Origin of the sequence: Bifidobacterium sp. WK012_4_13, from assembly GCF_041080835.1 — a bacterium.
Classification (GTDB): Bacteria; Actinomycetota; Actinomycetes; order Actinomycetales; family Bifidobacteriaceae; genus Bombiscardovia; species Bombiscardovia fermentum.
Map to the genome: position 1 here is coordinate 1,095,757 of NZ_CP129683.1, position 115,343 is coordinate 1,211,099.

The 115,343-nt window shown below is 55.7% G+C and carries 97 protein-coding genes, 1 tRNA gene, 1 pseudogene and 1 riboswitch (2 of these 100 only partly in view); of the genes and pseudogenes, 31 read left to right on the top strand and 68 right to left on the bottom strand.

From position 1 onward, the window contains the following. The 4 genes from QN062_RS04465 to QN062_RS04480 all read right to left on the bottom strand — a co-directional run. Nucleotides 1–906: the beginning of a glycogen debranching N-terminal domain-containing protein gene (locus tag QN062_RS04465; protein WP_369342387.1), read on the bottom strand. 1,005 nt of this gene lie to the left of the window's left edge; 906 of the gene's 1,911 nt are visible here — the first part of the coding sequence; the start codon lies at nt 904–906; its stop codon lies beyond the left edge, outside the window. Between the two features lie 123 nt (nt 907–1,029). Then, nucleotides 1,030–1,866 carry a carbohydrate ABC transporter permease gene (locus QN062_RS04470; RefSeq protein WP_369342388.1) on the bottom strand — a complete coding sequence of 279 codons (837 nt, stop codon included), beginning with the start codon at nt 1,864–1,866 and terminating at the stop codon, nt 1,030–1,032. Continuing rightward, nucleotides 1,863–2,717, bottom strand: a complete 855-nt coding sequence (locus tag QN062_RS04475) for a carbohydrate ABC transporter permease (RefSeq protein ID WP_369342389.1) — start codon at nt 2,715–2,717, stop codon at nt 1,863–1,865. Before QN062_RS04475 ends, QN062_RS04470 begins: the two co-directional genes overlap by 4 nt. Before the next feature lie 87 nt (nt 2,718–2,804). Beyond that, a complete protein-coding gene (locus QN062_RS04480; protein ID WP_369342390.1) occupies nt 2,805–4,154 on the bottom strand; it encodes an ABC transporter substrate-binding protein in 1,350 nt (449 codons plus the stop codon). Nucleotides 4,155–4,433: 279 nt separating this feature from the next. On the opposite strand from QN062_RS04480, the gene QN062_RS04485 reads away from it, so the two are divergent. Beyond that, nucleotides 4,434–5,483 carry a LacI family DNA-binding transcriptional regulator gene (locus tag QN062_RS04485; RefSeq protein ID WP_369342391.1) on the top strand — a complete coding sequence of 350 codons (1,050 nt, stop codon included), beginning with the start codon at nt 4,434–4,436 and terminating at the stop codon, nt 5,481–5,483. Nucleotides 5,484–5,530: 47 nt separating this feature from the next. On the opposite strand, the gene QN062_RS04490 is transcribed toward QN062_RS04485, so the two are convergent. Continuing rightward, nucleotides 5,531–5,713 carry a hypothetical protein gene (locus tag QN062_RS04490; RefSeq protein ID WP_369342897.1) on the bottom strand — a complete coding sequence of 61 codons (183 nt, stop codon included), beginning with the start codon at nt 5,711–5,713 and terminating at the stop codon, nt 5,531–5,533. Nucleotides 5,714–6,885: 1,172 nt separating this feature from the next. On the opposite strand from QN062_RS04490, the gene QN062_RS04495 reads away from it, so the two are divergent. From QN062_RS04495 to QN062_RS04520, 6 genes are all read left to right on the top strand, one after another. Then, on the top strand, nt 6,886–7,722 hold the full coding sequence (locus QN062_RS04495; RefSeq protein WP_369342392.1) for a transporter substrate-binding domain-containing protein: 837 nt from the start codon (nt 6,886–6,888) through the stop codon (nt 7,720–7,722). A gap of 98 nt (nt 7,723–7,820) precedes the next feature. Continuing rightward, nucleotides 7,821–8,507, top strand: a complete 687-nt coding sequence (locus tag QN062_RS04500; RefSeq protein ID WP_369342393.1) for an amino acid ABC transporter permease — start codon at nt 7,821–7,823, stop codon at nt 8,505–8,507. Next, complete coding sequence (locus tag QN062_RS04505) at nt 8,504–9,238, top strand: amino acid ABC transporter permease (protein ID WP_369342394.1); 735 nt, start codon at nt 8,504–8,506, stop codon at nt 9,236–9,238. The genes QN062_RS04500 and QN062_RS04505 overlap by 4 nt, the downstream gene beginning before the upstream one ends. 50 nt (nt 9,239–9,288) lie before the next feature. Beyond that, nucleotides 9,289–9,807 carry an L-2-amino-thiazoline-4-carboxylic acid hydrolase gene (locus tag QN062_RS04510; RefSeq protein WP_369342395.1) on the top strand — a complete coding sequence of 173 codons (519 nt, stop codon included), beginning with the start codon at nt 9,289–9,291 and terminating at the stop codon, nt 9,805–9,807. Continuing rightward, the gene (locus tag QN062_RS04515) at nt 9,804–10,577 is read left to right on the top strand and encodes an amino acid ABC transporter ATP-binding protein (protein WP_369342396.1); all 774 of its coding nucleotides are present in this window, start codon (nt 9,804–9,806) and stop codon (nt 10,575–10,577) included. The genes QN062_RS04510 and QN062_RS04515 overlap by 4 nt, the downstream gene beginning before the upstream one ends. 51 nt (nt 10,578–10,628) lie before the next feature. Further along, nucleotides 10,629–11,669, top strand: a complete 1,041-nt coding sequence (locus QN062_RS04520; RefSeq protein ID WP_369342397.1) for an NAD/NADP octopine/nopaline dehydrogenase family protein — start codon at nt 10,629–10,631, stop codon at nt 11,667–11,669. Between the two features lie 632 nt (nt 11,670–12,301). Here QN062_RS04520 and QN062_RS04525 read toward each other — a convergent pair. The 3 genes from QN062_RS04525 to QN062_RS04535 form a co-directional block, all read right to left on the bottom strand. Beyond that, a complete protein-coding gene (locus tag QN062_RS04525) occupies nt 12,302–12,976 on the bottom strand; it encodes an ABC transporter ATP-binding protein (protein WP_369342398.1) in 675 nt (224 codons plus the stop codon). A gap of 3 nt (nt 12,977–12,979) precedes the next feature. Then, nucleotides 12,980–14,071 (bottom strand): ABC transporter permease, encoded by a 1,092-nt coding sequence (locus QN062_RS04530; protein WP_369342399.1) that lies wholly within the window; start codon nt 14,069–14,071, stop codon nt 12,980–12,982. A gap of 159 nt (nt 14,072–14,230) precedes the next feature. After that, complete coding sequence (locus tag QN062_RS04535; RefSeq protein WP_369342400.1) at nt 14,231–14,371, bottom strand: hypothetical protein; 141 nt, start codon at nt 14,369–14,371, stop codon at nt 14,231–14,233. Nucleotides 14,372–14,593: 222 nt separating this feature from the next. On the opposite strand from QN062_RS04535, the gene QN062_RS04540 reads away from it, so the two are divergent. Continuing rightward, on the top strand, nt 14,594–15,388 hold the full coding sequence (locus tag QN062_RS04540) for a TetR/AcrR family transcriptional regulator (RefSeq protein WP_369342401.1): 795 nt from the start codon (nt 14,594–14,596) through the stop codon (nt 15,386–15,388). 64 nt (nt 15,389–15,452) lie between these two features. On the opposite strand, the gene QN062_RS04545 is transcribed toward QN062_RS04540, so the two are convergent. The 4 genes from QN062_RS04545 to QN062_RS04560 form a co-directional block, all read right to left on the bottom strand. Continuing rightward, nucleotides 15,453–16,757: an FAD-binding oxidoreductase gene (locus tag QN062_RS04545; RefSeq protein WP_369342402.1), complete on the bottom strand. Its 1,305-nt coding sequence runs from the start codon at nt 16,755–16,757 to the stop codon at nt 15,453–15,455. Nucleotides 16,758–16,939: 182 nt separating this feature from the next. Next, a complete protein-coding gene (locus QN062_RS04550) occupies nt 16,940–18,610 on the bottom strand; it encodes an ABC transporter ATP-binding protein (RefSeq protein WP_369342403.1) in 1,671 nt (556 codons plus the stop codon). Nucleotides 18,611–18,612: 2 nt separating this feature from the next. Continuing rightward, nucleotides 18,613–20,298, bottom strand: coding sequence for an ABC transporter ATP-binding protein (locus QN062_RS04555; protein ID WP_369342404.1), 1,686 nt, complete (start codon nt 20,296–20,298; stop codon nt 18,613–18,615). Nucleotides 20,299–20,387: 89 nt separating this feature from the next. After that, nucleotides 20,388–20,876: a hypothetical protein gene (locus QN062_RS04560; RefSeq protein WP_369342405.1), complete on the bottom strand. Its 489-nt coding sequence runs from the start codon at nt 20,874–20,876 to the stop codon at nt 20,388–20,390. 776 nt (nt 20,877–21,652) lie between these two features. On the opposite strand from QN062_RS04560, the gene QN062_RS04565 reads away from it, so the two are divergent. Then, nucleotides 21,653–25,396 (top strand): glucodextranase DOMON-like domain-containing protein, encoded by a 3,744-nt coding sequence (locus QN062_RS04565; RefSeq protein ID WP_369342406.1) that lies wholly within the window; start codon nt 21,653–21,655, stop codon nt 25,394–25,396. Nucleotides 25,397–25,497: 101 nt separating this feature from the next. Here QN062_RS04565 and QN062_RS04570 read toward each other — a convergent pair whose 3' ends face one another. Further along, nucleotides 25,498–26,736: a hypothetical protein gene (locus QN062_RS04570; protein ID WP_369342407.1), complete on the bottom strand. Its 1,239-nt coding sequence runs from the start codon at nt 26,734–26,736 to the stop codon at nt 25,498–25,500. 209 nt (nt 26,737–26,945) lie between these two features. Here QN062_RS04570 and QN062_RS04575 point away from each other — a divergent pair, with 209 nt between their 5' ends. Beyond that, on the top strand, nt 26,946–27,317 hold the full coding sequence (locus QN062_RS04575) for a nucleotide pyrophosphohydrolase (protein ID WP_369342408.1): 372 nt from the start codon (nt 26,946–26,948) through the stop codon (nt 27,315–27,317). Nucleotides 27,318–27,320: 3 nt separating this feature from the next. Here QN062_RS04575 and QN062_RS04580 read toward each other — a convergent pair whose 3' ends face one another. Then, nucleotides 27,321–28,130: a TenA family protein gene (locus QN062_RS04580; RefSeq protein WP_369342409.1), complete on the bottom strand. Its 810-nt coding sequence runs from the start codon at nt 28,128–28,130 to the stop codon at nt 27,321–27,323. A gap of 146 nt (nt 28,131–28,276) precedes the next feature. Further along, nucleotides 28,277–28,367: riboswitch (TPP riboswitch) on the bottom strand. Between the two features lie 498 nt (nt 28,368–28,865). Here QN062_RS04580 and QN062_RS04585 point away from each other — a divergent pair. Then, complete coding sequence (locus QN062_RS04585) at nt 28,866–32,060, top strand: glucodextranase DOMON-like domain-containing protein (RefSeq protein ID WP_404984788.1); 3,195 nt, start codon at nt 28,866–28,868, stop codon at nt 32,058–32,060. 158 nt (nt 32,061–32,218) lie between these two features. Here QN062_RS04585 and QN062_RS04590 read toward each other — a convergent pair whose 3' ends face one another. From QN062_RS04590 to QN062_RS04625, 8 genes are all read right to left on the bottom strand, one after another. Then, nucleotides 32,219–32,974 (bottom strand): hypothetical protein, encoded by a 756-nt coding sequence (locus QN062_RS04590; protein WP_369342411.1) that lies wholly within the window; start codon nt 32,972–32,974, stop codon nt 32,219–32,221. Nucleotides 32,975–33,050: 76 nt separating this feature from the next. After that, a complete protein-coding gene (locus QN062_RS04595) occupies nt 33,051–33,746 on the bottom strand; it encodes a YesL family protein (RefSeq protein ID WP_369342412.1) in 696 nt (231 codons plus the stop codon). Between the two features lie 54 nt (nt 33,747–33,800). Further along, nucleotides 33,801–36,314 carry a TIM-barrel domain-containing protein gene (locus QN062_RS04600; protein ID WP_369342413.1) on the bottom strand — a complete coding sequence of 838 codons (2,514 nt, stop codon included), beginning with the start codon at nt 36,312–36,314 and terminating at the stop codon, nt 33,801–33,803. Between the two features lie 236 nt (nt 36,315–36,550). Next, nucleotides 36,551–37,534 carry a carbohydrate ABC transporter permease gene (locus QN062_RS04605; protein ID WP_394854685.1) on the bottom strand — a complete coding sequence of 328 codons (984 nt, stop codon included), beginning with the start codon at nt 37,532–37,534 and terminating at the stop codon, nt 36,551–36,553. A 13-nt stretch (nt 37,535–37,547) separates the two neighbouring features. Then, a complete protein-coding gene (locus tag QN062_RS04610) occupies nt 37,548–38,441 on the bottom strand; it encodes an ABC transporter permease (protein ID WP_369342546.1) in 894 nt (297 codons plus the stop codon). Between the two features lie 96 nt (nt 38,442–38,537). Continuing rightward, nucleotides 38,538–40,358, bottom strand: a complete 1,821-nt coding sequence (locus QN062_RS04615) for an alpha-glucosidase (RefSeq protein ID WP_369342414.1) — start codon at nt 40,356–40,358, stop codon at nt 38,538–38,540. Between the two features lie 135 nt (nt 40,359–40,493). Continuing rightward, on the bottom strand, nt 40,494–40,637 hold the full coding sequence (locus QN062_RS04620) for a hypothetical protein (RefSeq protein WP_369342415.1): 144 nt from the start codon (nt 40,635–40,637) through the stop codon (nt 40,494–40,496). Nucleotides 40,638–40,664: 27 nt separating this feature from the next. Beyond that, nucleotides 40,665–42,134 (bottom strand): ABC transporter substrate-binding protein, encoded by a 1,470-nt coding sequence (locus QN062_RS04625; RefSeq protein ID WP_369342416.1) that lies wholly within the window; start codon nt 42,132–42,134, stop codon nt 40,665–40,667. Between the two features lie 413 nt (nt 42,135–42,547). On the opposite strand from QN062_RS04625, the gene QN062_RS04630 reads away from it, so the two are divergent. Together QN062_RS04630 and QN062_RS04635 are read left to right on the top strand one after the other, a co-directional pair. Next, the gene (locus QN062_RS04630) at nt 42,548–42,721 is read left to right on the top strand and encodes a hypothetical protein (protein WP_369342417.1); all 174 of its coding nucleotides are present in this window, start codon (nt 42,548–42,550) and stop codon (nt 42,719–42,721) included. Nucleotides 42,722–42,850: 129 nt separating this feature from the next. Continuing rightward, complete coding sequence (locus QN062_RS04635; RefSeq protein WP_369342418.1) at nt 42,851–43,066, top strand: hypothetical protein; 216 nt, start codon at nt 42,851–42,853, stop codon at nt 43,064–43,066. Between the two features lies 1 nt (nt 43,067). Here QN062_RS04635 and QN062_RS04640 read toward each other — a convergent pair whose 3' ends face one another. Together QN062_RS04640 and QN062_RS04645 are read right to left on the bottom strand one after the other, a co-directional pair. Continuing rightward, entirely contained in the window at nt 43,068–43,454 is a 387-nt protein-coding gene (locus QN062_RS04640) for a VOC family protein (RefSeq protein WP_394854740.1), read from the bottom strand. Nucleotides 43,455–43,620: 166 nt separating this feature from the next. Beyond that, nucleotides 43,621–43,890, bottom strand: a complete 270-nt coding sequence (locus tag QN062_RS04645) for a hypothetical protein (RefSeq protein WP_369342419.1) — start codon at nt 43,888–43,890, stop codon at nt 43,621–43,623. Between the two features lie 201 nt (nt 43,891–44,091). Here QN062_RS04645 and QN062_RS04650 point away from each other — a divergent pair, with 201 nt between their 5' ends. The 5 genes from QN062_RS04650 to QN062_RS04670 all read left to right on the top strand — a co-directional run bounded on the left by QN062_RS04650 (nt 44,092) and on the right by QN062_RS04670 (nt 50,285). Next, nucleotides 44,092–45,447, top strand: a complete 1,356-nt coding sequence (locus QN062_RS04650) for an MFS transporter (RefSeq protein ID WP_369342420.1) — start codon at nt 44,092–44,094, stop codon at nt 45,445–45,447. A gap of 134 nt (nt 45,448–45,581) precedes the next feature. Continuing rightward, nucleotides 45,582–46,529, top strand: coding sequence for a LysR family transcriptional regulator (locus QN062_RS04655; protein ID WP_369342421.1), 948 nt, complete (start codon nt 45,582–45,584; stop codon nt 46,527–46,529). A gap of 164 nt (nt 46,530–46,693) precedes the next feature. Beyond that, nucleotides 46,694–47,962 carry a MalY/PatB family protein gene (locus QN062_RS04660; protein WP_369342422.1) on the top strand — a complete coding sequence of 423 codons (1,269 nt, stop codon included), beginning with the start codon at nt 46,694–46,696 and terminating at the stop codon, nt 47,960–47,962. A 92-nt stretch (nt 47,963–48,054) separates the two neighbouring features. Beyond that, the gene (locus tag QN062_RS04665) at nt 48,055–48,804 is read left to right on the top strand and encodes an ArsR family transcriptional regulator (protein WP_369342423.1); all 750 of its coding nucleotides are present in this window, start codon (nt 48,055–48,057) and stop codon (nt 48,802–48,804) included. Then, a complete protein-coding gene (locus QN062_RS04670) occupies nt 48,801–50,285 on the top strand; it encodes an MFS transporter (protein ID WP_369342424.1) in 1,485 nt (494 codons plus the stop codon). The genes QN062_RS04665 and QN062_RS04670 overlap by 4 nt, the downstream gene beginning before the upstream one ends. A gap of 57 nt (nt 50,286–50,342) precedes the next feature. On the opposite strand, the gene QN062_RS04675 is transcribed toward QN062_RS04670, so the two are convergent. From QN062_RS04675 to rpmB (QN062_RS04735), 13 genes are all read right to left on the bottom strand, one after another. After that, nucleotides 50,343–51,347 carry a ribokinase gene (locus QN062_RS04675; protein ID WP_369342425.1) on the bottom strand — a complete coding sequence of 335 codons (1,005 nt, stop codon included), beginning with the start codon at nt 51,345–51,347 and terminating at the stop codon, nt 50,343–50,345. A gap of 88 nt (nt 51,348–51,435) precedes the next feature. Further along, complete coding sequence (locus QN062_RS04680) at nt 51,436–52,854, bottom strand: MFS transporter (protein ID WP_369342426.1); 1,419 nt, start codon at nt 52,852–52,854, stop codon at nt 51,436–51,438. Continuing rightward, nucleotides 52,851–53,801, bottom strand: coding sequence for a nucleoside hydrolase (locus QN062_RS04685; RefSeq protein WP_369342427.1), 951 nt, complete (start codon nt 53,799–53,801; stop codon nt 52,851–52,853). Before QN062_RS04685 ends, QN062_RS04680 begins: the two co-directional genes overlap by 4 nt. 358 nt (nt 53,802–54,159) lie before the next feature. After that, nucleotides 54,160–55,077 carry an ABC transporter substrate-binding protein gene (locus tag QN062_RS04690; protein WP_369342428.1) on the bottom strand — a complete coding sequence of 306 codons (918 nt, stop codon included), beginning with the start codon at nt 55,075–55,077 and terminating at the stop codon, nt 54,160–54,162. A gap of 70 nt (nt 55,078–55,147) precedes the next feature. Beyond that, nucleotides 55,148–55,825 (bottom strand): ABC transporter permease, encoded by a 678-nt coding sequence (locus QN062_RS04695; protein ID WP_369342429.1) that lies wholly within the window; start codon nt 55,823–55,825, stop codon nt 55,148–55,150. Continuing rightward, complete coding sequence (locus QN062_RS04700) at nt 55,822–56,502, bottom strand: ABC transporter permease (protein ID WP_369342430.1); 681 nt, start codon at nt 56,500–56,502, stop codon at nt 55,822–55,824. The genes QN062_RS04695 and QN062_RS04700 overlap by 4 nt, the downstream gene beginning before the upstream one ends. Continuing rightward, nucleotides 56,478–57,224 carry an ABC transporter ATP-binding protein gene (locus tag QN062_RS04705; RefSeq protein WP_369342431.1) on the bottom strand — a complete coding sequence of 249 codons (747 nt, stop codon included), beginning with the start codon at nt 57,222–57,224 and terminating at the stop codon, nt 56,478–56,480. The genes QN062_RS04700 and QN062_RS04705 overlap by 25 nt, the downstream gene beginning before the upstream one ends. Before the next feature lie 378 nt (nt 57,225–57,602). Further along, complete coding sequence (rpmF, locus tag QN062_RS04710; RefSeq protein ID WP_369342432.1) at nt 57,603–57,770, bottom strand: 50S ribosomal protein L32; 168 nt, start codon at nt 57,768–57,770, stop codon at nt 57,603–57,605. After that, complete coding sequence (gene ykgO, locus QN062_RS04715; protein ID WP_094692493.1) at nt 57,770–57,892, bottom strand: type B 50S ribosomal protein L36; 123 nt, start codon at nt 57,890–57,892, stop codon at nt 57,770–57,772. Before ykgO ends, rpmF begins: the two co-directional genes overlap by 1 nt. Nucleotides 57,893–58,014: 122 nt before the next feature. Next, nucleotides 58,015–58,278 (bottom strand): type B 50S ribosomal protein L31, encoded by a 264-nt coding sequence (locus tag QN062_RS04720; RefSeq protein WP_369342433.1) that lies wholly within the window; start codon nt 58,276–58,278, stop codon nt 58,015–58,017. Between the two features lie 102 nt (nt 58,279–58,380). Further along, complete coding sequence (gene rpsN / locus QN062_RS04725; protein WP_369342434.1) at nt 58,381–58,686, bottom strand: 30S ribosomal protein S14; 306 nt, start codon at nt 58,684–58,686, stop codon at nt 58,381–58,383. A gap of 52 nt (nt 58,687–58,738) precedes the next feature. Next, the gene (gene rpmG, locus QN062_RS04730) at nt 58,739–58,909 is read right to left on the bottom strand and encodes a 50S ribosomal protein L33 (protein WP_369342435.1); all 171 of its coding nucleotides are present in this window, start codon (nt 58,907–58,909) and stop codon (nt 58,739–58,741) included. A 65-nt stretch (nt 58,910–58,974) separates the two neighbouring features. Next, the gene (rpmB, locus tag QN062_RS04735; protein WP_369342436.1) at nt 58,975–59,211 is read right to left on the bottom strand and encodes a 50S ribosomal protein L28; all 237 of its coding nucleotides are present in this window, start codon (nt 59,209–59,211) and stop codon (nt 58,975–58,977) included. A gap of 177 nt (nt 59,212–59,388) precedes the next feature. Here rpmB (QN062_RS04735) and QN062_RS04740 point away from each other — a divergent pair, with 177 nt between their 5' ends. After that, complete coding sequence (locus QN062_RS04740; RefSeq protein ID WP_369342437.1) at nt 59,389–60,318, top strand: VIT1/CCC1 transporter family protein; 930 nt, start codon at nt 59,389–59,391, stop codon at nt 60,316–60,318. An 81-nt stretch (nt 60,319–60,399) separates the two neighbouring features. Here the strand turns inward: QN062_RS04740 and QN062_RS04745 are convergent, their stop codons facing one another. The 6 genes from QN062_RS04745 to QN062_RS04770 all read right to left on the bottom strand — a co-directional run bounded on the left by QN062_RS04745 (nt 60,400) and on the right by QN062_RS04770 (nt 69,159). Then, nucleotides 60,400–61,740, bottom strand: a complete 1,341-nt coding sequence (locus QN062_RS04745) for a hypothetical protein (protein WP_369342438.1) — start codon at nt 61,738–61,740, stop codon at nt 60,400–60,402. Nucleotides 61,741–61,926: 186 nt separating this feature from the next. After that, nucleotides 61,927–64,638, bottom strand: a complete 2,712-nt coding sequence (locus QN062_RS04750; RefSeq protein ID WP_369342439.1) for a YhgE/Pip family protein — start codon at nt 64,636–64,638, stop codon at nt 61,927–61,929. Next, nucleotides 64,632–65,213: an Rrf2 family transcriptional regulator gene (locus tag QN062_RS04755; RefSeq protein ID WP_369342440.1), complete on the bottom strand. Its 582-nt coding sequence runs from the start codon at nt 65,211–65,213 to the stop codon at nt 64,632–64,634. Before QN062_RS04755 ends, QN062_RS04750 begins: the two co-directional genes overlap by 7 nt. Before the next feature lie 183 nt (nt 65,214–65,396). Further along, nucleotides 65,397–66,686, bottom strand: a complete 1,290-nt coding sequence (locus QN062_RS04760; RefSeq protein WP_369342441.1) for a hydroxymethylglutaryl-CoA synthase — start codon at nt 66,684–66,686, stop codon at nt 65,397–65,399. Further along, nucleotides 66,687–67,958 carry a hypothetical protein gene (locus QN062_RS04765; protein ID WP_369342442.1) on the bottom strand — a complete coding sequence of 424 codons (1,272 nt, stop codon included), beginning with the start codon at nt 67,956–67,958 and terminating at the stop codon, nt 66,687–66,689. 4 nt (nt 67,959–67,962) lie between these two features. Continuing rightward, nucleotides 67,963–69,159, bottom strand: coding sequence for a thiolase family protein (locus QN062_RS04770; protein ID WP_369342443.1), 1,197 nt, complete (start codon nt 69,157–69,159; stop codon nt 67,963–67,965). Nucleotides 69,160–69,527: 368 nt separating this feature from the next. On the opposite strand from QN062_RS04770, the gene QN062_RS04775 reads away from it, so the two are divergent. Continuing rightward, nucleotides 69,528–70,979, top strand: coding sequence for a polysaccharide deacetylase family protein (locus QN062_RS04775; protein ID WP_369342444.1), 1,452 nt, complete (start codon nt 69,528–69,530; stop codon nt 70,977–70,979). Nucleotides 70,980–71,206: 227 nt separating this feature from the next. On the opposite strand, the gene QN062_RS04780 is transcribed toward QN062_RS04775, so the two are convergent. From QN062_RS04780 to QN062_RS04790, 3 genes are all read right to left on the bottom strand, one after another. Beyond that, entirely contained in the window at nt 71,207–71,464 is a 258-nt protein-coding gene (locus QN062_RS04780; RefSeq protein WP_369342445.1) for a GlsB/YeaQ/YmgE family stress response membrane protein, read from the bottom strand. Between the two features lie 231 nt (nt 71,465–71,695). Then, nucleotides 71,696–74,017, bottom strand: a complete 2,322-nt coding sequence (locus tag QN062_RS04785; RefSeq protein ID WP_369342446.1) for a hypothetical protein — start codon at nt 74,015–74,017, stop codon at nt 71,696–71,698. Between the two features lie 339 nt (nt 74,018–74,356). Then, the gene (locus QN062_RS04790) at nt 74,357–74,662 is read right to left on the bottom strand and encodes a hypothetical protein (protein WP_369342447.1); all 306 of its coding nucleotides are present in this window, start codon (nt 74,660–74,662) and stop codon (nt 74,357–74,359) included. Here QN062_RS04790 and QN062_RS04795 point away from each other — a divergent pair. From QN062_RS04795 to QN062_RS04805, 3 genes are all read left to right on the top strand, one after another. Next, nucleotides 74,661–76,682 carry a maltotransferase domain-containing protein gene (locus QN062_RS04795; RefSeq protein ID WP_369342448.1) on the top strand — a complete coding sequence of 674 codons (2,022 nt, stop codon included), beginning with the start codon at nt 74,661–74,663 and terminating at the stop codon, nt 76,680–76,682. The two genes, QN062_RS04790 and QN062_RS04795, sit on opposite strands and share 2 nt — an antisense overlap. A 127-nt stretch (nt 76,683–76,809) precedes the next feature. Further along, entirely contained in the window at nt 76,810–77,304 is a 495-nt protein-coding gene (locus QN062_RS04800) for an inorganic diphosphatase (protein ID WP_369342449.1), read from the top strand. Nucleotides 77,305–77,620: 316 nt separating this feature from the next. Continuing rightward, entirely contained in the window at nt 77,621–78,211 is a 591-nt protein-coding gene (locus tag QN062_RS04805; RefSeq protein ID WP_369342548.1) for a manganese efflux pump MntP family protein, read from the top strand. Nucleotides 78,212–78,271: 60 nt separating this feature from the next. On the opposite strand, the gene QN062_RS04810 is transcribed toward QN062_RS04805, so the two are convergent. Further along, on the bottom strand, nt 78,272–79,054 hold the full coding sequence (locus tag QN062_RS04810) for a hypothetical protein (RefSeq protein WP_369342450.1): 783 nt from the start codon (nt 79,052–79,054) through the stop codon (nt 78,272–78,274). 263 nt (nt 79,055–79,317) lie between these two features. Here QN062_RS04810 and QN062_RS04815 point away from each other — a divergent pair, with 263 nt between their 5' ends. The 4 genes from QN062_RS04815 to valS all read left to right on the top strand — a co-directional run bounded on the left by QN062_RS04815 (nt 79,318) and on the right by valS (nt 85,418). Continuing rightward, entirely contained in the window at nt 79,318–80,079 is a 762-nt protein-coding gene (locus QN062_RS04815; protein ID WP_369342451.1) for a winged-helix domain-containing protein, read from the top strand. Between the two features lie 29 nt (nt 80,080–80,108). Continuing rightward, nucleotides 80,109–80,786: an endonuclease III gene (gene nth, locus QN062_RS04820; protein WP_369342452.1), complete on the top strand. Its 678-nt coding sequence runs from the start codon at nt 80,109–80,111 to the stop codon at nt 80,784–80,786. Beyond that, nucleotides 80,783–82,414, top strand: a complete 1,632-nt coding sequence (locus QN062_RS04825; RefSeq protein WP_369342453.1) for an ABC transporter substrate-binding protein — start codon at nt 80,783–80,785, stop codon at nt 82,412–82,414. Before nth ends, QN062_RS04825 begins: the two co-directional genes overlap by 4 nt. A 268-nt stretch (nt 82,415–82,682) precedes the next feature. Further along, complete coding sequence (valS, locus tag QN062_RS04830; protein ID WP_369342454.1) at nt 82,683–85,418, top strand: valine--tRNA ligase; 2,736 nt, start codon at nt 82,683–82,685, stop codon at nt 85,416–85,418. A gap of 257 nt (nt 85,419–85,675) precedes the next feature. Here valS and QN062_RS04835 read toward each other — a convergent pair whose 3' ends face one another. The 11 genes and pseudogenes from QN062_RS04835 to rmuC all read right to left on the bottom strand — a co-directional run bounded on the left by QN062_RS04835 (nt 85,676) and on the right by rmuC (nt 98,770). Further along, entirely contained in the window at nt 85,676–86,068 is a 393-nt protein-coding gene (locus QN062_RS04835) for a chorismate mutase (RefSeq protein ID WP_369342455.1), read from the bottom strand. A 511-nt stretch (nt 86,069–86,579) separates the two neighbouring features. After that, complete coding sequence (gene rho / locus QN062_RS04840; protein ID WP_369342456.1) at nt 86,580–88,598, bottom strand: transcription termination factor Rho; 2,019 nt, start codon at nt 88,596–88,598, stop codon at nt 86,580–86,582. Nucleotides 88,599–88,896: 298 nt separating this feature from the next. After that, a complete protein-coding gene (locus QN062_RS04845; RefSeq protein ID WP_394854686.1) occupies nt 88,897–90,552 on the bottom strand; it encodes an NAD(P)/FAD-dependent oxidoreductase in 1,656 nt (551 codons plus the stop codon). Nucleotides 90,553–90,605: 53 nt separating this feature from the next. Next, nucleotides 90,606–90,920 (bottom strand): DUF2469 domain-containing protein, encoded by a 315-nt coding sequence (locus QN062_RS04850; protein WP_094692472.1) that lies wholly within the window; start codon nt 90,918–90,920, stop codon nt 90,606–90,608. Between the two features lie 3 nt (nt 90,921–90,923). Continuing rightward, nucleotides 90,924–92,147, bottom strand: a complete 1,224-nt coding sequence (locus QN062_RS04855; protein WP_369342458.1) for a GNAT family N-acetyltransferase — start codon at nt 92,145–92,147, stop codon at nt 90,924–90,926. Between the two features lie 199 nt (nt 92,148–92,346). After that, on the bottom strand, nt 92,347–93,849 hold the full coding sequence (gatB, locus tag QN062_RS04860; RefSeq protein ID WP_369342459.1) for an Asp-tRNA(Asn)/Glu-tRNA(Gln) amidotransferase subunit GatB: 1,503 nt from the start codon (nt 93,847–93,849) through the stop codon (nt 92,347–92,349). Nucleotides 93,850–93,871: 22 nt separating this feature from the next. Continuing rightward, nucleotides 93,872–95,428, bottom strand: a complete 1,557-nt coding sequence (gene gatA, locus QN062_RS04865) for an Asp-tRNA(Asn)/Glu-tRNA(Gln) amidotransferase subunit GatA (protein WP_369342460.1) — start codon at nt 95,426–95,428, stop codon at nt 93,872–93,874. An 8-nt stretch (nt 95,429–95,436) separates the two neighbouring features. Then, entirely contained in the window at nt 95,437–95,733 is a 297-nt protein-coding gene (gene gatC / locus QN062_RS04870; RefSeq protein WP_369342461.1) for an Asp-tRNA(Asn)/Glu-tRNA(Gln) amidotransferase subunit GatC, read from the bottom strand. Nucleotides 95,734–95,779: 46 nt separating this feature from the next. Then, a complete protein-coding gene (locus QN062_RS04875; RefSeq protein WP_369342462.1) occupies nt 95,780–96,505 on the bottom strand; it encodes a TrmH family RNA methyltransferase in 726 nt (241 codons plus the stop codon). A gap of 125 nt (nt 96,506–96,630) precedes the next feature. Beyond that, nucleotides 96,631–97,266, bottom strand: a pseudogene (locus QN062_RS04880) (orotate phosphoribosyltransferase); the annotation flags it as partial. A gap of 97 nt (nt 97,267–97,363) precedes the next feature. After that, nucleotides 97,364–98,770, bottom strand: coding sequence for a DNA recombination protein RmuC (gene rmuC / locus QN062_RS04885; RefSeq protein WP_369342463.1), 1,407 nt, complete (start codon nt 98,768–98,770; stop codon nt 97,364–97,366). Nucleotides 98,771–98,946: 176 nt separating this feature from the next. On the opposite strand from rmuC, the gene QN062_RS04890 reads away from it, so the two are divergent. After that, a complete protein-coding gene (locus QN062_RS04890; RefSeq protein ID WP_369342464.1) occupies nt 98,947–100,881 on the top strand; it encodes an HAD-IC family P-type ATPase in 1,935 nt (644 codons plus the stop codon). Between the two features lie 4 nt (nt 100,882–100,885). On the opposite strand, the gene clpB is transcribed toward QN062_RS04890, so the two are convergent. After that, nucleotides 100,886–103,621 carry an ATP-dependent chaperone ClpB gene (clpB, locus tag QN062_RS04895; RefSeq protein WP_369342465.1) on the bottom strand — a complete coding sequence of 912 codons (2,736 nt, stop codon included), beginning with the start codon at nt 103,619–103,621 and terminating at the stop codon, nt 100,886–100,888. A gap of 392 nt (nt 103,622–104,013) precedes the next feature. Further along, the gene (locus QN062_RS04900; RefSeq protein ID WP_369342466.1) at nt 104,014–104,829 is read right to left on the bottom strand and encodes a fumarylacetoacetate hydrolase family protein; all 816 of its coding nucleotides are present in this window, start codon (nt 104,827–104,829) and stop codon (nt 104,014–104,016) included. A gap of 219 nt (nt 104,830–105,048) precedes the next feature. Here QN062_RS04900 and QN062_RS04905 point away from each other — a divergent pair, with 219 nt between their 5' ends. Both QN062_RS04905 and QN062_RS04910 read left to right on the top strand, forming a co-directional pair. Further along, complete coding sequence (locus tag QN062_RS04905; RefSeq protein ID WP_369342467.1) at nt 105,049–106,818, top strand: aryl-sulfate sulfotransferase; 1,770 nt, start codon at nt 105,049–105,051, stop codon at nt 106,816–106,818. Between the two features lie 182 nt (nt 106,819–107,000). After that, nucleotides 107,001–107,555: a type 1 glutamine amidotransferase domain-containing protein gene (locus tag QN062_RS04910; RefSeq protein ID WP_369342468.1), complete on the top strand. Its 555-nt coding sequence runs from the start codon at nt 107,001–107,003 to the stop codon at nt 107,553–107,555. Nucleotides 107,556–107,655: 100 nt separating this feature from the next. On the opposite strand, the gene QN062_RS04915 is transcribed toward QN062_RS04910, so the two are convergent. From QN062_RS04915 to QN062_RS04930, 4 genes are all read right to left on the bottom strand, one after another. Next, the gene (locus QN062_RS04915; RefSeq protein WP_369342469.1) at nt 107,656–107,994 is read right to left on the bottom strand and encodes an acylphosphatase; all 339 of its coding nucleotides are present in this window, start codon (nt 107,992–107,994) and stop codon (nt 107,656–107,658) included. Nucleotides 107,995–108,188: 194 nt separating this feature from the next. After that, nucleotides 108,189–108,983, bottom strand: coding sequence for a YggS family pyridoxal phosphate-dependent enzyme (locus tag QN062_RS04920; protein WP_369342470.1), 795 nt, complete (start codon nt 108,981–108,983; stop codon nt 108,189–108,191). 292 nt (nt 108,984–109,275) lie between these two features. Then, nucleotides 109,276–110,307: a glutamate--tRNA ligase family protein gene (locus QN062_RS04925; protein WP_369342471.1), complete on the bottom strand. Its 1,032-nt coding sequence runs from the start codon at nt 110,305–110,307 to the stop codon at nt 109,276–109,278. A 76-nt stretch (nt 110,308–110,383) separates the two neighbouring features. Next, nucleotides 110,384–111,115 carry an MIP/aquaporin family protein gene (locus tag QN062_RS04930; protein ID WP_369342472.1) on the bottom strand — a complete coding sequence of 244 codons (732 nt, stop codon included), beginning with the start codon at nt 111,113–111,115 and terminating at the stop codon, nt 110,384–110,386. A 181-nt stretch (nt 111,116–111,296) separates the two neighbouring features. Here QN062_RS04930 and QN062_RS04935 point away from each other — a divergent pair. After that, nucleotides 111,297–111,370 (top strand) — tRNA-Lys (locus QN062_RS04935). Between the two features lie 248 nt (nt 111,371–111,618). Here QN062_RS04935 and QN062_RS04940 read toward each other — a convergent pair. The 4 genes from QN062_RS04940 to QN062_RS04955 all read right to left on the bottom strand — a co-directional run. Then, the gene (locus QN062_RS04940; RefSeq protein WP_369342473.1) at nt 111,619–113,136 is read right to left on the bottom strand and encodes a formate--tetrahydrofolate ligase; all 1,518 of its coding nucleotides are present in this window, start codon (nt 113,134–113,136) and stop codon (nt 111,619–111,621) included. Nucleotides 113,137–113,342: 206 nt separating this feature from the next. Further along, nucleotides 113,343–113,537, bottom strand: a complete 195-nt coding sequence (gene rpmB, locus QN062_RS04945) for a 50S ribosomal protein L28 (RefSeq protein ID WP_369342474.1) — start codon at nt 113,535–113,537, stop codon at nt 113,343–113,345. 227 nt (nt 113,538–113,764) lie between these two features. Then, a complete protein-coding gene (locus QN062_RS04950; RefSeq protein WP_369342475.1) occupies nt 113,765–114,955 on the bottom strand; it encodes a 3-deoxy-7-phosphoheptulonate synthase in 1,191 nt (396 codons plus the stop codon). A gap of 230 nt (nt 114,956–115,185) precedes the next feature. Further along, on the bottom strand, nt 115,186–115,343 hold the 3' portion of the coding sequence (locus QN062_RS04955) for a 3-deoxy-7-phosphoheptulonate synthase (protein ID WP_369342476.1). 982 nt of this gene lie beyond the right edge of the window; 158 of the gene's 1,140 nt are visible here — the last part of the coding sequence; the start codon falls outside the window, past its right edge; its stop codon occupies nt 115,186–115,188.

A 115,343-nucleotide genomic window follows, 5' to 3' on the forward strand; every position in this document is an offset into this window, starting at 1 on the left:
TGCCAGAATCCTGAGTGTTCCACCCGCCAATTCTTGTGTCAGTGGCAGAAGGAATCTCGCCGCCCATAGACTGTCTCTACCGAATAAGGTGAAATACCACGGTGCTCCGGCAGCAATGAACGCATCGTCGGGATGCCCTTCAACACTCATTCGCAGACTTCGCAAATCATCGAGCGCAGTCTTCACCCAGCTTTGCAGAGGAGTGTCCGATTCCTCATGCTTTTGACATTCCCACTCGCAGGGCTTTTCAGCAGCTTCGACGATGGAGGGCACGTCCTCGAAGGTGAGCTTCCACGAAGCAACGTTGACAGACGACTGTTCACATGGCAGAGTCCAAGTAATCAAAACGGTATCATCACGAACCGAGATGATTCCACTCGGAGCATCTATTCTGAACCTCACCCCTGAGCATGTGATGGAACACTGTGAGTCATCCGTTCCTTGTATGGACTCGACGTTCGGCGAATGCCTCAACCTTGCAGAGCTGCCGCTACGAATGGTCTGCATCGTAGAAAGATCGATGCTCAGACTGACCGAGAATTCCACCATGCGGGGCTGCACATAACTGCTGGTTTGCACATACCGAACGCCTAACGATTGCGTACCGATCGTACGAGTCTCATCGATTCTGATGTTTGGCTCTTCCTGCGGCATCGCAACTGATGCGTCGAGATACACATGATGGGAATTGGTTGAACCATCAATCGAGTTTGCAATGGGTATCACGCGCCGACCGTCAAGCGAGCAGTCGGCCTGGGACAGAATTCGCATGTCCCCATAGAACAGGCCGCATGGCACAGTCCCATCAATCGTCCCGTCGTTGTTCATCCACAGTTGCAGCGGCGCAGAAAGGATAACGGATTTGTCATGAATCCAAGGTTCATGCTGCCTTTCAAGATTAGCCATCGATGTTTTCCACTCCAGACAAGAAACAGATAATATGCTTTCCCCTCATTCAAGGAGTCCGAGGTTCCTCGAATGAGGGGAAAGCCACTTGTAATTATTCATTGTAAGTTTGAGACCCAGCCATCAACCCTTGACAGCTCCCGCCGCAATGCCTTGAATGATGTATTTCTGGCATACGGCAAAGAAGATGACTATCGGGATGATCGCCAAGACCAGGCACGCCATCATGGCTCCCATATCGACCGTTCCATAGCCACCCCTGAGATACTGGATAGCAATGGAAATGGTCTTGAAGCGTTGCATGTCGAGCGTGAGATACGGCAAGAGATAGTCGTTCCATATCCACATCGTCTCCAGAATCGCAATCGATATGATCGAAGAACGCATCATGGGCACAACGATGGTGAAGAAGATGCGGAAAGTGTTGGCACCATCAATCATGGCAGCCTCTTCGATCTCATCAGGTATCGACTTGATGACTCCGGTGAAGATGAACACCGGAAGCCCAGCACCGAAACCAAGATACACGAGCCATAATCCCCATGGAGTGTTCAGCCCACTCAAGTCTGCAAGTCTGGAGAGTGGGAACATCACCATTTGGAATGGAACGATCATGTTGAGAAGGAACAGCAGATAGATCGCAACGGAGAACTTGTTGTTCACCCGGACAATCCACCATGCGCACATCGACGTGCACAGCAAGATGATGACCACTGCGCCAACGGTGATGATGAAGGTCCACAGGAAACTCATGAAGAAATCGGTTTTCTGAATGCCATCAACATAGTTTTCGAAACCGGCACTTGTTTTGGCATTTGGAATGCTGAAGGTACTCGTCGATATGAATGCCTTCTGCTTGAAGGAATTCACCAAAACTAGAACGATGGGGAATATCCATGCAATCGACAGAATCGAAAAGACGATCGTCCAGACCTTTGCATGAGAGATTTTGTTAATCATGCCTGAACTTCCTTCCTTGTCGTGATTCTGTTCTGAATGATTGCGATGACTGCAACGACAAGAAGGAAGATCACTGCCTTTGCCTGTCCGACCCCTTCGAATCCTGCGCGCCCATAGAATGTGTTGTAGATATTCAGGGCAAGCATTTCCGATGAATTCGACGGCTCACCGTTCGTGAGTGCAAGATTCTGATCGAACATCTTGAATCCATTGGTAACCGTAAGGAATGAGCAGACCGTTATGCTTGGCATCATCATAGGAATGGTGATCTTGTACAGGATCTGCTTCGAGGATGCACCATCGACCGCTGCCGCCTCGATCAGATCATTGGGAACATTCTGAAGGCCGGCTATGTAGATGACCATCATATAGCCAATCTGCTGCCAGCACACCAGTATGACCATGCCCCAGAAACCATACGTGGCGCTATATGTCAATGAGATGTTCCAGTGGGCCAGTACACCGTTGAGCAAGAGCTGCCAGATGTAGCCCAGGATGATTCCACCAATGAGATTCGGCATGAAGAATACCGAGCGGAAGATCTTCGCGCCCTTCATGGCCTTGGTGAACATATACGCCACGAAGAATGCGAGGATGTTCACCAATATCGTGGTGACGATGGTGAATAGTAGCGTAAACCAGAATGCGTGCAGAAATTCTGGATCCTGCAGCGCCCTTCGATAATTCTTCAGCCCAACCCACACGGCATCGGAAACCGTGGTGAAGCTGGTGAAGCTCAAATACATTCCCTGAATCAAGGGAGTGATGAAACCAAGCAGAAAAGATATTAATGTTGGCAATACAAACAGTGGCCACCACCGACGTATCGCCTTTCCTTTCATGGTAAGCATGATGTCCTTACTATAAATCTCAAAACAATGAACAAATTACAAGTGAAAGATGGAGGATGTCATGAGCAGACACCCTCCAGAGATGAATCAGTTATCGTAGGTCAACTTATATTCGCTGGCCCAGTTGTCGGTATATACTTTCTTGACTGAGCTCCAGCTTCCTTTTCCTTGTGCATAGCTCAGAAGAGCAGAACCGAGATCCTCTTCCCACTGATGTGACGGGTCAGGGATGAGTGTGACGGACTTCTTTCCGGCCTTCTCGTATTCACGATTCGCTGCAACCAGTGGGTTGCTGACCTGATATTCGGATGAATCGAATGTCTTGAATGGCGTTACCAGACCCATCGTCTGTGAGATTGTCTTGCGCGAATCCTTCGAGTTCACCAACCAAGCCAAGAACTTCTCAGTCGCCTTCTGATCTGCTGTGGATGCCTTGGAATTCACAACCCAATAGTTGCTGATCACCTGATTCAAGCCTTGGTCTTCCTCATTGGGAACGCCCATGTACATGGGGAGGACTCCAAGATCGCTGTCAGATACTGACTGATCCTTGATATCGTTGTAGCTCCATGTCCCATCCTGGAAGAAGACAGCCTGTCCGGTGGAGAATTCAGCAGCGGAATCATCCATGGTCTTTCCTGAGATCGCACTCGGTACAACCGTCGAATCCTTCAGATAAAGATCCCAAAGATTCTTCATATACTTCACATAGGTTCCCTTCAAAGACTTGGGAACCTTCGTGACGCTTTCATTCTTGCTCTTGACCTCAAAGTACACAGGATTCGTTGCCATGTGGTAGTTGTAGCGGAAGAGAGAGGACGTGTCCATGCCAGCGGACGAGAAGGCTCCCTTGACTCCGAGATCAGACTTGTGTGCCTGAATCTCATCGGCGACCTTCTTCAACGCCTTGAAATTGTTCAGATCGGAAATCGATTTGACGCTCGACCAAGAAGAATCAAAATATTTCTTCAACAGAGCCTTGTTATAGATGATTCCATAGCTTTCAACTGCATACGGAACGGCAATCGGTTTTCCAGAGTCATTCGTCAGGGAGCTGTCCTTGTATTCCGATGAAAGAGACTTGTAGAGCGTGGTGCCAGACAGGTCAGCGGCATAGCTGGTCCAGCTCTTCATGAAGCTTGGACCATCAGCCTGAAACATCGTTGGGGCCTTCTGCTTAGCCATTTCCGATCTCAACGTCGCATCGTAATCATTACCACCAGTCTGGATTTGGACGGGGATGCCCGTTTCCTTCTGAAATTGCTGACCCAGCTTTACCCAAGTGCTCTGTTCCTCCGCTTTCTTGTTGAGATAGTAGACCCTGCCTGTCCCACTATCCGCAGAAGAGCTGCCGCATGCTCCAAACATTGCGACGCTTAAAGCTGCAACTGAAATAATTCCAAGCACTCTTTTGCAGGTTCTTAAAGATCCAAGCATTTCAACCCCCTGATTGTTGACTATGGCTCAGCAACGTTGTTGTCGCCATCGATGTTCCGCAGCCTTTCATTGCCCTTTCAATGAAATCAGCAGCTACATTAGAAATGATAGCGCTTGCATTTTCTTTGTCAAATTATCGTGTCGTGCATGATTGGCCTGAAAAACATGTCTACGATAGTGAGGAACGGAGCGGACGGCATACGCATTACGTACTCGCTCAGACACGAAGAATGTTGAAAACAGCCTTTACTTTTGTGTTGTCCAATGGGAGAAGATGATATGACAACCCTGCATGATGTGGCACAACTCGCCAATGTCTCCGACTCGACGGCATCGCGTGCCCTACGCGGATTGGACATAGTCAGGCCTAAGACACGGGCGAAAATCAAAAGTGCAGCGGACAGCTTGCATTTCGAGCTTTCGCGCAGCGCTTCGGCTCTGGCCTCGGGCAGAACCATGAGAGTCATCATGCTGTTTGGTTCTCCACTGAACACATGGTTCAGCGCCGCATGCATGCAAGGCGCCTATGAGGTGCTCGCTGAAAGCGGCTACGACATCGTTCCCGTCATATTGAAGGATGCCACCAACGCCAATGAATTTTTCAATACCCTGCTGAAGAACAAGCACAACATCGACGGGATAATTCTGCCTTCGATTCGTCTTGATTCTCATTCGTCTGAGGATTTGAGTTCTCTGAAAATCCCGACTGTCGGCCTGGATGCATCCTTCTCTCCCGTTCTGAACGCTTCGGTCGCACTCGACAATAAATCCGCGATGAGATCCGCTGTTTATTATCTTCAAGAACTCGGTCACGAAAGAATTGGGTACGTTCAATATCCAAATCGGAACATCTTTTTCTCGAGCGCAGAAGAACGCGGGACCTTCTTCCTGCAGGCGGCAAAGGAATATGATTTCTCACAGGCAAGCGTCCATGTTTACCCCGCGAAAGATTACGAAGTCAACAGCTCTCTAGAGGAACCCCTCTCACAGCTTGCACGGCGCATCGCATCCTCAGATGCTGCCCCAACTGCCTTGTGCGTTGAAAATGATGAGGCTGCGATAATACTGATGAGGCAACTCAGGCTCCTCGGTGTGAAAATTCCAGAAGACATCTCAATCATTGGATTTGACGACAATGACAATGCAGAGTTAATGGGTCTCACGACTTTGAAACAAGATCCAGTTCACATGGCAAAAATTGCCGCTCAATTGTTGAAGGATCTGATGGCGGGAAACCCGATCGAACGCAAACAGACATGGATACAGACCTCGCTGGTCAAGAGGGAGAGCACAAGTTCACCACGAAGTGAACGCACCGCATCCGCGTGAATTGCACAGGGTTGTTTCCTATTGGGTTTCGTGACTGTGGGTTGCCGTCACAAGGTCTTGGTTGTTTGATTGAATTCGGTCTCGATTTCGACCGGGGTGCGGTAGCTGAGTTCCGAGTGCAGACGCTGGGTGCTCCACCAGGACACCCATTGCAGTGTTGCCAGTTCGATGACTCGGTCCGTGTATTGCACGCTCAGATAGTTCGACCCGTGGTCCGAGTGATGAATCAAACCGGACAAGCCCCCCAACGGCCTAGGTCGCGACGTAGGTAATGTCGACAACCCGGCTGAGACTCGAGAATGCCATTGCATCAAGTCCCTGGGCGTGGCCAAGGCCTGGTCTTTTCTGGTGGTGGGAGGGGTCCGCCGCACACCAGCCAGAGCCCGGGCCCACATCAACCTGCCGACCTGATTGCGACCGGCCTGCCAGTCTGCCCGGCGCATCACATGATGCATTTTCCGCACCCCATAGACCCCGTAGTTCGCTGCGTGCAACTGGTTGATTTCCTAGCACAGGATCTCATCGCGAATCGCACGAGCGGATTTGGGGTTGCTTGTGGCAGCGCGATATACACGCGCAGTGATGAACCCACAATCTGTCTGGGCAAGCACTCCGCAGATGGACTTGACTCCGAGACGATCGAGTTCCGCGGCAAAAAGCCGACGCGGCCCGCAGGATTCCGTTTGCCCGGCGTAGCTCAGCGCTGTCGTGTTTAGGGCGTTTGGCCTCGGCATGCTCTTCTCTGGTCATGCAAGGAGAGTCACTGGCATCGATCTCGGCACAACGCTGCCACTTGCCCAACGTCTCCGGACTCATGCCAAGCTTCGAAGCGACATGACGAATCGCCTTGAACTCAGTCTCATGGTTCTGCCTGGCATCACCAAGCATTCGGAAAGCCCTATGCCGAAACTCAGGCTGATACGCACGTGGCATAATCCCATACTCCTAAATAACGGGACAAAACCCAGTGCAATCCATCCTGGCCCCACTACCAATTAAGGCTAGGAACCGTAATGGTTTCTAGCCCTTGTGTTGTCCATCCATACCTTAGGCTGCGACTTCGGGAATCAGGGCATGGAAGACCATGCTCCCGCGCAACATCAGAGCCCACAGTAAGGACGTTGACTGCTCAAAATATTCAGATTCCGGTGCAGAAACCTAAATTGTCGATATAGCAGTACGCCCAATGCCTGATTGCCGTGTGTGACTTATATCGTTGCCCACTTTAGTATATTTCAGAATCACAAGAGTTCACGAACATCGGTATACGACCAACTTATGATGACACCCAAGAAAAACCTAATACTCTGAATTTCAGATTCCCAAACTCCTCAACTTAGGATGGAGAGGCTTCGCCAGGACCTATTCGGCAAGCACAATCAACGTTTGAAGAAGAGGAAATATGAAGAAAAGAATCGTTGCTGCAATAGCCTCCGTGCTTGTGATCGGATCGCTTTCAGCATGTGGGAGTGGATCGGCTCAGGGGAACACGAATTCAGGTGGCGTGAAGACGATAAAAATCGCATTGGAAAGCCAAGACCCTCCATATTCATATGCCGACAACAATGGCAAGCCAGCAGGATTCGATCTTGCAGTGTTGAAGGAACTCGACAAGAAGCTGCCACAGTACTCATTTGAATACAGTGTCCAGGATTATGAAACAGCACTGGTCGGTGTCAAGCAGGGGAAATATGACGCGTTGATCGGAGCATTCTTCAAGACCAAGGCACGCGCTGAACAGTACTTGCTTTCCACACCATACAACTATTACTTCATGAATCTGATCGTTCCCGAAGGCAGCCCCATCAACAGTCTCAAGGACATGAACGGCAAGACCCTCGATCCGATCGTTCCCACAGACGGACGGTACCTTGCGATACATGACTGGCTCAAGCGAAACCCAAAGGTGAAAATAACGGTACCCGAAGTGTCCAATCAATCCACGTTCCAAGATATGTTCAACTCCGTTCACGATGGGACCTATGACGCAGTGTATCTTTCGAAGGCGCAGTATGAAGGAGTTGCCAGCACTCTCGGCTACAAGATGAAGGTCACTGGCATCGTCGATGGCGCAGGCACGGTCGTTCTCTATAACAAGGAGCAGAAGGACCTGCAAGGCGCAATCGACAAACAGATTGACTCACTGATCTCTGATGGCACGCTCCCCAAGCTTACCCAGAAGTGGTTCAAGCAAGACAATTTCGCTCTTGCAAAGAAACTTGATGTCTTCCAAAGCTGACTGTGCCGAACCCATGGCCCATATTTGGGGGTTCGCTCAGACAACGGCCATGGGTTTGGACACATCGTTGCATCAATCATCAACCGCAAAGAATTGATATGCCAACAGATTTATTGCAATCGGTGCTTCCTGGGTTACTCCGGCAAGTCCCGACGACCCTTCTATATTGGTTCGCGCCATCGGCAATCGCGCTGCTGCTTGGCACGCTCCTGTGCATCGTGCGTGTCGGGAAGCACAGAGCCCTGTATTGGGCATGCACCGTCTTCATATCCTTCTTCAGAGGCACACCAGGAATAGTCCAGATCTACATTATCTTCTTCGGACTGCCAAAACTGCTCTGGATCGTTCATGTCGACATCGATGGCTGGCCAGCAGGTGCATATTTCATAATCGCCACATCGCTCAACCTTTCCTGCTTCGTTTGCGAAGTTCTGAAAGGCGGCTACCTCGGTGTAGACCACGGACAGATCGAAGCAGGGAAGAGCATCGGCTTCGGTAGATTCCAAAACTTCTTCCGCGTCATCGCCCCACAGACCCTTCAGGTTTCCATACTCAACCTCAAGAATCTCGAAATTGACGTCCTCAAGGACACCTCGGTGGCATATACGATCGGTGCGATGGAAATACTTGGTTACGCGAATCGAGTGATCTCCAACCAATTTGGGGTAGGGCAGCTTTGGATTCTAGGTTTAGCCGCAATCATCTATTTCATATTGTGCGCGCTGCTTGAACTGGGATTCACGGCAGCTTCGCATCATATGGAGCGTCATGGAAGGAGATCATGATGGATCTGGATTATGACTTTATGATTTCAGACCTGCCAACCGTCGTTGCAGGTCTGCCAAAGACGCTCATGCTTACTTTCTGGTCCATGCTGTTCGCAATGGCCATGGCAGTTGTGTTTGGCGGGCTCATCCTGTCACGGATAGCTATTCTCAGACAATCGGTGATCATCATCAACACCTTCATCAAAGGCGTTCCACTCACCGTGCAGCTGCTGTTCTGTTATTATGCCGTTCCATATATCGCAAAAAGCTTCAACGGATTCCTTGGCTATCAGTACGACCCTCGGCACATCCCATATTTCGCCGCCGCCGTCTTCGCCTTGGCAGCGAATTTCGGAGCATACATCACCGACGTCGTTGTCTCGTCAATGCACGCAGTAGACCGTGGGCAGTACGAGGCGGCAGATGCCATCGGAATGACCAAATTCCAAGGCATAACGCACCTTATCATTCCTCAGGCTGCGGTGATCTCGATCCCAAGCATGACGAACTATTTCATTTGGCTGCTCAAGGGCACCGCGCTCGCGTCGATCGTAAACGTGGTCGAGATGCTCACGACCGCTAAGATCAGCGCAGCCGATGGGTATCAATATCTTGAAGCATATATCGATGCCGCGGTAATCTATTGGGCCGTCTGCGCAGGCATCGAATTCGCGATGGGACGTTTTGAGCATCGCATCGGGTTCTTCATGCGTCAATCAGAAAGAACGATCACGCCCATCTCTTCCTGAGCAGGCGCAATCCATACAAATCCGCTCAAATTCTCACGAAAGAAGGAAACATGCCATTCGAAAACAATGTTCCACATTTGAGGAACGCCACCGTCGATGCAACCCGAGAAATATCCGAGCGCCGTGCGGCAACCATCAGCAGAATGGTTGACGAGGCTGCAAAACATGGTCTTGACGATCAGTTCGCATACGATGCCGTATACGACTACGGCCAGGACAACGCCAAGGAATTCCGTAAAACGATGAGAAAGCCTGACTCCTTCAAGGAATTCCAAGAAAGCTTCGGCACTGACCACAACAGGGATATCTATGAAATGGAGACCGTCGTCAAGAATGATGACGAACTCGAAATCGATTTCCATTATTGCCCATATGTGACGCAGTGGGTTCGCCAAGGCAAGACCGACGCTCAGATTGCACGGCTGTGCGAAATCGCCATGGCCGGCGACCACGCATTCGCAGCGGAATTCCCAGGACTGACATTCAAGCTTGAAGGCACGATAGCGGACGGCATGCCACGCTGCGTGCTTCGCTTCAACAGAAGAAGGAGCGAGGCATCAGAGCAATGAGCACACAGAGATCCTCTACGAATGACATCGTTATCACCCTGCAAGATATTCATAAGACCTTTGGGAAGAACGAAATCCTTAAAGGAATCAGTCTGGAGGTGCATCAGGGAGAGGTATTGGCCATACTTGGATCGTCGGGCTCAGGGAAAACCACCTTGCTCCGATGCATCAATGCGTTGGAAATACCGGCGAGTGGGATTGTGAGCATCGATGGGAAGAAGATTGACTATTCCCAGAAGCATTCGAGACAGGATGTGCTGCATCTTCGGAGAAAAACCGCGATGGTGTTCCAAAACTATAACCTCTTCCGGAACAAGACAGCGCTTCAGAATGTGATGGAGGGGTTGCGCGTCGTACAGAAGAAGTCACACGACGAAGCTCGGCAGGAGGCAAGGAAGGCATTGGCCGATGTCGGTCTATCGGAATTCGAGGATCGTTACCCAGTCCAGCTGTCGGGCGGGCAACAGCAACGCGTTTCCATCGCACGTGCTCTTGCCCTCAATCCTTCGGTGATACTGTTCGATGAACCCACCTCAGCCCTTGATCCGGAGCTGGTGAGCGATGTTAACGAAGTGATCACTGCAGTCGCAAAGACTGGTGTGACGATGATCATTGTCACGCACGAAATTGGCTTCGCGCGCAGAGTTGCATCGCAAGTCGTGTTCGTCGACCAAGGCAGAATATTGGAGAAGGGAACCCCGGAAGAAGTCATCGATCATCCGAAAGAACCTCGGGTTCAAGCCTTCATCGGCAAGTTGTCCTTCAAATGAGAGCGGACTCATGTTCAATTCTTCGGACAATCCGACAGGGAGCGGATCAACATGGCATATAGGCGCATCGGAATTATCGGGGCGGGAAACACTGGCCTGGCACTTGCCGCCCATCTTGTGTCCAAGGGATTTACGCCGTTAGTGATGACCAGACATGCTCGCATCGTAAACATGCTGGAAGAAGGATTGAAGGTACAAGGTGCAATTCAGGGTGTCCTACCCATCCACGCAACCACCGATATGCATAAGCTCGTCAGTTCATGCGACCTGCTCATCGTCTCGACATGGGCTAATGCACACAGCGAAATATTGAGACAGATCGCACGATACTCAGATGAGAGCTCTTGCAGAAGCATCATGGTATTGAACGGGAATTGGGGAGCATATCAGGTCACCAACTTTGCCGATCGTCTTGGAATTCATCTTGGAATCGCGGAAAGTGCTGGCATGCCCTATGTGAGCAGACGCAACCTTTCAGAGAAAGATATCAATCTGTCAATATCCGGGATCAAGGACTCGATAACAGTTTCCCAGGAAAGCACTGCCGACAGCGAGCTTGAATCACTGCTGGCTCTTCTCTTCCATGATATCCAGTATGAGGATTCTTTCTTTGCGACCTCCCTTTCTGCGCCCAATCCTGTAATTCATGCTCCATTGTGTCTGCTCAACCTTGCGCGAATCCAAGAGCGAGAGCACTTCCACATACTCGTGGACGGCTTCAGCCCGGAAGCGGAGGATATCATACAAGGTCTTGATGCCGAACGCGCAGCAATCGCCAGATGCCTGCATGTGGGTTACACGCCGATTCTGGAACAACTCAACGGATTTTGGAACGTGCATCACTCTTCGCTACAAGATTTTTTCCTCAAGCAGGCTTTGTATGCCAATCTTGAGGGACCACGCTCAATCCGTCATCGATTCATTCAGGAGGATGTGCCATTCGGGATTGTCCCTCTCGTTGACTTAGGCAGGACGGTCGGATCAAGCACTCCCATCAGCAAAGCCCTTTCGGAACTCTACCGCCCGTATCTACAACCTTATGACCGCATCGAATTCAGTGCCGATTCGCTTGCTGCCATGTCCAAACGATGAAGAGGAACCATGGGTTGTCTCCTCCATGGAAAGCTGCGTTGGACCGTTCAAACTTGCCAAGAATCAGCACTAGCAACGGATCCATGGAGCGCAATCCCCCACTTACCAGCCTATTGCACTCGGTGAATGCATTGGCGATCATTGACCTTCCTTTTCCAGACAGTCTGGGTTTCGAGCGGAAAGACGGCAAGGTCTTCACAGCAGAGCTACGGGGAATCAACGTCGCATGCCCTTGCCGACAGAACTGTGCTGGTCTGAGCCCAGTCCAAGCGCACGGTACACGTCACACACAGCCAGCCAAAGAAAGCAAGCATGGGAACAGGCAATGAGGCTTGGAAAAAGCTTAGGAAATGTCGCCGCAGAAAGGACCCGGCAAGGATAGGCAACGGTTGCAAATAAATCAGCGCCTCGCTTTCACTTGGCCGAGACCCGAACTGTCGTTGACCCGAGTCCCGCGGCACGCACAAGACTGATCAGTGAAGCTTGTCGATGTCATGCTCTCGGTTTACTCCGTCCAGCCTGTCCTGCCGATCCTCATGCGCGCGGGACATATCGTCTGAAGAGCCATTTACCAAGCGCTGGGATAATCGATGAGCTCGCGAACCGATGACGCATGCAACCTGAGCCGTCGATCACTGCATGGACAGCCTTCCATCTTCCATCCGATAGACCACATCACTGGCTTCGGTCATGCGCACATCGTGGGTCACCATCACGGTGGCCTTGTTATAGGTGCGAGTTTGCTCTGCAAGCATCCTGACCACGTCATAGGCATGGTCCGTATCCAGGCTGGCAGTCGGTTCATCCGCAAGGATCAGGCTCGGGTCGCCATACAGCGCTCGTGCGATCGCAGCGCGTTGGCGCTCTCCGCCCGAAAGATCTCTGGGATGCTTGTCGGCAAGGTTACGTATGTCCAAGGATTCCAGCACTTCGCGAATCTTCTGCCTGCGCGTTGCCCGCTTGGCAACCTTGTCAACCAAGGCGAGCTGCTGGTAGACGGTGAGATATGGGATGAGATTCGACCGCTGCAGAACGAAGCCGATTTGCGTAAACCGCATGGCGGTCAACTGACCGTTCCTGAGATTGCCGAGTTCGATACCGTTGATGCTCACCTCCCCTGACGTCGGGCGCTGCAAGCCTGCGGATATTGTCAGCAGGCTGCTTTTGCCTGAGCCGGAAGGCCCCACGATACTCACGAATTGCCCTCGGGAAACCGTCAGACTGGCATCGTCAATCGCCGTCAGAGCCGTATGCCCATGTCCGAAGGTCTTCGTGACATGTTCCATGACCAGAATCTCGTCAACCATGTTCTACTCCTCACCCATCGCAGTTATCGGGTCGACCTTCGAAACTGTTCTCACCGAGAACAGGCCTCCGACCACCGTCACCAGCACCAACGCGGCTCCAACCACAGTCCATTGCCCCACATCGGCGCTGAACGGCATCGCCGAAGGCAGCGCAAGGCTCGATAGCCAGGCCAGCGCGAAGGCCAGCACAACCGAAGCCAGTCCCAGAATGGCCGCCTGCGCCACGATGGATCGCGCTATGAAGCGGGTAGGTATCCCTTGGGCTTTCATCACGCCGAACACTGCCGTCTTCTGCAGAGTGATGACATACATGAACATGCCTACGATTGCCGCAGTGATGACGATGAGCAGCCCTATCATGCCCTTGAACGTGAGCTGCTCTGCAGAGACCCCGGGAATGTTGTCGATGAAGGTGGCCATGTCAAGCCTCTGAAGCTTCGTCTTGCCGGTGGGATTGCTCAGGGAGCGAATCGTTCCTCTTACCGCGATGGCATTGATTGGCTTGTCCGATTCGGACGCGAAGGGCTGACCACCGTATTTGAGCTCAGTCCAGGTGTCAAGCGAGGTATAGATTACCGGCACGATGCTGTATGTGGTGGCTGGAACGATGCCCGTCACCGTCAGGGTGTGAGCGAGATTGCTGACTGTGATGCGATCGCCTATGGCAAAACCATCGTCGGCAAGATTCTGCGAAATGGTGACCTGATACTTCTTGGAATAGTTGCTGCCCCGAATCACGGAAGGGGTGGTGAAGGATCCCGCAGCCGATCCGAAGACAGACACATTCTGCTTGTCGTTCGACGCATTCGCCCGACTCGCAGAGCCCTGATACAGACCGATCGCAGACTTGCTGCCCGCTGATACGCGCTGAAGATCGCCCTGCGTCATCTGCGAGGCGCCAAAGACTTCGTTCGCATCCTGCGTGAGCACCACGCTATCGGCATGCCAGTCCCGTATCGCCTTGGTATGCCCTGTCTGCAGGCCTGAGGCCAGGCCAGACAGCATAAAGACCATATAGGCGACGAGAAGTATGATTCCCCCAACCAAGGCATAGCGCCATTTGGAAAACCGAATCTCCTGCATTGCAAGGAACATTCCTAAGCCCTCTCTTTGAAAATGTGAATCATGGTTGTAAAACAAGGTTGTGAATCATGGTCGTGAATCACAGTGAATTCCTGAACCATCTGAACCATGCGAATCGAGCGAAGAGACCAGCCGGATCCGCATGCTCCCGTCATACGGCCTACCTCATTGCTACAGCACGCTTTTCAATCCATCGTCGAGCACCTTTGGCTTCGGTCCGAGCCTGTGCAGCACCACGAGGTTGTTCACCGCAAAGCAGGTGGCGACGACGCCCATGATGTAGAACCTCGTACCGCTCGAACTCAAAGACATCACGAAGCCACTCAGGGAGTAGCTCACCGGCAAAGTCGGATAGCAACCAAACAGTTTTCAGAGATGATGCGATGGCACCTTCCATTCCTTAGTTCATGCAAGAATTGAGTGATTAACTATTACTATACTAGTATAGTTCACAGCGAGCGCAAGTTTGTCTTCGCTCTATTTCTCGCTCAGGTGTCATCAAGTATCATGGAACACAGCAATGAAGGGGCGGCGATGAACGACAGCGGGCGGCACAGCGCGGCAAGTGTCACCAACCGAGACTCGACCATGCATCTTCGCAGGAACACGACTCGCGACACAATCTATGCCACCGCATTCAAGCTTTTCGCAGCCCAAGGCTATGGCAAAACGACGATGTCCAGCATTGCGCAGGCATGCAACACGACCAAGACCCTGGTCCAGTACCATGCCCCGAGGAAGGAGATGTTCATCGACGTCCTCGTGACATCACTTTTCGAACTCATCGAATCCGCCTTCGCCCATACCGAACTCTCACGAAGCATCGACTCACTGGAAAGGCTCTACATCACAGGGTTCCTGCATTTCAACCTGCTCACCCGGAATCAGCGCATGGAGCGGGTCACCAAGGACATCGTCGCCAGCCGTAGGCTTACCGAAAGCATGATCGACGCCGAAATCTCCTTGGTCACGCAGACGTCGACGCATGCCCGGCATCAGGTGCGTTCCGGAGCAATAAACGAGGCGTTCACGATGTGGTCATCGTTCGTGGACGATCACGATGTTCTTCAGCCACGAATCGAGCAGGCCGTAGTCGCCGGGCAGGGCGGGGCCTATGAACTCATGCATCACGAATATATGCATCATCGATCGCCTGACCCAGGTTCCCTGACCGACCTGTCCTATGGCATCTTCACGGGTCTTTCCGGTGAAAGTCACAGCGAATCGATGCACGCTCTTCCCACTCTCCATGAGCTGAGATCATCGAAGGCGCTTCGCGCGATCATCGACGAGACGCAACGCTCCCTCACCTCGCTACTGAGCGACTAAGAAACTGAGCGACTGAGAAACTGAGTCATGAAAGACTCACCGAGCATCACGCGTCACGTCCGGCTCAGACGGCAAAGCCGACTGCGTCGCTGAACACGTTTTCAGGATCCGTCTCGGATTTGATCGCTGCAAGTCGAGCGCGAGTGCGCTGAGGGTAGCATCGTTTCGATGCCGTATCGTCGGCCAATCCAATCCAATTGACATATGCACCCATTTCAAGACGCTGAATGCCTTGCCAATGCGCGATCTGCCGTTGAGCTGAGTCAGTGTCCGAAAGCAGCTGGGTGCCGACCACCATCACGGCAGCCTCTCTACCCGCATACGCAGTGGCCTGCGCGTCGATGTCACGGACCGCTCCCCCAAGTGCACGTATGGCCATCATCAACTGTCCGGTTTCAAAGGCATCGCAAACGGCACTCTGTTCCCTCTCGCCAAAGGCGGGCAGCAGGGAATTCTGCTGTGCTGCCCGAGGTGCAGGGAAGGGATCGTCCGTGACCAGAATCGATGCGTATGGACGGTAGCCGATATCCGAATCCATGACCGTACCCATCGCCTTGAAAGCATCGATGCTGGATTTCGCTTCATTTTCGGTCCCGACAAAGCACAGTTGCAGCATGGCCATCGCAGGGCTCTCCTGCATGGCAGGCATCAACGCAAGCACACTTGTCAGACGTCTATCGGCATCTGCCTGGGATTCGTTCCACGCGCGGACCAGTGAGCGTGCATCCTCGAGCCTGTCAAGCGCATACATGATGGTTCCAAACACGACATTGCTGACAGGATGCGCCTCGAACTCAAGATGGGTCAGGATTGCGAAATTGCCGCCGCCACCTCTCACGGCCCAGAACAAATCGGGGTTCTCGTCCTCAGAAAGTCTGAGAACCGTTCCCTCATAGGTCACCGCTTCAGCGGCTACGAGGCTGTCGATGGCAAGACCGTATTTGCGCACCATCCAGCCAATGCCTCCACCGAGCGTAAGTCCGGCAACACCGACATCAGCCGTATCGCCTGCAGTGAGCGCAAGCCCAGCAGGTTCCAGAACGCTTGCGACGTGTCCCCAGGTCGCTCCACCGCCGATGAGCACGTGTCGTGTCGCATCGTTGGTTTCTACACTGTCAAGTTGCCTCATGTCGATGAGCATGCCATCACGCGCCTGACTCAATCCTGCGAGACTATGCCCGCCGCTTCGCACGGTTATTGCAAGGTGCTGCTCCCGTGCGTACCTGATTGCACTTGCAACATCCTGCGTGCTCCGAGGTCGAACCACGAGTCGAGGACTTCCCACACCAGTGACGGTGGTAACCGAGTCTTCGTAATCCCCATCTCCTGGATGCAGAGCGGAACCAATGCAAGAATCTTGAGATGCCATAACAGTTTCCCCTTCTTTGAGATATTCTCTCTATTCTGATGTGTCCACGCTACTGCACATTCGCTGGAATCCATGGATTTCATGCGCTTCACGGCGACACAAGCCCGAGCCACGAAAACAATGGGCTGGCGGAACAGCTGTCAGAGCCACGAGCAGCGAATGGAGCAGGAACGTACTCGGCATCACTTCACGACGACGTTTCCTCTGTCAATCTCAAGGACATGCGATGCGGAACGAATGGCATTGTGCCTGTGCGCGATCATGACCACCGTCTTGTCCCTTGCATAGGCATGCAAGGTATCAAGGATCGCCTTCTCGTTCGTGTTGTCAAGCGCCGAGGTGATCTCGTCGAGAATCAGGATGGGCGAGTTCTTCAGCAAGGCACGGGCTATCGCCACTCTCTGGCGCTCCCCGCCAGAGAGCAAGGATCCGCGTTGCCCGACGGGGCTGTCCCATCCATGTGGAAGACGTTCGATGACATCATCGAGTCGCGCGGCATGAGCGGCCGCGACGATCTCGTCCCGTGTGGCATCTGGACGTCCGATCCGAATGTTCTCGATGATCGTCGTATCGAAAAGAAAGACGTTCTGGAAGACGAAGGAAATGCTTCGCATCACGTTTTCACTGCCTATGTCACGAACATCGATGCCGCCGATTGCGATCGATCCTTCATCGACATCCCAGAATCTGGCAATCAACTTGGCCAACGTGGATTTTCCAGCTCCAGAAGGCCCTATCAAGGCAGTGATGCCGCCTGGCTGAATGAGTGCATTGGCTCCTGAGAAGATAGGGGCATCCTTTCGATATCCGAAGCCCATGCCATCGATCCGTATGTCATATGACTCAGGCTTTGCAGATTGGTCTGGTTCCTTGAGCTCAGGCGCATCGAGGATCCGATGCACCGCATCGACCGCCTGGTTGTCGCGGTAGAGTTCATCCGAGTATTGGACCGCCAAGGTGAGCGGCTCCACGCAGCGAATCGCAAGAAGGCATAGGACCGCGAACACGGCAACATCAATCCCATGGAAGCATGCCGCCAAGGTTGCCGTTATCAAGGCACCGGCGAAGCAGAGCTGAGTCCCCATCTGGAAGAACATGCTTGGTCTTCCCTCAGCCTTAAGTCTGTCAATCCCCATTCTGGTGCTGTTGTCGACGGTGTCCCTCAGGTGGTCCCATCGCATGCCGGACTGTCCAGAGGAACGAAGCACAGGTTGCAGCGCGGCGTTCTCCAAAACGACTTCGGACAGTTCCAGATCGGCATCGCGCTCCAAGGGGTGGACGCGATGCAACACTTTCATCGACCAAAAGATGCACGCTCCCGCAAGCGGAACGACGATCAGCAGAAGGATTCCGACGATGGGCTGAATGAACAAGGCTGCGACAGCAACGGTAAGCGGCGTGACCATGCCTGATATCAATCCGGGCAATACGACTGGTCCCAGATGCGACAACGATTGCACATCATCGCTGATCGCTTCGGACACCCTTGCCGCACTCGTGGCATCAAACCATCCGAGTGCGATGCGAGTCACCTTGCTGCCTATTCTTTGGACGATGCGGTCGCATACTGCATAGACCGAGACTCTCGACGATTTGGTGAGACCAATGATGTGCGCTACGAAAGCAATGACAACGCATGCCGCAAACATGACTATCGCCCGTGGGTCAGCGGGCTCGCCTCCCAGCATGTGCCTCATTATGGGAATTGCCGATACGAATGCGATGCCCTGCGCGATCGCAGAGAGTCCATAGAGCAGTATCAGCGTGGAGACTCCGGTGCTGGTTCCCGCAGCCTGTTCAATGCCGTGCAAGAGATCGTGCCTTCGTGGCGTGCTCTTCATGTCATGCTGCATCGTTATTGCATCTCCTTCACGGTCTGTGCGTTCCACAACGACCGATATTCACCGTCTTGCGCCACAAGTGTCTGATGGGTCCCCTGCTGGGATATCCTTCCATCATGCAGGACGACGATCTTATCCGAGTGAGTGATGGTGGCAAGCCTATGAGCGACCGTCACCGTGGTACGTCCATGAGAGAATCGTTCGAAGGCGGCATCCAGGATTCCCTCGTTTTCTGCATCCAGGAATGCCGTTGGTTCATCCATGATGAGAATCGGGGCATCCTGGAGGAACACTCGTGCGATGGACAGGCGCTGACGTTCTCCGCCAGAGAGCTGCGCTTCCGCCGAGTTGACGATGGTGTCGTATCCGTGAGGCAGCGCCATGATGCATTCATGTATGTGAGCCATCTTTGCCGCTTCGATCACTTCGTCATCACTCGCGGTCGGACGGGCGAACCTGATGTTGTCACGTACCGAGACACTGGCCAGCATCATGTCCTGAAAGACGAATCCTATATGAGAGAGCAACTCCGCGCTGGAAATCGTCGTGACGTCTCTCGATCCAATGCGAATATGACCATCGTTGACCTCCCAGAATCTCGCGAGCAGTCGGGTGATTGTCGTCTTTCCGGAACCGGATGGCCCAACCAATGCAACGCTCGATCCTGCGGGAATGCGCATGCTCACATCGTGGAGCACTTCGTGACCATCGTCGTATCCGAAGCTTACATGATCGAAAGCGATGTCTGTCTGTGCATCTTCACGAGTGAATACCTTGGGATGGAGAGGTTCGCGAAGCTCGGGCTCATCGAGGAATGCACCGATTCGTCCAGCTGCTGCGAGACCCAGTTGAATGTTCTGTATCAGGCTCAGCGAACCAAAGAAGGTCTGAGGAACACCGAGACCGACAAAGAGGAAGAGCACGATGCCAAACATGGACGACCACTGCATGGTCTGCGAGAACCAGCACAGCAGCAGCATCGGTCCAAGAAGGATGCCAGGCATGACGAAGGTCGTGATGAAGGACATGGGTCTTGCAACAGCCACGGTGCCTTGATAGCTCGCTCGGGAGAATTCGCTCAGGCTGCGGTGGAAACGCTCCATGAAACCGCCAGTCATGCCATAGCTTTTCAGTTCGGCGATGCCCTCGGTCAATTCGACCGCATCGCCAGCCAACTGAGACTGAGCCTTGGCGTATTTTTCGCGAGCATCAGCATCAGTGCCCGATGCCAATATCCTTGCTATCGCAGCGACCAGGGCAAACAGCAGCGCATACCCCAAGGCAAGCTGCCAGCTCGCAACGAAAAGAATGACGATGCTAGCCGCGATTCCAGTGACAGCGCTCGAACCCTCAACCACGACGTGAGCGACGATCGTATGGATGGCGGCGGTGTCATCGACGATCAGATGTCGAAGCTCGCCGCTGTTTCGTGAGACGATGCTGCCCAGCGGCAGTCTCCCCATATGGTCGAGAATTCGACGACGAACGGACAGACGCAATCGTGCGTCGACGATATGCGCATAGCCCAGACTCCCCATGTATAGCAGTTGCCGCAACACCAGTGCAGCGACGATGCAGGAGACTGCGACCACGGTGAAATCGATATTCAACGAGGAGCGGAGCATCCGTTGTATGAAAATCGCGACCGTCACATACGGGACAAGTGCGATCAATGCGGAAACGACATTGATCAATCCCACGAGTGTCAGAGAGCCACGAACCGGATGTAGCAACGTGCCCAGTCTGTGTAATCCTCGATCCGATGGTTGCCGGGAATTATCCTTGCCGTTCATGCCTGAATCCAGATCGGTGTGGGGATTCGGTTTCGGCGAAGAAGAAGCTTCGCCATTGTTTCTCGCGCGCGAGAGTGCCATGTCAAATTGACTTTCCATAGTAATCGTTCATTGCCACATCCATACTTGAAAACCCCAACGCGAATGCGGCACATGAGTAATATCGTCCGAGCATCAATTTTATTGATACCAATTATCATTAATAACAACGCTACCCGTTCACGTTGACACACGCAATGGTCTGTCGGCATTGGATTGAAAAACCATAGAACGGTGCTTTGTCCATCATCGATCAGCCCCGGCTCGAAGGCGCCTTTGGCCTTCAACGAGCGGACCACTTGGCGCGCAGCATTCAATCCGTCGGCGTTCAGCAGCCCATCATGAATGCCGATCACACCTTTCGGATCAGGCAGGCGCAGAACGATCGGCGATGAGCGACGGTGGATGGACACGCTCGAGACGCTCGAGACGCCCGATTCGATCATCTGCAGATGGCGCCATCACTGGCAGAAGATCCGTGCTCGCTGCGTTCAGACGATTTGCCCTGATTTCGCAAGCATGGGCATATCGCATGCATTCGCATACGCCGCTGTCTCGGGGAATGCGATGGGCACCATCTGCGCAGGAATATGTCCGATTTTATGGCCAGTACCTCTCTCAGCATTGACTTGAGGTTCCATTCCACCATCCTCATACGAACACAAGGAGACCACGTCAATCATTCCATCGGACCATGTGCGTGCAAGCGAGTGACTTCGTCTTATCAGCGATCAACGATTCATTCACTCACAAAAGACTGCATTGCTCCAGGGGATCTGTCTCAGATTGACATGCTGCGCACCTATGGACTCCTCCGGCCAGGAACCAGGCGGAGATTCAGCAATGTGATTGACATGTGATTGACATGCAAGAAGGTGAGCATGTCAGGCGGAGCCAATCGGTCAAGTCTTCGACACATCCTCCACAGAGTCAATGATTGTCCCGATGTCAACACTTCGAAGCCCCGAGGAAGTTTGCATATGCCCAAGAAAACATATACGTTAACCTCTTGAAGGGAAACTTCTTCTACGCCGATTATCAATGATGAATCGGCAGAACTTATCTTATAGGGGACGATGGTGCCTCCTGACCGACATTGGCCAGCGACACTGTCGTATAGGCATAAGGAGCTGGAGTGCATCATACAAGAATGCTGCAGTCTCGAACGAGAACATTACTGGGGATGATCATGGGAACGGCAATGTGTGTTTCAGGTGGCGCAGTGGCTACATCAGCGGTAGGCGCTGACTCGGTGAGCGATACGGCACCATCACAATGGGAAATGTCCACGACAAACCCATTCAACGGGCAATATTATCCGACCTATACAGGAAACGGCTATTTTGCAGCGCGCGTACCCGCACAAGGTCAGGGTTTCAGCAGCGCCAATGTTCCAACATCGTTCCAAATACAAGGTTTCTACACCAGTCAGAGCGACACCAACCAGTGGCGTGTCGGCGGTCCTGCATGGACGGGATTGAATGTTGCCGACAGCTCAGGCTCATTCAACGATGCATTCAAATCATCGTGCGCATTCGGCGCATACTGCCAGTTGGAGGATGGGTTGCTCAGCGGTGGACTGTCGAGCGGGAACGATCATGGCGGCTATCAGGGCAGCGGCTTTGTGCAGGGATTCGGCAGCGGCTCAGCGAAGGCGACGCTCACCTTGAGCGGCGTGAGCGAAGCCGGCATATACGACCTTGTGGTGAGATATGCGGCAGGTGATCCAGGAGACGGCAGCTCGAATGCACGAACCGTTCTGGTTTCCGCAGGCGATGCACAGCACAGGCTCACTCTGGAACCTATCGAAGACGGCAGCTGGGATACGTGGAAAATTGCCACCATCGCCGTGTCCGTTCCAGCGACTGCAATTTCCGATGGAAAGGTTCAGCTCAGCATTGCCGGCGTTGGCAATGGCTCCGATCCTCAACAGGATAGCCGCGTCAACATCGATGCAGCTGCATTGGTCAAGGCAGGTGCTGCGCCCGAAGCCACGCCGAGTGGCTCAACGCCCGAAGAGCATAGGCTGAGCGATTACAAACAGACGCTGAATATGAAGACCGGTGCCATCACCACACATGCCAGATGGACATCCGTGTCAGGCAATGTCGCTGACGTGGCATACACGGTGCTGCCGAGCCGCGCCAACGACCAGCTGGGTCTGGTCAACGTGACAGTGACGCCAATCGTGTGGAAGCACGCCGACGAGCCGCTTGTCGTCACCGATTCGCTGGACACGCAGGCTGCCAGCAATGCGAGCTTCGACCGGTCATCTGACGCACAGGCCCATCGCATTGCCCTGACGACAACGCTTGACGGAACCGGTCAACGTGCAACGTATGTCTCCAAGCTTCAAGGTTCGGGCACATTGCAGCAGTCAGGGCTCGACGGCGACGGAGCCATCGAACAGACACTCAGTGCAAACGTTGAGACCGGCAAGAGCTACAGTTTCACCAAATTCGTAGGACTGGCAACCAATCAGGACACGAGTGAGAATACCGTTGCACAGACGACCGCCGCAGCGACTGCAGTGGCCGAGCAAGCAGCCTCGCAGGGATTGGACGCGGCCATAACGGCAAGCGATGCCGCATGGGCAGCCCTGTGGCAGGGTGACATTGAAATCACCGGAGACGACCAGCTGCAAAGTCAGGTCAGGGCGAGCAGGTTCTATCTGTTGGCCAGCGTCGGCGAGCGCGCATGGTCGCCGTCCCCTGCCGGTCTGTCTTCTGACAGCTATGCAGGGCACGTATTCTGGGATACCGAGACGTGGATGTGGCCGTCCATCGTCGCGCAGGATCCCAGCATCGCCAAGGCAATCCTGCAATACCGAGCCGACCGCCTAAGTTCGACCGATGGCGCCGCCTTCAACGCCTTGAACAATTATGAATGGGATGCAGCAACGAAAAGCTATGTGAAGAAAAGCTATGGCGATGGCTCGGCGCTGCGCTTCCCTTGGGAAGGCGGGCTCAATGGCAAGGAACAGACCAGCTCGTATTTCTTCGGCGGTCACGAAATCCACATTACAGCCGATGTCGCACTCGCCTTCTGGCAATACTATGAGGCAACGGGAGACGTCGCCTGGTTGAAGAGCACCGGCTACAAAGTCATTGCCGGAGCGGCCAACTTCTGGGTTGCGCGGTCATATAAGGGCACGGACGGCAAATATCACATCGATGATGTCACTCCCCCAGACGAGTGGTCCAGCAATGGCGAGACCGGACGTAACGATTCGGCATATACCAATGTCGCCGCGTCGAAAACCCTTGCCATCGCCACCCAGGCAGCTTCCATCGTTGGCAAGAATGCCAACGCCGCATGGCAGGAGCGAAGCGGGCACTTCGACATTCCTCAAGACACGCAGCGCAACATCACGAAGGAATATGCGAACTATGACGGCACGGGCATCAAGCAGGCCGATGCGGTGATGCTGAGCTATCCCTGGCAGAACGAACAGTCGGCGGAACGCACGGCGAACGATCTTGACTACTATTCGACGAAGGTCAACGAGGATGCGAGCCCGTCGATGACCGATGCCATTCACTCGATCGTTGCGGCCGAGCTTGGCCGATCCGATGAGGCGATGTGGTATACGCAGCGCAGCTCGACAGGCTTCATGCGAGGACCGTTCAACCAGTTCACCGAGGAACGCGGCGGCGGCAGCGCCTTCACCTTCCTCACCGGAGCCGGTGGGTTTCTGCAGGAGTTCTATTACGGATACACCGGACTTCGCTGGGGCACGAATGGCATAACGCTCAACCCCATTCTGCCAGGCAGCTTGAAGACCATCACCATCAAAGGCATGCATTATCAAGGCAGCACTTTTGATATCGCCATCACACCGCAACGCACCACGGTGAGTGTGACCGCAGGCAACGCTCTCAATGTCACGAATCGCGGAACTGCCGCGGTTGGCAAGCCATTGACCTTCGCCACACGCACGCCATCCGCACATGACGGGTATGGCACGCTGATCGGCTCGATTTCGACCCCTGCCGGTGGAGATAATGGCTCGGGAAGCTATGTGTATCCGACTGATTCGGTGTTCACCAAGAATTCCTTCGACCTCAACACCTTCAAGGTGTACAAGGATGGGAAGAACATCAGATTCGTGTCACAGGTAGACGGTCAGATCTTAAACCCGTGGGCGCTGGAGGGCATGAGTCTGCAACTCATGCACATCTATATCCGTACCGACGCACATGCCTCGACCAAGCCCACGAAAGCCGTTGCCGGCACGAACATCAACACTGACGGCGCGTGGCAATATGTCGCGATTGCCAATCCCCGAACGCAAACCGGCGCGATCGGCTCGACGGGACTCTTCGCTGCGGACGGCACGCGCATTGCGAACGCATCGCTCAGCGTTCGCGAGCAGAAGGACATCGTGCTCACGATTCCTGCGAGCGCCTTCAAGAACGTTGACCTGTCGAAGGCGGCGTTCCAGATCGATATGATGAGCGCTTCTGAAAGCACGGAAGGCGTCAACAACATTCGGCCGGTGGTCTCGTGCGACACGGCTGCCGATGCAGTCAAAGAATGGCGTTTCTGCGGTGGTCTGGGATCGGTCACGAACACGAGCCCCTATGACAGCGACACGACTGACCCGAATGTCATCAAGGCGATATTGCCGAAGAGCGTGAAGGCATCAGAGGTGTTGAAGCCAAAAGCTGGTGGTGCAGTGCTGCCGTTCGTCACCTTGGAAGCAGCTCACCAAGTGCAGCCAACGCCAACGCCCGACTCGTCGCCAAGCTCCGGTACAGCCGGCAACGCTGCAAGCAGTGGTGCCGGCACCGGAGCAGCCAACACGACAGCGAAGCCATCCGGCAACTCGCAGACACGCAGCAAGCCATCTGCATTGGCGAAAACCGGCCTGAACCTTGGGTCCATCAGCGCTGCGGTCATTGCCATGCTGGCCGCTGGAATCAGCGTGTTCGCCATCTCACGCATGCGGAAATCTCAGCGCTGATGTATTGATGCACCGCTGCGTTGAGAAGTGCCAGCGGGTGAACGTGTCAGCGGGTGAACGTGTCAGCACATCAGCGAAGCATTGGCCGATGTGCTGACATGTCATGCGATGGAGAAGGCTATTACCAACACCATACCGGCACATGCGGAGCTGACGACCATCAATGACTTGGTCAGCCGTGGCAACCTCAATACTGCAGTGATTGCTGCGGCAACTGCAAGACATGCGGACACTGGCACCCCCACCAGCGCAATCATTCTGATTATGTCCAGTGTCTGCTGGCTGGTGCAACTGTCAATCAGACCGCCGCTGGCGCTTGCGGAAAAAGCCGGACACAGCTTGATCATGGTGGTGTGCAACGTTGAATATTGCACACAGGACAGGAATGCAAGCAGCACGACGAAGAGCTGAGCAATCAGACCTTGGGGAATGCGGTCTTTCCACTTGGCATCTGCCGTTGGAACGGTGGCGTCTGTTGCAGCACCAGCACTTGTTGCAGCAATGTCACTTGCAATAGCACTGGCACCATTCACAGTCTCACTCGCGGCAAGCCAAACGTGGATACGCTGCAATGCAAACGTGGCCGCAGAACACATGATCGCCCCAAACAATCCTCCAGACACGGTGAATGAACCAACCAGGCTCACTTGCGTGAACAATACAGGCCCAAAACCGATCAGCAGAGCGGGAACGCAGGCGCTCACGATAGGGCCCATCAACGCCAACACCCGTAATGCCACAAACGCCATCAGCCACCACACCACGACCAACGCAGCCATGCCAAGCTCGCCCGAAATAATCACAAGAGCCGCGACGGCAACGCATGAGAGGACGATGCAGGCTGCATTGACCTTGTCGACATAGCGGAAATGGTCGCCGTGCCCATTCTCAACGTTCCCACGCTGATGCCAGCGCGACAATCGTTCAGCCGTGTGCGTGAACGCGATGGCGAACAGAACGGCACAGCACACGCAGCTCAAGGTCACCAACAGAAACCATGATGGCGCCGTGACGCACAGACCGTTCTCTCCCGTCTGTGCCGGTCGACTCCCAAGCGCAGGGCAATTCGGGTGCAACATCATACCGCCCCAAATATCAACATACAGCGGAGAAAACGACGTGCCCGCGCCGACAAGCGAAGAAATGGCGGCCATGAGACCCATGCCCACCACGGCCGCCTTGGCCTTAGTTGGCACCGAACCAAGCGCACTGGCTTCGTTGTATTGCACTCGTTTGCCATGTAAAGTCGTTGCTGCGGGATTGGTGGTCTGAGCTTCGTCCGGATGTACTGCCGATGGTGCCAATACCGATGGCTTGGATCTTGATGGTTTCATCGCCATGCATACCTTCTTCTCTCCACATGTCCGGCAGGGCAGCAACAGCCTAGTCTCTTGATCGCTTGACCACACCGATGCATCATGCCTTCTGCCATCTTATGCCGCTCCCGTAACTCTGCCTTGGCCAACGCACAATCACACTGCAAGACTCATTCCATCGTTCCAGCAGTTATAGCCAGCCGATACATGGTCTTCCCACTACAATCGAAGCCATGATAAGCGATGAAACGATTCAGGCCATTCGTGACTTCACGACGCAACGCGATTGGGATCAATACCACACCCCCGAAAATCTAGCGAAATCAATCTCGATCGAGGCCGCCGAGCTACTTGAATGTTTTCAATGGACAACCCATCGCGATCGGCATGAAGACGCTGTCAACGACACTCATGTGGCGGAAGAGCTGGCTGACGTGCTGACGTATTGCATCATGATGGCCGATCGCATGGGGTTCGATCTCGATGAGATCATCAATGCAAAGCTCGATATGACCAAGAAGAAGTATCCGGTGAACTCGGTTCGAGATAATTTCGAAGCATACCAAGCACTGCATCAATCGGCGCGGTCGCAGACAGAAAGCTGACACTCAGGCCATCGTGCTCGCCTGCAACGCTTGGTTTTCAAAATCGTTCCATGTGAGCTGGCGGCTGGCAGCATCCCAGAAATACCATTCGAACAGGCAGCTGCGGTGGAAGTTGTCGCGTGCGCGCTTGAGCTGGACTTCACTCGCAGACTCGGCCTCTCTGTCCATCACGGCAAAGAACCTTGCCGATATGCCGTCTGGCCCGGCCAAGGTTGGCTCCTGTACATCCACCACCCATTGATAGAAGCCATTGTCTGGTTTGACTTTACCGGTCGACGCTAGGTATCTGCCCAGTTCAACGTACATCCAGATTCCAGCTTGGAAGGGTGTCAGCATATCCAGAAGGTCACCGTCGCGAGTTTGCGACAGCAGATGTTCTCGGTAGAAACTTGTGACTGGTTGTATGGTCTGCTTGCGTTGCAGCGACCAATCGGCGTGCAAAGTTTTCGAGAGGCTTTCATATAGCTCATTCACAGTCTGTAAGTGCGATTGCAACTGGTCGGTGAACAGCCGCTGGTCCGCAATGCTCGCGCTCTTCGCGATCAGCTGCGTCTGCACATAGGTTTCCGCGTCCGTATAATGCAGATCCTGTTGAATGTAATAGTTCATCGCTTCCCTGGAAAGCCGGCCGTGAACCACATCCTGTATGAAACTGCACTGTTCGTTGGCTTGCAGCAATGGTTGCTCCTGCTGAATCAATGATTGCGAGAATGACATCGTTTCCCCTTTGCTTGCGGCATGTCGCCACAGTTTTGACGCAATCTGGCGTGAAGACAACTTGAAAGCAACCGCATGCCATTCCAAGATCGCCATGAACCGCACTCGAATCAACCCTCAATCGGTTTGCACTCGATTGGAAACCGACAGGAAAGCCTTGGGTAGGCGTTCGCTGATTCCAGACAAACAAAAAGTCCACTCTTCTCGCGATGAAAAGTGGACTTCAGCACGTTGACAACAACGTGATGCTGGAACGGTCTTCCTACGGCAGTGCTAACTGCGTCAGGTTCCATGGGTATATCTCAGCTTGTGCAAGCACCCCAGACCACAGACTATATGTAATTATCACGTTCATTGAAGGCTTGTGCACAGCAATTGTCAAATGAGACCCGTTTCCCGGCGCTTGCACGCGCATCTCGAGGATTGAGTCCGTGTACGATCGCGTCGTGAAAGTACTGTTTGGAATTCTGGTCACCAAGCAAGCAGTCTGACAATCAAGCAACTACGGTAATCCTTCTGCAAAATAAACCGTCATGTTTTCGTATATCATGATAGTTTTTGCGCAAGGATTTCATTGCGTTACACTATATATTAGGTCATTTCGCATCGTCGTGATATGGTCGAATTAGGTCATTTCGCTTCGTCGTGATATGGTCGAATTAGGTCATTTCGCTTCGTCGTGATATGGTCGAAACAGATTATGGGGATCAATATATTTGGAAGATAGAGGTTTTTATGTGCTTTCATGCGAAAACCACTCAAAGAAAAGCGAGCAGAATTCAGCATTATGCCACCGTTGGCGTTGCGCTCGGCGCTTCTTTGATCATGGCAATGGGTTTGGCAGCTCCCGCATCCGCAGCGACCGCCAGTTCGGAATCTCAACAGGCATCAACGACAGGGTCTGCAACCACACAGTCTGCAGCCACACAGACGACTGCATCGGACTCCGTCACCACTCCAGCAACGGCGAACGACGCCGACCTGCATACGTGGTGGCAGCAAAACGCCGAGAAAAACAGCACCGACAAGCTTGCCGATGGCGTGGTTCGTGAATCGCCATTCTATTCCACCAAGGTGGCGCTGTCTGAGAATAACGACGACAACACACAGCCACAGTATGATTCCTTTACCTACTTAAGCATTCCACGCAACGGCAATGGCAAGACCGACAACTCGGGCTACACCTATCCAGAGCAGGACGGCGCCGAGTTCTCGGCCAGTGCGAGGATGACCATGTCGTGGTCCTCCTTCGAATACAGCAAAGATACTGACGTGTATGTCAAACTCGATACGAATCAGCCCATCACCTCAGCGGATCAAGTGACGATTCGCCCGACGAGCGACAACTTCAAGAAGGAGCTCGTCGGCAACGACACCATCAAGATCACCGTTCCCTACAAGGATTCCGGCTACCGCTTCTCGGTCGAGTTCACCCCGCAGCTCATCACCGCATATAACGACAACTCTGGCGGTTCAGGCAATCTGACGACCGACTCCGCAAGCGGACAGGCGGTCGATACCGAACCACAGAATTCGATGATGATCTTCGCGCAGCCGATGGAAGCTAGCTCACAGACCAGTTCAGACATTCCCGACACCTCCGATGCAACCGTGCAGCAGATCACGCCAGGCGACATCAGCGACCTGGCCACCCATGTCGAGTCCACTGCCAACACGCTCTATTTCGGACCTGGCACCTATTGGATGGGCTCGAACTATCAGACTCAACTGCCGGCAAACATCACCTGGGTGTATCTCGCCCCCGGCGCCTATGTCAAAGGTTCCTTCCTCTTCAAGGCGACCGCAGCCCATATGAAAGTAACCGGATATGGCGTGCTCTCGGGCGAACAGTATATCTATGAGGCCGATGCCAACAACGGACTGAACCATATCAGCCCGAAAAGCTCCGACTGCAACGGATCATGTCTGAAGATGCTGCAGTTCGAGTCCACCGGTGCATCGCAGAGCCTCGACCTGCATGGTCTGACCGTCGCCAATCCGCCATTCAACTCATTCGTCATGTATGGCGAAGCGGATGGCCCGTTTGCGATGAACGTCAACAACTATCAGCAGGTCGGCGCTTGGTATTGGCAGACCGATGGTCTGGAGCTCTATCGGGGAACGACCATGAAGAACTCCTTCTTCCAGTCCAATGACGACACCATCAAGCTCTATCATTCCAACGTCACCGTGGATAACACCGTCATCTGGAAGGGCGAGAACGGTCCAGTGTTCCAATGGGGATGGAGTCCAAGAAACGTTGAGAACGTGAGTGTCTCAAACACCGACATCATTCACAATCGCATGTATTGGAACGATCAGAAGAGCAACACCTGCGTGTTCAATGAATCGCCCTCGTGGACCGACACCAGCGCCACGAATACCGCTGACTTGAGCGACACGGTTCAAAACTTCACCTTCACGAATACGAATGTGGAAGGCATGGTGAACTGTGCCATTCGCATGTATGCGGCACAGAACACGAAGAACATCAAGTTCGATGGATTGCACATCGATGCATGGAGCAAGATCGATCTCAGCGCGCAGGAAAACTTCTTCAAGGCGTTCACCGATTCGAACGGCAAGCAGGTCACGATCGGCAACCAGACCACCGATGGCGAGGGATTGCTCTTCCACAACTACACGGTCGGCGGCGTTGCAGTACTCAAGGCCAGCAACAACTGGGCATCCGATGAACTCGGTCGTTTGGATTTCGATGCCGATCTGTGGGACAACTGGGATGCCACAGCAGACACCCAGCCCACGGGAGAGGCTCCAAGTCTGAGTGTCACCGGACTGAGCGATGGCGAAACGGCTGAGAACAGAAGCATGCCAATCGTGGGCACCAGCAACGCCAAGACGGTCGAGATCTCGGTGAGCAACGGGACAGAAACCAAGGCAACGCTGGCCGATGGAAAATTTACCACATCGGTGAAGCTGCCCTCGGTGACCAACACCGTTCGCGTCACGGCCATTGCGGCCAACGGCGTGATGACCGTCAAGCGCTATACCATCTATGCCTTCGGCAGCATCAAGGGAAGCATGACAGACCCTGCAGGAGACGACAACGGCCCAGGCAGCTACGTCTATCCGAGCAGCAGCGCCTTCAACAAGGGAAGTTTCGACCTGCGTTCATTCGGCGTCTATGAGGACGGCGATACCGTGAACTTCGTCACCAGCGTCGAAGGCGGCATCACCAATCCTTGGGGTGGCAACGGCATGAGCACGCAGCGTCTGAACATCTATCTTGGCGATGCCACCACGTCTGCTTCCGCATCTGCCACCTCGTTCAAGACCGTCACATCGCACGCATCGCTCACATCGCTCACATCAAAGGCATCCTCGACGCCAGTCGTTGCCGAACTCCCAGGAACGAACAACTTCACGCTGGGTGCTTGGAAGAAAGCGATCGTCGTCGATGGTCGCTATGACGACGCGACATATGGCAGTGCCGTCTATAATCCAGATTCGACTGAGAAAGCGGGCACGGTGTCACTCAGCATCGTCAAAGGCAACACGATGGTTGCCTCGGTTCCTGCCAGCTCATTGAAAGGCATCGATCTGAGCAAGATCGGGTATCAGGTGTCGCTGTTCAGCGATGCCGAAGCTTCGGAAGGCATCGGAAACGTTCGCCCTGTCCTGAGCAAGGCCTGCTGGGATGGCACTGGGGCAACCTGCACGAGCGACGTGCATCAATATCGCTTTGGTGGCGGCCTCGGCGTTCCCAATGATTCCGATGCACATGACTCGGTCACCACAGACAGCAACGCCATCGACATCTTCTCAGGGGCAGAAAGCCAGGCCGCTCTGATGAGTCTGAAGAACACGAAGGTCGTACTGCCCTTCGTCACATTGCAGACCTCGGCTTCTGACAATTCGCATGCACCAGCTGCTTCCGGTTCGACGACTTCGACACCAGATGCAGCATTGGCGAAAACCGGCGTCAGCGTGGCCTCGATGCTTGCCATTGTGGTGCTGCTGCTGTGCGCAGGAGGCATCTCGTACAAGATCAGCCATAACAAGTGAGCCAGGCAGACGACTCCTGATTGCCTGAAACAATGCATATGCCCCCGGCATGACGTACAAGCCGGGGGCATATGCATGGCCATGACCATGCCTAAGAATCTGCTGAAAGACCACAGAAAGCCCTGGTCACAATCAACATGGAAAGCTTGACCCGCTCACTATCGGATGTCCAGGAAGGCGATAAAATGCCTGGCGTAGGTCTTGGTCTTTTCCACATTGCTGAAACCGATATAGATATTGTCAGGAAGACCGGCAGACTTCCACTTCCTTGCGTGCGACAGATCGAGACCGACGACCTTGGAAGCATCTGTGGTGTGCGCTCCCTTTGCATCGACCCAGGCACTGGCATACTTTTTCATGCCGGTCTTGCCAAGCACAGACTTGACGGATGACACCAGACCTCGCTTGTTGAGAGAGGCGAAGTTCGCCTTATTGCCGAACACGACATTGATCTGCCCCGCGCTTACCATTGCCAGGACTTTCGCGGAATCGTCGGATGAGGCATTCGTCAGGATGTCCATGTCTCCGGCAACGTCGACCAGACGCTTATCCTTCAACCCTTGCGAGGAGACAAACTCGTTGCGCAAGGTGTCGAATTGCCCGGAGTAATTCGACATGTCGAATCCCTGCACCGTCAATTCAGGGTCTGGCGCCTTGGTCACGTAGCTCACGATGAATGCAATGATGAGGGCAAGGGCTATGGCAATGGCGATGATCGCAGCAAGGAAATGCTCGACGAAGAAGCTCATGCGCTGCTTCAAGGGCAGTTCCTTCAACGTTTTCCACGAAGACTGCTTCGCATATCGGTTGTTCTTTGCCAGAGCCGCCACGGCATCCAACTGCTCAGGCGTGAGAGCAACGTTCGAATTCCTTGATAAGCGCTCGTTACGGGCTTGATCGTCATCTGCAGTCATGTGCATCTCCCTTATCAACCATCATCATCATCAGTCAGCGTCGACAATCGTCCATCGTAGTCGGATCAATGCGTCATCATTGCTGATCGTCGTCGTGTGCATGATGCCGCTTCTTCAAATCCTCCTCCAACGGCTCGATCTGATGGATGTCCATGCTCGGCAGCTTCCCCCAGGAATAGATGCACATCATCGTGGTGAAGATGGGAATCGAGATGCCGCATGCCATCATCAGACCTGGCCATTTGTAATAGGCAACGCCAACAAGGAGCGCAACCACGAGCACGAAGAAGGTGCACATCGGGCGCACAAGAAGCATCGTGAATGTGGTACGAATGATCCACCCGACGCGTTCGTTGAAATGCGAACGGATCGCCCAGCTTTCGAGAATAAACAGCATATAGATGATATTGATGAGCAGGAGAATTCCCGAAACGGCGAATCCCATGCGTCCAAGGTTATTATGCTGCACGAACCAATACTCCCAAAGCAATGCCGCCCAGATCAGGAATTGCACCCAGCCGAAGACGTTCGCCCCCACGAAATCTGATTTCCATTCCTGGAAGAATACCTTCCAGGTCTTGGAAATGGACCATGAACGGTCGTCAATCGACAGTATCCACCTGCGGTACGTCGAGTATGCTGCGGAAATCGATGGGAAGAATCCACCGATTACCAGGCCGAACAACGTATGAACGATGATCGCAATGTTCACCACCAGGATCATCAGAACGATACGCGCCAGATATTCATAGCCCAACGCAAATCTTCTCATACCACACTCTTTTCTGTTCCTGCCCGCTTCGCATCGGTGACCCTGGGACGCCGATCAGGAGCGAAACATGATCTCTTCGACTGCACTGATCACAGCATCCGATAGATGATACGTCTGCCGTTGCCCTTGCCTATCATGACCCACATATTCCATGGTCGCCAACGCCGGCAGGACCTTGATGCCATGCTCATGGAGCTCACGATATGCATTCTCCTTGAGTTCATAGGGGATCTGGGCATCCATGAAAAGCTTGAAGAGATCCTCTTCGAGTGGGTTGCCTGCAATCTCAATTCCTGCAGACGATGCTACCGTGATTGTCGAATCGCTCGATGTCGCTGGAATTTCAACGGTCAGGCTCAACGTCTGTGCGTCATAGCTGGCATGCGCTGCACGTTGACCGTTGACCGTGAGCTCGCTCGGCTGAACACCACGGAAGGTCACTTTCCAGCTGCGCTGTGCAGGAACGATGCCTTGCTCGCCCTGAACCTTGCCAATGGTCAACGTTCCCTGCGCGTGATCGAAGTGAATCGGCGTCTCTGCAACCTTCATCGCAGATGCATCACCATCTGCCGAATAGTGTCCGTCATCTTCGATCAACGTAAAGTCCCCATCTGCGCCAGGGAACACCAGGAGATCCATGGCAGCGGGGTTGTGCATATCGTTGGAGGACCGATCGCTCTGCATCGGTACGATGCCGCCGGCCTTTGCAAAGACCGGAATCTGATCTATGGTCCTCCACGCGAAGAAATTCATGCCATCGCTGGAATCGGTTGCATATGAACGACCGGTAAGGCAGTCGAACCACGTGCCCTGCGGAAGCCAGACCTTCGTCTTCGCCCGCATGACTTCGCGGTCGACGGGCTCTGTGATCGGGGCGACGATCAGTTCCGAACCAAAGGTATATTCGTTCCTCACATCGTATGCATGCCCGATTTCAGGATGCTCCCAATACATTGGCTCGATCAGTTCGATGCCATCCTGGGCATTATGCCAATTCATCGTGTAGAGATATGGAATCAAGGCCTGTCGCAATCTCAGCACGTCGATCATGGCGCTGCGCACTGGCTCATGGAAATTCCACGGTTCCTTGCCGTTGAACGGCGAATTGCTCGAATGCAGACGATTGATGGGACTGAATGCCCCCAGCTGATACCAGCGAGCCTCAAGCTCTTCGTCACGCAATCCTGAAAGATGCCCGCCAATGTCGTGGCTCCACCATCCAAAGCCGATATTCGATGCCGTTGCAGTGAAATATGGCTGGAATTTCAAGGAGTTCCAGCTCACCACGGTATCGCCTGAGAAACCTATCGGATAGCGGTGCGACCCCGGCCCCGCATAGCGCGAGAAGGTGAGTGGCCACCTGCCGTCACGCGCCGAGTCGAGATAGTGCAGGTGATTCAGCATCCACAGTGGGTCAAGACCGATCTGCTTGGTCACGCCACCCTGCTGCCAGTCGATCCACCAGAAATCGACGCCTTCCCTTTCCAGATCGTGATGCATGTCGAAATATGCATCGACGAATTTCGGATTCGTCAGATCGAATTCGACAGCCTCTCCGCTCTTGGGATCGATGCCGAGTGTTGTGGTCATTTTCTTATATGCGTCTTCGAAGGCCCGGACACCGTCTCTCGGGTGTACGTTCAGAGTCGTATGCAATCCGCGCTCGTGCAGCGCATGCAGGAAGCCTTGCGGATCTGGGAACAGCTCCTTGTTCCAGGTGTAACCGGTCCATCCGGATCCAAAGCGCGGCTCAACATCGGTGATGTGCCAATCCATGTCGATCACGGATGTCGTGAACGGGATGCCTTCGCTGCTGAATCGGTCCATCAGCGCAAGGTATTCGTCTGCGTCATAGCGGTAATAGCGGCTCCACCAGTTGCCCAGTGCGAAGCGCGGCAGCAGCGGCGTTGGGCCCGAAAGCTGATAGAAATCCTGAACAGCCTCGCGATAATGATGGCCATAGCCAAAGAAATAAAGGTCGAGTTCTGGTTCGGAACGCGTTTCGACACTGACATTGCCCTCTCCGACGCTCATGTCGGCATTGTCCTGTGAGTTGCCGCCACTCGGTTTCTTCACCAGAATGTTCGAGGCCGAATCATCGATGACAGCCCACCCATCGGTCGAATTCAGACCGATTTCAAGGTCAGTCGGACCGTCTGCTCCGTCAAGTGTACGCGCCGTGCCCATCAGATTCGCATGCTGGTCATCGCCATAATGCCAGGTGTCGCAAAAGCCGCTCATGCCCTTGGCCGTGATCTGCAACCCTTCCTTGGTGAAAGGCAGACGATCATAGCTCAGATGGATGGCAGGGGTGTCGATAATGAGTCTGCCATCCTGCTCATAGCGGCGCATATGAATGTCTTCGGGTTTCTTGAAGTCGCGGTTCAGCACCATCTGCGTGCAATGATCCTCGAAAACCCCTGTCTCCGACCACTCGACGCGAACCAAGGCATCGCTGAGCAGAGCGATGCGCCAGCGGTCTCCCTGCACCACGAATTCCGGTCGCATCAACGGATGAGCCCCACGTGGGAACACCTTGCGAGGATTATTGTGTGTTGCAGCAGTCATAGGAAGTGAATTCTCTTTCTGGTTTCGGTTAACCGATGGATCGAACTTGGTGGGGAATGCCCCTCATGGCATTTCCACATTGAAATGTAATACGACTCTCGTTTGGTGTGAATAATTGCGACACATATCAGCTCAATAAAAAATGGAAACTGTGTTTCATGCGATGAGACCCCAATCATACTCGGCATCACGAATGCCGATGAGCCACCGGAGAAGCACAGTTCCCATGCAAAGAATCAGCCCTTGACAGCGCCGATCATGACGCCCTTGTTGAAGTACTTCTGGAGGAACGGATACAGTACCAGCAACGGAAGGCTTGAGACGATGATGATGCCGAACTTGATCTGATCCGCAAAGTTCTGCGCCTGCGTAGCGGACATGCCGACATTGCCGGAACCCTGAGTGGTCTGGTTCGTGAGCAGAATCATCTGCAAGACGTTCTGCAATGGATACTTCCCCTCGTCTCGGATATAGATAAGACCTGTGAAGTAATCATTCCAATGACCAACGAAGAAGTAGAGACCTATGACGGCAAGGATCGCTCCTGACAATGGCAGCACGATCTTGAAGAAGAATCCAAAGTAGGACACGCCGTCGACCCGTGCGGAATCGCGCAACTCCTCAGGAATCGAAGTCTCGAAGAACGAACGGGCGATGATCATGTTGTAGACGCTGAAGGCGCCTGGAAGGATGAAGACCCACATGCTGTTGATCAGACCAAGCTGCTTCATCAGCAGGTAGCTTGGAATCAGTCCACCGCTGAAGAACATCGTGAAGGTGAAGAGAAACATGATGATGCGACGTGGCTTGAACTCTCTACGAGACAGAGCGTAGGCAGCGGGAATGGTGACGAGCAGATTCACCGCGGTGCCGACGATGCTGTAGAGGAGGGTATTGCGATAACCCATCCAGATTCGGGTATCCGTCAGAATCTTCGCATATCCGGTCAGACTCGTACCCTTTGGCCAGAAGGTCACGTCACCGATCGAAACTGCTGTTGGCGATGAGAACGATGCGATGATGATGAACCATAGCGGATAGATAATCGCGACGATCACAGCAATCACGATGATTGCAATGATCGAATCCACGATCCAATCAGAAACGGTCCTGTCCTGACGGCGATGGCGGTTCCACGCAATGATCTCACGCTTGTTGCTTGGATTGGCGACCGTCGTTGCCTGGGTAATCGGCTCATTGTTTTGCATTGAAGATGTCATTTTCGCTACCTTCCTAGAAGATGCTCGTATCGCTGGTGCGCTTGGCTATGAAGTTGGCCATGATCAGGAAGAAGAAGTTCACCAGAGAGTTGAATAGACCTATTGCAGTCGAATATGAGAACTGATTGTTCAACAGACCTATGCGGTAGGTATATGTTGAAATGACTTCAGAAGCGCCGATGTTCAAGGTGTTCTGCATCAGCCAGACCTTTTCGAATCCAACGCCGAGCACAGAACCCATGTTCAAGATCAACAGCACGCCAACGGTTGGCATGATCGTTGGAATATCAACGTAGCGGATAAGCTGAAGTCTGCCTGCACCATCGATGCGAGCAGCCTCATAGAGCGCGAGATCAACCGATGAAAGCGCGGCGAGATAGATGATGCAATTCCATCCCGCATGCTGCCAGACTTCAGAGATCCAGTAGATTGGAGTGAAGTCGTTCGGGTTGCCGAGAATGCTGGTGCGGCCAAGGAACCGGCCAAGCAGACCGGTTGACGGGGCGAGGAAGATCTGCAGGATCGAGACCATGACGACCGTGGAGATGAAGTGCGGCATGTAGGTGATGGTCTGTACGAAGCTCTTGACCTTTGGGCTGCCGATCTGGTTGATCAGCAGCGCAAGGATGATCGGGGCAATGAAGCCCATGACCAGCGTCCACATACTGATTCTGAAGGTGTTGGTGAGGATTTCAACGAACATTGGGTCACGGAAGAACTGTTCGAAGTACTGCATGCCCATCCATGTGCCGCCTGTCAGACCCTTCGTGAAGTCAAACTGACGGAATGCAAGCTGGACTCCGTACATCGGGACGTAGGCGAACAGCAGCACGAAGGCAATGGAAGGCAAGGTGAATGCCCAGAGCTGCCAATACAGATGGAAGTGCTCGACCAATCTTCTGTACATTGAAACGCGGTGCCGTGTCGGGGTCTTGGCCTGAGTCTTATTCTTTGCAGCGGGTTTGACGTTGCTCATGTTAGCATCCATGGATCCTCTCCTATCCTAGATTTGGTACACAAATGCGGACCATGGTGCTAATTGGCCCTCGTGCATGGTTTGACGTAGTTCATCAACATCTGAATTTGCAATGACAAGCCGCTCAGCTGCGAAATCGCCTCTGAGCAGACGAGCACTCTGGCTTGGAATCACGGCGTTATGCGATGAGACATTGATGATGCAGAGCAGAGTTCGATCTTCAAGCGAACGCGTGAAGGCATAGACCTGATCGTCGTCAATGTCCAACGGCGAGAAATCGCCGGCGGCTATCGCGTCATCGCCATGTCTGAGTTCGATAAGCCTGCGGTAGAAGTTGAAGACTGAATCCGGATCGGTTTTTTCAGCCTCCACATTGATATCGGAAGCATTTGGATTGACCGAAAGCCATGGCTTGGCTGATCCTTCCGGACTCGTGAATCCAGCGAAAGTGCTGCTGTCCCACTGCATCGGCGTACGAGCATTGTCTCTGCTGGCCTGCCCAAGCGACGCCATCATGGAATCGGCGTCCTGCAGCTTCGCCTCATCGACGCGCTGATGGAAGGCATTGATCGATTCAAGGTCCTGGTATTGATCGAGCTTGGTGAAGCCGGCATTGGTCATGCCGATTTCCTCGCCCTGATAGACATATGGAGTGCCACGATGCATATGCAGCAGCAGTCCAAGAGCCTTGGCTGACTTGACGCGCAACTGAGGCGTGGAGGTGTCTCCCCATCTGGACAGTGCACGAGGTTGATCGTGATTGTTGAAGTATAGGCTTGCCCAACCTTTGCTGTGGACTGCCTCCTGCTGCTCGATCATAGCCCGCTTGAGCCTTGGAAGTTCCAGCTTGGTCATGCCCCACTTCGAGCCATCCTGATCGACACCGACATGGTCGAAGAGGAAGATCATATCCAATTCCCTGTTGGCCGGATCGGTGATGGACTCGTTGCGCTTCGATGAAATGCCCTGGCCCTCGCCAACGGTGAGATACCCGGTTCTTCCCTCGAAGACTTCATGACGCATTTCCTTCAGGAATTCATCCAGTCGCGGACCGTCCATGCTGAACGGCCATGGGCTGGAATAGCCTTCCTCACCGACAGGAAGGTCTTGAATCGCACCATGGCTCTCTCCTGGTAGATGGCCTTCGTCATCGATGCGCTTGGATATCAAGGTAATGACATCCATGCGGAAACCGTCGATGCCCCGATCGAGCCACCAGTTCATCATGTCGTAGACAGCGTGGCGAACCTTGGGGTTCTCCCAGTTCAGATCAGGCTGTTTCTTCGAGAAGGTGTGGAGATAATATTCTCCACGCTCGGTGTCATATTTCCAGGCCGACCCACCGAAGCTACCGCCCCAGCGATTCGGTTCTGCACCAGGCGTGCCAGGTTCAAAGCCTTCACGTGCAGGTCTCCACCAATACCAGTCTGCATATGGTGAATTCTTGTCTCTGGAGGCTTGGAACCAGGCGTGTTCGTCAGAAGTGTGATTCACTACAAGGTCCATCACGATCTTGATGCCAAGCTCGTGGGCGCGTTCGATGAGCCTGTCCATATCCTCAAGCGTGCCGAACAGAGGATCGATATCGCGATAATCGGAAATGTCATACCCGTTGTCGTCCTGGGGGGAACGGTACACAGGGCTGAGCCATATCGCATCGATGCCAAGTTCTGCCAGATAATCCAAGCGAGAGATAATGCCTTGCAGATCTCCGTAACCGTCGCCGTTTCCATCTTGGAAGGATCGCGGATATATCTGATATACAACTGCATTGGCCCACCAGGGATTCATCGGAGCGCCATTGGTATGGATAGCATCAGGCACGTGATGACGTTGCCTTGTAGTCATAGTTTCACTTCATTCTCTGTAATATGCACGATTCACGCGAATTTGCGAATCGCCCGCGAACATGAAGCTGGGAGCGGCATCGGACCACTTGCGCTCCCAGTTTCATATCACTGTTTGGTTGTTGCTTGCCTTATGTCACTCGTTGAAGTTGTTGAGATTGACTCCCAGCTTCTTCATGCGCTTGACATAGGTGTTGTAGACCTGCTGTTCGATTTTCACGTTCTCGCTCAGATGGTTCTGGTTGAGCTTCGCAACGTAAGCGTCCCAGCCTGCGTCCACGCCGCCCTTGGTGACCCACTGGGAGAACTAGCTCATCGCATACTGTGCGTAATTGGTCGTGTTCGTGTCCATCGTGTCACTCTGGGTCTTGGTGGCAGGCATGTTCTGGTAGAGAATGTCCTTGTTGAAGTTGACGTTCTTGTAATCCTTGTCATACACGGCATCGACTGGCTTGACCTGTGCATCGAGAGTTGGAAGGTCGAGCTTCATGTCGGTGTTGATCCAGCCTGGAGCGGCATCGCCCAGTGCCTGATAGAACATCCAGTCGGATTCCTCATGACCCTTGGGTGCGTTGAGAATCTTGTAGTGGTTGGTTCCGAGCTTCTTGACGGCAGTTCCGAATGCGCCATAGCGTGCCTGAACGGACATGTCGGCCGAGTAGAAGGCATCGACGAACTTGAGAGCGGCTGTTTTCTGAGCGTCGGCCACCTTGGAAGACACCACGGCTGCATCGATCTTGTAGGCAAGGTCATCGCCGTTATACGACCACACTGGAGAGGTCTTCTGATTCGCACTCTGTTCAAGAGAAGGAATGGTCACGTATTGGTCGTAGTTGTCGGCTCCGAAAGTACCTGCAGGAGTCCACATCCATTCGAATCCGACTGTTGCGGTCTTGCCATTGCCCTTTGCGGTGCTGGTGAACTTTGACCAGTCATGCGTGAATGCCTCGGGAGAAATCACACCATCGTTCCACAGCTTGTTCATGTATTCGATCAAGGTCTTATAGCGAGTATCGGTCAGATAGTTCTTGACCTTGCCATTATCCACATACATGCCGAGAGGTCCGTTAGGAACGACGATTCCCATGCTCGAAAGCAGGACGTTCGGCTGGAAGAGCCAGAAATTATCGGTTCCTGGAGTATAGAAGTCCATAGGAATCTCATCGGCCTTGCCGTTGCCGTTAGGATCGTCGTTCTTGAAGGCGATCAGATCCTGCTCGAGCTCGGCCCATGTGGTCGGAACCTTGAGACCAAGCTTGTCGAGCCAGGTCTTGTTGATGAACATATGGTTGCTGGTCCTTGCCGTCACGGGACGCGCGACAACGGGGGTTCCATAGATCTTGCCGTCATAGGTCGTAGATACGACTTCTGAATAGGGGTCGGTCTTGAACATCTTCGATACATTCGGCATGCTCTTGAGCTCTGGCTTCAGGTCCATGAACAAGCTACCGTATGTGCTCATATCACCAGAGCCATAGCCGCCGATGGTAACGTCGGCGACATCACCTGAGGCGAGCGTCGCCTGCTTCTGGTTGGACCATGCGGCACTGCCGGTGTTGATCCAGTTGATATTGCAATCGCAGGCAGCCGCCAGTTGCTTCGTCCAACCCATTTTCTGCATTTTTTCTGCTCGTGCATCCAAAATGACCTGTACGTTGATGGTTGGCTTGCCGTTCTTTCCGGTCGCTGAACTGCCGCTGCCACCGCATGCGGACAGTGCAAACACCGCAACGCATGCCATGGCACCAAGTTTCAGAACCGCACTTTTTCTCTTCATGCGAAGTCTCCTCCTTGACCTTCGAATTCGCAACGCCATAGTTGCTGCCCATTCAGGCTCCCTACCCTCTTTAGGCTTGACTCAGTATAGGACTTGAGAAATTGTTTCGCAAGTTTTCCAGTTTCTTTCTGCGATTCTCCGTCAACATGCGGATTCTGCCCCATTTCAACTGAAGTCAGTTCAAAAAAATACGAGATATCGCAATCAAAGCGAAGTAAGAGTCAGCAAGTGTTTCTATTCTTTTCACGCCGTGCTGCATTCGAGAACAATGTCTGGCGAGAACAGTGTCCGGCGAGAACTGTGTCCGAACGGCGCCTCTTCATGTCATCGCAGGAGGTTGAAACGATAAGAGCCCAGCAGCATGCCTTCGAGGCGGAATCGCATATCGCAGTCGGTGCTTCGATGCACGCGATGTGACCATGTGCGCCATCGATCTGCATGGAGGCGCAGTCGCACGCCGCACCATCAGTTTTGAACCCTCTCCCCTGGATGAGGGATATTATGCCGAAGTCGACAGGGCGATAACCTCGTTCGCCCGTTCCATGGAATCAAGGAGCTATTCCGTTCCCATGCATGATGATCCATGATTCCGACGCGTCAGCGATGGCGGAGCTATGGCTCGACCACGTTGCCGCAGCCATGAAGAACATGAGCATGATGTTTGCCAGCGATGTGATTCTCGGAAGCGAGGCATCGCAATATCTCGATGACGCCATGTGAAGGAGCTAATACGGAGGGCACTCGCGAAGAGACCGTTCGTCGATGAATTCAACCTGAGATGCAGCCTTCGTCTGCGCGACCAAAGCATCGTCGCCGCTGCGCTGCGACTCGTATCGCCATACGTCGATCTGGTCTGCGGCACCCAGAGCGGCAAGTCACCTGCATGGCAGACTCAGGTGACTCGCAACCTTGGCCTCCCCATCGTCACATGATTCAGACGATCTGGCAGAACTCGATGATTTCCTTGTTCGGACCATGAATGTTGAAGTAACGAATGCCGTTGTCCCAGAACGATGGAATGCTTTGCACCTCTTTGTCGATCAGGTCCAGGCCAAGCGCCTTGGCATTTTCAAATGCAGCATCGATGTCCTTGCAGTCAAGGGCAAGATGGTTCCATGCTCCGTCCGCCATCTGCGATTCCTCGACCTCCCAGCTTTCCAAGGTGATATGCCCATATCGAAGGAACGCGCAGCGTGAATCGCCATTCCTGAACACTCCTGCGACTTCGAAGCCCATCACGTTCTTGTAGAATTCGATCGTCCCGTCCAGATCGGACGTTGGCAAGCCGACGTGCTGAACGTCGGTGGTGAATGTGGTCATTACTGTCATGATTCCTCACTTTTCCATTGCTGGATATGTTGATGCGGACGCTGGTTCCTTCGCCACAGGCCTAGGCCGCGATGGCACCACCGCAGCCGCATTCCAATGCCCTGACGAGCCCCATCGTATTCCCGATTGGAGATTCCTGCACGCCGCTTCGTCGGCATCAATCCTGAATCCTCACCACAACCTTCGAAACGCCGGAAATCTTTCCATCGAGAAAATCCTGCACCTGTTCGAGTCCAAGAACATGACCGATCAGCGGTTCAACGTCGGCCTTCCCCGAAGCGAGCAGAGCCATCGCATCCGAGAAGGAGAGCAGATCGATGAACGAACCCTGAATCGTCAGCTGCTTCCTATGGATGTCATAGGCATTCATGGCGAAGGAAGCATCCGGCGCATGGCGACAGATCGCCCCCCCCCCATCACACTTCAACACCCGGCCGCCTTGCCTTTGCATTGAGATGCTCATGCCAACTTATAGAAGACTATTTTACAAATGTATGTTGCGTAAGTTTACGCACTGTGGAATGTTCCTTCCGACGATGCCGACGAATGGATATACTGCGATTCAGGGAAACGCCATGCAATGGCAAAGGGGTCCGCAGATCGAGGAATCAGGGGGAAGCGCAGCAGAATGTCAGAGGAAAGCAGTCAGAAGGCGAAATCCGAGCAAACGGATTTTCTTCATCATCTTTTTGTGCCCGTATACATGCCTGCAATCCTCTTCGCGACCGGCGAAGGTTCGCTCATTCCAATAGTCCCCCTGACTGCCAAGGCCCTGGGGGCAAACCTGGCGACCGCCGGAATCATCTCGGGGCTGCTGATGATAGGCGTGGTGCTGGGTGACGTCCCCAGCGGCTTCATCGTCAACAAATGGGGCGAGACCGTGGCAATGCGCATAGCCGCGGTGCTTGCCATCGTTTCGGCCATCTTCTGCTGGCATGCACCCAATCTTGCGGTACTTGCGGCGGGAGTCCTGATCATAGGCATAGCTTCGGCAACCTTCAATCTTGCCCGACACGCATTTCTCACCGCATGGACCCCGCCATGGTATCGAGCACGGGCCATGTCACTGCTCGGCGGCACGACTCGCATCGGCTATTTCGTCGGGCCGTTCATCGCCTCCCCTCTGATAGCCCTGGCTGGATCGCGCAGCGTGTATTGGATTCACGTCGCCGCCTGCATTATCGTGCTGGTCGTGCTGCAGGTCACGCCAGATCCGGAGAAGCTGCTGGCGGCCAACAGGACTCGCGCCGAACGCAGAAGGGGCGGAAAGTCTATGAATGCGGCCGTCCCGTCATCCGCACGCCGCATAGGCATCTCTCACGTCACATCACAGGGGGTGATCGAGAGCGCGGGCGCCGAAGGCGGCATAAGCGAATCCTCCGCCTTCATGACCAGACTGCTGCGCTTCCCGCTCATCAGATACTTCACGGTTCTGTGCCGCATGGGAACCGCAGCGGGCATCCTGCAGATGATGCGAGCCTCACGACAGGTGATCCTTCCTCTGTGGGGCGTGCAGCTCAACATCTCAGCGCCTCATATCGCCCTGATCATGGGTGTCGCGGGAGCCGTCGACCTTTCGCTGTTCTACACTTCCGGACAGATCATGGATCGCTTCGGCAGGCGGTGGGCCGCGGTTCCCGTTCTCGTCGGCATCAGCATCGGCCATCTCCTGATGCCATTCGCACAGGCCGAATGGACCTATGTATGCATCGCGATACTGATCTCAGTGGCGAACGGGCTTGGCAGCGGAATCGTGATGACGCTCGGAGCAGATCTGGCTTCGCGCTACGCGCCGGATAACATGCCGGGCTTCCTCAGCGGCTGGAGGATGTCGACCGATTCGGGATCGGCGATAGGCCCGCTTGCGATTTCAGGCATGACAGCCCTCACCGGACTCTGGTCTGCGGCCGTGCTCATGGGTTCGATAGGTCTCGTCGGAGCCTTCATGATGCAACGCTTCATCCCCCGCTTCATAGGCAAGTGATGTCTCACGCATGCCGCGCACCCATCGGCATCGCCCTACCCGCGAAATGATTCTGTGGGAGAATGCTCCTATTCCAATGCCAAAGGCGAGTTGGGCGCTAGCATCGGACATGACCGCGTGAAGGAGTTTGGACTATGGGCACCTCATTGAATCCTCAATCACTGGTCACACTATGGCATATCGAGCAATACAACTCATTCTCGGCGACCGCGAAGGCGCTCGGCTGGTCTCAACCGGCCATCAGCCAGCAGATAAAGCGCTTGGAGGCTCAGACAAATGCGACGCTCGTCCGCAGAACGCCTCATGGAGTCGAACTGACCGCAACCGGCGCGATGTTGGCGCGCTATGGCGAGGCGATCTCCGAACGGCTGGAATCTGCAGCCCGCGAGGTCGATGACTATCGCAACAAGCGCTATGCTCACCTTCATCTTGTCGCTCCTCCGTCGATATGCTCAACCATCGCAGCACGTTCCGTTGCAAATCTCAGCCTGTTCACCGACATTCAGCTGAGCCTCAGCCAGCTCGAGCCTCCCGAGGCGCTTGGTCTCATCTCTCAGGGAAAGGTCGATGCTGCGGTCGTCTTCCGATATCGTGCGATACCCGATTTTCTTGACGTCACCGAAGACCTGGACTTCGATTCATTGGGATTCGACCCGATGCGGCTTCTGCTTCGACGAGAGAACCCGATTGCGAAGCGATTCGCGGGAACTCAGGAACCGATCGACCTCTCGCTCGCCCGCCAGGAACATTGGATAGCGGGATGCGAGACCTGCCGGGCAAATCTCGTCAAGCTGGCTGCACGCTCAGGATTCAAGCCGGACATCCGTCACGCCACGGACGACTATTGGGCGACCCAGAATCTTGTCGAAGTAGGGATGGGCGTTTCCCTCGTTCCCGAACTCGACATTCATATCAATCTTCAACCTGACCTGACAGCATGCCCGATCGCAGACGAATTCGCATATCGTGAAATCGGCATCGTGACGAGAAAGAGCGATGCTCGACCCGCCATGAAGTCGCTTATCGAGGAATTGCGCAGAACTGCCCTGAAATATCTCAGACCGGCACTCACGAGGAACTGACCGTGCTCGATGGGCATGTCCAGAAACAGACAGAGATGGACAGGAATGGAGAGAAACGGACAGGCATGAAGGATCCCGCCCGATAAGCAACTTGAGGAAGCTCATTATCATTTCGATGAGCCACGGCGTTGAGCTCGTTGCATCATGCGGCGACAATGGGCGGCATGACAACAGATACCCACACAACAGAAGCTCTCACAACAGACACCCTCAGAGGTGCCGCACTCAGGCACGGCGCTTCCTCAGACTTCGACGCAGCCAAGGTCGATGCCACGACGATCGAAGACCTGCAGGCCGTCGGCTCGGATAAATGGACCCGTTACGAAGGATGCATCGGTGCATTCATCGCCGAAATGGACTTTGGCCTTGCGCCATGCGTCGTCGATGCGATCAAGGAGGCCTCTGACCACCATCGCCTGGGATACATTCCCGACCCCTGGAAGAAGAGGGTCGCCACCTCGTGCGCCGACTGGCAGAAGCGCTATGGCTGGAAGGTCGATCCAGCGTGCATCCGTCCGGTCCCCGACGTGCTGGAGGCGTTCGAGATTTTCCTGAGAGAAATCGTCAGACCAGGCAATTCAGTCATCGTGCCCACTCCGGCATACATGCCCTTCCTGAGCGTCCCGCAACTGTATGACGTTGACCTCCTTGAGATTCCCATGCTTCGCAAGGCTTCCTCCGAAGTCACCGAGGGCGAATGGCTCTTCGACTTCGATGCGATAGAAAGGGCCTTCGCCAAAGGCTGCCATGCATTCGTGCTCTGCAACCCTCACAACCCGATCGGCAAGGTGCTCACACGCGAGGAGATGCTGAGGCTATCGGATCTGGCGCAGCGCTATGACGTTCGCATCTTCTCGGACGAGATTCATGCACCTTTCGCATACGGCAGGAACCGGCATATCCCCTTCGCCTCGATCAGCAGCCAGACCGCGATGCAGGCATTCACCTCGACATCGGCCTCGAAGTCATTCAACATTCCGGGGACAAAATGCGCACAGGTGATTCTCACCAATCCTAATGACTTGGAACTGTGGATGGAGCGTGCACAATGGTCCGAGCATCAGACCGCCACGATCGGTGCGATTGCGACGACATCGGCATATGAAGGCGGGGCTTCATGGTTCGAAGGCGCGTTCGACTATGTCCGACGAAACGCCGCCCTGGTGAACGAAGAGATGGGTGGCAGATTCTCGAAGGTCGGCTACATCAGGCCAGAAGGCACCTATATCGCATGGCTTGACTTCTCGCCCCTGCATCTTGACGATCCCGCAGACTACTTCCTGAAGAAGGCGAATGTCGCCCTGACCGATGGCCGCGAATGCGGTGCTGTCGGCGCCGGCTGCGTCCGCATGAACTTCGCGATGCCGCATCCCTTGCTGGAAGAATGCTTCGACCGCATGTTCACGGCGCTTCACGTAGACGGCCTGCTCTGAACATGTGCCGTACGCGGCACAATCCATAAGGAATCATAAGAAATGCAAAGATATATTTGCATATATTACTTTGCAGAGATATATTTGCATTCATGACATCAACATCAAGCAACAACGGAAGAACGCCCCAGCCCCAGGGGCTCATGCCAAACCCGGAACAGCTGCGCGCGCTTACGCACCCGATTCGTCTGCGGCTTCTGGGGATATTGAGACTCAACGGCTCCGCAACCGCCACGGATCTTGCAAGAATGACAGGACTCAACACCGGTTCGACAAGCTATCATCTGAGAATCCTTGCGAAATATGGCTTCATCGAGAAGGACACGAAGCTGTCCTCCGGGAGAAAGCTGTTCTGGAAGGCCAGGCAGCTGTATAACGTCATCGATGCACCCTCCGAGAAATCGCCGAATGCCGAGGACGAGCTGGATGCCGCGAGCGGGTTCATGCAGGTGGCGGCCTCTGAACTCTCCCGACAGATATTGCAGGCGGCAAGCACTTGGAAATCCATGGATTCGACCTGGCAGGACATATCGACCATGAGCGACTATGCCATGCTGCTGACACCCGAGGAGGCCGATTCGATCGCCAGCCAGGTTCAAGGCATTCTCTTCGATGCGATGAAGAGGCACCCGCTTGTCCACTGGAAGAACATCGACGGTGCAGACGATGGAACCGTGCGAGGCTCGGATGACTGCACTGCGGAGCAAGGCGGCGAATCCGGTCACACGCCAGCGTCCGCACCAGACAGCTCCATCGCAGGACAAGCCGAGGGACCGAATCGAAGCAGGGCCATCGCCATGCAGTTCCACCTGTTCCCAGTGGCTCAGGACCTGCTCCGATGATGGGCGCGCTGTCTTGGAGACGCATCCACGTTCGACGCACGCATATTGTTCTCGGCGCCTGGCTGTGTGCAGACATCGTTTCGCTGTTCGGCAGCACGCTAAGCAGTCTCGCCGTGCCCTGGATGGTCCTGAACCTGACGCATAACACCATCGCGACGGGAATCGTGAGCGCTGTCCAGCTCGGCATGCTCGTCGTCGCCAACATCCTCTGCGGCCCGCTGATCGACAAGGTCGGTCCCACCCGGATCTCGGTGACATGCGACTGCATCAGTGCGGCGTTCATCGCCCTGATTCCAGTGCTATGGTTCGCACACCTGTTCTCGATACCACTGCTGATAGGAATCGTCGCAATCGTGGGTGCCATGCGCGGGCCTTCCAACAATGCCAAGGACATCCTTTCTCCCAGCATCGCGGCATACGCCAGACAGCCGATGGAAAGGATCACCGGCCTCTCCAGCACCACAAGCCACCTTGCCGGTACCATCGGCTCCGCTCTCGGAGGGGTCATCGTCGGAATCGTCGGTGGACCGTACGCCCTTGCCTTCACCTCACTGGCATTGCTATTCGGCGCGTCCATGATCGGCCACGTGGTCCGCCCCGCATTGCTGGGCAACGAATCCGTCACCGAGATCATCAAGGACACGGCAGACCCTGATTCACTGCGCGCCGATGCCTCACCGACCCGGAACACAGACAGTCAGCAGGTGCCGGCACAGCAGACCGTCCAGGCTATGCAGGCAACGCAAGCCATGCAGACCACGCAAGCCACGGAGCAAAGGCGGTCACATCACAGGACGACACTCACCACGCAGCTTGGCTCCTACCTTCGCGCCTATGTCGGCAACATCGCTGAGGGATGGAAGGTCCTGCTCACGATTCCGGTAGTCCTGGGGTTCTCGTTCATACCGGCAGTCACCAATATGATTGACATCGCCTGGACCGACGTGCTTGCACCTGCATGGGTGATAGGCCAGCATCATGGCTCAGGCTCACTCGGCCTTCTGTTTGCGTGCCTCACCTTCCCCGCTCTGATCGGAAGCACCATAGCGACGGTAGTCGCCGATCGTCTGCCACGCTTCCCTATTCTGGTGATCGGATATCTGCTCGTTGGATTTCCTCGATACATCGTCATGGCCCTGAATGCTCCGCTACCGGTGATACTCACGGTGATCGCGATAGGCGGCTTCGGTTCGGGATTCCTGAATCCCATCTTCGGCGCGGTCATCTATGAGAGAATCCCCGCAGCATCACGCGGCAAGGTCATGTCCCTGACGAGCGCACTGACTTGGGGACTGATGCCTGTCGGCTCCCTTGTCGGCGGGTTCGCGTCGCATATGCTCGGTCTTGATGCCACCCTTGCCCTGCTCGGCAGCCTCTATCTCGTCGTGACTCTGCTTCCGGTCTTCATTCCGGCATTGCATCACATCGAGCGTCCCGCCAGGCAGCGCGACAGCGCCGAGGAGGCAGGCAGCGGCATATGAAAATCGGGCTGCCACGATATGGCAACCCGATGGTTCAACCGCAGATGCTGTCAGCAGTCAGTTTCCCTGCACAAAATCGATTATCTCCTGCGCATCGCCATAGGACGACTGCGCACCCCTGCCAAGCGTCGAATATGCGGAAACCGCGGAGGCGACGGTACACGAGGATGCCAGTGCATTGCCACTCGCAAGACCTGCAAGCACGGACCCCATGAAGGAGTCCCCCGCACCCGTCGTATCGACGGGCTTCACCTTGCATGCGGGAACATGGACCACGTCCGGCCCGTCGAGCACGACGGCGCCAGCCGAACCCAGCGTGACCACGACCCGATCCAGCCCCGTGGCATGCAGCCGGTCATTGATCGATTCCCAGTCGGATTCAAGGCCCGGTTCCGATTCCATTCGCAGCCACTGCGCGGTTTCGTGCTCGTTCATGATGACGATGTCTGCAGCATCGGCCAGCGCGTGCCTCAGTGCCTCGTTCAGGTCTTCGGGCATTGGCGATATGTTAAGGAGCACTGTGGTGTCGGCCGCATGCGCCACATGGGCCGCTTCGATCACTGCGGCAAGCGGCGCCTCAAGACAGAGCCCGAGGATATCGGATCGCTCTATGACGGCGGCATGCCTGTGAATGCACTCTGCATCGACCTTCGCATTCGCACCGGAAGACACTACGATGAAATTCTCTCCATGGGGATCGACCACGATGATCGTCGAACCAGATGGTCCGTTGACATGTTCGACGTGAGCCGTCGCGACACCGACCTTCTCGAGTTCGTGAAGCAGGAAATCAGCATTCGCATCCGAACCCACCGCCCCGATCATGTCGGTCTGGAGCTGGAGTCGCGCGCAGCTCGCCGCCTGGTTCGCAGACTTACCGCCTGCATGAATCGCCATCGGCCCACCGACGATGGTCTCGCCCGGCTTCGGCATCGCATCGACCTCGACCACATGATCGGCATTCATCGAGCCCACGATGGACACGTGGGCAGCCAGAGATGACGAAGCTATTCGATCCAGTTCATCCATGATCTCGTCTTTATTCAACTTCAGCTGTTTCACGCATCCACCCTTTCAAAGCTTCTCCCTATAGTTATACCGCCATCTCGGCCATCTCCGCCTCAGCGAATCACCTGGCGGGCCGAGCGGTTCACTGCTCCGTCTTCTCGACCGATGGAATGAAGAAGGAGCATACCAGAGCCAGAATGACCAGAATAAGGCCCGTGCCGACACTGAACACATACGAGGACACGCTTGTGCCTCCGCCGACCTGCGTCATCACGGCATAGAGGATCGCGAAGCTCAGACCGGCTCCAAGGTTGAATGCGCCAGCGTTCAGACCGGGAAGATAACCGGTGTTGTCAGCCGGAGAGAGCACGATTCCCAGACCGTTGAGCATGATGTTGACCGTTCCGGCATAGGTGATGCCCACGAAGATCGAAACGGCGACCAGAGCCCAGACGCTCACGGAAGTGGCAGTGAACATGATGGCGATGACGCCGATCGCCGTGGCGACCAAGCCGTAGCGCAACACCCTGTGATACCCATATCGGCTGGTGAGCCAGCCCGCGACGGGTCCGAACACCAATCCCGCAAGTGCGTATGGCGTAAGGGTTGCGAGAGATGCCACGTCCGCGCTCAATCCTGCGCCGAGCTTCGCATCCTGAGCGATGGCAGGAACGATGCCGTTCATGATTGCGAACACGCCGGTCATCGTGAGCAGCGTGGTGAGCAGCAGGCCCCATGTCCTGCGCTGCTTCAGATACACGGTCGTGACCATCGGTTCCCTCTTACGCTTCTCGACGTTCCAGAAGACGACGAAGGCGACCACAGCCACCACCAGCATGATGACGACATACAACCAATTCGCCGCGGCGAGCTTCTCTATCTCATCGACGGCAAGCAGCAGCGCTCCGATTGCGATGACCAGCAGAATCGCACCGATCCAATCCATCTTGGCCTTGGTATCCGCCCAGCTTTCGCGAGTATAGATCGCCGTCATGATCACGGCGATAAGAGCGATGCCCGCCATGGTCCAGAAGATCGAGCGGAATCCGTAATGGGCTGCAAGCCATCCGCCAAGCAGCGCATCGACGCCCGCGATACCGCCATTGACCGATGTGATGATGGCCATCAGACGAGCATAGCGCTTGTCGTCAGGTACTCGAACATGCAGCATTATGAGGCATAGAGGAACGATCGGACCGCACACACCCTGCAGAACACGACCAAGCATCAGCATGGGAATGTTGACTGCGAGAGCGGAAACCGCGCACCCTGCAATCGTGGCGATCAGCATGCCGATGAGCACCTTCTTGCGACCTGCGGAATCCGCGAGGCGTGGAAGGAAGAGCGAGAATAGGGCGGCTGCGGTAAAGAACACGGTCTGTGTCAGTCCGACTTCGGAAGCGGTCGTATTGAGTTCTCGCTGCATGGTCACCAAGGCAGGCGAGAGCATCGAAGTATTGAGCTGGAATGCGAAGACGGCAACCAGAAGAGCGATCATCAGGCCGATGATCGAGGAAGCCGATTCAGGCTTGTTCGCGGAAGCCTTCATGTCAGTGGTCATTTGTCAAGTCCTTCGCCAATGTTCGCGATCGCTTCGTGGATCAGCTGCCAGAAGCGGTCCACATCCAATGTTTCGCCATACTGCGTATGGCAGTCGGCAGGTGCGGGCGCGCGCAGGTCGGCGACCGTCATGCCCAAAGTCAGATCGCCCTTGGTCTCGATGTCGATCGGAGCCTTGCGTGTGGTGATGACCTCGGGGTCAAGAAGGTAGGCGACCGCGCACGGGTCATGCACCGGCGGGTCGACGAAGCCTTGGTTCTCGGCGTATGCCTTGCGGAAGAAGTCCATAAGGTGACTCACGAAGTCAGCGGTTGGGGTTCCTATCGATTCGATGTCGCGCTGACGCTCAGGAGTGCACAATGCCTGATGAGTCAGATTCAGTCCGATCATCGTGACCGGCCATGATGCGTTGAACACCACGTGAGCGGCTTCGGGATCGACCTTGATGTTGAACTCTGCGACGGCGCTCCAATTGCCGACGTTGATGCCGCCACCCATGAGAACGACCTCTTTCACACGCTCAACGATGCGCGGCTCCTTGCGCACGGCCATCGCGATATTCGTCAGCGGTCCTGTGGGAACAAGGGTCACCGTCTTCGGCTCGTTGCCCATGACCGTATCGATGATGAAATCGACGGCATGCCTGTCGATGACGCCGTGCGATGGCTTTGGCAGATCCACACCATCGAGACCAGTATCGCCATGCACTCCCGGTGCCGTTTCCAATTCACGTATCAGCGGCGATGCGCACCCTGCAGCGACTGGCACCTGATATGCGTGCGCCTGCTCCAAGACCGCGAGTGCGTTGTACGTGACCTTGTGCAGTGTCTGGTTTCCACCGATGGTTGTTATTCCCAGCAGGTCAATGTTGTCGTTTCCAAGCGCCAACAGAATAGCGACTGCGTCGTCATGCCCTGGATCACAATCAAGAATGATTTTTCGTCCCACTTCAACTCCTTCATTCCTTTGCCTATATCCGAATCAAGGGTTCATGCCGCAAAGCACGGCGTCGCACGGCGCATCACAATCGATTGCTCATTTCCATCGCAACGACATGAATGTACCATGCAACATTCCGCATCTTCCCAACTACGGCACTGTGTCTGGCTCCTTGTCATCAGATTTCGACGACGGGCCATTCCCCCAACCTAAAATCGTACAACCATAACCTTGACATGGCACACTGCGACACATGGCACACTGCGACACATCGCATCGTCATGTTCGCCTCATCACATGGTCCTCCGGGATTCCCGGGCATGCAAGTCGGAGCGCACGAATTCAACCGTCGCCTATCGGACGCAGGTCAGAGAAGCTTCTGTTCCTGCAGCCATTTCTTCGCGATCGCAGAGGCGGACTGCCTGTCGTTGACGCTTTCGCCGTTCATCGTCATCAGACTCTTCGTCGTGAGCTTGCCCTGCACTTCATTGAGAGTGGCGCTCACCTTGTCAGACTCGGCGGATTTCGCGATCAGAGGGACCACCCGCTGCGGCAGAATCATCTGCTTCGGATCCTTGAGCGTCACCAGATCGTCGGTCTTGATGCTCGGCGATGTCGTATTGATGTTCGCCATCTGCACCGTACCGTCGAGCAGGGCCTTGATCGTCGTTGCACCACCACCGTCGTTGATCGGGACCAAGGTCGCATCGACGCCATATTGCTGCTTCAGTCCCTTGATGCCATAGGGTCTCGTTGCGAATTCGGGAGCCGCAGCGATCTTGAGCCCGCTTATTCCGGCAAGGTCGGCAATGCTGGTGACATGGTGCTGCTCGCTGTATTCCCTTGTCACGTTGATTGAGTCGGAATCCTCTGCATCGGCCTGGTCCAGGACTGCGAATTGGCTTGGCAGCGCCTTCTTCGTTGCCGCATAGACGGCATCCGCGCCTTGCGCAGTCGAAGTCTTGTCAAAGTATTGCAGGAGGTTGCCGGTGTATTCGGGAACCAGATCGATAGAACCATCCTTGAGCGCCGCGATGTACACATCGCGCGCGCCTATGTCCGGCTTGAGAGCTGTGTTGATCCCCTTGGCCGCAAGAGCCTGGGCATAGATGTTCGCAAGTATCTCACTTTCGGCAAAGTTGGCAGAGCCTATGGTTATCGTCGATGAATCTCCCTGTGAGCTGGAAGCTGCGTCAAGCGGATTGGATGAACCACATCCGACAGCAGCCATCAGCATCACCCCGGTCAACGCTCCCCCAAGCAGCTTTCTTCCAAACGAATTCATGTTTCTCCCACCTTCCTCTTGTCTTTTCATCTCTTCCATACGGTTTCTCTCAGCTCCTCTTGAAACGCGACTATGCACGCTGAGCGATCTGCGAGTATCGCGAATGCCGGGCAATCACGCTCTGCAAGGTCAGCATGACGACATCGACCGCGATCGATAGCCCGATGACCAGAAAGGACGCGCCAAGCATCTGTGGATAGTCTCGAACTGCAAGTCCATCGATCAGGAAACGTCCGAGTCCGCCAACTGGCAGGAACGCGGCAACGGTCCATGTGGCAATGATCTGAGTGAATGCCGAGCGTACGCCTCCCAGAATCGGAGGGAACGCGGTCGGCAGCTCGACATTCCATAGAATCTGCCATTCGTTGAATCCTATGGCGCGCATCGCGTGCGTCGTAGTCTGACTCACGTTTGCGATTCCTGAATACGTCGCAGCCAGCACCGGAGGAATCGCAAACATCACCATCACGATCATCGGAGCCGATATCCCGAGGCCAAAAATCAATGCAAGCGCGCTGAGCATCCCCAGGGTCGGAAGCGCACGCATCGCATTCACGACCGAAATCACGGACAATGCCTTGCCGTAATGGCCGATGTAGCAAGCCAGGGGAATCGCAATGAGACACGTGATGGCAAGCGTTGCCAGGGAATATTCCAGGTGCTGCATCAGTCTCAGCGCAATGCCACCTTGCCCATCCCAATTCGAAGCCTCGCCCAGCCAGCGCAGCGTCTGTGAGAATACATTCATGCGACCGACCCCCTTCCTGCCGGACCGTGACGGTTCCATGGCATGAGAAGACGGCCCGAAACAGCCAGAATCTGGTCGAAGATCAGCGCGATCAAGGCGGTTCCTACGATGCCAACCCATATTTCGAACGGAAAGTCACGCTGATACCCTTCCAGAAAGAAGAAGCCGAGCGAATTCACCCCTATGAGGGAACCTACGGTGACGAGGCTTATCGTGCTTACGGAAACCACTCGAATGCCGGCCAGCAGCTGAGTGCCCGCCAGAGGAAGCTCGACCTGGAAGAACTTCTTCCAGACACCGAACCCCATTGCATCAGCCGCATGCATCGCATTCGAATCTATCGACAGGAAGGCATGAGAAGCCGATGTGAGCATGATTGCAACCGCATAGATCGTCAATGCGACTTCGATGTTGATCGGATCCAGTATCCGCGTTCCCAGCAATGCCGGAAGAAAGATGAGCAGCGGCAGGGATGGGATGGCATACAGCACGCTGGACGCGACGTAGAGGCTGACGCGCGTCAGCCTGGCTCCATTTGCCAGTCTTGCCAGAGGAACGGCGATGAGAGTGCCAATGATTATCGGCAATGCACTCAATACGATGTGCTGCAACGCATAATCCATGATCTGCGATGTGTTTTGAGTCAGCCAGTTCATCGCAGCTCGCTTCTGAGGCATCCCGCACTGATGAATGTCTCGACGAAGGAATCCGCTGGCTGGTCTATCAGTTCCCTGGCTGTGCCAAACTGTGCAAGCGTCCCACCTGGGCGCATCAAGGCGACATGGTCGCCAAGATAGAAGGCTTCGTCAATGTCATGGGTGACGAAGACTATAGTCTTGCCTATCTCCGACTGCAGCCTGAGCAGCTCGTCCTGCAGGCCACGTCGTACGATCGGATCCACTGCAGTGAACGGCTCGTCCATCAGCAGAATGTCTGGATTGGCGGCAAGCGCCCTGGCAACGCCGACTCTCTGCTGCTGGCCACCGGAAAGTTCGGACGGATAGCGGTCCTTGATGCTCTCTTCGAGACGCACTTCATCGAGGACTTCCAGAGCATGGGCCCGCGCTTCCTTGCGTTTCATCCCCAGAAGCATAGGAACAGTCGCGATGTTGTCAAGCACCGTTCTGTTCGGCAGCAATCCGCCATTCTGCAATACATAGCCGATGGATCGGCGCAAGGCGACCGGATTCATGCCGTGATTGTCCTTGCCGTGAATCACCACTCTGCCGGCATTGGGGGTGACCATGCGGTTCACCATCTGCAGCAGGGTGGTCTTCCCAGAGCCGGAAGACCCGACAAGGGCGAGGGTCCTATGCTCCTCGGCGACCAAGGAGACGTTGTCTACCGCGACCGTTCCATCGTCATATCGTTTTGAGACAGACTCCCAAGCAATCCCCAAATCATTCCCCATTCCATTCCGGCACCGCGCAGACGGCCCTTCCCATGTGTCATGTGTCATATGCCATGCGTCATCCGCAACCCCTTGCAACATAACCAACGCAACCGGCAATCCCCCGCGTCGCCCACGAATGCATGAGCCACGCATCCCGCAAGACTCCGACCGGCTTCCAAGTTACCATCATCATCGACGATTTCAGCTGAGGAACACATCGATTGATGCCATGGGCGAATCCCGATACGACAGAGCGGCAATGGCCGGCTAATCCGACCATTGCCGCTCTGCGGGCGAAGCATGAGACAGAACCGAAGAAGGTCCTTCGGGAGCGCGAAACCGCTGCTGACACTGCTTCGTGGCACACATGAGTCTTACGAAGTCCTAGAGGGTGAGATATCCCTTTCGCACAGCCGCGGCAAGATGCTGCGGGACCTGCACTTCATCGCCTTCTGGGGTGCGGACTGAAACCAGCTGTGCGCCCTGTGCCTTCCACTGCGCTCGGCGTGAATGCGTGTTTGCGCGCGAAGTCTTGTATTTTGGTAATGCCATCAGCCTTGCCTCGCCTTGAATTTCGGATTTTTCTTGTTTATCACATACACATGTCCGCGTCTGCGCACCACCGTCGATCCCGGTCTGCGCGCAAGCGAACGAATCGAAGACTTTACCTTCATGATTCTTCCTTTTCTGCCTGCCATCGAATGCCTCTGCGACCGGAAGGGCCTGCCGCCCAGGCGGACGGGCAGGAACGATCATCCGGTCAGCATCGCTGACCGACACGTCTGCTGGCTGCCGTCTATTCTGAAGTGCGCTGATAGCGCCTGTTGAATTTCTGCACCTGCCCTGCCGTGTCCAGCACCACGTTCTTGCCGGTATAGAAGGGATGGCTGCTCGACGAGACATCGACGTTGACCACTGGATACTCCTTGCCGTCCTCCCACCTCATCCTTGGCAGCGAATCAGCCTTCGCGGCCAGAGTCGAGCGCGTCAGCATCATCGTGCCGGCTGATCGATCATGGAATATCACGTAGTCATATGTTGGATGAATGCCTTGCTTCATGCTTCCTCTTTCTCACAGTATCTTTGGTTCATCGCATTGATGGCAGTCAAGAACGGACACGGCCTGCGACCAATGCCGAGTGCGTCCTGACTGATCGCGCAGTCACCAACTGGATTTGGTCACTCCCGGCAGTTCGCCGCGATGGGCGAGCTCGCGCATCGTTATGCGTGAGAGGCCAAACTTGCGAAGGTACCCGCGTGGACGGCCGTCCGTCGAATCTCGGTTGCGCAGACGAGTAGGACTCGCATCGCGAGGCAGGGCCTGCAGCCTGTTCATCGCAGCGTTGCGTTCCTCCTGGCTGAGATGCGGATTGACGCTGTCCTTCTTGTATTGCAGTCGACGCTCGGCAAAGCGTTCCACGATGTCCTCGCGCTTGCGCTGCTTCATTATCTTGCTTGTTTTTGCCATGTTCCCTATTCTTTCTTGCCTGGCCATGCCGTCCGCAGGCGCCTGAAGCACCTCAGCGTGTTTCGCGGAACTTGACCCTGCGCCTCAGCACTGGATCGAACTTCATCAGTTCAAGTCGATCAGGGGTATTTCTGCGGTTTTTCCGAGTCGTGTATGTGGAACCGGTACCTTCTGTGGATCGGAGAGTTATTATCGGACGGTTCACATTTGATTTGGATGCCACGTCGGTCCTTTCTATTCTGATCGAGTCTGTTCATGCTTCACATCTGGCATGCGTCCCATTCGCGCTTATCCGAGCTCGCCTCGAGCCCGCAGACCGGCGACGACAGCCTCGATCCCTCGCCTGTCGATGGTTTTGATGCCTTTCGCACTCACTTGAAGCACGATGAATCTGTTAAGAGACGGCACCCAATAGCGCTTGCGCTGCAGATTCGGTCGAAAACGCCTCCGCGTCTTTCTGTGCGAGTGCGAAACCGAGTTGCCGAAGCTGGCGTGCGTTCCCAATACCTGACATGTTTTACCCATGCGAGATACTATAACTAATGATTCTCATTATCGCAACTTGTTCATTCGGCGGTTCGCATAATCGTGGAGCATTCCACCATCAGGTCGACACTTCACATAGTCGACAGGACTATCCTTCTAGGATTGGTACAGTTGACTTCGCGGTCAGATGGGAACCAGCCGAAAGGGAGAACTTGAATGACGAATAACTGTGCTTCACAGCCGAAATCCGGTCAGCTCGCCAAAGGCGCGTCATCAGCCATCACAGGAAAGTCGACGACCAGGCCGGCCAAGGGCACCGAGCACGAGCGTTCGCTCCCAGACAGCCGGACCGACGCGTCCGGATCGGCGATTCCCACGAGAATCCAGGGTGGATGGCTCGGCATCGAGCAGACACCCGCCATCCGAGAGGCCATCACTCCCCATCCAGGGGAGATACACAATAAGTCCAACGAATCATCGAAGGCGTTGAACAGTCTCCGCGCCGCTGTGCTAGGAGCGAATGACGGCATAGTTTCCGTCGCTGGAACGATCCTCGGCGTCGCGGGAGCAGACAACAATCCCCATGCCCTGCTGATTGCGGGGGTCGCTGCAATCTCTGCCGGGGCATTCTCGATGGCTGGCGGCGAATATGTGTCCGTAAGCGCCCAACGAGATACCGAGAAGTCCATATTGGAGAAGGAACGATGGGAACTCATCAACCTTCCCGACGAGGAACTCGACGAGCTGACCCAGATCTATGAGACCAAGGGAATGACGCACCCGACCGCATACAAGGCCGCATACGAGGCAATGCACCACGATGCGTTGCGCGCGCACGCTCTCGAGGAATTGAACATCGATCCCAACGAGCTCACCAATCCCTGGCACGCAGGCATTTCCTCGTTCTTCGCGTTTCTCAGCGGAGGATTGATCCCCCTGCTTATCTCACAGATTCCCGCGACGTTCACCATAAGGGTCATGCTCATCGTCGCAGCCGTTGCATTCGCCCTGCTGCTCACCGGATTCGTCTCCGCTCAAATCGTGGGAACCAAGCGGCGAACGGCGATACTGCGCAATGTGATCATGGGTCTGTCAACCATGCTGTTCGCCTGGGTGATCGGCCATATCTTCGGGGTCACCGTCTGAATCCAGCCTTTGCCGAGAAAGCAAGCCGCTCCGAAGCATACGGATTCAGCGTCTCACATCCATACATCGCATGGATCCATCTCAGTCCATCGATGCCCACCGAGTGAAGGTGTCGCTCTGCTCCATCCAGCTCATCAATGGGCGTTGCGATTCCTCGTGCGTCACCAGCAGATTCTGGAATCGGTCCACGAACTCCTGCGCGGCGACGCTCTGACTGCCTTCCGAGATTCGTGCAACGACAAGGATCTCGGTCTGATACTGCGATTCGTCGACCATGGCGTGGTCGACGGTCTCGATGATCGAACCGTCTGGGTCACCTTCCCAGACGAAAGCCGAAAATGGTTTGTTGGGCACCGCAAAATGGCCATGGATATGCATGGGAACGCTTTTATCCGCAAGCAGATCCGAGAGTCGACTTGGATGCACCGGAGAATGGGAACGGATGCTCAGGCCCAATGAATCCTGTCCAAGGGACGCCCAAGCGATTTCAGCCGTCAGTGGCGTTTGAGGAGACTTCCCCATGCCATGCCGTTCGTCCGATGGCACGCCGGCATCCCCATCCAAGCGTTCGGAGACTCCTTCATCGGATCGATCCTGAGAACCTTCGGAACGGGCACATGGCGAATCCGCTCGCGTCCCAGCGTCAAGATCATCGATCGTGAGTCTCTCGACATCGAAATGCACCCTGCACCCTTCGGATCCCAGCGCCTCGACAAGACCCGTCAGTTCATCGACATCGCCCTGTGACTTCACGTCTGGAAGCAGAACGACGTGATTCGCATCGGCTATCACCTCGGCCAGCGCTCCCCCAACGCAGCGTTCATCGTAATCGCCGCTGCCTGCTGCATCCGACTCATCGCCGAGATCGGCCCCCTCGCACTGCATGAATGGCGAATCGTCGAATATCCGCGCCTTCGCAGTGGACGAATCAAGCATGGCGACGATGGACTGAACATGGATGCGAGGTCCGTCATGCTGGAACGCATCGTGAACGAGTTGCATCTCACGAAGATATTCAGCGGTCGGTGCTGCCTGCACCCCTTTGGGCAATATGACGGCTATGTTCGGGGCCATGGCATCCTGTGGGAGGCTCGAGAGCAGCGCCTGCAGGTCATGCTTAATCGTGCAGCTCAGGCAGCAATCATCCAGCGGCACGGCTTCGATGCGCACATTGCTTCCAAGCATCATGTCACAGCAGCCTGCGACGCTCCTTCGGACCGACAGCCGATTCCGGTCATCCATGCGAACCGTGTATGCGACTATCAGAGCGTCGTCCAGCCCTTCGGCAGTGCAAGTCCCGTCATTGCAATCGTTTCCGGGAAGCGCCGTCCGACCTGCTCTCGTCCCCCGCCAATCCATGGCGCAGACCCCCATAAGCTGGGTTGCATATTCCAGACCTGTGCACAGCAACACCTTGGACATATTGAACTTTCTACTATTGATAATAGTTATCAGTAGTAATCATTGCACCCTGCCATCGGCGTTGTCAAATCCTTCGCACGTGCATGGCTCCCATATCAGTATGGCCTCAGGCTCCAAGAACCGCATCGGTGGCGAATATCCCTGGCATCCTTGGCTGACAAGCCCCGAACGCTTGCTATCATGCCGTCATGCATCGGCTGGCGCGACCGAAGGCGTCGGCACAGCTCCTTTCCGACTCGGACCTCGTTCGCCATTGCGGCCCCTTCGGGATCCGTCGCTCGAATTCAGTTCCTGCTGCCGTTCGAATCCAACGCTGCTCATGCCCTTGCGGCGTGCGAAGACGAGGATCATCAGCACGTTGCAAGCCACGAGTATCAGACTCAGCACAAGCACCGGCATGGACAGCGACCCGCCTATCGAGATCGATTCCCTCAGCGCATCGATCGCATACGTCATCGGAATCCAAGGATGTATAGCCTGATAGAAGCCTCCCGAGAGCTCGATCGGATACGTTCCGGCAGATGCCCCCAGCTGGACCATAAGGAATATCATCATCAGGAATGCACCGACTTTTCCAAGCAGCACGTTGAAGAAGGTGACGAATGACATGTTCATCGCAGAGATCAGCAGCAGCACCCCCAGGAATTGCAGGTGATTCAGCGGTTGCAGACCGAGCATCCTGACGACCACAAAGTCAACGAGAAACGCCTGGACGACGGCGACCAATCCCAGTACGGACATCTTGCTCGCCCACCAAGCGATTCCGCTGCTTGGCTTCTTCTTCGCCAGCGTCGCATCGTACATCATATTGATGGCCAGCGTGCCCACATACAGGGCGACGGAAATCATGTAGGGGGCCATTCCCGTTCCGTTGTTCGCAACGCTGTCATGGTCCGTCCTCTTTGCCGAGACCGGCGCCGAAACGGCCTTCGCAGCATTCGACTTGGCGTTTACCTTGGAAATCGCCGTGGACCCCTTAGCAAGCTTGCCGGACAGAGTTCCCAGACCGCTGCTGACCTTTCCGGCTCCACTGCTGACCTTCCTTTGGGCGGCGGCAAGCTTCCCCGACCCCTCGGCAATCGTGGTCGAAGCGGCATCCAGCTTGCTCGTCGCAGCGGTCAATGTGGACCCCTTGCTGCTCAGCGTCTGCAATCCCCCGGCCAAGGTCGACGTTCCGGACTGCAATGAGGCAAGCCCGCCCGTCAGTTGCGGAACCTTGGAATTCAAGGCATTGAGCCCGCCAGCAAGTCCCTCGGCTCCAAGAGCGAGCGTCCCCGAATTCTGAGACAGCTTCTGGGCACCTGCATTCAGCCGATCCACTCCGGACACATAGCTTTCCACACCCGTACCGAGCTGGGCAATGCCACCATCGACTCCTTCGGTATAGCTCTTCACCCCGCTTTGCAATGCGACCGATCCAGGGACGATCTTGGCATCCAAGGCTGATCGTGCAGACTGAAGCCCACTCTCTGCACCGTTCAACGCCGTAGCCGCCGAAGGAAGCACCTTCTGGGAAGTGTCGGCGACCGCCTGCGACCGCTGCTTCAGCGCGGCAACGCTCTGGCTCGACTGCTCGAGCTTCGTCATCTCGGTCTGGTTCTCAGCCATGCTGTCCGTGACTGTCTGAAGCTCCACGACCAATGACCGCAGCAGAGCCGAATTCTCTGCGTCGCTGCCTGTCTGGCTTGAAGCGTCACCTTGCAGTCGCTCGATCTGCCCCGAGACATTCCGCAGCTGCTCCAGGTCACTGGCATTGCTTTTCTCCAAGGTCGTCATACTCGTGTCATCGGGAAGTTGCTGGACAGCCTTGTTCAGGTCGCTGACCGCCGAATTCGTGCTGGGCAAGGCACTCGCCAAAGCCGCAATGTCACTTTGCTGCTGCGATGTCTGTGCAAGCGCGGCATCGAGAGAACTGACTGCGGAAGTCAGACCTTCAGCGCCGGAATTGAGCGTGGCTGCGCCACTCGCCGCAGATCCGCTCAATTGCCCGGCACCCTGACTCAGCTTCCTGCCGCTTGCCGCAAGCTTCTGCGCCCCCGTTGCAATGGCGTTCACACCGGACGCATATGCATCCGTGCCTTCGCTCAGGCTGTTCGCTCCCGCCGCAAGCTTCGTGGTTCCCTGAGAAAGGCTTCCACCCGCCGATGCCAGCTTGCTCGCGCCAGAATCGAGCTTCTGTGCGCCTGCGTTCACCTTGGTCACCGCATCCACATACTGCTTCGCTCCCACAGAAAGCTGCTGCGTCCCATCCGAGAATTGCAATGCCCCATCGGAAAGCTTCACGAGGTTCTGAGCGATGAGAGAGCTGCCGGAGGCGATTTTCGCACTCCCCGTCTGCAAGGTGGCGGCACCATTCGAGGCCGTGCCAAGGGCGCTGCCAGTCGTTGCAAACCGCTGCAGGATCTGTGTCACATACAGCTGGGTTATCTGCTTCGACACCTTGTCTTTCAAAGCGTTCACCGCGCTTGCAGACAGTTTCGAAGCGGTGTAGCTCCGTCCCTGCGAGGTCTGATATCGCAATTGCAGTGTCTTTGGCTTGCTCGTCAGCAGGCTTGTGGCGTTCCTGGAGAAATTCGAAGGGAAGGTAAGAACCAGATAGTAACTTCCATCCTTGATGCCCGCCGAGGCTTGCCTGGCATTGACAAAGTGATAGTCCATGGACTTCGTTTTCTTGAGACCGTCACTCACCGTCGTTCCCAGGTGCAATGACTTTCCGGAGAAATCCACAGCCTTGTCATTGTTCACGACGGCAACCGGCAAATCGCTCACACGTCCATAGACATCCCACATCGAGTTGAGAAAGATGAGCTGATAGAGTCCTGGGACCAACGCCAGGGCAACCAGCACGACGATCATGAACTTATTCGACAACAGTGACTTCCACTCTGCCTTCAGCATTCCACTTCCCCCTCATTCCCAAAGCCCGCCGGGCTTTCTTCCTCGCCGTCGTCTGCATCCGTGTCGAAGCCGATCTGCCGTTCGCCAGGCAGGTCTTTCTCTGAGGCAGCATCATCCGCATCGGCCATGTGCCCCATCTTCGATTCCCACCGCATGACTCCATTGTGGTATTGGATGCCTTCCAACGCCTTGGAAAGCGGGTAGCCTTTGAGATGTGCGCGAAAGTCGTCCTCAGCGTCGGAGATGACCTGCAGGACCTCGTTCTCGCTTCTGAGCACCATTCGTCCCTTTACGAAGATTCTCCGAGCAAGGTGCGAGAGTTCAAAGAATGGCTGCGGACCTTCGACGGCATTGAACACGTCAAGCATGCTGATCTGGTCAATTGGCCTCGAAAGGGTATATCCACCGTCCTTGCTCGCATCGGATCTGACAAGTCCGGAATTGACCAGCCTTCGCATGACCTTGCGCAGATAGGCATCCGAAACTCCTAGAATCGTGCTGAGGACATGGCTCTTCACCGGCCTATGATCACGCTCCATCGCCAGCATCAGCAGCACGCAGACGCTCTGATCCATGCTATTTCTTATCTTCATGTCAATCCCAACTCATATGACGAACATCATTTCCTTAGACATGTTATATCTATAGATAGATTATGTCTATAGACAGAGCATGTCTATAGACTGACTGCTTCACATCAATTGCTTCACATCATGGCATATTCACATCAATGCCTTAGTATCAACGGCTTATCCACATCAGCCCTCTGACCGATCTGCCAGGGAATACTGGCGAATCGAATGCCGAACGCCAGAAAAATAGAAACCCGACGAAGGAATCTGGGTTTCGAAATCGCCGGTCCCATAATATGCTGCAAACAGACGCTCATATTCGGCGACGTCGATGCGTCGACGATCGTTCAGCATCCGTGCATGGGCCTGAACGCGAAGATGCCTCTGATACCCCGGCTGAACCCGCCCTGTGAAGAACTTTCCCATGGCGCCGGAACCATAGCTGAACAGGCCGATACGTTGCCCGGCAAGCGCCCGTACGCCATCATCGCCAACATCGCCATCATCGCCACGTGGATTCTCCAACCAGCTCAGCAGACTCAGATAGAGCGAGCCAGCATATAGATTCCCAACCTCACGGGAATATCGGGCGCTCATCGCGAAGTTGCCCTCCAACCGTTCCCGATTTCGGTCATCTGCCTGTTCGAGCGCGACGCGCAGCGCCTTGACGCCCATCTTGGTGAATGGCAGATGAAACAGCAGCGCGCCGAAATCATCCAGACCCAACGAGCGGCGATCGCAGTATGCGTCGAATGCATGCCGAAAGAAATCAAGATACACCCGCATGGAGTACTTTCCATCGACGAGAGCCTCGGTCCTGCCATTCGGCCGCCAAAAATCGTTGATGTCCTCGCTGTAATCCTCGGAGTCATCATCAAGCGCAATGATTCCAGGATTCGCGCTCACGAGCATCGCCACGGCACCAGCTCCCTGAGTCACCTCGCCAGAGGTCCCCAATCCATACCGGGCGACATCGCTCGCGACGACGAGAACGGTCCGATCCGGATGGGCCGCAACATAGTGATATGCGACGAACAGTCCGGCAGTGCCTCCGAAGCACGCCTCCTTTATCTCAAAACTCTCGATTCTGTTCGGCAATCCCAGCAGATGTTTGATGAAGAGCGAGCTGGACTTCGACTGATCGATGCCACTTTCAGTTCCGACGACCATCAATCCCAAACGATCGACGTCAATCTCAGGAAGGATGTCCGCGATGGCGTTCGCACCCATGCTCACAATGTCATCGCACTGGCGGGGCACGCTCATCCTCGACTGCCCGATCCCCACGGTGAACTTCGACGGTTCGACGCCCCGGGCCGTTGCCAGATCCGTCAAATCGAGATATTGATCGGGAACGAACATGCCGATGCGGTCAATCCCGATTGCCATTTCCCCCTCACCTGTGGAATCCTTGATATCTCGGCGTTCCTCAGCATCGTCCGATCGGCTCGTCACTCTGTCCATATCCAATCCCACCTATCTTCCATCCCTCATGTCTGCAAGCTGCTCGGCAGCCCAGCTCTCCGAATACTCGGAGGCAGCCACCATTCGGGACACTAGCTGCGGCGTCTCGTCCGCAGTCGCACCCACTGCGATGGCAGTTTGCGCTGCCTGCAGCCTCATGTGGCCATGCTGGATGCCTTCCCCAGCCAATGCATGCAACGCTGCCAGATTGTTGGCAAGCCCCGTTGCCGCGATGATTTCACCAAGGCGCTTCACATTCGGGCTGCCCATGAGTTCCATGTTGCGCATGATTGCAGAACGGGATGCGATGGCACCACCGACTGCGCCAATCGGAAGCGCCAGTCGCATCGTACCTACAAGATGCTGGGCATCATCGTCCACGCTCCAATGCGAAAGCGGCATATACCGGCCTGACAAGGCGGCAAGCTGATGACATGCCGCCTCGACCGCACGCGTATCGTTGCCGCAGGCGGCGACGACCGCATCAACCCCATTCATGATGCCCTTGTTGTTGGTCACCGCGCGATATGGACTTCGTTCGGCAAAATCTGCCATGCGCGCGATGTTGTGGGCGATCAGGGCGTTCCTCTCCCTGTCCTTTCCCAGCTGCGCGAAAGGCACTCTGGTCTCGACATCGACCAGCTGGCTGGGATAGTTGCTTACGATCGCCATGACCGCATTCAATTGGGGGAAGACGCTCTCGATATCGTGGACCATGCATTCAAGAATCGAATTGACGATGTTGGCACCCATCGCCTCCGCCGTGCCGACCTTGACCAGCAACTCGCAGGTCAAGCCGTCCTCGTGCATGTCGATGTTCGTCAGGCCGCCGCCACGCATCGAAAGACTGGCAAATTGTCTGGCGACAAGTCGAATGAGTTCTGGAACATGCGCCGTGAGCCGTCGCCAATCGAAGCGATCGTTCGAATCAAGCAGTATCTGGCCATAGATGCCGTCCCTATGACTTGCTGCAGCGAACCCTCCTGTGGCCATTCTCGCCCCATGATTCGCCGCGGCCACGACCGACGGCTCCTCTGTGGTCATCGGCACCAGGCAATGCTCCCCATTGACCAGCAGATCCGTCACCACTGCGAGCGGGGAGACCAATTCACCTATCACGTTCTCTGACATCCTCGCAGCCGCATCGTCAACGATGCTTGCGCGATATGCGTCGGCCGATTCCTTCGAAAGCGAGCCCTGATCGACCAGATATCGCAAACGCTCATCTACGCTCATCTGATAGATCTTCCTTGGCACGTTCAACGCTGGCTGCTGAGCTGTCATTGGTCTAGTCCTCCTCCCGTGACACTTCCATCGCGATGCCTTGCCCACCGCCGATGCACAGCGAGGCGACTCCGGTGTGGGCATTGCACGATCTGAGATTGTTCAGCAAAGCCATGACCAGCCGCGCCCCGCTCGCACCGAGAGGGTGTCCAAGAGCCAACGACCCGCCATTGACGTTGAGCCGATCGCCGTCTATATGCAGCGAGTCACGAACGGCAATGACCTGTGCCGCGAAGGCTTCGGTGATCTCATACAGGTCATAGTCCTCCACGTCCGTTCCATAACGTTGAAAGAGATTGGTCATCGCCATCGTAGGCGCAAAGCCCATGTAGGCTGGGTCATATCCGATCTCGGCGTAGCCGCCGAGATACCCCAGGGGTTTCACGCCGAGCGACTCTGCCTTGCTTTCGGTTGTGATGATAAGCATTGCGGCACCATCGCTTAACGGCGCCGCATTGCCAGCGGTGACGCTGCCATGCTCACGATAGACAGGGGGAAGCGCTGCAAGTCTTTCGAGTGAAGTATCAGGACGAATGGTCTCATCATGGTCCAGACCTGCCAAGGGGATGATCTCGTCGTCAAAATGATGCCTCGAAAGCGCCCTCAATGCCTTCTGATGCGATTCGTATGCGAACGCGTCCTGCGTTTCACGTGAAACCGCGTATCTATCGGCAATGTTTTCCGCGGTCAAGCCCATTATCGAACCGGAAGAGCTGTCAATGAGGCCATCATTGAATATTGCCTTGATGGGCCTTGCCGAATCCCGCAAATCGTGGGGGCCATCTGAATCATCCGTACCGGAGCTGCCTGCACCAGCCGCATAGGGAATGATCCGCGGCGCACGCGTCATGCTTTCGACACCACCAACCGCAAGCACGTCGGCGTCTCCTGCCACGAGACTCAACTGTGCCATGCGCAGTGCCTTAAGGCTTGATCCGCACACCTCATTGACGGTGACGGCATGCGACTCGATTGGCATGCCCGCAGCAACTGCGACCGTCCGGGCGACGTTTGGCCCCAATCCAGCCGCAACTGCGACGCCAAGATACAACCCGCCGATCCGATCCGATGGCACACCCGATCTCTTCACGGCGGCGGAGAGCGCCTTCTGCGCCAGTTCTGCCGCAGAATACCGTTCCAGTGCGCCCTTGTACTTTCCGAATGGAGTGCGCGCAGCGGCGACGACCACGACTCTGTCCACAGGTATTCCCAATCCTCTTTCGCTTCCAATGTGTCAAGGAAACTCTAACGATTCCGACAGGCGAATACACGACTTTTCTGAAACTTCGATGATTTGAACACATATTTGCTTCGGATCCATGCGACATCGTTCCTGATGCCATAGGACTCTGCGGCAACCTTTCAGGGGGCAACGTTTCAGACGGCACCGTTGTAGACGGCACCGTTGTAGACAACACCGTTGTATAAAACACCGTTGGATTGCCTGCATCGGATCAATCCAGTTCGCAACCCAAGTGCATACAGACACAAATCATTTGCATATCGCGTCGCGCTCCGGACGGAATCGAACCTTACAATGGGATGCGGCCAGCGATTGGGGGAATGGTTGTGGGCAGACTGAAATGGAACAAGGACGGCGGCGATCCAACCCCGGACGCGAACAGCCCAAAGATGCCCGAGGCACAGGCCTCACAGGGAAGCACCGAACATGGCGAACCCTCAAGGGTGACTGCATCCCTTCGACCTCCACGTCCGCCACAGCCCGCCTCGACGCATCCAGCACCGCGCAAGGCTGGAGCCGCGCAGGAGCGACCAAGATCGATGTCGGATGACGAGACGGGCCGACAGGCCGGTGTTGCTGGGCATCAAGGCAATCGGCACGCTTTCATGGCTGCGGTTCTTCTTCTGTTTGTCTGTCTCATAGCCTCGGCAGTTGGTGGCACTTGGTATTGGTGGAATAATTTCCGACAATTCACCGTTTCCATCAATAACGAGACTTTGCATGTGACGGGACGCGATTCTCTGTCCTCGATTCTGGAAGGCCACCATTACTTTGGAAAGAGACCGGGGGCACTGCTGTCGATAAGTGGCAAGCATCTCAAGGCCGAGGGAGGGCAAGCAGTTCGGATAACATGCAATGGCTCACCGCTGTCGTCCGCCGAATCGAAGTCGACGCGCCTCGCAAGCGATGATGTGGTGACCGTCAGCGATGGTGGTAACAGGACCGAAGGTCATGCCGTCAAAGAGAGGACAATCCCCTATTCCGCATCGATGAAGCTCGGAGGAGCCGTGCAGTTCGTCTCGCAGCAGGGCAGCGATGGCGAGATGGAGTATTGGGTCGGAAGCATTTCGCACGAGTCCGTCGACAAGAGAGTCATCAGACAGCCCAGGAATCTTGAGATCGACTCGATCAACCCCAAACCTCCGGCAGGCAAGAAGGTCATCGCATTGACCTTTGACGATGGGCCAAGCGAATACAGCTCCCAGATCCTTCAGATTCTGAAAGGCAAGGGCGCCAAGGCCACCTTCATGGACATCGGCGATCAGTCCGTGGCCATGCCACAGGTCGAGAGACAGATGATATCCGATGGCAATCAGGTGGTGAGCCACAGCGACTCGCATCCCGATTTGACGACTCTCAACCACGATGAGCTGCGGAAGGAACTCACTTCGGGATTCGACGCCCTCAGGAAAGCCTCCGGCAGCACGACCCGCATGCTGCGTGCTCCTTATGGCTCATTCAACGAAAAGACCTGGCTGCAGACTTCCGACATCGTGGGCTCGAACGTGTTATGGACGATTGACACGCAGGATTGGAAACAGCCCGGCGAGGACGCAATCAGACAACAGGTCCTGAGCAATGCATATTCAGGAGCGATCGTGCTGATGCACGATGGCGGCGGCAACCGCACTCAGGACGTCCACGTGCTTCCTGGGATCATCGACGCTCTCAAGTCGCAGGGCTATCAATTCGTCACGGTCAATGAGCTCATTTCCATGGACAGTCGTTTCCCCAGCTGGGTGCAGAAGGACGAAGTCGCTCCCTCAGACGCTCACTGAGGGTCCATCAGACAACGACGTGCGTCTCTCACCGCGCTTGCGCTCACCCCCCCCAATCTCAAGACATGGCTTCGATGGGTGGCACATGCATCGCAGCTCTCGCCTGCGTAGATTCACGAATGAACGCCGACATACATACACCGATGCCTCGGGTCTCACTGGTGTGGGAACCGAGGCATCGAAATGCGGACGCAGCTCACAGGTCTGCGGGCCCGCGAGCGCGTGAATCACCTTCTGCCGCTCAACGCTCCGTATATGAAGAGCACGAGGACCGAACCAAGGATTGCGATGATCCAGGTCTGCAGGCTCCAGAAGTTCTGGAGCCCGACATGAAATACCGCACTTCCAATCCAGCCACCTACCGCAGCACCGATGATGCCGACAATCAAGGAGCCAATCCAACCTCCTGCGGCCTTGTCACCGAGAATCGCCTTCGCAATCGCCCCAGCAATCAGACCCAGAACGATCCAACCAAGAAATCCCATGATCTTCCCCTTTCCTCTATGGCCACCGACTATAAGGCGCAGTCCAGAAGCCCTGCATGACAGTCGCTGCAATCACAATCCATGCAATCCATGCAATCAATGCACATGCCAGCATCGATCATGGATCTCACACGCATTCCCCTGCACCGAAACCATTCACCCTGTCCGCAATCTTGCCTCTTGAAACCGAAGCCACGCCTTCCATGCAGACATCGGATCTGCATAAGCGGTTCACCGTTCATCAGGATACGCGAGATTGCGCTGATTTCTGGGATTTAACGCGCCTGCCCGCCACTTTCCTCTCTGAGCGCGTGGGATTGACATCATGAGCATTCCACTCAACAGCGCGATCGACGCGGGGATTGCCAATGCCGGAATGGCTGTCGTACCCGTCCTGGCCAGTTCATCCGCTTGGCTGGATCGAGCCTCATCGACCGTCTCATTGGTGCTTTTGCTGGACTTTCCTGGATTTGCATGTGCGATGATTTTCGTGGTTTCCTCTGGCAGTCCCAGCTCATGCGAATCAAGGATCTCTCCTTCGGAGGACCATAGGGTCGCCTTCCATTGCAGCAGTCCGACATGGCCTGCAACGACGCTATCGCTTCGTACGGTCTGCTCTGCCACATCGGCGGTCAGATCCACCCTCAGCTCATCGAGAATCGGGTCTTCCACGTTCAGCGTGTCATTCTGTGAATCGGTAGAGAACGCACTGAAGGTTATGTACGAACCTTCGGGAACCGCTCCGGAAATCGTCGCGGAGTCGTATGAGCTTTCGCCGAGCTCGACCGTGGCAGGCTCCGCATGCGTCTGGATCGAAGCGGATTCGGGCCGTGACTCAACGAAGCCCTGCACCCTGACGCATTCCCATGCATCGTCGTATGCACTCCGCACGGGAGCTGCCCGGGCATCCCCGGCGAACGAATAGACGAACACGTAGTATCCCGGTGTCTCGGCGATTATGTTCACGGGCTTGCCGGACATGTCAGGAGCGCCGCCACCTACCTTGATCGTGCGATTCGCCGCTGCATATCTCCATGCACCCACCAATCTGTGGTGCCGATCCTCTTCCGGCGACTCGTTCGCAGCGGGCTTGTATGGCGTGTCGTCACTGCCATCGCCGCTGCCTGACCAGAAGACCTTCACCTCTGCGACCGAATCGTCCGCCTGAAAGCCGTATTCCGCATTGCCCTTGAAAGAACCGGCATCTCCAGGCAATCCGGTCACCACGATCACGTCGCTTAGTTCGGAGCCTACCGTCGCAGAATGCTCGGTCACGCTCGAATCGACGGACGGCACCTTGCGAATGGATAGGGTTTCTGGAATCTCAAGGAAATCGCTGAGCACGTCCTTGACAACGTATTCCTGCGTGAGCGCTTTCTGCTTCGTGTGGTCGATCACCCAGACCCATGTGCCAAATCCAGAATCCGCCGAAGCGAGGTACGGCTCGTTTCCATTGGCTGTGCTGACAGCGCTTACCTGCACGCTGCGCTTGGGAGCGTCGAACATGGCGCTGGCGTATCCAGAGGGCTCATGACCCAGACCCCTCAGACGTTCAAGGTATCCGGAGGCGCTCTCATTGTCATGCGGATGCACGGTCTTCCCCAAATCCGCGTGCTCCAATGAATCGAAGTAGTAGCCAAGGGCGTTGACCTCTACTCCTTCCTCCCAGGAATCCCCCGCGGCCACATCCGATGTGACCGTGTCCAGCACGTGGTCTCCCTCATTGACGATTCGACGGGCAACTGCCGTGCTGATGAGTGGGGCGAATTCCTTTCGAACCGGAAAGCTCAGAGTCTGCCCTGCTGCTGCCTTCATCGTCGCGAATCGAACATAATCCTGGCTGCTTACGAGCTGCTCGACGGTGCCATGGTCATAGGCGACCGAGACGCTCACATCCCCCGTACCTGTCGCGGTCCAATATATTCGCCGCGCATCCGATCCGCTCGTCCCTCTGAAGGTGGATTTCCCATCTGAGGAAAAGACCGCCGGTCCACTCAGATTCAGTGTGAATTCGACGTCCGGCACATTGACTCCATCAGGACCGCCTACCAGCACGTCAACATAGCCGCTGCGTCTGCCCACCTCGTACTGCGACCTCAGCGTCGCATTGATCGGCACATGATTTCTGGCCTCCTGAAGCAGCCTTTCAGCCTCGACAAAGGCGTCTGCGTTATTTACCTTGATCTCTGGCTGCGCATTTTCCCAATTCTGCCTATTCAGATCGTAGGCATCATGGACGAGGATGCCGATGCCAGCATGTATCAGCGGGTTCTTGGTATCCTGATAGCGCCGAATCAGCCAGGCAATCGATCTGGACATCTCAGAGTCGGCAATCGCCTGGGCACTCTCGAAATCCAACGTTGACGGGGCGCCGCTTTCCATGCAATACACCTTCCTGCCATCCTGACTCTGAGCCAGCACTCCGATCCTTCGGTTTCCCAGATGCGACGAATAGGCGACATACCATTCTGAGCCCACATCGCTCAGACTGCCCGAAGCCCTTGCAGGAATGCTTGATGCAAGTGTCATCAGCATGAGCAAGGCAAATGTCACGCATATCCATCGACCATGTCGATGCGTTTTCTGACGGTGCATATCGAATCCTCCTCTACGTTGCTCGCAAAACTCCCGAGCTGTTCGACTGATGATGAATTGCCATGGCAGCTTGGGAAAGGATTCGAAACCACATGTCAGAGCCTGTATCTCATGGCATGCCCTGCATTGACCAATGAATAGTCTCCCCCTTGTCCATAGTCATACGCAATGTAAATCATCGATGTGGTCGAATGTGGATGCATGGCTTTGGCCAATTCCTACATACAATGGATGCATGGCTTCACATACAGCATCACATGCGAGCGCAGGCACAAGGAACGGTGCCGACTCCGTCGCTCAGCCCTCTTCCAAGCTCAGGTCCAGCTCCCCTTCATCCTCATCGACGTCAACTCCCGAATCCAGTGGCATATCCCAATCCACCTCCGCATCAAAATCCGTGTCGGCATCTGCAAGCACATCGCACAGAACGGCATCCAAGTCAGCTTCCAGGGTGGCCTCCAAGGCATCAAGAGGCTCCGCAGCCGGCAAGGCCTCCAAATCCCCAAGAACCAAGGCAAAAGCTTCGCCGAAGCATGGCAGCGCACCCCAATCATCCGTTGCCCAGAACCCCGAAAGTCCGCTCTTCGGACGAATCGTAATCATGAACGCCACACCAAGCGTCGAAGACGACCTATTCCCCGCTCGAGTGGAGCTGGGCGAGGCATTCCAGGTATCCGCGCAGATTTTCGTCGAGGGGCGCGCCAAGGTCGGCGCCACGGCAGTGCTGCGCAACCCCCGTGGCAAGGTCATGATGCAGGTTCCGATGAAATGCGTCAATCCTGGGCTGGATCATTGGCAGGTGAACCTCAAGGCCGGCATCCACAGTGACCTCCGCCCGTGGGACCCAGACTTCCCTTCCATCCACAGACAGTTGGGCATATGGACCGTATCGATCGAGGGATGGGAGGATTCCTACGCGTCATGGCTTCACGACGCAGGCATCAAGATCGGCGTCAACGATGACGTGGAGAATACTCTGCAGGAGGGGGGTGCCCTGCTTTCCCGCTGGGCGCTGATCGACAGCAAGGGCCTGTCGGCAAAGGACCGGCGGATTCTTGCGCAGGCCGCGCAGCATGTGCTCGACGTGAATGCGGATGTCTCCGAACGATTCACTGCGGCGACGGACGCCGACATCGCAAGACTCCACCGGCAATGCCCTCTGCGCGACCATCTCTCCGTCTCTCGCGAGAGGCGGATTCTGGTGCAGCGTCCAGCATCGAGCTTTGCAGCATGGTATCAGTTCTTCACGCGCTCGGAAGGTGCGACCGTCGACCCCCGCACCCACGAGATCGTCTCCGGCACCTTCCTGACATCGATATCCGGATTGGAACGGGCCAAGGCCGAAGGTTTCGACATCGTCTATCTTCCGCCCATCTTCCCGATAGGGACCACCAACAGAAAGGGACGCAACAATTCCCTCGTCGCCGGCCCCAACGACCCCGGTTCGCCCTTCGGCATCGGTTCCTCGGAAGGCGGTCATGACACCGTCAATCCGGAGTTGGGAACAATCGAAGATTTCAAGACCTTTGTGTCCAAGGCACACGAACTTGGGCTCGAAATCGCGTTGGACTTCGCCCTGCAATGCTCGCCGGACCATCCATGGGTGCGAAGCCATCCGGAATGGTTCAGACACAGGCCCGATGGCTCGATCGCATTCGCAGAGAACCCTCCCAAGAAATATCAGGACATCTACCCGATCGATTTCGACGAGGACATGCCCGGCATCGAACAGGAAGTCGAACGCATACTGAGACTGTGGATCGATGCTGGGGTCACGATCTTTCGAATCGACAATCCACATACCAAGCCGGTGAGGTTCTGGCAGGATGTGATTGCGAACATCACCAGGAAAAACCCCGAGATTCTCTTCCTGGCAGAGGCCTTCACCCGTCCCGGGATGATGCGGGCACTGAGCTATGTGGGATTCACGCAGTCACACTGCTACTTCCCATGGCGCAACAGCAAGGAGGATCTGCAGGACTATCTGCAGGAGACCAACGGAGATGCCGGATACTATCAGCACAACACTTTCTGGCCGACGACGCCTGACATCCTCACCGATTACATACGAGACAACGGCATTGCCGGCCATGCAATCCGCGCGGTCATCGCTGCGACCGGCAGTCCCAGCTGGGGAATATATAACGGATATGAGCTGATTGAGAACCGGCAGCGCCCAGGGTTCGAAGAACAGCTCGACAACGAGAAATATGAGATCGCAATACGCGACTGGAGCCGCGCCGAGCGGTTTGGCATCGGCGAACTGCTCACCCGTCTCAACCAGATCCGTCGGATGCATCCTGCGCTCATGAGCTATCACGACTTGCGTGTTCTTGAGTCGTCAGACCCTAGCGTCCTTGCCTTTGCACGCCACATTGACGGCTCGCTCACATCCGATGGAACCGGGGACACGGTTATCGTCGTAGTGAACCTTGACGGGCACAATGCTCATTCCTCAAGCATTGTCAGCGATCCCACGACCTTCGGCATCGAGCCAGGCCACGAATTCACAGTCCATGACGAGCTCACCGGGCGTGAATTCACATGGAATGGCAATGATTTCGTGTCGCTCGCGCCATGGGCGGATGTCGCGCACATCCTGACCGTTCGACGCCCAGGCTGAGCGCCGGATGAAGGACCGCGTCCACGACCACGTCACCGCTTTCGTGGGCAGAGGGTAGTGTGGTGGCGTCAGAGCATTGCGCTCAAGGGTGGTAAACGTCACATAGCACGTCAGACAAGGAGACGACATGGCATCAACATTTGAAGTGGTTGTCGAAATCCCACGCGGATCACGCAACAAGTATGAAGTCGATCACGAGACGGGTCGCATCAAGCTGGATCGTACCCTCTTCACATCCATGGGGTATCCGGATGACTACGGCTATATCGATGGCACGCTCGGCGAGGATGGGGATCCACTTGACGCATTGGTTATGATTCCTGACTCAGTGTTCCCAGGCTGCGTCGTGGAATGCCGCGCAGTCGGTCTGTATCACATGGTCGATGAGGCTGGCGGCGACGACAAGGTCCTCTGCGTCCCCGCTGACGTTCGCTTCGACGACATCAAGGACATCGACGACGTCTCGGAATTCCACAAGGCTGAGATCAAGCATTTCTTCGAACAGTACAAGGCCCTCGAGCCGAACAAGGAAGTGCAGCCAGGGGACTTCTGGACCAATGCGGAAGAGGCTGAAAAGCAGATCGCAGCATCCGTGAAGCGTCTCGCAGATTCAGAAGAGTAGGTTCCTCTCGCAATCAGCATCATTGACTCATGTGGCTTCCGAAATGATCTTTTCGGAAGCCGCATCTGTTTTCTGTGTGGCGCTTCGACATGTGCACTGATTGGGAATGGCATTGCTGCGAATCGTCCACTTCGATTCCAAGCATGGACGGTTCAGGACTGCCGCTGAATCGCCCAGCATCCATGGCACAAGTTTGACGGGTAAAACTTTCAAGTTCTCAGGGGTAGTCATTTTTGGCCTTGTAGTAGGGCTGAGCGGCTATTACTCTGTCGTTCACAACGAAGACATCGTTATCGTCAATGTGAATGGACCAATCGTGTTTTTTGAAGTGTTTGCTATTTCGCTGGGCGTCTCCATGGACGCCTTTGCCGTATCGATAAGCAAGGGTCTGAGCATACGGCGCACCACAGCCCGCCAATGCGCCTCCGTGGCACTGTGGTTCGGTGGATTCCAGGCACTGTTTCCGCTCATAGGCTATTTTGCGGCAGCAGGACTTCGATCATACATAACATCAGTCGATCACTGGATCATATTCGGCCTGCTCTCAGCCATCGGAGCAAACATGATCCGCGAAGGCATCGCCGAGCAGAGTGACGAAGAGCATCGGATGGAGTCCTCCTTTGGGTGGCATGCGATGCTTCCGCTTGCTGTCGCGACAAGCATCGATGCCTTTGCAGTGGGCATTGGAATCTCGGTGGTCTCAGAGGGAATCTGGCCAATAATCATCACGATTGGCATCATGACAGCTGCCCTGTCCATCGCAGGCCTGCGAATCGGCAACGTATTCGGCTCACGTTGGCGCAAACCTGCCCAAATCTGCGGTGGCAGCGTGCTCATTCTGCTGGGTCTGGAAATATTGCTCGATCACCTGGGCTTCTTCGAGGCCGTTCGCGCAATGCTGTTCTAGCCGCGTTCCATTGCCATCGAAAGCATCCAAGGCTCAGATGATGGGGTGGGCTGACCCTGATCAGATCAGCACAAAGAAGACGGAGATGGCCACGAGGTAGGCGACCACTCCGGCAAACATGACCGGAAGAATGGCGATGCCGATCCAGGTGTGCTGATCACCATCCTTGATGTCTCGCCACCACAGTGTGGATGCCACACCAACCGAAAGCAGTGCAAGCATGGCAACCAGGCCCACTATGACGAGCGCCATCGCAAGCCTTTGCTGATAGGAATCCGCAAGGGTCACGACCATGAATGCCAGGAACGGCCATGCACCGGCTGACACGCATGCGATCGCACCGAATATGCTCTCGGACAGGGAACGGATCAGGTGAGAGCGTTCCTTTCTCGCCATCTGCAACGCAAAGTCTATGACGATGAGCAGTGCCGCAAGTATCACGAATACGGCTGCCCACGGAAGCAGGTTCTTCGCCCGGCCTCCAATGACAGCAGGTTCAAGAAGCGCCTTGAGTTCCATAATCGAGAATGCCAGCGAGAACAGTCCCGCGATCGCAGCGACGATGCGACCGAACCATTCGATCACAAGATTCGTGCCTTGCGCATCCGAAGTCTTGAATGGCCAGAAGACAACGAACGCTCCCAGAAGAACCAGACCAATCACCGTGCTCCAGACAAGCGTGGGAACGCCAGAGGAGAACAGGGCAAATGTGCAGGTGCCAAGGATCATGACGGCATAGAGGCAGACCTGGACCGTGACGACCCTGCCGACCGACCCGACCGACCTTGCGGACATGGTTGATCCCTTTGCGCGTCTCTCCAGCTGCAGACTGTCATCACCCATAGTGTCAAACCTCAGCATTCCTTGCAATCAAGGGATAGCGCTCACCGGCGCAATGCCTTCGGAGCCACGCACCCTTCCCTGTGTAACAATGTAGCGTGAACTGTCCACAAGGGCTTGTACAAATACAAGAAACCTTATGAAAACCCCAGACGACGAGAAAATGAACGCATCGTGAACGGGGCATCTTCCACAGGCTTCTCAAGACTGTACAATTGAACTGCCTGAATGAGAATGGCAATTCTTACATACTAGGGGGATTCAACGTGACCGACTTGACGCTGATGACGTTTGCAGCAGATCCTGCGTCAGTGCTTCCCTCCCTCGCGCTGCTGTCCCATCGTGTTCGCGTCCTGCCCATGGATGCGGCATCGCTGGTGAAGATGCCAGAGAACACGATACTGTTCCTCGATGCCCGGGATGACCTTGCAACCGCCAAGACGCTGTGCAACCTCATCAGGGCGTCCGGATTGTCGACTCCTGTGCTTCTGATCCTCACCGAAGGCGGTTTCACCGTCGTGAACTCGTCCTGGGGCATCGCCGATGTAATCGTGAATTCGGCATCCCCTGCCGAGGTCGAAGTCCGCCTGCGCATCATCTCGGAGCACAGCAACGGATATGATCCGGTAAGAACCAAGTCGCAGCATGTCAGTTCTCACGACGACGACGGTCAGATCCGGTCTGGAGAACTGATCGTTGACACGAATGGCTATACGGCAAGCCTGTTTGGCCGTCCCATCGACCTTGCCTACAAGGAATTCGAACTTCTCAAATATCTTGTGCAGCATCCGGGCAGGGTGTTCACACGCGCCCAGCTGCTTCAGGAAGTGTGGGGATACGATTACTACGGCGGCACGCGCACCGTCGATGTCCATATCAGAAGGCTGCGCGCAAAACTCGGTGGCGAATACGAACATCTTATCGGCACGGTACGAAACGTCGGCTATCGTTTCGACCCCCCGGAGGGCAGCGAGCGCGAAGCTCAGGCCCAGGAGCAGGCGAAACAGTCCAGCCACTCAGATCAATGAAGCGTTCTTCGGCAAGGATGGCATAAGGTTTGGCAAGGGAAACCCGTCAGCAGCGCAGCGAGCGCATTCATTCCGACTATGAGATTCTCAAGAGGCTCTATCCCGACGCACACTGCAGCCTGAATTTCGAATCTCCCTTTCAGCTTGTCGTTGCGACGGTTCTGAGCGCTCAGACCACCGACGTTGGCGTGAACAAGGTCACGCCAAGGCTGTTCGACCGGTATCCCACTCCCGAGGCATTGGCCGCCGCCAATCCAGAGGAATTGGAAGACATCATTCATCCGCTCGGCTTCTATCATGCCAAGGCCAGGCATCTCATCGGTCTTGGCAGCACGCTCACAAGGCAATTCAACGGCGAGGTGCCCCCGGCAATGAATAAGCTTGTGACACTTCCAGGTGTGGGCAGAAAGACGGCCAACGTCGTGCTGGGCAATGCCTTTGGAATCCCTGGATTTCCAGTGGACACCCACGTGATGCGCGTCACTGGCCGATTGCGCTGGAGAACTGACTGGCGTTCCAGGCATCCGGATCCGGTGCACGTGGAGAGGGAGATAACCTCATATTTCCCTCCTGAGGAGTGGACGGTGCTGTCCCATCGGCTGATATATTTCGGACGAGAATATTGCACGGCAAGAAGCAAGGATTGCCGTGAATGCCTGATGCGGGCGGCTGCAGATGCCGCGGCTGGTATACACTCGGCGGTATGAGCAGTCATCGAGCGGACCATGCACGCATGCAAGGCAAGGCGCAGCCGACAGATTCCGGCAATGGCAGCTCTCACGGAAGACCTTCCGGACGCGCAGGTCTTGCATCGTTCATGGTCTTCGTGCTTATTGTGGCGATCCTGGGTGGAGTCTGCTGGGGTGGCTGGCTGCTCTACAGCAGCAAGGATGAGATTCTAGATCATGGCATTTCCATGCCTGGCAAATCCATCTCGATTGGAACCACATCCGCTCCCTCATCGTTAGACATTCGCAAAGCTTCGGGCGACGCCATCGAGCAGGCGCTCATAGGCAACGTATATGAGACGCTCGTCAGTCAGGACGCCTCAGGCTCTCCAACCGCAGGACTTGCGAAGTCATGGAAGATCTCCGACGACGGACTCAGCTATACGTTCCACCTCAATTCGGGAATGCATTTCTCGAATGGTGATGCACTCGATGCAAGCGATGTCGTCTGGTCCCTGCGACAGGTCGTGACAGGCGGCTTCGTTGGGTCCAGCAGCCTTTCCACCTTGTCTTCGGTATCCAATCCCAACGCCACGACCGTGGTGCTGCGCCTGGCAAGCCCCAACCCATTGCTGCTGCGCGAGCTGTACGGACGCGTTGGGATTGTCTATGACAAGGATGCGAAGCTTGACTACGCATCCCAGGCTCTTGGCTCAGGGCCATATACCCTGAATTCATGGCAGGCCGGGAAGACGCTTGTCCTCCAGCTCAACACCAAGTATTGGGGAAGACAGCCAACTGCCGTCACCAAGGCCACCTTCCGCTACTACTCCGATTCTGCCGCCATGCTCAGCGCCCTGCAAAACAAGAAGATAGACATTGCGACGCCGCTTGCGGCGAGCTCGATGACGCAGGCGAATCAGGATGCCAAGGATTCGAAGATCTCGCTTGTCACCGGCAAAGGCGACGAAACCCTGGCCCTGGTGTTCAATGCACGAAGCGATTCCGTGCTTTCGGACCAAAGATTCCGCGAAGCGGTGAGATACATGCTCGACCATGCGAGCTTCGTCGCGGCCCAGAAGGGTACGGCAAGCACCATCGGCGGCCCTCTGTCGCCTCTTGACGAAGGGTATGAGGACTTGACCGGGCTGCATCCGCACGACACCGCCAAGGGCACGCAACTGGCCTACTACTTCCCTCCGAGCTACTACAACGGAAGCCTTCGCTTCGTGTATCCCCAGTCATATGGATCTGCAGTAGGCGATCTGATAAAGAGCCAGCTCGCCGCTGGTGGCGTCCCTGTGACCGTGACGATGGTCAGCGACGCTGACTGGAAGAGCACAGTCGAGTCCAGGCACGACTTCGACATGACCCTGACCACGATGTCAGGAGCCTCTGATGCGGCCTCATTCGCCGACCCGGACTCACTTTCAGGATATGACAGTCCAAATGCGCAGAGCGAGTGGAAGACCGTCGAGGCTTCACGCAACGACGCCTCGTATAGAACGAACATAGCTGCGTATGCAAGGACCGTCTCAACCGAATCACCTGTTGACTGGCTCTATGTCTCGACCCCGGTAACCGCCTTCAACCACACGGTGACGAATGTGCCGTCCAATTCAGTCACCCGCTATTTCCCCCTTCGGGCGATCAGCTCGGCGCAATGATCGTTCGGCGTAGACATTTCGATGCTTGAATGTGCTGGTTCGTGCAGTCCTGAACGCTGCTTCTTCCCCTATTTGAGCCGAGATTGCAAGTTTTTGGCACTTCGTCGAGCATACAGACACAAAAATGGCATGATATCGGTCCATATTGCAACGATTTCGACGATTCATACTTCACCAAGTGCCAAAAACTTGCAATCCGAGCGCAAAGCTGCCCAGCAGTGGCCCTCACAACCCATCTTTGTCACGCTAAATTCATACACTTGCGAGTATGACTGAGAAGCAAGGACCAATATCCGCTCGACTGACCCCACTCCCCGACCGCGTTGCCGTCGATGGTCTGGAATCCAAGTGGCAGAATCAATGGGAAACATCTGGAATCTATCAATTCAAGCACAATCGCGACCGCTCACAGGTGTACTCGATCGATACCCCTCCGCCAACGGTTTCCGGGCATCTGCACGTCGGCCATGTGTTCTCATACACGCACACCGACATCATCGCCCGATACAAGCGCATGCGTGGCTTCGATGTCTTCTATCCGATGGGTTGGGACGACAACGGCCTGCCGACCGAACGCCGCGTGCAGAACTACTATGGAGTGCGCGTCGACACCTCACTGCCCTATGACCCCGACTTCAAGCCACCATTCGAAGGCACGGAAGGCAAGAAGCTCGAGGCGCGCGACCAGGTTCGCATCTCGCGTCAGAACTTCATCGAACTGTGCGAAAAACTGACCGCTCAGGACGAGAAGCTGTTCGAGGATCTTTGGCGTTCGCTTGGTCTTTCCATCGATTGGTCGCAGACCTATCACACGATCGGTGAACATCCACGCCGTGTGGCGCAGAAGGCATTCCTGCGCAACCTGGCGCGAGGCGAAGCATATCAGCAGGATGCGCCTGGTTTGTGGGACGTCACCTTCCAAACGGCAGTCGCTCAGGCCGAGCTTGAGTCACGCGAATATCCTGGCTTCTATCACAAGATCGCATTCCGCTTCGAAGATGGCACGCCACTCTACATCGAAACGACCCGACCTGAGTTGCTGGCTGCCTGCGGCGCACTGATCGCCCACCCAGACGACGAGCGCTACAAGAAGTACTTCGGTCAGAAGGTCTATTCTCCACTGTTCAAGGTTCCCGTGCCGATTCTCGCGCATCCGGCCGCCGAAATGGACAAGGGGGCCGGCATCGCGATGTGCTGTACCTTCGGCGATGTGACCGACGTCGAGTGGTGGCGCGACCTGAAGCTGCCGACCCGCTCGATCCTGCAGCGCAATGGCCGCATCGTCGGCGATGTTCCTGGCTGGATCACCGACGAGCATGGCCGTGAAGTCTTCGAGGAGACCTCGGGCAAGACCGTGTTCTCCGCACGTAAGATCGTCGTTGACGAGCTGCAGAAGAGCGGTGACCTGGACGGCGAGCCGACGCCGACCAAGCGCATGACGAACTTCTATGAGAAGGGTGACAAGCCGCTTGAGATCGTGACCTCGCGTCAGTGGTATCTGCGCAATGGCGGCACCGATGCGGCCCTGAACGCAGAGCTGATCGAACGTGGCAAGCAGCTCAGCTTCCACCCCGACTTCATGCGCGTGCGCTACGACAACTGGGTGCACGGGCTGAACGGCGACTGGCTGATTTCTCGCCAGCGCTTCTTCGGCGTGCCGTTCCCGCTGTGGTATCCGGTCAAGGCCGATGGTGAGACCGATTACGCTCACCCGATCACGCCGAACGAAGCGGATCTGCCGATCGATCCGACAAGCGACGTTCCGCAAGGCTTCGACGCCTCGCAGCGCAATGTTCCCGGTGGATTCACCGCTGAGAGCGACATCATGGACACCTGGGCAACCAGCTCACTGACACCCCAGATCGTGACCCATTGGGCAGAGCCTGGCGAAGAGAACGAGCAGCTGTTCAAGTCCACCTTCCCGATGGATTTGCGCCCGCAGGGGCAGGACATCATTCGTACCTGGCTGTTCAGCTCCATTGACCGCGCTCACCTTGAGAATCATTGCCTGCCGTGGTCGAATACCACACTTTCAGGCTGGATTCTCGACCCCGATCACAAGAAGATGAGCAAGTCCAAGGGCAACGTGGTCGTGCCGAATGAGCCGATCGAGAAGTTCGGCGCCGACGCGGTGCGCTATTGGGCCGCATCGGCCCGTTTGGGACTCGATGCTACATACGACGTCGGTCAGATGAAGATCGGCCGTCGACTGGCCATCAAGCTGCTCAACGCCACGAAGTTCGCCTTGGCGATTGGCCGCGAAGACGAGAATCATCATGTCGCCTCCGCCGCGAGCGTGACCTGGAACCCGGACGATGTGACCGAAACCATCGATCGCGCAGTCCTGAGCCGTTTTGGCCAAGTCATCGCAGCCGCGACAGATTCCCTCGAAGCATATGAACACTCGAAGGCTCTCGAAGTCATTGAAAGCTTCTTCTGGGACTTCTGCGACGATTACATCGAACTGGTGAAGAACCGCGCCTATGGCACTGCAGACGCCACTGGCAAGATTCCTTCTGAAGCTGCCATACAGTCCGCACGCACCACGCTTGGTCTTGGACTCGATGCCTTCGCCCGTCTGCTTGCCCCGTATCTGCCATTCTCCACCGAACAGGTATGGAGCTGGATGCATGATGGAGCCGGTTCCGTACACACTGCTGGATGGCCTGACGCTGCACTCTATGCCGATGCAGGCAAGGGTGTGAACATGGACGTGCTGACTTGGTCGGGCAGCACTCTTGCCGAACTGCGCAAGATCAAGTCTGAAGCCAAGGTTTCCATGCGTACGCCAATCACCAGCGTTTCGCTGAGCGTTCCTGCAGAGGCTGTGGATGCGGTGCGCTCCTCACTGATCGATATTGCTGAAGCCGGTCGAGTCACCGGCGATATCGACATTGAGACCGCTGCAGTTCCAGATTCCGATGCGCAGGATACCGAAGCGCCGTCGATCAGGGTCATCTCAAGCACCTTGGGCGAACCACCGGCAAAGAAACCCAGAAAGTAGCCGACTTCTTCTATCTTCATTCTGAAGTTAGGGCTGCAAGTGCATGGAGATGACAGTTTCATGACTGTCTTCTCCATGCACTTTCCCATATTCAAGACGAAATAACCGCATATCCATCTTCGCTGACGCGGGGCTTGCAAGTTTTTGGCACTTGGCAAAGTATCAGACCCTCAGAAGCCGCATAGCTGCGACCAGATCAAGCCAAAAATCAGCGTTTATACTTCGCCAAGTGCCAAAAACTTGAAGGCCCACTGAAATCATGCGAAGACGTCAAGGACACCGGGATTGCCGCCTGACTCTGCGATGCGTCTGTGACGCTTCTTGGCCTCGGTGACCACGAACTCCCTGTACTTTTCGGCTATTTCGGGATCGAGCCCGGCATCTATGGCTATCCGGTTCAGGCGTGCCATCTGACGGTCCTCGCGCTGATAGTCGGCGGGTGCAAAGCCTGCCTTTGCCTTGACGACGCCTACCATCGACGTGTATTTGAAACGTTCCGCAAGCAGGGAGACGATGGCGGCATCCACATTGTCGATGGACTGTCTCAGTTCTCTTATCTGCTCGACTGCCTTGGCATTCTGAGGGTTCTCGGCAGCCATGTTCCTGTCTATCGTGGTCGAATTCTCATCTTCAGGTTCAGCATCGCTCATAGCCTCAAGAATAGCCGGGAGCTATAACCAATCAGCTGACCGAAAACGCATCGGCATCCGATGCATCTCAACGAAGAATCGCTTGTGGCCAGTGGAGTCGTGCATGATGCGATCGTTTTCCGAATGCTCCTGTTTGCTCTTGCTCTATGTGACAGTTTCGCATCCTTATGGCAAGTTTTGGGCACTCGTCTGAGTACAGACCGATGCAACCGGCCTCATGAGCCGCGTGTTCCACCAGTATCATGCCCTTTTCGCGCCTTTATACTCTGATGAGTGCCAAAAACTTGCAATCCCGGCCTGTGAAGCAGTACCCATGAATGTCCGTCAGCCGCAGCCGGATGCAGAGAACGCCCTGCATGCCACCACCATGCGGTCATGTATCGTCGCATGCTCCAAGCAGAAGAACAGCCAAGCTTGTCAGAGCTTGACAAGCCATCGGCGCTCATGCAAATGCCCTCAATGTCAGAAATGACATTGAGGGCATTGTCGCATTGCTGCGGACTGAGCTGAATCAGGCCTGAGGGATGTTCTGGGTCAACGCTGCAAGGAAGTCCTTGTTCGTCATGGTCTTCTTCAAGCGTGGCACCAGTGTCTGATATGCCTGCTCCGGCTCCATGCCACCGAATGCACGGCGCAGACGATAGACGACCGCCAACTCGTTCGGAGGGGTGATGAGCTCTTCGCGGCGGGTGCCGGAGGCATTGATGTCGATGGCGGGGAACATGCGCTTCTCGGACAGTTCGCGGGACAGGCGCAACTCCATGTTGCCAGTTCCCTTGAACTCCTCGAAGATGACCTCGTCCATCTTGGAACCGGTTTCGACCAAGGCTGACGAGATGATGGTCAGGGAACCACCGTTCTCGATGTTTCGTGCCGCTCCGAAGAACTTCTTCGGAGGATACAGCGCCTGCGCGTCCACACCGCCGGAAAGGATTCGCCCAGATGCAGGTGCGGCGATGTTGTATGCGCGGGCAAGACGGGTCATCGAATCGAGCAGCACGACGACATCCTGGCCAAGCTCGACCAGACGCTTCGCCCGCTCAATCGCGAGTTCGGCTACGGTCGTGTGGTCCGATGCGGGGCGGTCGAAGGTCGAGGAAATGACCTCGCCCTGAACGGTGCGCTCCATGTCGGTGACCTCTTCAGGACGTTCGTCGACCAGCACGACCATCAGATGCACCTCGGGATTGTTGGTCGTGATCGAATTGGCGATGTTCTGCAAGGTTATCGTCTTGCCTGCCTTTGGAGGCGAGACGATGAGTCCACGCTGCCCCTTGCCGATTGGCGAGACGATGTCGATCAGACGCCCGGTGATCTTGTTGGGCTGCGTCTCCATGCGAAGGCGTTCCTGCGGATAGAGCGGCGTGAGCTTGCTGAAATGGGGACGTGCCGAAGCATCTTCGACGCTCATGCCATTGATCGTGTCGATGGACTGCAGAGGAACGAACTTCTGGCGCTGGTTGCGGCGCTCCCCCTCATGCGGAGGACGAATCGAGCCATGGACGGCGTCGCCCTTGCGCAGGCTGTACTTCTTGACCTGCCCCATCGAGACATAGACGTCGTTCGGTCCTGGAAGGTAGCCTGAGGTTCTGATGAAGGCATAGGAATCGAGCACATCGACGATGCCTGCGACGGGAACCAGCTCCTCCTGCCGTGCATCCTCGCGCTTCTCCTCCTCGCGGGATTCGAAATCATGGTTGCGGTCACGTCTGTTGCGGCCCCTCCGGTCATTGCCTCGCTCATTGCGCTCCGACACATCATTGCGCTCGCTGCGATCCGAACGCTCGCCGCGATCGTTGCGTGTGCCGCGGTCGCGACGGTCGCGTGTACGCCGACCGCCGTCCTGGCTCTCGCCACGCTCATCATTCTGACGCCGTGACGAACGCTCGCTGCGATTGGGAAGCGCTGCAAGGATATCGTCAAGATCGCGGACCTTCTCATGATCCTGCTCCGCATTGTCCTCTGACGAATCATGCTTGCGGCTTCTTCTTCTCAGAGGAAGCGGAAGGGCGTTGGAGCCATGAGATTCATCCTTGCCTTCACGACGTTCGTCACGCGCCTCACCGCGCTGTTCACCCGCTTCCGTCCGTGACTCGTCGATGCCAAGCGCATCGAAGAGATCGTTCGAGCGACCCTGCCCGCTGGTCTTGCTCCGCGGACGCTGAGCACCGCGCTGACCGGCATCCGAGGATGACGAAGGCTGGGCGGCATCTTCAGATGCTGCGGCCTCCTTGACCGGAGCACTCTTGCGATTGCGGCGCCGAATCAAAGAACGTTCTTCGGGAATTGTCGGAGAGATCCCGGAATTGTGCTGTTCCTCAGCCGATTCGGCTGAAGCATTGACCGAAGGCGTCTGCTTCGGAGACCTGACGGTCACGCCCTCAGGCGCGGCGCCACCAGTACGTGCTGCCTGTATGGTCTCAACAAGTTTTGGCTTACGCATCGTGGATGTTCCACGCAGACCCATCTGCTTGGCGAGCTCTTTAAGCTCAGGCAGTTTCATATCATCAAGATTTTGGCTTGTTGCCACTGTATAATGCCTTTCCTACCGCTCGCTGACACAATGTCAGGCGTGGCTTGAAAATGATTGCAGATTCATCTGCATATGAATATCCGAGGCTGTCCCAGCAATCGGACTCCACATACCTTACAACGCCCCATGGATTCTTGCAAAATAAAACGCCATGACTATCCCGAAATGCAAGAATCCGGCAAGGTGGTTCATCCACCCTGCCGGATTCAGTCGCTACTCCTGCCTCACAAATCCAAGTTTCACACCCATGCTGAAGGTTGTGAAGATTTGTGCGAGGTGCAGTTGGAGCGCTGCCTCACTTTTCCTCGTGATAGCTTTTCTCCGTATTCACGTTCCATACGTTTCGTTTGGACGTTCGGCCGTTCTCGATATTGCTCACAGCCTCCATGGCGGTCGCCATGGAATGATCCTGATTATTGTAGTGGTGCTGACCATTGCGACCCACGCAATACAGATTACCGAAGGAATCCAGCCACTCGACAAGCTCTGGCATCTGAGGATAGGTGTCGAAGTATGCAGGGTATGCCTTGGGCACCTCTTCGCGATGAGAATCAATGACATCCTGAGGGCCGTTGATGATGCCCATGCGCGTGAGCTCGCTGATCGCAAACTTTCTGGCGTCATCTTCTGAGAGATTCCAGAAGTCATCGCCTTCATCGCAGAAGTATTCCAGGCCGATCCACACCGTGTTCTCGACATCCTTCACGAGATATGGACTCCAATTGTTAAAGACCTGAAGGCGTCCGACCTTGTAGCCGGGGTCTTGCACATAGATCCAGCAGTCTGGAACGATAGGCGGATGCCCAAGGGTCGGAATGCTTGTGGTGTTGCGAATCCTTAGCTTCTTGACAAGAAGCCCGATCGTGACGAAGTCGCGGTATGGCAGGCCATTGGCAATGTGCTGCATGTCCTTCGGCGCTGACTTCGGAGACTCCGCGATGGCATGCACCAGATCCTTCACAGGCATCGAAGAGATGACCTGGTCGGCCTTCAGCTCGACTCGTTCGCCCTTTGCATTGGAATACACGACACCGGATATTCTGCCTTCGCTCTGATCTATCTCGACGACCCTGGCATCCGTAAGCACCTTGACACCGGCATCGGTGCAACGCTTTTCCACGGTTTCCCAGAGTTGACCTGGACCGAGCTTGGGATACCAGAATTCCTCGATAAGGCTCGTCTCCACCTCGCGGGAGTCACGCTTCTTCGGCATCAGCTTCATCACGGCATTCTTGAGCACACCGATGATGCTCAGGCCCTTGACGCGCTGCGCGCCCCAATCGGCGCTGATCTGGCTTGGCGAACGACCCCAGAGCTTCTCGGTGTATCCCTCGAAGAACATCGAGTAGAGCTTGCGCCCAAAGCGGTTGATATAGAAGTTCTCGAGATTGTCCTCAGGCAGCTTGTGGACGCAGGATTTCAGATAGCTGAATCCAGCCTCCATCGTCAGCTTGAAGCCCAAGGCCTTCAAGGTATTCGCGGAAAGCGAGATGGGATAGTCGAAGAAATGGTGGTTCCAGAAGATACGCGACACACGGTGGCGCTTGAGCATCACCTTGTCTGTCTTCTCTGGGTCCGGACCTCCGGGCTCCAGATCGTGGTGGCGTCCCAGCTTCCTGTCATCGTACGAGGGAGCGCCCTGCAGTGGAAGCATCGTCTTCCACCATTCCATGATTCTGTCGTCCTTGGAGAAGAATCTGTGGCCTCCAATGTCCATTCGGTTGCCGTTATGCTTCACGGTCCTTGATATGCCGCCGAATTCCTTTGTCGCTTCAAGAACGGTGACATCATAGTCGGTATTGCCATTCTTGACGAATTCCCAAGCTGCGGTGAGACCAGCGGGGCCTCCACCGACAATCACTATTGATTGCCTTTTCCCTGAATCCTTGTCTGTGGATTCTTGTTCAGTCACAGATGCCTCCTCTTTCTCTACATCAATTCCAAAACACATACAGATGCCGTCACTGCCTGCAATCCTGAATAAGACTACATATTGTTGAGAAGCTATGGCATCTCTTCAGGAATGTCGATGTCAGATTTCTGCACTTCTTCCACATTCACGTCCTTGAATGTGACGATGCGGACATTTTTCACAAACCTGCTTGAACGATACACGTCCCAAACCCAGGCATCGGTCAATTGCACATCGAAGTACACATCGTTGCCCGCCGAGCGGACATTGAAGTCAACCTTGTTCGCCAAATAGAAGCGTCGCTCGGTTTCGACGACATAGGTGAAGAGCTTGATGACATCCCTGTATTCACGATACAGGGCAAGCTCCGCCTTGGTTTCGTAATTATCGAGATCCTCAGCACTCATATGTCAGTCTTTCCCGTCTTCTGGTGTCTGCCTATGCTTCGTACCCAGACTACGCCACCATGCACGCTTCGACGGCTTTCGGGTGGTTTGGTTATAAGGCCATTCGACCTGATCCGAAGCTTCGTCCGAGTCCTGTCTGCGACTGCCGAAATGCCAGTTCGATGACGGATTCTCCTCATAGGCCGCGCGCTGGGCGTCCTGTCCAATGGCATCAGGGGAACGTCGGTTCATGGAATCATCAGACGCTGATTCCATGCCCTTCGGAGCCTGCTGATTGGTTGGTGCCGAATCCGCAGCGACATTCCCTGCCGTCTGGGCATCCGTCGTCGAAGGCACCTTCGGCGCATCGCCGGTGACGGCGCCGCGACTCACCGCATTGATAGGCCCCTTGCCGATTCTGTCGGCAACGATGCCACGCTTGCTTTCGATGTGGTGCGGCTCAGGAGCGATGTGCTGCACCTGCATCGCCTCCTTGACGCCTGGATTTTCCTCAAAGACATGCATGCCGAACGCGTCGAGCGAACGAATGGGATCATACTCGTCGACGAGCGTGTCCATCACGATGAGATCCTGATACTTCCCAGCCTGATCGTCCCACAGGGCATCGCGTGAGACGCCAAGTGGAAGGAATCCCAATGACTGATACACAGAAATGGAGCGAGTGTTCTTCTCGGGAATGCTCACCCAGATACGGTGAAGGCCCAGACCGACAGGTTCCGGGGCAAAGCCATAGGTCATCACGCGGGGCATCGCATCCCTGGAATAGCCACGACCACGATAATCACGGCCCAGCACGACCTGGATCCGTGCGGAACGAGCCCAGCCATCGATGTCGATAAGGAAGATCATCCCAATGACGCGATCCATGTCGGATTCCTCATCGACCGCATTGTCGGAATCACGGTCTGTGGGTTCTGCGACCAGCGCCCAGGCAACCGTACGCCGAAACTCCGGATCGCCAACTCCCGATTCCACGGTTTTCTGTCCCCAGGTCCAGGCAACCGATCGGCGGACCCAGGTGCGAACGACGGCACGTTCCGTCTGCCTATCCTTGCCAGTGATTCCAGAAGCGTTGTAGAAGGCATCCAACTCTTCCATTCGCGACAGGTCATCGAGCGTGGCCGGACGTAGATGCACCATCTCCCCCTTGATGTCAGGAATGATGATGCGCTCCGGAAGTTCTCTCGACTGACCGGATAATGACCTGTCCCCAGTGCTGCGTGTCATGATGCCACTCTCGAATTCGACGATTCTTTATCCGATACGATAATACTGCGTCACCTCCACCGGCAGTATCACCGTAAGTGAATGGGAGCTCACAGTTGCCTGACATGCCGCTGAATGTCGAGAAGCACCGAGATGGCACGACGTGGCCATGTCTACGCAATCTTCGTCGGTATTCAGCGGTGCATGGAGCGACCGGCCATCACTTCTGATGAATCTTCTGGATGACGATCTTGCTGACGGCCTTGGCATCGGCCTGGCCATGCGTTGCGCGCATCACGGCACCGATAATCGCTCCCATGGGCTTCATGTTGCCAGAACGCAGCTTTTCAGCAACGTCTGGGTTCTTCTCAAGGGCCTCTGTGACGGCACTTTCCAAGGCTCCATCGTCCGAAACGACCTGGTATCCATGCTTGGCAACGACCTCGGCTGGCGTTCCTTCGCCCGCGAGCACGCCGGCAACGGTCTGCTTGGCGAGCTTATCGTTGAGCTTGCCCGTGGTGACCAGGTTCTGCACATCGGCAACGTTCTGCGGCGTGATCGACAGCTCTTCGAGAGATACGCCCTGCTCGTTGGCGATTCTGGACAGTTCGCCCATCCACCACTTGCGCGCGCCCGCCGCATCGGTTCCAGCCTTGACGGTGTCTTCGATCAGATCAAGCGCGCCTGCGTTCACGGCATCGCGCATTTCCAGATCGGAGAACTTCCACTCCCCCTTCAACCGTGCCCTGCGTTCACGAGGCATCTCCGGCATGTTCGCCGCCAACTCATCGATGTGGCTCTTGGTCACGTGCACCATGACCAGATCCGGATCGGGGAAGTAGCGGTAATCGTTCGCATCGGACTTGACGCGTCCACCTGCCGTGGTCTGGGTGGATTCATCCCAGTGGCGTGTTTCCTGCAGGATTTCGCCGCCCTTGTCAAGAATCGCAGCCTGACGGCGAATCTCATAGGTCAGGGTCTTTTCTATGCCCTTGAACGAGTTGACGTTCTTGGTCTCGGATCGCGTGCCCAACTGATCCTGTGGCGTCTTGCGCAGCGAGATGTTCACGTCGGCACGCATATTGCCCTGCTCCATGCGAGCATGGGAGATGTTCAGCGCGCGAACGATGTCACGAATAGTGCGCACATAGGCACCGGCGATCTCAGCGGCTCTCGCCCCTGCACCCTCGACTGGCTTGGTCACGATCTCAATGAGCGGCACGCCTGCGCGGTTGTAATCGCACAGGGAGTGATCCGCACCTTCGATGCGGCCATCCGCACCGCCGACGTGCGTGTTCTTGCCGGCATCGTCCTCAACGTGAGCACGCTCGATAGGGACGCGGAAGATCTCACCGTCATCCAGCTCGACATCCAGATATCCGTTGCCATTCAAAGGCTTGTCGTACTGAGATATCTGGTAGTTGCGCGGCATATCAGGGTAGAAGTAGTTCTTGCGTGCGAACTGGCTCCACTCGGCGATATCGCAGTGCAATGCAAGGCCAAGCTTGATCGCGTAGTCAATCGCAGTCCTGTTCACCACAGGCAGGCTTCCTGGCAATCCGAGCGAGACAGGGGTCAGTTGCGTATTCGGCTCGCCACCGAATTCGATGTGGGCCGGGCAGAACAGCTTCGTGTTCGTGCTGAGCTCAACGTGGACTTCCAGACCGAAAACCGGATCGTATTTCTTGACGGCATCGGCAAACTTCATCAATGTATCAGCCATGATTCCTAATTCCTTCCGATGCTTACTTTGCGAGACTCTCGAGCCACGGCGTCTTCATGGATTGCAGCATCGGGCCGCCACGGGCCTGATCGAGTGCAGCCTCGAGCGCTGCGGCTGGCCTATACATCAGGTCATCGCGCATCTGGGGGGCGAAGAACTGGAATCCGACCGGAAGTCCATCGTCGCTCAGACCCGCGGGAATGGACATTGCTGGAACGCCTGCAAGATTTGCGGGAATGGTGGCGACATCCTCAAGATACATGGTCAGGGGGTCGTTCATCTTCTCACCGAACTTGAACGCAGTGCTTGGACTGGTCGGCGAGACCAGCACGTCACACTGCTTGAATGCGTTCTCATAATCGCGAATTATCAGGGTTCTGACCTTCTGAGCCGAGCCATACCAGGCATCGTAATAGCCAGCGGAAAGCGCATAGGTTCCCAGGATGATACGACGCTTGACTTCGTCTCCAAAGCCTGCCTCGCGGGTCGCAGCCATCATGTTGGCGGCCGTCTGGTCAGTGCCAGTCGGTGGCATCACTCGCAGACCGTAGCGCATGCCGTCGTAGCGGGCGAGGTTGCTCGAGACCTCGGAAGGCATGATGATGTAATACGCGCCAAGGGCATACGAAAGATGTGGGCACGAAACCTCGACGACCTCGGCACCCATGTTCTGCAATGCCTTCAATGCCTCGTCAAATCGTGCCTGAACGCCAGGCTGGAATCCTTCGCCAGAGATCTCCTTGATGAGGCCGACCTTCACGCCCTTCAGGTCCATCCTCTGCCCTTCTCGGGCAGCCTTCACGATCGAGGGCAATGGCTTGGGAATGGAGGTCGAATCATGCTCGTCGTATCCGCCGATGAGCTCATGGAGCAGCGCGGAATCGAGAACCGTGCGTGATACTGGACCGATCTGGTCAAGTGAGGATGCCATGGCGATGGCGCCAAAGCGCGATACGCCGCCATAGGTGGGCTTGACGCCGACCGTGCCAGTGAGTGCGCCAGGCTGACGAATCGAGCCGCCAGTGTCCGTTCCCAAGGCGATCGGAGCTTCGAACGATGCGACCGCCGAGGCCGAGCCACCGCCGGAACCGCCAGGGACGCGTTCGGTATCCCAGGGGTTGTGGGTTGTGGTGTATGCACTGTGCTCGGTAGATGAACCCTGCGCGAATTCGTCGAGGTTCGTCTTGCCCAGGATGGGCATTCCCGCAGCCTTGATCTTCGTAATGACCGTTGCATCGTAAGGTGGAACCCAGCCTTCGAGAATCTTCGACGCCGCTGTGGTCTCGATGCCCTTGGTAACAATCATGTCCTTGATTGCGATTGGCACGCCGGCCAGCTCTGGCAGACCTTCGGTGTCTCCGGCGGCGTTCCTCGTATCGAAGGCATCGGCCTGCGCCAACGCCTCATCCTTGGAGACATGCAGGAAAGCCTGAATGCTCGGCTCGGCAGATTCGATGACCCTCAGCTCTGCCTCGACGAGCTCGCGGCTGGAAACCTGCTTGTTCCTGATCTTTTCAGCCATCTCGGCTGCAGACAGTCTGACCAGGTCATCCTGTCGGAAATTCTCTTGCTGTGACATACCCGAACTCACTCCTCACCCATGATTCGCGGTGCAACGAACATGCCATCCTCGGTCGCAGGCGCATCCGCCAAAGCCTGCTTCTGGGTCAGCGGAGTAGCGGCCTCGTCCGGGCGCAGATAGGCCTCGAGAGGTACGGGATTCGCTGTTGGTGGGATGTCGTCTGAAGCAACTTCCTGGACTTTTGCAATGGCATCGGCAATCACATTCAATTGCCCTTGCATTCGCGTGACTTCTTCATCGGTCAACGCGATACGGGCGAGATCACCAAGATGCTCGATTTCTTCACGTGTGAATGTTGGCATAGACCACATCATATGTGTTCAGTGTGACACTGCCCTGACTCCTGTCCTATAGGTTAAAGACAGGTTTCGCGCGCTGAGCGATCCAGGCATGCATGGCCACTGCCGCCGCCGCGCCGGCATTTATCGAACGAACGGAGCCGTATTGGGATATGTATACGACATCATCGGCAAGCTCAAGCGCCCTTTGAGACAGACCAGGACCTTCCGCGCCGAAGATCATGAGACAGCGCTCTGGAAAGCGGTATGTCTCGATGGGAACCGAACCGGGCACATTGTCGATTGCAATGATCCGCGTATGGGCATGCTCCCGCTCGTCATTCGCCCGAATCGCTTCGACAAGGCTTTCGATGCTGGGACTGTGCTCGACATGCTGATAGAGCTCCGTCATCAGCGCGCCTTTTCGATTCCATTTATGCGGTCCGACAATGTGCACGGTTTTCGCCGTGAAGGCGTTGGCGGTCCTGACCATTGAGCCGATGTTGAAATCGTGCGTCCAGTTTTCCATGGCGACTTCGAAGCCATGCCGTCCCTTGTGGTCCAAGTCATCCTTGATTGCCTGGACGGTCCAATAGCGATATTGATCCAGAACGTTGCGATGGTCGCCTGCATCAAGCAGATCCGAGTCAAAGCGCGGGTCAAACCCCGAAAAATCAGGATCGTCTGGTCTTGGTTCGCTGGGATGCGTTTCATTCCAAGGCCCGACTCCGATGGGACGGAAGCTTGGCTCACTGGATGCCGGAGCTGCCTTGGTGACTTCGTTGGGCTCTCTCACCGGGCACTGTCCCGTGCATTGATTTCCTGAGCATCGGTGGCAGCAGCATCGTTCCTCTCAACATTGCTCCTGCCAGCATGAGGAGTGGAGGCGTCATCTCCGTCGGTGCAAGGATTGCTGCCTGCCCTCAACGAGTCCTCGTCATAGACCATGACAAAGGGAATCGCCGCATGCTCTTGCGTGGCCGGATTCACGGTCTCGATCTCGAATTTCCGGGCTCCGTCATCACCGGCATCGACCTTTCCAGCTCCCATGAATTGTCTTCTGGAGCCAATGAGCGTTGCAATGGCGATGACGGTCGCCCCCTCCTTCGCGATGACGCCAAAATCGAGGCCAAGCTCATTGCCATTTCGCAGAGTGACCAATGAGGATGTCTGAATGTAGGACTTCTCACCGAGCCATGAATCGATCAGAATCACGCGCTTGCCATCAATCGACGGGCCCTTGATGCTCGGAAACACAAAATCCATGACGAACGCATCCAATGCTCCCCCCATGGATGCGGCTGCATGCACGATCGAATCGACGATGGGCACCGCAGCCGATGTCAAGGCGCCGACCGCATCGAAATCAGAAAGCGCATACCCGCATCGTTTCAGGGTTTCAAGGAACACGCTGCCGACCAGAGCAGCGCCCCTGTGATCAAATGTGACGGCTGAAAGCTCGCTGAAGGACTTGCCTTCCATCGCGGCAGAGAGCTGTCTGGCCAGACTCGTCCGTGATATGTCATCCGACTCTTCGGAAGCTTGTTGTGACATCATGGCTACAGCCTATCTCATGACTTCGAAACCGAGCCAATGGTGGTTTCCCCACCAATCCTCGCTTCGCCCACGACTGTCGATTCGACATGCTGGGATATCATTCATTGGGCTCTTCGGTAGACTCTTCGGTGGAACCAGAAGCGGAATCAGCAGCGGAACGCTCGTCATCGGCGAGCTCCGCCGCTGTCAGTTCACGGATATCGGCGCGATCCGGTTCGATGGGGCTCACCTCTTCGATCACCTTTGAGCCATCAAGCTTCTCGAGCTTCCTTCCAGTGACAAGAACGCGGGACTCAAGGGTGACGGCAAACTTGTTGTACGCCTTGACTGAGTTGCTTATGGCCTTCCCCAGGGCATTCGCATGGGAACCGAGAGTGTGCATCCGCCCATAGAGCTCCCGTGAAAGATCGAAGAGTTTCTTGGCATCGTCACTCAGACTTTGCTGCTGCCACGCGAATGCCACGGACTTGAGAACCGCCCATAGGGTGACTGGAGAGGTCAGCGCCACCTTGCGGTTGAATGCGTCATCCATCAATGCAGGATCGGACTCCAACGCCGCCTGAAGCAGGGATTCATTGGGAATGAAAGCGATGACAAAGTCAGGAGCGGTCTTGAAGGCATTCCAGTAGGCCTTGTCGCCAAGTGCACGAACATGTTCGCGCAGATCCCTTGCATGCGCCTTCAGCAATTCTGAACGTCGATTGAGCTCATCTTCGGTAGCCGTGTCGGGAATCTCGCACGCTCTTTGATAATTCGAATACGGCGCCTTCGCATCGATTGGAATGCTTTTCCCGCCAGGCAGATGAACGACCATATCCGGGCGATATACCTTGCCCTCTCCATCTTGAACGACGACCTGGGTATCGAAGTCCACATGTTCGAGCAATCCTGCAGATTCGACTATGTTCCTGAGCTGAGCCTCGCCCCATGCGCCACGGACCTTGTTGTTACGCAGCGCGGAGGCAAGGGAACTGGTCTCGCGCCCCAGCCGCAGCTGCTGCTCGCCAAGACCCTTCAGCTGCTGGTCAAGGGCCCCCATCTCGTGCTTTCTGCCCTCTTCGATCTGGGTCACCTTCTGCTGCAAGGTATCCAGGTTCTTCTGGACCGGAGCCAGCGCACTGAGCACCTTGCTCTGCTCCTGCAAGGCCTTCGCCTGTTCCTCGCGCTTCTTCTCCGCTTCGATCTGCACCCTCTCAGCTTCACGTCGCAGGCGCTGACGTGCCTCATCCTGCACCTGCCCCAACTGCTCCTTCACGAAGGTCAGCTGCTCCTGCAAGCCCTCGGTCTGGGTTCTGTACTGAACGACGGCGGCATTTGCCCGGTCCAGACGATCCTTGAGGCTTGCGCCCTCCGACTGAAGCTGTGCGAGTGCGGCGGAATCCTCATCCTGACCTTGCGTCGCAGCATGATTCCTTCCCAGCAACCATCCGATTGCGAGGCCCAGCAAGGAAGTGACGACCGCAATGCCAAGCATGGCGATGACAGAAGATGCGTTATCGAACATATGTTCTATGCAAGCAGGGAGTGTGGACGCTTCGTGACATCACTGGCATGCAGGCTCTCGAAGCCGACATTGCACGGCAAATGGTGAGAAGATGAATGGGGCATTGTTATGATGCACATACGGTAGGCATATTGCGCAACTGACAGTCAGCTGGCAGAACCGTGCAGGGAGGCTTCATGGGATTCGACATATTCATGCTTGGAATCACCATAGTCATTGCCGGAGCATTCACTTGGCTTATTCTGTGGTTCTTCTTCCCCAAAGGGCAGATGAGCGCCTCGGACAACGGCGGCGCATCTTCTCAAGACGCGCACGACAGCATTCCAACGACGCAACGCCTGTTCGTCATCGCGGCGATCCTGACCATTCCCGTGTTCCTCATCATCATGCTCCCGCTGATAAGCGACATCCTGATTCCTCAATGGCTTCGCAGTCCATGGATTCAGGCAATTCTCATCACCCCTGTCATGTTCTATTGCGGCAGGACGATCCACAGCGAAGGATGGCGAGGGATAGCCCATCGCGCTCCCAACATCGACTCCATCGTTTCGCTCGGCGCGTGGGCGGCATATCTCTACAGTCTTTTCGTATGCTTTGCGCCTGAAGTGCTTCCTCTCGGGTCCCGGGACCCTTACTTCGAGTCCGTGGGAATCATCATCACCCTGGTGCTGCTTGGAAAGCTCCTGGAGGACAAGGTGAGAGCGGGTTCTGGAGAGGCGGTCTCTGGGCTGCAACGGCTGTACCCGCAGAATTCGCATAAGGTGGCGAACAGCGTCGTCGCTGGATTGATCTCATCCAGGGAGCGCCCCATCAGCGATCTGAGTGCCATGCATCTTCGTCAGGAGGACGTCGAGACCAGTGCTCTCAGGCCAGGCGACGCAGTATTCGTCAATGCGGGGGAACGCATGCCGGCCGACGGTCTTGTGATTGCCGGCTCCGCGCGGTTGGACGACTCTCCCGTCACCGGAAACCATCAATCGGTGCACATCGAAGAAGGCCAGAAGGTATTTGCGGCGTCTCAGGTCATTCGGGGTTCACTCCTTGTGCAGGTCACCGCCATTCCCTCAGACACCGTGCTCGATCAGATCATCGAACTTGTCTCCAAGGCACGCAGCACGTCGGCACCGTTGCAGACCCTCGCACTCAAGCTCAGCAGGATCATCGTCACCGCCGTGATCATCCTTGCCATATGGACCTTTGCGATCTGGATCGTGGTCGGTCCGCAGCCGAGGCTCTCCCATGCCCTTGTCACCGGAATAAGCGTGCTTATCGTTGCATGCCCATGCGCCCTGGCCTTGGCGACTCCATTGTCCGCGTATGTATCCATGAATCTTGGAGCCACCCAGGGAATCCTGATGTCCTCCGGGCTGTCGCTTTCGCAGGCCCGCAGAATCAGAATGATCTGCTTCGACGTCGACATGCTCGCATCACACGACACGAGAGATCCCAAGGCAACGGTCGCCGCATTGCATAAGGCAGAAATCCTGGTCGGCATGTTCACTCACGAACCGATCGCAACGGCGATGCAGCAGGCCACGGCCTATGGAGTCGATGAGGTGATTCCATTGCAGCAGAGCGTCTCAGCGGAAGCCCACACGACGCACGAACGAGACTCCCAAGCGGATGAGAACCAGGAAAAGGCCACATGGATTCGTCACTTCGCAGAGCGCAATTCCAACAACGGTCTTGTGGCGATGGTTGGCGACAGCGAGCGCGACACCTTGGCATTCGGGGAGGCTGACATTGCATTCGCGCTTGGCACAGCCTCGCAGGAGGCCATGCAATCAGCGGATATCACGATTCTCAGTGGCGACATGCAGGGCGTATTGCACGCAATCTCACTGTCCCGGCAGACCATCGGCAACATGCGTGAGAATCTTGTGTGGGCCCTGGTCTACAACGTCATCGGCATCCCATTCGCGATGGGCATCCTATACCCCTTCACGGGTTGGCTGCTCACACCTGCAATAGCGGGACTCGCGATGACCTTCTCCCTCGTATGCGTGATCGTCAACGCTCACCGCCTCTCACATGCCGACATCAGGCACACATGGGAATATGTGGAGTCAGACGATTCCCGTCGAACCCCACATATCGTGACTGAGGACTGATCTCTCACATGCCTTCAGAGGGCGGATCCTCGCGGATGCCGTCGCCATGACCGTCCGGTCCGCCGTGAGATGCAAGATCTGCGTCATCGCTCACCAGCTTGTCCGTCGGCCAGGCTGTCAGTTCCAGATGTTCCCCGCCGGTCTGATCGACAAGCACTGTATCGCCATCGTGGATGCCGCCTGCAAGAAGCATCCTTGCGAGCTGATCTCCCACTTCGGTCTGCACCAGACGACGCAGTGGACGCGCACCATATGCAGGATCATAGCCCGCGTCGGCAAGCCACTCACGCGCCGAATCGGTGACATCCAGAGAGATTCTGCGATCGGTGAGCCGCTGCGCGACCTGCTTGACCTGAATGTCGACGATGCCGCCCAACTCCTCGCGAGTCAGTGGATCGAAGACGACCATCTCATCGAGTCTGTTGAGAAATTCCGGCTTGAAGTGAGCGTGCACGGCATCCATGACCGCCCGATGCTTGGCCTCCTCGTCGAGTGAATCATCGATGAGGAACTGGGAGCCAAGATTCGAAGTCATGATGAGAATCGTGTTCTTGAAGTCGACGGTCCTTCCCTGTCCATCGGTCAGTCGACCGTCATCAAGCACCTGCAGCAAGATATCGAAGACCTCTGGGTTGGCCTTCTCGACCTCATCGAACAGCACCACGGAATATGGCCGACGCCGAATCGCCTCGGTCAGCTGGCCTCCTTCCTCATACCCTACATATCCGGGAGCAGCGCCAATCAGACGCGAAACCGATGCCTTCTCCATGTACTCGCTCATGTCGATGCGAACCATCGCCTTCTCGTCGTCAAAGAGAAAGTCCGCGAGCGCCTTCGCAAGCTCGGTCTTGCCCACCCCGGTAGGACCAAGGAACATGAACGAACCGGTTGGTCGATCAGGGTCGGAGATACCCGCGCGAGAACGACGGACAGCGTCAGATACGGCACGGACGGCCGCTTTCTGACCGATGACCCTTCGCCCGAGCGCATCCTCCATGTGCAGCAGCTTCTCATTTTCGCCCTGAAGAAGCCGCCCTACCGGAATGCCAGTCCAATCTGCGACGATCTCCGCGACGGAATCGGCGTCGACGTGATCGGGAACCATCGGCTCATCGGCAGGTCCACCGGCAGCGTCAGCGCCTTCTGCTGACTGCCCGTCAGCGGCCGCGTTCGACTGCTCGGCTGCGCTCTCGGCGGCCGCAAGCTCCTTCTCTATCGCTGGAATCTCACCGTAGAGAATGCGCGATGCCTCTTCAAGATTCCCCGCACGCGTCGCCTTGTCTGCGTCGACGCGCTTGGCATCAAGCTGAGCGCGCAGATCGCCGACCTTGTTATGCCCTGCCTTCTCCGCGTTCCATCGTGCCGTCAGACCACCGAGCTTCTCCTTGGTGTCAGCCAGATCGGACTGAAGCTTCTCATAGCGGTCCTTGGATGCCGGATCCTCAGCCTTTTTCAGCTGCATCTCCTCCATCTCAAGGCGAGTCACCTTACGCTGCAGCTCATCGATTTCCTCAGGCTGTGAATCAAGCTCCATTCTCAGATGGGCCGCCGCCTCGTCCACCAAGTCGATTGCCTTGTCTGGCAACTGACGACCGGTGATGTAGCGGTTCGAGAGGGACGCTGCCGCAACCAGCGCATCGTCGCCGATGGTCACCTTGTGATGGGCCTCGTAGCGCTGCTTCAAGCCACGCAGAATCGCAACGGTGTCGTCCACGGACGGCTCTCCGACGAAGACTTGCTGGAATCTGCGCTCCAACGCCGGATCCTTCTCGATGTTTTCTCTGTATTCATCAAGCGTCGTGGCCCCTATCAGCCGGAGCTCTCCACGCGCAAGCATCGGCTTGAGCATGTTTCCTGCATCCATCGAGCCTTCCGCCGCACCGGCACCCACTATGGTGTGGATTTCATCGATGAAGGTGATCACCTCGCCGTTCGCGCTCTTGATCTCGTTGAGAACGGCCTTGAGGCGTTCCTCGAACTCGCCACGATATTTGCTGCCTGCAACCATGGATCCCAGATCGAGCGAAATCAATCTCTTGCCCTGCAGTCCGGTGGGCACATCGCCTGCGACGATTCTCTCGGCAAGACCCTCGACGACGGCCGTCTTGCCAACGCCAGGCTCGCCTATCAGAACAGGGTTGTTCTTCGTGCGACGGCTCAGAATCTGAATGACGCGTCGAATCTCACGATCGCGGCCTATGACGGGATCCAGCTTGCCATCCTTGGCCTGAGCCGTCAGATCGGCCGAATACTTCTCCAATGCCTTGTAATTGCCCTCAGCGTCAGGACTGGTAACCTTGGCACCTCCACGAACGCTTGGAATAACCTTCCGCAATTTCTCCGGCGTGACTCCAGAACCTCGCAGGATGTCAGAAGCCTGGGATGGGCCGACCGCAATGGCAATCAACAGATGCTCGGTCGAGACATAGTCGTCTCCCATCTGCTGCATCTCATGCTCAGCCTGCGTGAGCGCGACGGTCAGCTGACGGCTTGCCTGAGGCTGAGCGGTGCTTGAACCGCTCGCACTTGGCATCTCTACGAGGGCATTGCGTACCTGGGCGCCAATCCTTTGAGCATCGCCACCCGTCTCCTTCAGCAGTGAGCTGACGACCCCTCCTTGCTGACGCAAAAGCGAATCAAGCAGATGCAGCGTATCGACCTGCGCGTTTCCGGCAGCCGACGCGCCTTGAATCGCGTCACCGATCGCCTGCTGCGCCAGAGTGGTGAATTTCTGTTCCATATTTCCTCCAATAGGCCTTGGCGTCCGCAAGTCTGCGGCCGCATTCCCCATGCGGTCCGTTTGCGGCCTGATCTCGCGAATCGACGCCGACCATATGATGTAACGGTTATGTTCTGCAATGAACAACCGATTGGAAAAAATAATATTCCCAAAACTTGAGTCATACACGCTCAAGTTTTAAAAAAGCACGTCTCTGCGATCATTTTCCGTGAATCTCAGATATATCCACGCCTTGCCCTGACGCGAATATGCAAGTTTTGGGCACTTCCCCAAGTATCATCGGTCGAAATCGCTGCTATGGGACACCACTTCAGGCCAATTTCGCGCCCTTATACTCTCGCAAGTGCCAAAAACTTGACAAGGCCGATCCGCGCGGAACGGAACGGACGCAATCAGCCTTGGACCACGACGTTGCGCAGGCTGCCGATACCTTCGATATGGACGACTGGCTCGTCCCCTGGCTTCAATTCCATCGAAGCATTCGGCGTCCCCGTCATGATGACATCACCGGGAAGCAGCGTCGAGAAGCTCGATATGAATGAGATCTGAGCAGGAATCGAATGGATGAGATTTGCTGTGGTCCCGCTTGCCTCTGGGACATCCTTGCCATTGAGGGAGAATGAGATCCTCGCGTCCGCATAGTCGACGTCCGTCTCAATCCAAGGTCCGAGAGGACACGAGGTGTCGAAGCCCTTCGCACGCGTCCACATCGGATCGCCGCCCTGCAAGTCGCGCAACGTCACATCATTGACGCACGTATAGCCAAGCACATACGACATCGCATCGGCCTCGGAGACATTCTTCGCGATCCTACCAATGACCACAGCAAGCTCAGGCTCGAAGTTCATGTTGTGGGAGAAAGCCGGATACACGATCGGATCGTCAGGGCCGATGACCGAAGTCGAGGGCTTCGAGAAGATGACCATCTGTTCTGGCGGCACTGGCGAGGAGGCCTGTCCTGCCTGCGCCATGAAGCTTGCATGTGCGGCATAGTTCTTTGCGAGGCCGAAGACCTTGGAAGGTATCACCGGCGAAAGCAGACGAATGCCTTCCTCATCCAAAGCGTGACGCTCACCTGTCGGGCTCACCTGCTTCGCGCCTAGTGGATAGCCGTCAAGGCAGATGAGATAGTCCTTGTCTTCCGTGTCATCATGCTGGACGAATGCATATTGTGGTTGGTCGTTCAATGAAAAGCGTGCAATTCTCATGCACCCAGCATATCCCCACCGGACTCCATGCCGAGAACCATCATGATGGTGCAGCATGGCATCATCGCCATGCGTGCGTCAAAATATCAGTAAGTCTTCGAGAAAATCCCAGTGAGTTTCAAGTCTTCACAATATCATTGAAACATATGGCCAAAGCATGGAATGCAGAAGGGGTCTGCACCAACTTGACTTCTCACAGGATAAGAAAGGATTCACGCTATGTCAGCGAAGACACCCGATGACAAGGATTCCAAATCCTCGTCATCGAATGAGACGACAACCCGAAAGCGTCTGAAGAAAATCCAGCAGGAGCTTCGAACTCCCATTGGCAAGATCGTTGCAGGACTTGTCACCGTGGCAATCATCACAGCCGTTGGATTTGCATCTGCGACAAGCGTGACTTCAACGATTGACAAGGTGAAGTTTTCACGCCTTACTGCGAAGATAGAGAAGATATACACACAGTCCTATCAGAAAAAGGCTCAGGCCGCCCTCGTGGCAGAACGCGACAAAAGCTCGCACGACCAGGACGACATCTTCGTGAAATACAACCCGTATGGGACTGACACCACGGGGGCATACATATATTTCACGACCGACCAACCCGCCAAGGTCAGCTATACGATTTCGGCGCCTGACACGGACTACCCCGATTTCAGCGCCACTCCGGACAAGGGCGATGAATATACGACGACCCATGAATTCCAGGCGCTCGGTCTCATCCCCGAGGCGACCAACACCATCACGATAAACATAACCCTGAAGAATGGCGAAAAGTTCACCCGCACCATCAAGCACAAGCAGGGCAAGCTCCAAAGCGAGGTGGAGATTCAGCTCAAGAGCACGAAAAAGAACACTTCCCAGGATCTGGGCAACGGACTGTATGCGATTCTTGGCAATGACAGCGACGATCAGGATTTCATGTACTACTACGACACCCATGGCGTGATTCGCGGTGAGATCCCGATTCTCTTCTACCGAAGCCACAGACTGCTCTTCCGCAATGACCTGATGTATTTCAGCGCTTCCACGCATCTGATCGTCGGCATGAACAAGCTCGGCAGACTCGTAAAGTTCTATAACACCGGAACGAACTACATCCTGCACCACGACTATGAGTTCGACAAGAATGGCAATTTCATCGTCTTGGCGACCGATCTGCGCGAGAAGACCATCCAGGACAAAATCATCAAGATCGATGCGAAGACCGGCAAGGTCAGCCTGCTGGTCGATATGGTGTCCCTCTTCAAGACGTATGAGGCCACGGCCAAGAACGCATCTCTGGGCTCTTCTTCGGATAGCACCACAACGTCAGACAGCAACAGTGCCAATTTCAACGCCGATTCCACGCCGAAGAAGAAGGATTGGATCCATCTCAACACGATTCAGGTCCTGGACGATGGCAGCGCAATCGTGAGTTCACGTGAGACCTCGACCATCATCAAGATCAACTCCATCGAATCCAAGCCGAGCATCGGCTACATGATCGGCGAGAAGAACTTCTGGAAGGGTACCGACTACGCAAAGTACCTATTGACGCAGAAGGGTTCGTTCCCGAACACCGGCGGGCAGCATTCGGTCACGTATGTCAGCGATCCCAGCCTGCCAGACGGAGAATATTACCTCTACATGTTCGACAACAACTACGGGCTGAGCAACACTCGCCCCGACTATGACTGGGCTGCGAACACGCCGGGCATCAACACCAGCATGACCAAGTACACGACATCGGACTACGACAAGTATCTCGTCAACGAAAAGACGGGCACATATCAGTTGGCAAGCACCTTCAAGGTTCCGTTCTCTCCCCTGGTGAGCAGCGCACAGGACCTTTCCAACGGCACGATCCTCATCGACTCGGGCATGCGCGGCACCTTCGGAGTCTACACATCGAATGGCAAGCTCATCAGCCAGTGGAAGATGCAGCTCCGAGATACCATCATCTATCGCGTGTACCAATACGATTTCCACAATTTCTATTTCGCCTGACACGCAAACCGCAAGGCATGACTGAGTCAGTGGCGAACACATCGCATACCGCGTCGCGGGTTCCTCACGACGCACCGCAAGGCATTTCGCCCTTGACGCAGTTGCAGCCAGACAGCTGAACTCTTCCCCACAAGCTGGCATTATTGAGGTGGATGGGTACCAGCGTCGAGAAAGGATTGAAAATGGGTTCACTGCAACATGCAAAGGCTCTGATCATCGTCAACAATTGGGGCATCGAAGAGACCGAGATGACGCGTCCGCTAGATGATCTGCGCAAGGCAGGGGCGACGGTCACCCTGGCTGCGCCGAACGCCGACGAGATAGCGACCGTCGAGCATGACCGTCATGAGTCAGCGTCATACGCGCCGGATGCGATCCTCGACGATGTCGACTCGGCAGATTATGACATGCTGATCGTCCCTGGCGGCACATGCAACGTTGACCGCCTGCGCATAAATCCCAAGGCGATATCCCTGGCACAGGAATTTGCCAAGGCCAAGAAGCCCATCGCCGCGATATGCCACGGACCGTGGTTGCTGGTCAACGCAGGTCTCACCTCGGGAAAGACGCTCACCAGCTGCCGCTACATTGCGGCCGATGTGGAGAATTCAGGAGGTGTGTATCGCGATCAGGAACTGCTTATCGACGATTCTCAGGACTGGCGACTGATCACATCTCGCAATCCTGGCGATTTGGATGCCTTCGTCGATGCAATCGAATCGACCCTGAGCGATTAATCCAATTCATTCGGATTCGTGCCTTCGGCATGGTCCAAGGCGAACAACCTTGAGTCCATGCCGAAGGCACATTCATGATTCGAGAAGCTAAGCCTGGGATTTACCTGACTACGAAGTCACGCTCCTTGCGAGGCCTGATTCGTTCAATCTCAATGTTGTCGACATGCGCCCATGAAGGCCCCTCGCCCAACCACCGTTCCAACGCCCCGATCGCCTGATCACTTCCCTGAGCCTCGACCGTGACCGAGCCATCACGCTCATTGCGGACCCAGCCTGTGACTTGCACGCGCTTCGCGACCCTCACTGCAGAATAGCGAAAGCCGACGCCCTGTACCCGACCGAAGACCCTTGCATGAATTCGAATGTGACGCGGATGAATCGTCTCGCCGCCGTCTCCCGAATCACGATGGCGATCGTCGGATCGCAACCATTCCTCCAATTCGGCGCCCCTCTCTCATCCGAATGACTCAACAGATCGCACATTGACGGCAGATCGCGCATCAATGACACGGACCACACATCGATGGCACAGCCCACACAGACAGATGATCCACCGAGCCACAGTCAGCCATGGCCACCAACTGCAGATCAGTGGCAAATGGGTCTGTAGCAACACAGATCAGTGACAGCAGTCTAGATGAATGCCCTGGGCCCGAAGATTGCAGTGCCGACACGAACGATGGTCGAACCTTCGCGAATCGCATATTTCATATCGTGGGTCATTCCCATGGAAAGCTCCCTGCAGTCCTCCGTCCCACTTTCTCCGGACTGTAGAATGCCATCGCGCAGAGTCCGCAGATGCTCGAACCCCTTTCGGATGACACCCTCATCGTCGACATGCGCGCCTATGGTCATAAGCCCCTGCAGCTTCAATCCCGGCAACGACGCCATGGTGCATGCAAGCTCCATGGCCGCTTCTGGTTCGCAACCGGATTTGGCGGATTCTCCGGATTCATTTACCTCAAGCAGCATGCCGACATCGAGACCATGTGCAACCGCGCGTCGACTGATGCGCTCTGCCAGCTGAAGATTATCGACCGATTCGATCGTGCCCACGTATGGCAGCACCTTGCTAATCTTATTCGCCTGCAATTGCCCGATCAGATGAAAGCCGACGCCATCGTCGGCCTTGAGATTCAGACCGCGCTCGGCACACAGGGCCTGCAGCCCTTCGGCCTTTGCCGTGACCTCTTGGGGACGATTTTCACCAATCAGTCGAATGCCGGCATCGATTGCCGCCATTATTTCGCCGACGGTGCGCGTCTTGGTAGCGGCCAGCAGACGAACATCGCCGCACGACCTTCCCGCCTTCGCCTCGGTGTCTCGGATCTCTTCAACCACCGCAGCCACATTGTCACGTATCTGCGTCGCCCGCCCGGAATCGACCTGCCGTGCGGAAAGATCGATATGCCCCATATAGGAGACCATTTGCGACACCCCTTCATCTGCTCGTTTCCATTCATCATGGATACCACCGTTATCGGCATTCGGCCGATCAGGCTCGGTCGTTCCATTCCACGCCACGGAAGTCCTCTGCCCTTCACTCCCGGCAATCGTTCGGGTCCCATCCATTTCATGGCGAATCGCCGGACCTGCGATTGGCCCATGAAAGCCATGGTAGTCATATCTGTGGAACCATGAATCATCTGGCGCACATAGGCGCATGGAGTGCAATCACATCAGACGGCACAGGGACATGGGCCAAGACACCATCGACCGGTCAAAGCCCAAGGATACGGAAGGCACGAGCGTCAAGACGGATGTCATCATGCCGGTCTCTGAGACGTTCCGAGGGGAAGAGGCCGATCAGTTCCTCCGGACTGCAAGGTCGGGGAGCGTCAATGATGCCAAGCCAATACGCGCACAGACCGATCACGGCCTGGGGTCGGACACCGTGTGCCCTCAAAGCACCGATATCCATATCCTCATGGCGCTTCGCCAATCTTCGGCCATGGGAGTCAAGGATCAGAGGCAGATGAGCATATTCCACCTGGGAACGATCTTCGAGGTCCCCGTGGCTGCGTCGCAGCTGCTGCATTATCCATCGCTGAATGGCGGTCGAAGGCAGCAGGTCCCTTCCCCTGACAATCTGGTTCACACCCATGGAAAGGTCATCGACACTTACAGCGAATTGATATGCATATTCACCATCAGAACGTCTGATGACGGTATCGCCCACATCCTTGGCCAGGTTGAAGCGTCGCATTCCATATATCCGATCGCGAAATGCAAGCTCCACCTGCCGCCCCGCCGCATCTTCCGGAACTGCAATACGCAGGGAATGCCTGTCGCCGCGTGCGATTCGCCGCTCGCGCTCGGAGGCTGCGAGCCTTCTGCATCTACCGCCGTATACTCTGAAGCCATCGCCCTCGTTGGGCGCGGATGCGGCCTTGATATCGGCTCTGGAACAAAAGCATGGATAGACAAGAGGCTGTGGCTGGCTTTCGGATCCGCCGATGCCCTCTTCCACGTTCATCTCACTCAGTCGTCTCAGCTCGCGGTCATAGCAATCCATACGCTCAGACTGATAAACGACATCATCGTCCCAATCCAAACCAAGCCAGCTGCAATCATCCATAATCCAACGGTCGGCATCGGGCCTGACCCGTTCGACGTCCAGATCCTCGATGCGCAGACGGAGCTTTCCGCAGACCGAACGGGCTGCGAGCCATGCAGCCAGTGCCGCATAGACGTTGCCGACATGCATTCGCCCCGTCGGAGACGGCGCCATTCTCCCTATGACAGGCGACATACCCGGCATTGCTTTCCTGAGGCCTCTATCATTGCGACATTCGCGAATCTCTGCTGACAAGTCTTCGGTCGATTCCTCAGGCGATGAAGTTGTGGAATATCTCGGCTCCAACAACCGCTCCGGCGATCGGAGCGACGACCGGGATCCAAGCCTCACCCCAGCGTGATGACCCCTTGTTCGGGAAGGGAAGGAGCTGGTGCAGCAGCCTGGGCATAAGATCACGCGCAGGATTGAGACCTGGCCCTGTGGGTCCGCCCATCGAAGTGACCAGACCCCACACGATAAAGCCGACGACGATGGAAGCGGCTGCTGGATCCTTGGCGCCCCAAGGAAGAATAAGACAGCTCAGCGCACCGACGACGAGAATCATGGTGCCGAAGAATTCGTTGAGGAAATAATTCAGGCGCGACTGAGCAGCATCGGTCGTCGAGAAGGTGGCGAAGATCGAATCAGCGGACTCGGTTGCCTTGTAGTAGGGATAATACGTTGCGACGACTATCAGCTGCCCAGCTGCCGCGCCCAACAGCTGAGCGACTATGTATGGCAGCATCTGCGATGCCGGAAACATGCCGACGACTACCTGTGCGATGGTCATGGCAGGGTTTATATGGGCCCCTGAGACGCCTCCGAACATCAGGACAGGGAACATCACACCAAAGCCGTAGCCCATGGCAATGGTTATCCAACCGGATTTGAATCCCTTGGTCCCCTTCAACTCGACATTGGCGACCGCCCCGTTGCCGAAAACCATAAGCAATGCAGTTCCAATAAACTCCGCGATCAATTCAGTCATGAGGGGATAATGCACAGTGACTCCTGTAGTGAGGTGCAACGAGAATACGATGAATGGGGATGTGCAACCTCGAAATCCAACGAAAATGCAGCTCTCCAAAAAGAGTGTACAACAAGATTCGGCGACACAACGCCGTGCTGAGTTGCAAAAGAGCAAAAAGGGTGTATTGTTGTCACTCGGCTCTAGAAGTGCCAACGCCCCTATAGCTCAGTTGGCTAGAGCAGCTGACTCTTAATCAGCGTGTCCGGGGTTCGAGTCCCCGTGGGGGCACAGGAGCAATCCCTGCGATTTTCAATCGCAGGGATTTTTCATATCAGATCTGAGATTCAAAATTCCTAGGGCAGCGCAGACGATCCCCGCACCCGTGAGGATGCGGGGATCGTCTGTCTTCAGAAGACTGCTCTTGCCCTTTCCCTATCGTGCCGAAGCATCGTGCGCCTTGCAAAGCATCGTGCGCCCTGCGAAGCATCGTGCGCCTTGCAAAGCATGGGCACATTTCGGCGAAATGGCTCCGGGAATCAGACGATCTTGGGCATCGGCGTCGTGAGCGACGAGGTCAGATTGACCTGAACGAGTCCTGCACCGGCATGCACCTCGACCTTCTTCAAGGTCACCGAACGCGAACCCTCAGGAGCGGTGTCGTCATCGGTCATCGTCGCGGGCGATTTGACTGCGACGACAGCATAGTCATTCAGATCGTGTCCGAGCGACCTGCATAGCGCACATGCAGCCTCAAGCGACTCGCTGAATCCATCACGCATGACCACGCGTTCTGCCGGGACTCCGTATGCACTGTCAGCGATCCAACGAACGTCTTCGAGAATATCCATGCCTTTGTGCGTCTCGGGCACCGCGGACGCCCCATCGCCTCGAAGCGCTTCCACGAAGCCATCGAGCTGGTTGACAAGCGCCTCTCCCCCATCGCGGAAGAGGTTGCCCATGATCGGTTCACGGAATTCCAATTCCGAGGCCTGCCTGCGAAGATCAGGAATCTGGCCATCCTCACCGTCCCAAAGATTGATCAGCGGGAATGCGGGAATGCCAAGGCTTTCCAGGCGATGAACATGGAATGGGTAGCGCCAGCGCAAATCCGGATTGTCGCGCCACGTGCTTGCACGGGTCACCACGATGGCCGCGGAAGGCCACTGGGCTCCATATTCGCGAGCTGCGATGTCCAGCCACTTCTGTGCACCGGCATCGGTCCCGTAGCCAGCCTCGACGATGACGACGTCATGTCTTGCGCATGCCAGTTCCACCGAGACAAGGCTTGGAATGCCGATCGAGACATTGGCGAAAGGACCGCAGTGCACATACACTGGCGAGCCCTGCATCGTCTCTGTATACGCAGGCTTGACCGCTTCGGTCAGGATGTTCGTAATGCGCCACAGGTCGATGAACTCGCCGAAACGAACCGGCTTGCCATCCTTCTCTCCGGCGACCATGTCCGACACTCTCGTGCCGATTTCCTGCATGCTCCGCGAAAGTACGACGATCTGCATCAATTCGCACGTCGGAGTGAGCACGACGCGCTCGGATACATCGTTCTTGCCCTCATCTACGCGAATGCGTCGCAGGGAGCGCGACGGCGTCTCGGATACGCGCGGAACGGCGATGGTGTCCAAGCTGCCATCATCGATGGCCTTTTCAGCAAAGGAGACCAGCAGATTCTGAGCGGCAGCTATTGCAGCCATCTCACCGCAAAGACCCCAATCCACAAGTTCGGGGTGCGTCAATGAAGCCTTGCCGCCACCTGACGCGCCACCTTTGGAACCGGCAGCGGTGATGCCCATGCTTGGCTGCCTCAGCACAGCCGCCGCATCGATGCCACGCGACCGAAGCGCATCGATCAAAGCGATCGAGGTCGTGGTCTTCCCCTCGCCGCGAGATGCCTTCAACGGTGTGTCCGCAGTGACGAGCACGACTTTTCCGTGCTTCCGTGGCTCATCCTGATGACTCTTCAGGTAGTCCAGATAGGCGAATGCATCGATTTTCTTGAACTGACCGAACTGAGCGACATAGTTCTCGTAAGTTGACATGGAATCCTCTCTTTTGCGCGACCCGTCCATCATATCGAAGGGTTGTTATATCAAGCCGCTGCAATTTCGAACATCGGCAATGTTCGATGAGAGCGTATTGAAAAGCAAAAAGTGTGCGTCCCTTATGGAAACACTGCCTAGAAGGCAATGCAGCGATAAGGAACGCACACTTGGCGCATTTCAGATTACGAGGAAGCGAGTGGCATTCAGGCCGCTACGCGCTGTATCTTTCCGGCCTTGAGGCACTTGGTGCATACGCGGACGCGCACGTTCTTGCCGTCGACGCTGGTATGGACCGCCTGCAGATTCGGACGGAAGCTGCGCTTATTGCGGATATGTGAATGCGAAACGCTGAACCCTGTCTGCGGTCCCTTGCCGCATACTGCGCAACGAGCTGCCATGATAACTCCCTTTGTGTCTGTGTACATGTGTCGCACTTTGCGCATCTCTCCAATGCACAGATGTTCACTGTACGTGTGTTGCTCTAGTTCTCTGACATTCAAGTCTGTGAGGTGACCGGCAAGCTACGCACCTGCCTTACACACAATTTCACGATGATACCGCAAAAGACGAACAAGTGCAAATGACTCCATGCGTCCTCGTCTGATGCTCACACGGGACTTGGAGCTCAACCCCAGCGCCTCGACCTCACCGCATCCGCCAATTCATGCAGCAACGCCGTGGTATCCGGCCATGAGATGCATCTATCCGTTATGGACTTGCCATAGACAAGGTTGGAGAGTGGCGCAGCTGGCTGGTTGCCACCTTCGATGAAGCTTTCCATCATGATTCCTGCAATGCTGCGCTCTCCCTCGGCGACTCGTCGAGCCAACTCTCGGACGACACGAATCTCCTGCCGTTCGTCCTTGCCGGAATTGCCATGTGCCGCATCGATGACAAGGCCGTGGGCTGCCGCCGAGTCCGATGACATTTCACGACGAATCTCCTGCATGGCGTCGGTGACCGACTGGGCATCATAGTTTGGCCCGTGAGATGAACCGCGCAGAACGACATGACAGTCAGGATTGCCAAGAGTCTCGACTGCCGCAGCCCGCCCCTGATGATCAATGCCGAAGAACGTATGACGCTGTGCTGCCGTATAGCAGCCGTCTATGGCCACCTTGACGCTGCCATCGGTGGCATTCTTGAAGCCTACTGGCATCGACAGTCCGCTTGCGAGCTGACGATGAATCTGACTCTCGGTGTTTCTCGCCCCGATCGCCCCCCAGGTCACCGCATCCGCTATGAACTGGGGCGACGTAGGTTCAAGGAATTCCGTCGCCGCAGCCAGACCCTCATCGAGTACGCCGATCAAGGTCTTGCGAGCGAGCAGCAGACCCTTGCGAATGTTATGGCTTCCATCAACGTCAGGATCGTTGATGAGTCCTTTCCACCCGATGGTCGTGCGTGGCTTCTCGAAATATACACGCATGATGATGAGCAGCTCGCCGTCAAGCTCCTTCTTCAGTGCCGCCAGCCGGTGCGCATAGTCGAGTGCGGCATTGGGATCATGGACCGAACAGGGCCCGACGATCACTATCAGTCGATCATCCTGACCATACAGGCATGCCCTCAGCTCATCTCGCGAGTAGGCCACCAATTCTCTCGACTTTTCAGTCAACGGGTACTTGGCGAGCACATCAGCAGGTGCGGGAAGGGGGTCCAGCTCCAGAACCCGGCGGTTGATGATCGGATCGATTCCGACCTCATTCTCCCAGCGACTTATGCCCTGAATCGACAGAGGATTCCTTCCCTCGGCAATCGCCTCATGAATGGCATGAATCTGACCGCGTTCGGACTCGTGTGAACTATCGGTCATGTCCCCATCCTTTCGTATGCAAGCGGCCCGGCATGGCCCAGGCGATCGCCACGGCAGCATCCCCTATCCGCCGGGATGCCATTGGAATCCCACCCGGATGCCATCGTGAACGGCAGCCGCTGCGAAGTCATGTCGGAACAAACTCTATCAGCTGGTTCATGCAGCACGCCAAATCCATGGCATCGCGATGAATCATATGCGGTACATGATTGTAGTCCGCTACCCGAGTGTCAGCACGTCTGGCTGCGACGGGTGGCAATGCTGTCGGCCAGGGTATGCAGCAGCTCGCTGGTTCTGGCCCATGGAATGCAGCGATCGGTTACCGAGCAGCCATACACCAAGTCCTGCAATGGAGCGGGCTGCTGATTGCCTCCCTCCAGGAAGCTCT

Excerpts from the sequence above, each read along its gene's own strand:
- QN062_RS04560 (WP_369342405.1), bottom strand. The coding sequence starts at position 20,876 with ATGATCGAATCGGGCGTCTCGAGCGTCTCGAGCGTGTCCATCCACCGT.
- QN062_RS04515 (WP_369342396.1), top strand. The coding sequence starts at position 9,804 with ATGAGCACACAGAGATCCTCTACGAATGACATCGTTATCACCCTGCAA.
- QN062_RS04925 (WP_369342471.1), bottom strand. The coding sequence starts at position 110,307 with ATGTCGCCTGTCATAGGGAGAATGGCGCCGTCTCCGACGGGGCGAATG.
- QN062_RS04835 (WP_369342455.1), bottom strand. The coding sequence starts at position 86,068 with ATGAGCGATGCTGAACCTGAAGATGAGAATTCGACCACGATAGACAGG.
- QN062_RS04605 (WP_394854685.1), bottom strand. The coding sequence starts at position 37,534 with ATGACATCTTCAATGCAAAACAATGAGCCGATTACCCAGGCAACGACG.
- QN062_RS04535 (WP_369342400.1), bottom strand. The coding sequence starts at position 14,371 with ATGTCTTTGAGTTCGAGCGGTACGAGGTTCTACATCATGGGCGTCGTC.
- gatA (WP_369342460.1), bottom strand. The coding sequence starts at position 95,428 with ATGTCACAGCAAGAGAATTTCCGACAGGATGACCTGGTCAGACTGTCT.
- rpsN (WP_369342434.1), bottom strand. The coding sequence starts at position 58,686 with ATGGCAAAAACAAGCAAGATAATGAAGCAGCGCAAGCGCGAGGACATC.
- QN062_RS04950 (WP_369342475.1), bottom strand. The coding sequence starts at position 114,955 with ATGACCGATAGTTCACACGAGTCCGAACGCGGTCAGATTCATGCCATT.
- QN062_RS04920 (WP_369342470.1), bottom strand. The coding sequence starts at position 108,983 with ATGGTCTCCTATATGGGGCATATCGATCTTTCCGCACGGCAGGTCGAT.
- QN062_RS04940 (WP_369342473.1), bottom strand. The coding sequence starts at position 113,136 with ATGTCAACTTACGAGAACTATGTCGCTCAGTTCGGTCAGTTCAAGAAA.
- QN062_RS04575 (WP_369342408.1), top strand. The coding sequence starts at position 26,946 with ATGATAAGCGATGAAACGATTCAGGCCATTCGTGACTTCACGACGCAA.
- QN062_RS04845 (WP_394854686.1), bottom strand. The coding sequence starts at position 90,552 with ATGTGTTTTGGAATTGATGTAGAGAAAGAGGAGGCATCTGTGACTGAA.
- QN062_RS04750 (WP_369342439.1), bottom strand. The coding sequence starts at position 64,638 with ATGCTGAAGGCAGAGTGGAAGTCACTGTTGTCGAATAAGTTCATGATC.
- gatB (WP_369342459.1), bottom strand. The coding sequence starts at position 93,849 with ATGGCTGATACATTGATGAAGTTTGCCGATGCCGTCAAGAAATACGAT.
- QN062_RS04600 (WP_369342413.1), bottom strand. The coding sequence starts at position 36,314 with ATGACTGCTGCAACACACAATAATCCTCGCAAGGTGTTCCCACGTGGG.
- QN062_RS04810 (WP_369342450.1), bottom strand. The coding sequence starts at position 79,054 with ATGGGTGATGACAGTCTGCAGCTGGAGAGACGCGCAAAGGGATCAACC.
- QN062_RS04545 (WP_369342402.1), bottom strand. The coding sequence starts at position 16,757 with ATGGCATCTCAAGATTCTTGCATTGGTTCCGCTCTGCATCCAGGAGAT.
- QN062_RS04890 (WP_369342464.1), top strand. The coding sequence starts at position 98,947 with ATGGGATTCGACATATTCATGCTTGGAATCACCATAGTCATTGCCGGA.
- QN062_RS04665 (WP_369342423.1), top strand. The coding sequence starts at position 48,055 with ATGACATCAACATCAAGCAACAACGGAAGAACGCCCCAGCCCCAGGGG.
- QN062_RS04520 (WP_369342397.1), top strand. The coding sequence starts at position 10,629 with ATGGCATATAGGCGCATCGGAATTATCGGGGCGGGAAACACTGGCCTG.
- QN062_RS04595 (WP_369342412.1), bottom strand. The coding sequence starts at position 33,746 with ATGAGAAGATTTGCGTTGGGCTATGAATATCTGGCGCGTATCGTTCTG.
- QN062_RS04695 (WP_369342429.1), bottom strand. The coding sequence starts at position 55,825 with ATGAATGTATTCTCACAGACGCTGCGCTGGCTGGGCGAGGCTTCGAAT.
- QN062_RS04495 (WP_369342392.1), top strand. The coding sequence starts at position 6,886 with ATGAAGAAAAGAATCGTTGCTGCAATAGCCTCCGTGCTTGTGATCGGA.
- valS (WP_369342454.1), top strand. The coding sequence starts at position 82,683 with ATGACTGAGAAGCAAGGACCAATATCCGCTCGACTGACCCCACTCCCC.
- QN062_RS04690 (WP_369342428.1), bottom strand. The coding sequence starts at position 55,077 with ATGAATTCGTTTGGAAGAAAGCTGCTTGGGGGAGCGTTGACCGGGGTG.
- gatC (WP_369342461.1), bottom strand. The coding sequence starts at position 95,733 with ATGCCAACATTCACACGTGAAGAAATCGAGCATCTTGGTGATCTCGCC.
- QN062_RS04530 (WP_369342399.1), bottom strand. The coding sequence starts at position 14,071 with ATGTTCCTTGCAATGCAGGAGATTCGGTTTTCCAAATGGCGCTATGCC.
- QN062_RS04790 (WP_369342447.1), bottom strand. The coding sequence starts at position 74,662 with ATGATTACGATTCGTCCGAAGAGCGGACTTTCGGGGTTCTGGGCAACG.
- QN062_RS04850 (WP_094692472.1), bottom strand. The coding sequence starts at position 90,920 with ATGAGTGCTGAGGATCTCGATAATTACGAAACCAAGGCGGAGCTTGCC.
- QN062_RS04525 (WP_369342398.1), bottom strand. The coding sequence starts at position 12,976 with ATGGTTGACGAGATTCTGGTCATGGAACATGTCACGAAGACCTTCGGA.
- QN062_RS04580 (WP_369342409.1), bottom strand. The coding sequence starts at position 28,130 with ATGGCGATCTTGGAATGGCATGCGGTTGCTTTCAAGTTGTCTTCACGC.
- QN062_RS04740 (WP_369342437.1), top strand. The coding sequence starts at position 59,389 with ATGACGAATAACTGTGCTTCACAGCCGAAATCCGGTCAGCTCGCCAAA.
- rpmF (WP_369342432.1), bottom strand. The coding sequence starts at position 57,770 with ATGGCATTACCAAAATACAAGACTTCGCGCGCAAACACGCATTCACGC.
- rmuC (WP_369342463.1), bottom strand. The coding sequence starts at position 98,770 with ATGTTCGATAACGCATCTTCTGTCATCGCCATGCTTGGCATTGCGGTC.
- QN062_RS04610 (WP_369342546.1), bottom strand. The coding sequence starts at position 38,441 with ATGTACAGAAGATTGGTCGAGCACTTCCATCTGTATTGGCAGCTCTGG.
- QN062_RS04590 (WP_369342411.1), bottom strand. The coding sequence starts at position 32,974 with ATGACTGCAGATGACGATCAAGCCCGTAACGAGCGCTTATCAAGGAAT.
- QN062_RS04480 (WP_369342390.1), bottom strand. The coding sequence starts at position 4,154 with ATGCTTGGATCTTTAAGAACCTGCAAAAGAGTGCTTGGAATTATTTCA.
- QN062_RS04570 (WP_369342407.1), bottom strand. The coding sequence starts at position 26,736 with ATGGCGATGAAACCATCAAGATCCAAGCCATCGGTATTGGCACCATCG.
- QN062_RS04550 (WP_369342403.1), bottom strand. The coding sequence starts at position 18,610 with ATGCAGCATGACATGAAGAGCACGCCACGAAGGCACGATCTCTTGCAC.
- QN062_RS04485 (WP_369342391.1), top strand. The coding sequence starts at position 4,434 with ATGACAACCCTGCATGATGTGGCACAACTCGCCAATGTCTCCGACTCG.
- QN062_RS04540 (WP_369342401.1), top strand. The coding sequence starts at position 14,594 with ATGAACGACAGCGGGCGGCACAGCGCGGCAAGTGTCACCAACCGAGAC.
- QN062_RS04655 (WP_369342421.1), top strand. The coding sequence starts at position 45,582 with ATGGGCACCTCATTGAATCCTCAATCACTGGTCACACTATGGCATATC.
- QN062_RS04475 (WP_369342389.1), bottom strand. The coding sequence starts at position 2,717 with ATGCTTACCATGAAAGGAAAGGCGATACGTCGGTGGTGGCCACTGTTT.
- rpmB (WP_369342436.1), bottom strand. The coding sequence starts at position 59,211 with ATGGGTAAAACATGTCAGGTATTGGGAACGCACGCCAGCTTCGGCAAC.
- QN062_RS04640 (WP_394854740.1), bottom strand. The coding sequence starts at position 43,454 with ATGACCACATTCACCACCGACGTTCAGCACGTCGGCTTGCCAACGTCC.
- QN062_RS04650 (WP_369342420.1), top strand. The coding sequence starts at position 44,092 with ATGTCAGAGGAAAGCAGTCAGAAGGCGAAATCCGAGCAAACGGATTTT.
- QN062_RS04795 (WP_369342448.1), top strand. The coding sequence starts at position 74,661 with ATGAACGCCACACCAAGCGTCGAAGACGACCTATTCCCCGCTCGAGTG.
- QN062_RS04855 (WP_369342458.1), bottom strand. The coding sequence starts at position 92,147 with ATGACACGCAGCACTGGGGACAGGTCATTATCCGGTCAGTCGAGAGAA.
- clpB (WP_369342465.1), bottom strand. The coding sequence starts at position 103,621 with ATGGAACAGAAATTCACCACTCTGGCGCAGCAGGCGATCGGTGACGCG.
- QN062_RS04755 (WP_369342440.1), bottom strand. The coding sequence starts at position 65,213 with ATGGATCAGAGCGTCTGCGTGCTGCTGATGCTGGCGATGGAGCGTGAT.
- QN062_RS04720 (WP_369342433.1), bottom strand. The coding sequence starts at position 58,278 with ATGAAGCAAGGCATTCATCCAACATATGACTACGTGATATTCCATGAT.
- ykgO (WP_094692493.1), bottom strand. The coding sequence starts at position 57,892 with ATGAAGGTAAAGTCTTCGATTCGTTCGCTTGCGCGCAGACCGGGATCG.
- QN062_RS04765 (WP_369342442.1), bottom strand. The coding sequence starts at position 67,958 with ATGACAGCTCAGCAGCCAGCGTTGAACGTGCCAAGGAAGATCTATCAG.
- QN062_RS04500 (WP_369342393.1), top strand. The coding sequence starts at position 7,821 with ATGCCAACAGATTTATTGCAATCGGTGCTTCCTGGGTTACTCCGGCAA.
- QN062_RS04700 (WP_369342430.1), bottom strand. The coding sequence starts at position 56,502 with ATGCCTCAGAAGCGAGCTGCGATGAACTGGCTGACTCAAAACACATCG.
- QN062_RS04615 (WP_369342414.1), bottom strand. The coding sequence starts at position 40,358 with ATGACTACAAGGCAACGTCATCACGTGCCTGATGCTATCCATACCAAT.
- QN062_RS04745 (WP_369342438.1), bottom strand. The coding sequence starts at position 61,740 with ATGTCCAAGGTGTTGCTGTGCACAGGTCTGGAATATGCAACCCAGCTT.
- QN062_RS04780 (WP_369342445.1), bottom strand. The coding sequence starts at position 71,464 with ATGGGATTTCTTGGTTGGATCGTTCTGGGTCTGATTGCTGGGGCGATT.
- rpmB (WP_369342474.1), bottom strand. The coding sequence starts at position 113,537 with ATGGCAGCTCGTTGCGCAGTATGCGGCAAGGGACCGCAGACAGGGTTC.
- QN062_RS04660 (WP_369342422.1), top strand. The coding sequence starts at position 46,694 with ATGACAACAGATACCCACACAACAGAAGCTCTCACAACAGACACCCTC.
- QN062_RS04825 (WP_369342453.1), top strand. The coding sequence starts at position 80,783 with ATGAGCAGTCATCGAGCGGACCATGCACGCATGCAAGGCAAGGCGCAG.
- QN062_RS04680 (WP_369342426.1), bottom strand. The coding sequence starts at position 52,854 with ATGACCACTGACATGAAGGCTTCCGCGAACAAGCCTGAATCGGCTTCC.
- QN062_RS04800 (WP_369342449.1), top strand. The coding sequence starts at position 76,810 with ATGGCATCAACATTTGAAGTGGTTGTCGAAATCCCACGCGGATCACGC.
- QN062_RS04510 (WP_369342395.1), top strand. The coding sequence starts at position 9,289 with ATGCCATTCGAAAACAATGTTCCACATTTGAGGAACGCCACCGTCGAT.
- QN062_RS04900 (WP_369342466.1), bottom strand. The coding sequence starts at position 104,829 with ATGAGAATTGCACGCTTTTCATTGAACGACCAACCACAATATGCATTC.
- QN062_RS04625 (WP_369342416.1), bottom strand. The coding sequence starts at position 42,134 with ATGAAGAGAAAAAGTGCGGTTCTGAAACTTGGTGCCATGGCATGCGTT.
- QN062_RS04670 (WP_369342424.1), top strand. The coding sequence starts at position 48,801 with ATGATGGGCGCGCTGTCTTGGAGACGCATCCACGTTCGACGCACGCAT.
- QN062_RS04505 (WP_369342394.1), top strand. The coding sequence starts at position 8,504 with ATGATGGATCTGGATTATGACTTTATGATTTCAGACCTGCCAACCGTC.
- QN062_RS04910 (WP_369342468.1), top strand. The coding sequence starts at position 107,001 with ATGGGTTCACTGCAACATGCAAAGGCTCTGATCATCGTCAACAATTGG.
- QN062_RS04585 (WP_404984788.1), top strand. The coding sequence starts at position 28,866 with ATGGGTTTGGCAGCTCCCGCATCCGCAGCGACCGCCAGTTCGGAATCT.
- QN062_RS04470 (WP_369342388.1), bottom strand. The coding sequence starts at position 1,866 with ATGATTAACAAAATCTCTCATGCAAAGGTCTGGACGATCGTCTTTTCG.
- QN062_RS04905 (WP_369342467.1), top strand. The coding sequence starts at position 105,049 with ATGTCAGCGAAGACACCCGATGACAAGGATTCCAAATCCTCGTCATCG.